This is a genomic window from Streptomyces sp. NPDC001927 (assembly GCF_053594455.1).
Map to the genome: position 1 here is coordinate 115139 of NZ_JBSFEN010000003.1, position 115343 is coordinate 230481.

A 115343-nucleotide genomic window follows, 5' to 3' on the forward strand; every position below is an offset into this window, starting at 1 on the left:
AGAGCGCGAGCGCGGCGACGGTGGCGACGGCCACCCTGGGGACGTATCTGACGAAGCGCGTCAGAGAGGGGCGCGTACCTGTGGACACGGATGTTCCTTTCACGGGGATGACACAGTGCGTGCCTCGCCCACCGCGTACGACGACGCGAGGCGGCGGGTGGGGCGAGTGGGGGCTTAAGGAAGGGCCCTGGGGAGGAGGGGCCCCTCGGCCGACGGTGCGGGACGGGCCGGCGGGACCGGACGGACCAGCCGCGTCGGACGGACCGAGCGGGACCCGCTGACCGGGCGTCAGCGGCCGCGTGGCGTCAGCGGACCGAGCCGATGCCGTCGGCGACCTTCTGGGGCACGCCCGGCGCGGGCTCCGGCTTCCGGCCCAGGATCGAGTCGAGGATCTCGCCGACCCGGATCGCGGTGTTGGAGAGCAGCGACGACGTGATGCCGTGCGTGTGCTCCGTGCCGCCCTGCAGGTAGATGCCGCAGCGCAGTTCGGGGTCGGTCGCGATGCGGTAGTCCCGCTCGACCCGGACCCGGCCCTGCTCGTCGCGGTGGCAGCGCCCGGCGACGTCGCCGAGGAGGCCGAGCGGCTCGGCCTGGCTGTAGCCGGTGGCGAGGACGACCACATCGGCGTCGAGGACGTTCTCCTCGCCGGTGACGAGGGAGGTGACGGTGGCGCGGACGGTGTCCCCGGCCTCCTCGACGCCCGTCAGGCGCGAGATGTTGAGGAAGCGGAGCCGCTCGTTGCCGAGCACCTTCTCCTGGTACGCCTGCCGGTACAGGTCGTCGATGAGATCGATGTCCACGACCGAGTAGTTGGTGTTCCCGTGATAGTCCATCAGCCGGCGCTTGATGTCGTCGGGAGCGGTGTAGTACTCGTCGACGGCGGCCGGGTCGAAGATACGGTTCGCGAAGCTGCTGTCGTCCGCCGGGCTGTAGCCGTAGCGGGAGAAGACCGCGCAGATCTCGGCCTGCGGGAAGCGGCGGTGCAGGTACGCCACGTTCTCTGCGGCGCTCTGGCCGGCGCCGACCACGATGAAGCGCTTGGGGTCGGTGCCCTCGATCCCGTCCACCTTGGCGAGCAGGTCGGAGTTGTGCCAGACGCGGTCGGTCCGCTCGACACCTTCCGGCATCAGAGGGCGAAGTCCCGTGCCGATGACGAGGTTTCGGGCCCGGTGGACCACGGTCTCGGTGCCGGAGCGGGCGGTGACGTCGAGGTACTCGACCACGCCGTCGCGCACCACGGGCTCGACCGAGACGACCTCGTGGCCGTAGGAGACCATGTCGTCGACCTTCGCCGCGGCCCACTCGAAGTAGTCGTGGAACTCCACGCGGAGCGGGAAGAGGTTCTTGTGGTTGACGAAGTCGATCAGCCGGCCCTTGCTCTGCAGATAGCGCAGGAAGGTGTACTCGCTCGACGGGTTACGGAGCGTCACCAGGTCCTTGAGGAAGGAGACTTGCATGGTGGCGTCGTCGATCAGCATGCCGCGGTGCCAGCCGAAGCTCGCCTGGCGCTCGAAGAAGTGAGCAGTGACCGCCTCCTGCCTCCCGACGCGAGCGTTGTGCTCGCTCAGCGCGATCGCCATGGCCACATTGGACGGCCCGAAGCCGATACCTATGAGGTCGTGGACCAGAGGGGTGTCGCCAGGAAGAACCTGTGACATGTCACTCCCATCGTGCGGGACAGCCGCCAGTGAGGCGTGGGTGAAAAGACGGTCGCCGACCTCGCCGTTGACCCCGGCCAGCCGAACTTAGGTAAAGCTAACCTGACCTGACTTGAACTGTCGACTGGGCAAATCGGACAAGCGAGAGATGACGGCGGCGAACGGGCGTGAAATGAGGGGCCGTTGCATCCTTAGGTAAGGCTTGCTTTACTTGGCGCGGTCATTCGCTCTTCTGAGGAGGAACCCCATGCGGGTCGTCATGTTCGGTTACCAGACCTGGGGGCACCGCACCCTGCAAGCTCTCCTGGACTCCGAGCACGACGTGGTCATGGTCGTGACGCACCCCAAGAGCGAGCACGCGTACGAGAAGATCTGGAGCGACTCGGTCGCCGACCTGGCCGAGGAGCACGGCGTTCCGGTCGTCATCCGCAACAGGCCCGACGACGAGGAGCTGTTCCAGCGGCTCAAGGACGCCGACCCGGACATCATCGTGGCCAACAACTGGCGGACCTGGATCCCGCCGCGGATCTACACGCTGCCCCGCCACGGCACGCTGAACATCCACGACTCCCTCCTGCCCAAGTACGCCGGCTTCTCCCCCATCATCTGGGCGATGATCAACGGCGAGTCGGAAGTCGGCGTCACGGCGCACATGATGGACGAGGTGCTCGACGCCGGCGACATCGTCGACCAGCGCGCGGTGCCGATCGGGCCCACGGACACCGCCACCGACCTGTTCCACAAGACGGTCGACCTCATCGCCCCCGTCACGGTCGGCGCCCTGGACCTGATCGCCTCCGGGCAGACCGAGTTCACCAAGCAGGACCGCTCGCAGGCCAGCTTCTTCCACAAGCGGTCCGAGGAGGACATCCGGATCAATTGGGACTGGCCCGCCGACGTCCTGGAGCGGCTCGTCCGCGCCCAGTCCGCGCCCTACCCGGCCGCGTTCGCCTTCCACAAGGGCAAGCGCCTCGAGGTCCTCTCGGCCGTGGTCTCCGAGGGCCGTTACGGCGGCACGCCCGGCCGGATCTTCTACCGCGAGGGCGAGGGCGTCGTGATCGTCGCCGGCGCCGACGCGCGTACCGGCCGCAACCACGGCCTCGCGATCACCCGCGTACGGACCGAGGACGGCCGGGAGCTGCCCGCGACGGAGTACTTCACCTCCATGGGCGGCTACCTCACCAGCCGCCCCTGACCACCCGAACTCCGGCGCCCCCAGACGGTCCTGGGGGCGCCGGCTCCATACGGAATGACTGGGTTGGGTTCACCCAACTCGTACGGGGAACAGGTAGAGATCCATGGAACACCGGGTGACCTCCGGCACCGCCCACGACGCGAACGGCACCAGGTTCGCGGTCGTCGGCATATCGAACGTCCCGACGGACTGGGCGCAGGTCTTCAGCTCGCTCGCGCACACCGATCTGACGATCGATCCCGCTCCGGGCGGCTTCACCGCCCTGTTGGCCGCGCCGTCCCCCACGGGAGACGCGCGGCCCGACGTCCTCGCGCAACTCCCCGCCCCCGCAGGGCCCATGGGGCCGCGGTCCCTGAGCACGACACCGCCCAGCGTGCTGAACCTGCACGCCTATCTGCTGTACGCGCTCGGCAAGGCCGCGCGCCGCAGGCTCACCGAGAAGCTGTCCGCGCACGGGCTCCGCCTGTGGCACCTGACCGTGATGGCGATGGTCGCCGATCTCGGGCCGCAGATGAAGACGGTCCTCGCGGCACGGCTCGACATGAACGCCAGCGACCTGGTGAAGATCGTCAACGATCTGGTGCGGACGGGGCATGTCGACTGCGACCGGGATCCGGCGGACCGGCGCCGTGTCGTCGTACGGCTGACCCCCGAGGGCAGGTCCTTCCTGGCGGCGCTCAACGCGGAGATCGCGTCGACCGACGACGACATCCTGGCGCCGCTGAACGCGGAGGAGCGCGAGCTGCTCGGCTCGCTGCTCCGCCGCGTCCACCGGCACCTCGAACCCGCTCCCGGCGAACCCGGCCTCGCCCTCGGCCCGTTACCCTCCGCCGACGCGCACCTCGCCGACCGGCCCTGACGGACCGGACCGCCCGGGTGACTGTCCGGGGCACCGTCCGAGGTCGCTCACTCCCAGTCGTCCCAGGGCGGCTCCTCCTCCGGGTCGAAGGGCGGCGGCTCCTCGTCGAACGCCACCCCCGGCGCCGAAGGCCGCGGCGCCGCGGCCTTCGGTACCGCAGGTGTCTCCGGAGCTGCCGCCGCCGCCCCGGAACCGCCGCTCTCCGCCAGGGTCTCCAGGACGCCCTCCGCGTACTTGGCGAGCTTGGCCTCGCCCACGCCTCCGACGGTGCCCAACTCCTGGACCGTCGTGGGGAACAGCGTCGCGATCTCCCGCAGCGTCGCGTCGTGGAAGACGACGTACGCCGGAACGCCCTGCTCGCGCGCGGTCGCGGCCCGCCAGGCGCGGAGCGCCTCGAAGACCGGCACGGCCTCCGCCGGCAGGTCGACCGGCACGCGGGCGCCCTTGCCGGAACGCGAACCGGACTCCTTCTTGCGGGAGCCCGCGGCGGGAGCCTTCTCCTTCCGCATCAGGACCTCGCGGCGGCCTCCGAGCACCTCGCCGCTCGCCTCGGTCAGCACGAGCGTGCCGTAGTCGCCCTCCACGGCGAGGAGCCCCTGCGCGAGGAGCTGGCGGACGACCCCGCGCCACTCTGCGGTCGACAGATCGGCGCCGATACCGAAGACCGAGAGGCCGTCGTGGTCGAACTGGATGACCTTGGCCGTCTTCTTGCCCTGCAGGATGTCGATGATCTGGCCGGCGCCGAACTTCTGGCGCCGCTCCTTCGCTAGCCGCCAGACCGTGGACAGCAGCTTCTGCGCCGGGACCGTGCCGTCCCAGGACTCGGCGGGCGTCAGGCAGGTGTCGCAGTTGCCGCACGGCTCGCCGCTCTGCCCGAAGTACGCGAGCAGCCGCACCCGGCGGCAGTCGACCGTCTCGCAGAGCGCGAGCATCGCGTCCAGGTGCGTGGCCAGCGACCGACGGTGGGTCTCGTCGCCCTCGGAGCCCTCGATGAGCTTGCGCTGCTGGACCACGTCCTGCAGTCCGTACGCCAGCCAGGCCGTGGCAGGCTCCCCGTCACGGCCGGCCCGGCCGGTCTCCTGGTAGTAGCCCTCGACCGACTTCGGCAGGTCGAGGTGGGCCACGAACCGCACGTCGGGCTTGTCGATGCCCATGCCGAAGGCGATCGTCGCGACGATCACGACCCCGTCCTCGCGCAGGAAGCGGGCCTGGTTCGCCGCGCGCGTCCGGGCGTCCATGCCGGCGTGGTACGGCAGGGCGTCGACGCCCTGCTCCACCAGGAAGGCGGCGGTCTTCTCCACGGAGGAGCGCGACAGGCAGTAGACGACGCCGGCGTCCCCGTCGTGCTCGGTGCGGATCAGTTCGAGGACCTGCTTGAGCGGGTTGTTCTTGGGGACGATGCGGTACTGGATGTTCGGCCGGTCGAAGCTCGCGACGAAGTGCCGGGCGTCCTGGAGGCCGAGCCGGGCCGCGATCTCGGCGTGCGTGGCCTCGGTGGCCGTCGCGGTCAGCGCGATCCTCGGCACCTTCGGCCAGCGCTCGTGCAGCATGGACAGCGCGAGGTAGTCGGGCCGGAAGTCGTGACCCCACTGGGCGACACAGTGCGCCTCGTCGATCGCGAAGAGCGACACCGTGCCCCGGTCGAGCAGCCGCTGCGTCCCCTCCGTACGCAGCCGCTCGGGCGCCAGGTAGAGCAGGTCGAGCTCGCCGGAGACGAAGGCCTGCTCGACCGTCTGCCGCTCGTACGGATCCTGGGTCGAGTTCAGGAATCCGGCCCGCACCCCGAGGGCGGTGAGCGCGTCCACCTGGTCCTGCATCAGCGCGATGAGCGGCGAGATCACGACGCCCGTGCCCTGTCTGACGAGCGCCGGGATCTGGTAGCAGAGCGACTTGCCGCCGCCGGTGGGCATCAGGACGAGGGCGTCGCCGCCCCCGACGACCTGCTCGACGATCTCCTGCTGAGCGCCGCGGAAGGAGCTGTAGCCGAAGACGCGGTGCAGCACCTCCGATGCCTCGGAGGGGGTCGCGGGGGAAGCTTCCGGAAGGACCATTCCAGAAGCCTAACGGCGTCCGCCGACACTCCCGTCCCGGTCCGGTGAACCTGTGGACAACCACCCCACGGGCTCACCTGTGGACAACGCTCAGCCCGCGGTCCTGGCCATCCACGCCTCGACCTCGTCCGCCGTGCGCGGCAGGCCCGCCGACAGGTTCTCGTGCCCGTCCGCCGTCACGACCAGGTCGTCCTCGATCCGGACGCCGATGCCGCGCCATTCCTCGGGGACGGTGAGGTCGTCCGGCTGGAAGTACAGGCCGGGCTCGACGGTGAGCACCATGCCGGGCTCCAGGACCCCGTCGACGTACTCCGTGTTCCGGGCCTGCGCGCAGTCGTGGACGTCCAGGCCGAGCATGTGGCCGGTCCCGGCCATCGTGAAGCGGCGCTGCAGACCCAGTGCGTACGCCCGCTCGGCGGGCCCCTCGATGAAGCCCCACTCGACGAGCCGGGCCGCGAGGTGCCGCTGGGACGCCTCGTGGAAGTCGCGGTACGCGGCGCCCGGCTTCACGGCGGCGAAGCCCGCCTCCTGGGCCTCGTACACGGCGTCGTAGACCTTGCGCTGCACCGGAGAGAAGGTGCCGCTGATCGGGAGCGTGCGGGTGACGTCGGCGGTGTAGAGGGTGCGGGTCTCCACGCCGGCGTCGAACAGGAGCAGCTCCCCCGGGCGCACCGGGCCGTCGTTGTCCGTCCAGTGCATGATCGTGGCGTGGTCGCCGGCGGCGCAGATCGAGCCGTAGCCGACGGAGTTGCCCTCCAGGCGGGCGCGGCGGAAGAAGGTGCCCTCGATCCAGCGCTCGGACGAGGCGACCGCGCGGGACAGCTCGCCGATGGCGTCGGTGAAGCCGCGCACGGTGGAGTCCACGGCCTTGCGCATCTCGGCCAGCTCCCACGCGTCCTTGACGAGCCGGAGGTCGCTCAGCGCCTCCTCCAGCTCCTCGTCGCGCTCCGCGTCGGTGGTGACGGCGGCCTCCAGGGCCGGGTCGATGCCGCGGACGATCCGGGTCGGGACGGTGGAGGCGGCGGCGAGGTCGCGGGCCGCCGTACGGACGTCACGGCAGGCCAGGCCGAGGACGCGCTCCGACTCGGCGAGGGACCGGCGCCGCCCCATCCACAGCTCGGCCGTGGGGCCCGTCCAGAACTCGTCGTTGTCCCGGCCGTCCCGGGGCAGCTGGTAGCAGTACGCGTCGTGGCCGCCGTCCGCGCGCGGTTCGAGCACGAGCGCGCCGTCCCGCGCCTGGTCGCCGGTCATGTGGACGTAGCCGGTGTACGGGCGGAAGGGGTAGGTGTCGTCGTTCGAGCGGACCTTGAGGTTGCCCGAGGGGACGACCAGGCGCTCGCCGGGGAAGCGCGCGGAGAGCGCGGCGCGGCGGCGGGCCGCGTACGGGGCCTGCTCGTCGAGCTCCAGGTCGTGCCGCTCGGTGTCCGCCCACCCCGTGCGCATGAGCGCCGACAGTTCGGCGGAGAGTTCCGTGTACAGACCGTTCTTCCGACCCTTGGCCACGTCGTGTCCCTTCGTCCGTCGCGTCCGGCATCGCGTCCGGGCGGTGCCGTCGCCGACGGACAGTAGCCCTCGAAACGGGCATCGGGTGCCCAGGAGTGCCACTGGCACTGATCGGCCACGGCGCGCGTCGATAATGCGAGACATGACGAACGCGAAACTCGGCGAGGCCCTCCTCCTGCTCGGCGTCGGCGAGCCCGCCGTGCGGGTCTATCTGGCGCTCCTGGACCAGGCCCCGGCTCCGCTGGACGCGATCGGGACGGAGACCGGTCTTGGCGGCGCGGAGCTCGTGGCGGCCTACGGCGAGCTGGCCGACGCCGGTCTGGCCAGCGCCGCCGACGAGGGCGCGGACGTGGTGGCTCCGGTGCCGCCTGCCGCCGGTCTGGAGATCCTGGCCCGGCACCGGGCGGCCGAGCTGGAGGAGTCGCGGCTCGCGGTGGGCGGCGCGTTCGAGTCGTTCCGGCGCCGACGGCTCGCGGCGTACGACGCCCCGCTCGTCGAGGTCGTCACGGGGGAGGCGATCGGTTCCCGGATGCGGCAGGCGTGGGCGAGCGCCCGCGAGCAGATCCGGCAGCTCGAGTCCCCTCCGTACTTCCCGAACCCGGGCGCGACGGACGACGCGCTGGCGACGCTGGCGCGCGGGGTGACCCAGCGCGTCATCTACTCCCGCGAGTCCCTGGAGTACCCGGGCCGTCTGGCGGAGGCCATCGAACCGGTCGTGGAGGCCGGCGAGCAGGCCCGGGTGCTGCCGTCCGTGCCGGTCAAGCTGGTGATCATCGACGAGGCGTACGCGATGGTGTCCCTGTCGATCCGGGAGGCCGATGTGCACAATTCGATGCTGGTGGTGCAGCCGTGCGGGCTGCTCTCGGCGCTGGTGGCCCTGTTCGAGCAGTCCTGGCAGAACGCGCTGCCGTTCCACGGCCGCACCACCCGCCCCGGCGGCCTGCCGCCCGCCGACCGGCGTCTGCTGTGGCTCCTCGCGGGCGGCGCGAGCGACGAGGTCGTCGCCCGCGAGCTGGGGATCAGCCGCCGCACACTGTTCCGGCGCCTGCAGATCCTGATGGCACGCCTGGGAGCGGCGAACCGCTTCCAGCTGGCGCTCCAGGCCCAGCGCGCGGGCTGGCTCTGACCGACGCGGGGCCGTCGAGGGTGTCGGGCGCTACGCGTTCATGAACGCGCCGACCGGCAGGGCCCGTCCGACGACGCGTACGTCGCCGATCCAGCCCCGGAAGAGCTGGTCGAGGCCGCCGCCGTACTCGTATCCGCCGAGCAGCCAGGAGAGCCCGAGCGTCGTCAGGCCGTTGACGGAGGTGGCCGGATTGCGGGCGACCGGGCAGCCGTCGACGTACAGGGTGGTGTGCCGGCCGTCGTTGACGACGGCGGCGTGCCACCAGGTGTCGAGCGGGAGTTCATGGCTCCAGCTGGTGACGATCCGGTCCTGGTTCAGGGGCGCCACGGCCCACTGGAGGGCGTGGCCGTCGGAGAGCGAGAGGGTGGCGACGGGCTCCTCCGGGTCGCCCTGCTTCCCGGCGGCGGCCAGGGTGCCCTGGCGGCTGACGATCGCGGACCAGGCGTTGCGGGAGCTCGCCCAGTCGGCGGGGAGCTTGAAGAACGCCTCGACGGTGAAGCCGGCCCGGAAGGTCGCGGTGTCCAGCGGCGCGCCCTTCACCGTACGCAGGAAGGCGCCGCGCAGCGGCGGGCGGCCGCCTTCGAAGTGGAGGCTGCCGTGTCCGGGCTGGTCGGGGTGGTGCTCGGCGGACCAGCGCAGCGCGTCGGCGGGGCTGCCGGGGACGGGCGTACGGATCAGGTCGTTGCCGTGTCCCGAGAGGTCGGGGACGCGCAGCGTCGCGTCGGCCGGGGAGCCGTCCTCGCGGCCGGTGTCGAAGCGCCAGTACGCGAGCGTGCCGGGGACCAGCATCCGGGCGGCGGGGCGGGGGCGGCGCGGGGCGACGGGGGCGAAGCCGGCGAACCGGCGCTCGAAGTCGATCGGGACGGAGAAGGAGTTGGCCGGGTCGGTGAGTTCGAGCTCGTGCCGCTCCAGGGAGTTGAGGCGGCCCTCCGCCTCCTTGACCAGCAGCCATGGGGAGAAGGTGGAGACGTCGACGGTGTTCCTGGCGAGGTCGAAGCGGTAGAGGCGGATCATCGCGCTGCCGCCGAAGTAGCGGTCCTGGTAGTTGGTGAGGTGCAGGTGGACGTCGTTGCCCGCGGCGTTCTTCCGGACCGTGCGCCCGGCCGGCCAGTAGTGGCCGTTCAGGGTGAGGAAGATCTGGTCGTTGTCCTCGATCAGCTCGTCCCACAGGTGCTGTCCGTGCCCGGAGAGCTCCGCCGTGCCGTCCCCTGCGTCGGCGTGCACGAGGTCGTGGGTGGTGAGGACGACGGGCGTGTCCGGGTGCTGGGCGATGACGCCGCGCGCCCAGGCGAGGCCGGCCGCCGAGGGCCGCCAGTCGAGGGCGAGGACCAGCCACTGGCGCCCCGCCGCGCGGAACAGGTGGAAGGTGTTGTAGCCGTCCGGGGAGGCACCGCCGAAGGTGCGCAGCGGGCGCAGGCGCTGGGGGCCGAAGGCGTCGAGGTAGGCGCTGCGGCCGCGCTGGTCGTCGGTGCGCGCGTCGATGTCGTGGTTCCCGGCGAGGACGCTGTACCCGGCGCCGCGCCGGTCCATGAGCCGGAACACCTCACTGAGCGGGGCGAATTCCTCGGGGCGGCCGTTCTCGGTGAGGTCGCCCAGGTGGGACAGGAAGACGATGTTCTCGTCGCGGGCGTGGTCGAGGAGATGGCGGAGGGCGGCCTCGACGGGCTCCTTGTGGATGCTCGCGCCGTCGAAGAGGTACTGGGTGTCGGGCATGACGGCGAGCGTGAAGCGCGGGCTCTCCGCGTCGGGCCCGGGGCGCCCGCGCGTTCCAGCAACGTTGTCGGCCGTGGACGCGGCGCTGCTCGTGCCGCCCGCGAGGCCCACGGTCGCGGAGGCCGCTGCGGCGACCCCGGCCGCCCGAAGAACCGCCCGGCGGCCCGTGCCTGTGGAACTGGACATGCGTGCTCCCCACCCTTGTTCGACGTGACGCCCGCACGCTAGGGGGCACCTCATGCGCCCCGGGCCCCACATCGGCGACGCCGGGAAGAAGAGTGCGTGAACGGGCCGCCGGTCCCATGGACGCGGCGGCCCTCACGGCATGTCCGTGTTCCTGCCGGTGGATCAGCGGTTCTCGGGCAGGTCCTGCTCGGCCGGGAGCGCCGCCGGCGCCTGCGCGTCGAACGTCGCGCGGGCCGAGGACTTCCCCGCCGGGGCGGGCTTCTTGCCGCAGAACGCTGCCTCGAGCACGCCGCCGAGCGCGGTGTTGGCCTCGCCCCGGTTGGACGTGTTCGCCATCGCGGCGAGGCTGCGGTGGCCGTCGCGGGTCGCGAAGGCGTACGTGTAGAAGCCCTGCACGGTCCCGGTGTGGCCGAACACCTGCGTCCCGCAGGACAGGTCGTAGCGGCGCAGGCCGAGGCCGTAGTGGCGGGTGTTGGTGGCGTCCGTCGGGGTGACCGTCGTCATCGCGTCGAGCGTGCGCGGCGACAGCAGCCAGCCTCGCATCAGCGCGGTGGTGAAGGTGTTCAGGTCCGCCGGAGTGGAGATGACCGCACCGGCCGACTGGGCCCAGGACACGGTCTGTTCGGTGGAGTCGACGAGCGCGCCGCCGGCCTCGTCGGGGTGCAGGTAGCCGCGCACCTGGAGCCCGGCGATCTTGGTGTCGGGGTGGACGTACGAGGTGTTCCGGAGCCCCAGCCGCTTGAAGATGCGGCGCTCGTACTCCTGGCCCACCGGCTTGCCGGTGAGCTTCTCGATGAGCATGCCGACGACGACGAAGTTGGCGTTCGAGTACTTGTACGCCACGCCGGGCTCCGTGGTGCGCGGCTCGCTCAGGGAGAGGTCGACCAGCTCCTGGTAGCTGAAGACCCGGTTCCGTACGGCCTCGAAGCCGGGGACGGTCTGGTTGAACATGGCGTTGGTGTAGTCGGCCAACCCGCTGCGGTGGGTGAGCAGGTGACGCACCGTGATCCGGTCGTCGGGCAGCAGCCCGGGCAGGTAGCGGTTGACCGGCTGGTCGAGCTCGACCTTGCCCTCGTCCACCAGCTGGAGCAGCACGACGCTGGAGAAGGTCTTGCTGACGCTGCCGATCCGGAAGCGCGCCTGGGTGTCCATGGCGGCGCCCGAGACCCGGTCGCGGACGCCGAGGGCGCGCGTCTTGGTGCCACCGGGGCCGGTGTAGCGGGCCATGGCGCCCGGAGCGCCCTGGTCCATGGCGGCCTTCAGCGCTCCGGCGACGCCCTCCATGTCGGGGAGTCGGCTGGGGGCGGGGCGCGAGCCGATCTCGACCGGGACGATCGGGTCGGTGACGGTGGGGGCGGCGGCGGGTGCGGCGACCGCGCTGGTGGCGGGCGCGACACCGGCGGCGAGTGCGGCGACCAGGGTGGCGCTGACCGCAAGGCGTCTTTTCGGCGACAGGTGCACGTGGATTCCCTCGGTTCGTTCGACGCGGCACCCGGACGGCGGTGTGCCGCGGGGTTCCGGCCGAACCGGGCGCGGTGCGCGCGGTCTCCGGAACCCATGGATCATGAGTGCCAACGCCCGTAAACGGTTCCTGACACGGGCCACGGGTTCCGGAGCACGCCCTTCCGTGCTATCTGGCCATAGGGGCTCAGGCGCGGCAGCGCAGCATCACCAGCGGCGGGCTCTTGTAGAGGTCGGCCCAGAACTCCTCGCCGTACGCGCGGACTCCGTCGTCGGACACCTGAAGCGGAACCCACTCCACCGCGCTGAACCCGGCCGCGCGCAGGCTCTCCTCGTAGACCTCGCGGCGCGGGCACGAGGCGACGATACTGATCGGCTCCGGGTCGAGGAGCGCCGTGACCCGCACGCGCGGGCCGGTCTCCGTCTCCTCGCCGGTCGGCTCGCAGCGGAAGCCGTACGCGTCCAGGGAGGCGCAGTCGAAGGCGTAGTCGGGCCGCTGGGCGAGCACGAAGAACTCGCCACCCGGGACCAGGCTCCGGTGGATGCTGCGGCACATCCGCTCCATCGCCGCGATGTCCTCGGCGTAGTTGAGACACTGCACGGCGAGGGCGATGTCGAAGCGCCGGTCGGGCGCCCGCAGTTCGCTCACGTCACCGACCTCGTAGCGCACGCCCAGCGGGTCGCGCCGCTCGATGTCCTGCGCGGCGGCGATCATCTCGGTGGAGATGTCGACGCCGAAGACGTCCGAGGCGCCGCGGCGCTTGAACTCCCTGCTGTAGAAGCCGGTGCCGCAGGCCAGGTCGAGCACCGACCGGCCGCTCACGTCGCCGACCAGTCCCAGGAAGCTCGGCACCTCCCCGTAGCGGATCAGCGGCAGCGACTTGAATCCCTCGAACGCCTCACCGATCTTGTCGTACTGATGCACGGTCATGTGCTCCCCCTCTTCTTCATCCCCGCTTCATCCGGCCGTTGGCGGCCGTGGCGACGAGTCTCCTCCGCGCTCGGGCGGCGGCCGTACTGGCGGAAGGCACGAAAAGCGGGCCGGGCGACCTGCCCATCGCCCAAGGCGACCGGGCGGGGCGCGGGGGGCTCCGATGAGTTCCGGAGCCGTGACCGGTCCACCCTTCGGCACTGCCGGCCACGGCTGCCGCCTGCGGCGCGCCGTCGTCGTGCGCGACCGACGGCCCGGTGCGAGGCTGGCGACAAAGCACCCCAGAAGGGAAATCTCATGATCACCACCGACCCGGTCCCCGGCACCCCCTGCTGGCTCGACCTCGGGGCACCCGACGTACCGGCCGCGGCGGCCTTCTACGGCACCGTGCTCGGCTGGGAGTACGAGGCCATGGAGGGCGGTGAGGGCGGCGAGGACATGGAAGGCGGGATGTTCCGCAAGGACGGCAAGATCGTCGCGGGGCTCGGCAAGCTCACCGAGGCGGGGGCGCGCTCGGCCTGGATGATCTACTACAGCGTCGAGGACGCGGACGCCACGACCCGGGCGGTCGAGCAGGCGGGCGGCACGGTCCGGGTCGCCCCGATGGACCTCGGGGAGTGGGGCCGGATGGCGCAGTACAGCGACCCGTTGGGCGGCCAGTTCGCCGTCTGGCAGCCCGGTTCGGACAGTGGCGTGGAGCTCGTGGACGCGCCCGGCTCGCTCTCCTGGACGGAGCTGTACACGAGCGACGCGGCGGCCGCGAAGCGGTTCTACGGCGATGTCCTCGGCTGGTGGTACAGCGACATGGAGCTGCCGGGCGGCGGCGGTACGTACTCCCTTGTCACCCCGGCCGGACTCTCGGAGGACCGGATGCAGGGCGGCATCATGGGCATGCGCGCGGAGGACCTGACGCTGACGAACGGCCGGCCGTACTGGCACCCGGTCTTCGACGTCGAGGACTGCGACGCGGCGGTCGCCCGGGTGACGGCGAACGGCGGCACTGTCCAGATGGGCCCGGACGACGCGGAGGGGGTCGGGCGGCTCGCGGTGTGCGTGGACCCGTCGAACGCGGACTTCGTGCTGCTGACTCCGGAAAAGCCCTGACCACGGGCGCTCCCTGTGATCAACTGATCGACGCGAAGGCGGCGACGCGACACCCACGACCCCAGAGGCCCGACGATCGATGGCGAACCAGCGTGTGTACCTCGTGACCGGCGGCGGAACGGGCATCGGGGCGGCGACGGCCCGGCTGCTGGGCGCGGCCGGTCACCACGTGGTGGTCTCGGGGCGCCGCCCCGAGCCCCTGCACCTCGTCGCGGAGGAGACCGGCGCGCTGGCCGTCCCGTCCGACATCGGCGACCCCGACGCGGTACGCGCGCTGGTCGACGCGGCGGTCGCCGCCCACGGCCGCCTCGACGGGGTGGTCCTCAACGCCGGGATCGGGCGGGGCGGGGGCGTCGGCGAGGTGAGCCTCGACGACTGGGACGCGGTGCTGCGGACGAACCTCACCGGCCCGTTTCACCTACTGCGCGCCGCGCTCCCGCATCTGCTGGAGGCGCGGGGCGCGGTGGTCGCCGTGGCCTCGGTCTCCGCCCTGCGCAACGGCGTCGGGAACGCGGCGTACGCGACGTCCAAGGCGGCGCTCCTCCAGCTCTGCCGCTCGCTGGCGGTCGACTACGGCAAGGCCGGCCTGCGCGCCAACACGGTGTGCCCGAGCTGGGTACGCACGGACATGGCGGACCGCCGCATGTCCCGCTTCGCGGACGAGGAGGGCCTCGACGACATCGACGCGGCCTACCGCGAGGTGACCCGCGTCCTCCCCACCGGCCGCCCGGGCGACCCCCGCGAGGTCGCGGAAGCCGTCGCGTGGCTCCTCTCCCCGGCCGCGTCCTTCGTCAACGGAGCGGTCCTCACGGTCGACGGCGGCGCCACAGCCCTCGACCCGGGCACCCTGGCCTTCGACTTCCACCTGACGCCTCGGACTCCGGACGCCTGAGGCGGCGGTTTCGTGCCCCCGTCCCGTGCTCGGGACGGGGGCACGTGCGCTCGGGCGTCAGTCGACGCGGCGGAGGGCGGCCGGGGTCAGGTCGGCGAGGGTGGGGTAGCCGTCCACGGCCATCAGGAGGTCGGCTTCCGCGAGGAGGGAGCGGAGGACGTGGGTCAGGCCGTCGACGCCGCCGAGGGCGAGGCCGTAGGCGTACGGGCGGCCCACAGCGACCGCGGTGGCGCCGAGGGCGAGGGCCTTGATGATGTCCGTACCGCTGCGAACGCCCGAGTCGAAGATCACCGGAAGGCCGTCGGCGGCCTCGACGACCTCGGGCAGGGCGTCGAGCGCGGCGAGGCCGCCGTTGGCCTGGCGGCCGCCGTGGTTGGAGCAGTAGACGCCGTCCACTCCCCCGTCCTTGGCGCGGCGTACGTCCTCGGGGTGGCAGAGGCCCTTCACGATCAGCGGGAGCGAGGTCAGGGAGCGCAGCCAGGGGAGGTCGTCCCAGGTCAGCGGGTTGCCGAAGACGCCCGCCCAGTGCAGCACCGCCCCGCCCGCGTTCTCCTCCGGCGGCTGGGCGAGCGCCGCGCGGAAGACCGGGTCGCTGGTGTAGTTCGCCAGGCAGTGGCCCCTCAGCTGGGGGAAGTTGCTCGTCGCCAGGTCCCTCGGGCGCCAACCGGTCACCCACGTGTCGAGCGTGACCACGATGCCCCGGAACCCGGCCTTCTCCGCGCGCTCCACCAGGCTCGCGGCCAGATCCCGGTCCGTGGGCGTGTAGAGCTGGAAGAACCCCGGAGTCGAGCCGAACTCGGCGGCGACCTCCTCCAGGGGGTCCACCGAGAGCGTCGAGGCGATCATCGGCACCCCGGTGGCGGCCGCGGCACGCGCGGCGGCGAGGTCGCCGTGCCCGTCCTGCGCGCACAGGCCCAGCACCCCGATCGGCGCCATCATCAGCGGTGAGGGCAGCGACAGGCCGAACATCGACACCGACATGTCCCGTTCCTTGGCGCCCACGAACATCCGGGGAATCACCCCGTGACGGGCGAAGGCGGCGACGTTCGCCCGCTGGGTGTGCTCGTCACCGGCCCCGCCCGCCACGTACGACCACACCGACGGGGACATCGCCGCGCGCGCCTTCTCCTCCCAGCCCTCGTACGACATCGGGAACCGCGGCAGGACCCCGCCAAGCCCATTGAAGTAGATCTCGTTCTGGTACTCGCCGAACGCGCCCACTGTGCTCCCCACTCCCTCGACAACGTGTGGGGGTGATTCAAGCCGTCAGGTCCGCCAGCAGTCCACGGACGCGCGCCTCGATCTCGTCCCGGATCGGCCGGACCGCCTCCACTCCCTGACCGGCCGGGTCGTCGAGGGTCCAGTCGAGGTACCGCTTGCCCGGGAAAACGGGACAGGCGTCCCCGCAGCCCATCGTGATCACGACGTCCGACGCCTGGACGGCTTCCACGGTGAGGACCTTCGGGGTCTGGGAGGCGAGGTCGATTCCGGCCTCGGCCATCGCCTCGACCACCGCCGGGTTCACGGCGTCGGCCGGCGCCGAGCCCGCCGATCGGACCTCGACCCGGCCTTCCCCGAGGTGCGTGAGGAAGGCGGCGGCCATCTGCGAACGGCCGGCGTTGTGGACACAGACGAACAGCACGGACGGGCGCGACGGGGACGGGGACGGGGACATGGAGAGACTCCCGGGAGTTCAGCGGGTGGCGGGGACGGCAGGAAGCGGGGCGGTCTCGCGCTCGCCGAAGACCAGGGCGACCAGGCCCAGGCCGACGGCGGCGCCTACGAGTTGCGCGATGACGAACGCGGGGACGGAGGCCGGGGCTATCCCGGCGAAGGAGTCGGTGAAGGCCCGGCCGATCGTCACCGCCGGGTTCGCGAACGACGTGGAGGAGGTGAACCAGTACGCCGCCCCGATGAAGCCCGCCACCGCGACCGGCGCGACGCTCTCCCGGCCTGTGCGGGGCAGGCCGAAGACCACCAGGAGCAGCCCTGCCGTCGCCACCACCTCGCCCAGCCAGAGGTGGGGCGAGGAACGGTCATGACCGGAAAAGGCCACCCACCGCCCGCCGAACATCGCGTTCGCCAGGACCGCTCCGGTGATCGCGCCCACGACCTGGGCGGACACGTACGCCCCCACCTCCCGCGCCGACGGACCGGCGCCCGTACGGCGACCGGCGGCCCACGCCGCGAGCGTGACCACCGGGTTGAAGTGGGCGCCCGAGACCGGCCCGAACAGGACGATCAACACCCCGAGCCCGAACACCGTGGCCAGGGAGTTGGCCAGCAGTTGGATGCCGACGTCGTCCGACAGCTCGACGGCCTGGATGCCGGAGCCGACCACGACCGCCACCAGCGCCGCCGTGCCGACGGCTTCGGCAGCCACCCGGCGGCCCAGCGGAACAAGGCTCTCCCTCACGCCGTCGCTCCGGCGGGCAGCGGGGCCTTCAGGACCGTCGCGAGCCGTTCAAGGGTCGCGGGCAGAACCCAGTAGTAGACCCAGGTCCCGCGCCGCTCGCAGTCGACCAGGCCGGCCTGGCGCAGCAGCTTGAGGTGGTGGGAGATCGTCGGCTGGGACAGCTCGAAGGCCGGTGTCAGCTCACAGACACACACCTCGCCCCCGTCCCGCGAGGCGATCATCGACAGCAGCCGCAGCCGGACCGGATCCCCCAGGGCCTTGAAGACCCTCGCGAGGTCCTGCGCCTCCGCCTCGTCCAGCGGCGCGGACGCCAGGCCCGCACAACAGGCATCACCGGAGTCCTGCCCGAGGACCACGAGCTCTTGTTTCGACATGCGTCTATGTTGACGTTCTTCGATCCAGAGCGCAAGCTTGCATCGAAGGACATCAATACAGCGGATCGATACAGCCCTACCTCGTAGCCGGGAGCCTTCACCATGAACCAGCAGTCCACCGAGCTGCGCGAGACCGTACGCCGCCGCTACGCCGCGGCCGCCCTCCACGTCATCGACGGCGGCACCGCCTGCTGCGGCCCCCAGGCCGTCGAGGTCGACGAGAACTTCGGCGGAGCCCTCTACGCCGACGACGAGCGCGGCGCACTGCCCGCCGACGCCGTCGCCGCCTCCCTCGGCTGCGGCAACCCCACGGCCGTCGCCGAGCTCAACGAGGGCGAGCGCGTCCTCGACCTCGGGTCGGGCGGCGGGATCGACGTCCTCCTCTCGGCCCGCCGGGTCGGCCCGACGGGCAGGGCGTACGGCCTGGACATGACCGACGAGATGCTCGCCCTTGCCCGCGCCAACGCGGCGAAGGCGGGCGCGACGAACGTGGAGTTCCTCAAGGGGACCATCGAGGCGATCCCGCTGCCCGCCGCCACGATCGACGTCGTCATCTCCAACTGCGTGATCAACCTGTCCACCGACAAGCAGGCCGTGTTCGCCGAGACGTTCCGCGTCCTCGCGCCGGGCGGTCGCCTCGGCGTCTCCGACGTCGTCGCCGACGACGCCCTCACCACCGAGCAGCGGGCCGAACGGGGCGACTACGTCGGCTGTATCGCGGGCGCGCTGACCTTCGCCGAGTACCGCGACGGCCTCGAAGCGGCCGGCTTCACCGACATCGACATCACCGCGACCCACGCGGTCGCCGACGGCATGCACGCGGCCGTTGTCCGGGCGGTCAAGCCCGGCGACCGACCCCAGGCGTGAGCGTCAGCGCGCGCCGAACACCTGGGTCCAGTAGGGGCCGCCCTGGTCGTGGATGCCGATCCCGATCTCCTTGAAGTCGCAGTTGAGGATGTTCGCCCGGTGGCCGGGGCTGTTCATCCAGGACTCCATGACCTGCTCCGGGCTGCTCTGCCCCATGGCGATGTTCTCGCCGTACGTCGACCAGGGGTACCCGGTGGCCGTGACGCGCTCGCCCGGACCCTTCCCGTCGGGGCTGGTGTGGTCGAAGTAGTCCCGCGCGGCCATGTCGTCGGAGTGGCCCTGCGCCGCCCTCGTCAGCTGCGAGTTCGCCGTCAGGGGGCTGCAACCGGCCTTCGCCCGCTCGGCGTTGACCAGACTGATCACCTGGTCGGCCGTGGAGTCCGAACCGGCGGGCGGAGTCGTCGCCGTGACCTTCGGCTTCGGCCTGGGCTTGGGCTTCGCCGCGGGCGACGAGGTCCGGGGGGCCGCCGTCTTCGACGGCGTGGCCTTCGCCGTGCTCGGACGGGCGGACGGAGTCGCCGTGGCACTGGCCGACGCCGATGCCGACGCGGAAGCGGAGGCCGAGGGGGTCTCCAGGAGCGTGGTCGAGTCCTGCCCGAGCCCCAGGTCCGGGCCCGGAGCGGCGGCCCGGTTCGCGTCCAGCGACTCCCCGTCCCCGTCGGGTCCGGCGTTCAGGTAGAAGGCCCCGCCGGTGACCGCCACGACCGCCATGCCCGCGGCGACGACGGCCCTGCGCCGGCCACGCCGCTGCTCCTGCTCCCTCCGCCGCCGCGAGGCTCGCGAGCTGCGGGGACCCGCAGGGCGTTCGGGTACGGGAGTGACCGTGCTCTGCGTCTCGTAAAGTGCCGTGGGTTCGTACGGCTCGTACGCCTCGTACGGCTCGTACGTGGGCATCGGCTCGACCGGCTGGTAGGTCGCGGTCTCCCCGTACTGCCCCGGTATCTCGTACGCCTCGTACGCCTGCGTCTCGTACGCCCCCTGCGTTTCGTACGCCTGCGTACCGTACGCCCCATATGTGTCGTACGACTCCGGAGTCCCGTACGGGTACCCCGTGCTCGCCGCCGCCGTCAGTCCGAAGCCCGCGCTCTCCCGGACCGAGGCGAGCAGCCACGCCGACGGCGGGACCAGGAGCAGGCCCGCCAGCAGCCCCTCGGCCGGGACGAGGTTGCTCCACAGGCCGGCGCAGTGCGCGCAGCCGCGCGCGTGGCGGGCTATGCGCTTGCGCCACAGGGCGGACGGGCGGCCGTCCCAGGTGCCGAGCTCGGAGCGGAGGGTGGGGCACGGCGGGTTCTCGGTCAGGGCCCGGACGACGACACGGGCGGTGTCGAGCTGGGCCTTCATCCGCTGCACCCGGACCGCGGTGTGCTCCGTGGACAGGCCGAGGGCCGCCGCCACCTCGTAGCGGGTCAGCTCCCCGGCGCACTCCAGCCACCAGAGCGAAAGGAGCGCGCTGTCGTCCGGCTCGAGCCAGCGCGTGGCCTCGGCGGTCTCGCGGCGCTGCCCGGACAGGTGGAGGCTGACCAGGGTCAGGTCCACGAAGTCCGCGCCGGGGTGCGCGACGTCACGGGCGTCGTCGAGGACGCCCATGTGCAGGCGGGACTGCTGCTTGTGCCAGTGGCCGCGGATCCCGTTCATGGTGATGGCCACGAGCCAGGACCGGAAGCTGTCCGGGGCGCGCAGGGTGCCGAGCCCGTCGAGCGCCCGCAGCATCGTCTCCTGCACCACGTCGTCGACATCGTGGTGGCCGTTCAGGGCCCGGCCCACGATGTTGTAGACGAGGGGCAGGTAGGCGGCGATGAGCTGGTCCTGTGCCCACAGGTCCCCGCTCTGCGCCGCCCTCACGAGCTCCGTGCCGTGCTGCGTGCCGTACTGCGTTCCCATGCCCTGGTTCACTCTGCCTGTCCCGCCTGTTGTCGATGCCGGCAGTTGGGAGACCCCCGGGTATCCCGCTGATAACAGAAATCGGCGAAAGTTTTGCGGCAGAGTAGTACACAGGAGCGAACACGAGCGGTCGCTGGTGCCTCCTGGCTGGTCAGAGGCCCGCCGGAATCCCGTCGGCAGCCCTCCTCACACGCGCAGCCACACCGCCGTGTCCTGGGGCAGCCGCCCCTCGGGATCGAGGGGTCCGCTGGCGAGCAGGAGCCGGTCGTACGGCGGCAGGGCGGCCGGCGTCGGGGCGAGGTTCGCCACACACACCAGGCCCTCCGGGCGGGCCAGCGCGAGCACGCCCTCCTCAGCAGGCAGCCAGGTCATCGGCCCGTCGCCGAAGCCCGGCTCCGTCCGGCGCAGCGCCAGGGCCGTCCGGTACAGCGCGAGCATCGACTCCGGGTCGGTGCGCTGGTGGTCCACCGCGTACCGCGCCCAGTCCCGGGGCTGGGGCAGCCACGGCTCGGACTCCGAGCCGAAGCCGTACCAGGGCGCTTCGGCGGCCCAGGGCAGCGGGACGCGGCAGCCGTCTCGGCCGGGGTCGACGCCCTCGGAGCGGGCGTGCATGGGGTCCTCGATGCGGTCGAGCGGGATCTCGGCCTCGGGGAGTCCGAGCTCCTCGCCCTGGTACACGTACACCGACCCGGGCAGGGCGAGGGTGAGCAGCGCGGCGGCCCGGGCCCGGCGGGTGCCGAGGCCGAGGTCGGTGGGGGTGCCGAAGGCCTTCGTCGCGAAGTCGAAGCCGGTGTCGGCGCGCCCGTAGCGGGTGACGGTCCGGGTGACGTCGTGGTTGCAGAGGACCCAGGTCGCGGGGGCTCCGACGGGCGCGTGTTCGGCGAGGGTGTCGTCGATGGTGCGGCGCAGCCGGTCCGCCTCCCAGGGGCAGGAGAGGAAGGAGAAGTTGAAGGCGGTGTGCAGCTCGTCGGGGCGGAGGTAGCGGGCGAACCGTTCGGAGTCCGGGAGCCAGACCTCGCCGACGAAGACGCCCTGGTAGGTGTCGGCGATCGCGCGCCAGGAGCGGTAGATGTCGTGGAGTTCGTCCTGGTCGATGTACGGGTGGGGGTCGACGCCCTCGACGAAGTCGGCGAGGGCGGGGTCCTTGGCGAGCAGCGCCGCGGAGTCGATGCGTACGCCGGCGACACCGCGCTCGAACCAGAAGCGCAGGACGTCCTCGTGCTCGCGGCGGACCTCCGGGTGGGCCCAGTTGAGGTCGGGCTGCTCGGGAGTGAAGAGATGGAGGTACCACTCGCCGTCCTCGACCCGGGTCCAGGTCGCGCCGGAGAACTGCGAGGGCCAGTCGTTGGGCGGGAGTTCGCCGTGCTCGCCGCGGCCGGGGCGGAAGTGGAACCGTTCGCGCTCGGGGCTGCCGGGTCCTGCGGCGAGGGCCGCGCGGAACCAGGCGTGCTGGTCGGAGACGTGGTTGGGGACGATGTCGACGATCACGCGGATCCCGAGCTCGCGGGCTTCGGCGATGAGTTTCTCGGCCTCGGCGAGCGTGCCGAAGGCGGGGTCGATGGTGCGGTAGTCGGCGACATCGTAGCCGCCGTCCACCAGCGGGGAGAGGTACCAGGGGGTGAACCAGACGGCGTCGACGCCCAGTTCGGCGAGGTAGGGCAGTCTCGCCCGGACGCCCGCGAGGTCCCCGGTGCCGTCGCCGTCTCCGTCGGCGAAGCTGCGTGGGTACACCTGGTAGATGACGGCGTCGCGCCACCAGTCGTCGGTGCGGTGCGAGTTCGGGGCTGCCACGTGACGGTCCTTTCGGGCAGGTCGGGGTTCTTCGCCGCCGGCCCGGTTGCGGCGGGGCGTGTCGGACGGGCCGGCGACGAAGGTCTGGGGGGTGCGGAGGCGGGGAGGGGCGGCGCTGTCAGCCCTTGAGTCCGCCCGCGGTGAGGCCGCTCATGATGTTGCGCTGGAAGACCAGGAAGATGAGCAGGGTCGGCACGGAGGCGATGGTGAGCGCGGCGATGAGCACGTTCACGGGTACGCCGTTGGCGAGCGAGTAGATGCCGACGTTGAGGGTCTGCGTCGCGGGGTCGGGGAGCGTGAGCATCGGCCAGAGGAAGTCCTTCCAGACCCCCACCACCGCGAAGATCGACACCACGCCCAGGATCGGCCGCGAGATGGGCAGCACGATCGACCACAGGATGCGCGTGGGCGAGGCGCCGTCGATGGAGGCCGCGTCGAGGAGTTCCCTCGGGATCGAGTCGAAGAACCGCTTGAGCAGGAAGATGTTGAAGGCGTTGGTCACGGACGGGAGCCAGATCGCCCAGGGCGTGTTCAGCAGGTTGCGCTCGATGACGGGCACGTCGAGGACCGTGAGGTACTGCGGTACGACGAGGACGGTCGCCGGGATCATCAGGGTCGCCAGCATCAGGCCGAGGATCGCCTTGCCGAGGACGGGCCGCAGTTTGGAGAGCGAGTAGGCGGCCGCCACGTCGAGGACGAGTTGGAAGGCGAGCGCGCCGAACGCGTAGTAGAGGGTGTTGAAGAGCAGGGTGGCGAGGTCCATGACCTCCCAGGCGCGGGTGTAGTTCGCCGGCTCGAAGGTGCCGGGCACCAGGGTCGGCGGTGTCTGGATCACCTCCTGGGCGTCCTTGAAGCCGCTCGTCACCAGCCAGTACAGGGGGCCGAGGAACGCCAGGGTGAAGCCGCCGACGACCACCGCGAAGACGGTCCAGTAGATGACCCTGCCGCGGGGGCGGGCGAGCTGCGCCGGCGAGATGAGTGTGCGTGTCGACATGGTGGTCTCCCCCGGTCCTACTCGTCCTCGGCGCGGCTGAGCTTCACGTACGCGGCCGAGAATCCGGCCAGGAGTACGAGGAGGAGCAGGCCGAGGGCCGCCGCGGCACCGTAGTTGTTGAAGTTGAAGGCGTATTGGTAGATGAGGTAGACGACGGTCGTGGTGGAGCCTTCGGGTCCCGCGCCGCCGGTCAGCAGGAAGGGTTCGACGAAGACCTGCATGGTCGCGATGATCTGCATGAGCAGCATCAGCGAGAGGATGAGCCGGGTCTGCGGGATGGTGACGTGCCAGATCTTGCGGAGGAGCCCGGCGCCGTCCAGTTCGGCCGCCTCGTACAGCTCGCCGGGGATGGACTGGAGCGCGGCGAGGTAGATGAGGGCCGCGCCGCCCATGTTCATCCAGGTCGAGGCGATGACGACGGAGAGCATCGAGAGGTCGGGGTCCTGGAGCCACTGCTGCTCGGGCAGGTGGAGGAACCGGAAGAGCTCGTTGAGCAGGCCGTAGCCGGGGTCGTACAGGTACTTGAAGAGGAGGACGGAGGCGACCGGCGGGAGCATCACGGGGAGGTAGACGAGCAGCCGGAGGTAGCCCTTTCCGTGGTGGAACTCGTTGATGACGATGGCCACGACGAACGGCACGGCGAAGCCGAAGACGAGCGCGAGCACGGTGAACAGGAGCGTGTTGCGCCAGGCCTGCCAGAAGGCCGGGTCGTTGAAGACGGTGACGAGGTTGTCGAATCCGACCCAGGTGGTCCGGCCGCCCTCGGTCTTCTGGAAGGCCAGGAAGAACTCCCTGACCATCGGGTACCAGGAGAAGACCGCGAAGCAGAGGACCGCGCCGATGAGGAACCCGTGGGCGGTGAGATTGCGCCGCAGGCTCTTCGCGAACCGCCCGCCGGGGGGCGCGTGGTCCGCCTCGTGCGGCGGTGAGGGGCGGGGGGAACCCGCCTTGCTCGGGGTCAGGCTGGGGGCCGACATCGTCGCTCGCTCCTTGATGCTGGTCTGCCGGTTCGGCCGGGTGTCGGGCTGAGTGAGGGGCCCGGGCGGGGCGGCAGGTCGGTCCGCCCCTGCCCGGGATCCGGTCATCCGGTGGCGAGGACCTGGTTGACCTGCGTCTCGGCGGTGGCGAGCAGCTTGTCGATGTCGGCGTCCTTGTTGGTGAGGAGGCCGGACATCACGTTGTCGAGGACCTTGTAGACCTCCTGGGCCTTCGGCGGCTCCGCCTTGCCCGCGACCGGGTTGTCCATGAAGGACTTGAAGTTGGCGACCGGCATGGTGGCGTGCTCCACGCGGGCGGTGTCGTCCTTGCCCTTGGAGTCGTTCAGCCAGAAGTTGGGCTGCGGGACGCCGACCGGCAGGCCGTCCTGCTTGGAACGCGCCCAGTCGAACTGGCCCTTGCCGACGGTGAGGTTCTTGAAGTTGAGCCAGGCGACGGCGGCCTTGATCTTGTCGGACGAGATGCCCTTCTTGACCATGTAGTTGTTGCCGCCGGCCAGGGTGGCCTTCTCGCCGGGGATCGGGCCCATGCCGAAGTTCTCGTACTTCGCGCCGAGTTGCTGGACCATGTACGCGATGTCGTCGGGCGCCGCGAGGAACATGCCGAGCTTGTCGGTCGCTATCTGCTTCTGCAGGTCGCCCCACTGGAGCAGCTGGGTCTTGCCCATGCTGTCGTCCTCCCAGCGCATGGCGTGGAGGTTCTTCGCGACCTGCTTGCCCAGCTCGTTGTTGAACGCGGCCTTCTTGCCGCTCGCGTCGACGACGTCGCCGCCCAGGCTGTACATCTGCGCGGTGAAGTGCCAGCCACCCGTGTTGCCCGCGCTGTACTCGCCGAAGCCCGCGATGCCGTTGCCGAGTCCGGCGATCTTCTTCGCGGCGGCGCGGACCTCCTCCCAGGTGCGCGGCGGGGCGTCGGCGTCGAGGCCGGCCTGCTGGAAGAGCTTGCGGTTGATGAGCAGGCCCATCGTGTAGTTGCTGGTGGGCAGGCCGTAGAGCTTGCCGTCCTGCTTGAGGGAGCCGAGGACGTTCGGGTCGATGTCCTTCAGGAGCGGGACGGTCTTGTCGTTGACGTACGCGGTGATGTCGGCGGCGCCGTCGTTGTCCAGGACCTGCTGCAGGTCGGTGAAGTACGTGTAGAAGACGTCCGGCTGGGACTTGGCCTTGAGCATCGCGGTGAAGCGGGGCGGTTCGAGGCACTGGCCGGCGGTGGAGCGGCCCTCGATCGTGACGTTGGGGTACGTCTTGTTGAAGGCGGCGACGTCCTCCTTCCACTGCTTGAGCTCGGCCGCCTTCGCCGTCGGGGGCATGCAGTCGATGGTGAGCGTCACCTTGGTCTTCGGGTCCAGCGGGGCGGCGGGGTCGGACGACCCGCCGCCCTCGGAACCACCGCCGCCGTTGTTGTCGCTGCTGCTCGTGCCGCAGGCGGCGAGCACGGTCAGCGTGAGCGCGGAGACGAGGGTGACCGCGCTGGCGCGGCGCGTACGGCGGAACCGGGCACTTCTCATGGGTGGTCCCCTTCGGGCATGAACGTGGAGGTCGCCCCACCGCCGGTGCGTTCTGTGGGGCGCGCCACACTCAACCACCCCCAACAAGCGAACGCAAGATATCGCGCCGATTTCGTAATTGCCTGACAGAAACGAGAAGAAGGCCGGTGCAAGCAGCCGCAAGCCGCCTGCACCGGCCTCACCGGGCCGGTCTCCCGCCCGGGGTGTCGCCGGACCCGCTAGGGGTTGACGTTGATCTTGAAGGTGGACGTGGTGTTACGGATGTCCACCGCGTTGCCGCTCAGCTCCAGGCCGTTGAAGGTCACCTCCCCCACGGCCGGCCCCTGACCGGACTCGGGCAGCTCGTTGGCCCAGAGGCCGAAGCCCGACTTCGCGTCGTACGCGTCGCCGCTCCTGCGCGCGCCCGTGATCGAGATGTCCGTGAACACGGTGTCCTTGATGGGGAACTGCGGCTGCCCGCCGACGTAGTTCGTCTGGAACATCACGCCGCTGTACGTCGGGTCGACGATGTCGACATGGTTGACCCTGATCCCCTGGAAGACCTTGGAGGCGGAGAACACCCAGATGCCCGGGAAGGTCTGCGCGCCCCAGAAGTGCCCGCCGGCCCGGACGATCGAGATGTTCTCGAAGGTCGTGGGATCGGTGCCGAAGCCGTTCATCGGGTAGCCGAAGTCCAGCGAGGAGATGGTGATGCCGGAGTAGACGAGGGTGTCGGCGATGTGGATGTTGCGGAAGGTGTTGTTGTAGCCGCCGTAGACGGCGACGCCCGCGGCCCGCCAGGTCAGCGTCGACGTCAGGTTCTCGTAGACGTTGTTCTTCATGTCCGCGCCGCCCGCGTCGATCGCGGAGAAGAGCGCGAAGCTGTCGTCACCGGTGGCCCGCGCGTCGTTGTTGCTCACGAGGTTGTCGGTGGAGCCGTTGGTCATGTTGATGCCGTCCGCGAACATGTTGCGGATCCGCGAATTCCGAATCGTGATCCGGTCCGTGTTCGCGCCCCAGTACAGGCACACCATGTGCTCGTTCCAGATGTCGTCGATCACGATGTCCGTCACGTTCGCGAAGTCGAAGACCTTGCCCGGGCCGTCGATCCGCGAGGTGTAGTTGCCCCAGTAGGCGAAGCCCTTGAAGAACGAGCCCTTCGCCGCCGCCTCGGCCCGGAAGCCGACGTCGGTGTTCTCCTGCGCGGCGGGCGCGTGGAACTTCGTGTACCAGGGGCCGGCGCCGACGACCTTCACGGGCTTGCCGTACACCTGGAACTTGCTCGACGTCTGGTAGTCGCCCGCCGGCAGGTAGACGCCCACGAGGGTGCCCGTGGTGTCCATCCGTACCCTGTCGAGCGCGTTCTGGACGTCCTGGTGGCCGAAGCCGGCCGGGACCGCGTACGTGGCCGGGTCGGGGTTGGCGACCGGCACGACCTGCTCCAGGTTGACGAAGTCGACCGCGTAGTACGGCTGGTTGTTCGCGGCGTCCTTCTGCAGCCGGATCCTGCTGCCCGCCCGCACGGTCTCGCCGAGCATGACGTTCGCCTCGTCGTAGATGTGCCGCGGGGCGCCCGAACCCGGGGAGTTGCCGGGCGCGGTCTCGGCGCCGTACAGCCAGGCGTACTTCGAGGTCACCGGGAGCGCCTTCTTGAACACCCCGTCGACATAGACGTTGATCGTGGAGTCGACGCCCCCGCCGCCCGGGGCGTCGGGCAGCGAGACCCGGGCGACCAGGGTGTTGGTGTCGGCGCGGGTGGTGAACTCGACGTACTCGCCCGTCGCGTCCAGGTTCACGGCCTTGCGGCCCGAGGCCTCGCCCGCGATGTCGCCGACGGTCCGGTTCGGGCCGACGACCTGCGCGCCTCCCCCGGCGGTGCCGTCCTCCGCCTCGTACATGTCGTACGGCATGTTGGCGCCGCGGCCGACGAAGAGCGGCTGGGTGGAGGTGTTGTTGGCACGCTTGACCGGCAGCTCGTTGGCGTCGTCGGCGAGGACGACCTTCACGGTGTACGAGCCGTTGGCCGCGGTCCAGGGGCCGAGGTTCACCTCGGTCGTGGCCCCGGCCGCGAGGGCCCCGCTGTGCGCCCCGGTCAGCGTCTTGACCGTGGCGCCCGTGGAGTCGAGCAGGGTGAGGGTGATGCCGTGGCTGCCCGGGGCGGTCGCCACGGTGCCCTGGTTCTTCACGGCCACCTTGAAGGTGACGGCCTGGCCGGCCGCGGGGCTGGACGGCGAGGTGGTCACGGAGCTCGCGATCAGGTCCGAGCTGGAGACCGGCCTGACCACCAGGGCAGTGGGGCTGGTGAAGGTGTTGTTGGACTCGTTCTGCTCGATGACCGCGCCCGCCTCGTCGGCGACCGCGCTCAGCTCGTAGGAACCGGCGTCCCGCGCCCCGAGGGAGGCGCTGACCGTGGTCTGGGCGCCGGCGGCCAGGGCTCCGACCTGGGCGGTGGCGACCTTGGTGCCGCCCAGGCGCAGCGCCACGGCGCTCGCGGGTGCGGCGGCCGGACCGCTGTTGCGGACGGTCGCGCTCACCGTGATCGGGTCCGACTCGACCGGTGAGGCGGGCGAGGCGGTCAGTGCTGTGACCTCCAGGTCCGGGTTGGGCGCCGGGACGCCGATGACCTGGAACTCGGCGAGCTGGCCGGCCGGGGCGCCGGAGTTGGCGGTGAACCTCAGCTGGACGTCGGCGACCCGGGCGGAGACCGGGATCGTGACCGTGTTGCCGCTCGACGGGTCGAAGGTGTAGCTCTTCGCCGCGACGAGGCCGGTGTGGCCGGAGGCGCTCTGCTCGCGGCCGAGGACCTCGATCGTCTGGCTCCGGGTGGCCCAGGCTCCGTCCGGGTTGAGCTTGAGGACGAGCCGTTCGACGTCGGCGTTGGAGCCCAGCTTCACGGTGAGGGTCTGCGGGTAGCTGCCGCCCGCGCCCTCCCAGTACGTCGTGAGGTTGTTGTCGTTGGCGTTGACGGCGGCGTACGTGTGCACGGTGGAGGAGGCCGCGATCTCCTTGCCGACCGCGAGGTTGGAGCCCGTGCCGCCGGTGCCGTCGCGGGTCACGGCGTTGCTGTTGGCCGACTGGTTGCCGGCCGCGTCCTTGGCGCGGACGTGGTAGGTGACGGTCGCGGAGGCCGACTGGGTGTCGGTGTACGTGGTGACGTTGCCGGCCACGCTGCCCCGGAGGGTGTTGTTGGCGTAGACGTCGTAGCCGGTGACGCCCACGTTGTCCGACGAGGCGTTCCAGGCCAGCCGGATCTGGCCGGCCGCGGGCTCGGTGAGCTGGAGGTTCGCGGGCGCGGTGGGTGCCTGGGTGTCCCCGGAATCGCCGGTGCGGGTCACGGTGTTGCTGTCGGCGGACTGGTTGCCCGCCGCGTCCTTGGCGCGGACGAGGTAGGTCACCGTCTGGTTCGCCGGCCGGGTGTCGGTGAACGTGGTGACTCCCCCGGCGACGCTGCTGAGCAGGGCGCCGTTGGCGTAGATGTCGTAGCCCGTCACGCCGACGTTGTCGGTCGCCGCGTTCCAGGTGAGCCGGATCTGGTCGGTGGCGGGCTGGGTGAGCGCGAGATTCGCGGGCGCGGACGGGGCCTGCGTGTCGCCGGTCTCCGGGCCGTAGACCTCCAGCTCGGAGAGCTGCCCGGCGGGCTGGATGCTGTTCGCGGTGATGAGGACGCGGACGTGGCGGGTGGTGGTGGCGTCGAAGGTGATCGTCGCGGTGTGTCCGCCGACGGCGTCGAAGGTGTACGCCTGCGATGCGGTCAGGTCGGTGAAGGCGGTGCCGTTGGTGCTGCCCTGGATCTTCAGGGTCTGGCTGCGCGACTCCCAGCCGGAGGGCAGTCGCAGGACGACCCGGTCGACGCGGACGGCGGAGCCGAGGTCGGCCTGGATCCACTGCGGGAGGGCGTTGTTGGCGCTCTCCCAGTAGGTGGCCCGGTTGCCGTCGTTGGCGTTGCCCGCCCCGTACACCTCGGTGTGGCTGCTCGCGGTCAGGGTGCGGCCCGCCGCGAGATTGACGGAGGAGCCGTCGGCGGCGTGCACCTCCAGCTCGGAGAGCTGGGCGGCCTGCCAGCCGGTGTTGGCGGTGATGGCGATCCGGACGAACCGCGTCTGGGTGGCGGGGAACGTGACCGTGACGGTGTTGGCCGTACCGGGGCTGAAGGTGTAGGTGGCGGAGTTCTTGAGGGTGGCGAAGCTGGTGCCGTCGGCGCTGCCCTGGACGGAGAGCGTCTGGTGACGGCTCTCCCAGCCGGCGGGCAGCTTCAGGACCACCTCGTCCACGCGGGTCGTGGTGCCGAGGTCGGCCTGGACCCACTGGGGCAGGCCGCTGCCGGCGCTCTGCCAGTACGAGCCCTGGTTGCCGTCGGTGATGTTGGCGGCGCCGTACTCGGCCAGGGCACTGCTGCCCGCCGCGGCGTCGCCGAGGGCGATGTTGGGGCCGCCCGCGGCCTGCGCGTTCCCGCTCATCAGCGGACCGCCCAGGGCCAGGAGGCTGGTCGCGACCACGGCGCTCAGGAACCGCGGTCTCCATGCGGAGATGCTCATCTGTCCTCTCAAGTCTCGTTCTCGGCCTCGCGCCCGACCGGCGACAAGGCACGGCTGAGTGGCGGCGGCCCCGCTGGAACGGGGCCGCCGCATGGCGTTTCTCAGGGGGTGCGGGTCAGTTCCGGTTGACGACGAACTGCGAGCCGGGCTCGATGAGGACGTCACCCTCGGCCGAGTTGGTGATCGTGACGCCGGTCAGCGTCGCGCTGCCGCGTGCGCCGCTCATGGCGAGGACGCCGGAGCCGTTGTTCGACTTGTCGATCCGGACGTTGGTGATCTTCACGTCCGGCATCTCGCCGCCACCGGTCTTGAACTGGATGCCGTCGTACGTCGAGTCGAGGATGTCGGTGTCCCGGATGGTGACGCCCGGGATGGGCTGGCCCTGCGCGAAGAGCGTGATCGCGCCGAACTCCTGGTCCTCGTTCCAGAACGCGCCGCCGGTGCGGTGCAGGGCGTTGTTGGCGATCAGCGTCTGCCCGGTGAAGGGCAGCGGGTCGTGGTCGGTCGCCAACATGATGCCCGGGTAGTTCATGGTGTCCGAGATGATGTTGTTCTCGATGGTGTTGCCGAAGCCGCCGTAGACGGCGATGCCGTTGGCCCGCCACGGCAGCTGGATGGTGTTGTTGCGGAAGTGGTTGTTGGATCCGATGTCCACCGAGGTGTCCTTGACGTACTTGCTGGCCCACACGGCCAGCGCGTCGTCGCCGGTGTTACGGAAGGACGAGTCGAAGACGGTGGAGTTGCGGGTGCCGTTGGCGAAGTTGATGCCGTCGGCGTAGGTGTTGCGGATCCGCATCCCGGTGAACTCCAGGCCGTCACCGGGGCCCCACAGCTCGGGGATGTTGGAGTAGTCGCGGCCGGCCCAGACGCCGACGTTGGCGTGCTCGATCCAGACATTGTTGATCTTGGTGTTCTTGCCGAAGCGCCCGTTGAGGCCGACTCCGCCCTCGGCGTTGCCGTCACCGCCGCGGATCTGGCCCGAACCGAAGATGGCGATGTCGGAGATCTGCGTGTTGTGGTCGATGTCGAAGCCGAAGTTGCCCTCGTGCGGGTGGTTGATGCCGCCGGCCTGGTGCGGCGGAGTGAGGGTGTAGAGCTGGGAGTGCCACATGCCCGCGCCGCGGATCGTGACGTCCCGGATGCCGACCTGGTTGAACTGGCCGCGGTTGAGCGGGTCGTCGGTCAGGATCTTCTGCTCTTGGCGCCACTGCCCGGCGGGGATCCACACGCAGGAGATCTGGCCGTTCTGGTCGGCGGTGACGGCGCGCTGGAGGGCGTCGGTGTCGTCGATGCCGTCGTTCGGGACCGCGCCGTACTCGGTGATGGAGGTGCAGTTGGCGGGCTTGGCGGCAGGCGGCGCCACCTGCTCCAGGTCGATCAGGTCGATGACGTAGAAGGCCGCCGAGTCGCCCGCGTCGCGCTGGAGCCGGAACTTGGTGCCCACCGGGTACGTCTGCGTGAGCAGCGCGTGGGACTCGTCGAAGAGCCGCCGGGCGTCACCGCCGGGCCGGTTGGTGAGGCCCTCGGGGTCGTCGGTGGTGCCGTAGAGCCAGCTGTGCTTCGACGACAGGGTCAGCTTGCGGACGAAGACACCGTCCGCGTAGAGGCTGATCGTCGCGTCGGCCCCGCCGCCCGCGGACGAGTCGGGGACGGAGTTGCGTACGACGATCGAGTTGGACGGGTTCGTCGAGGTGAACTCGACGTACTGGCCTTGGGAGTTGAGGCGCACCGACTGGCGGCCCGAGGACTCGGTGGCGAAGTTGGTGTGGCCGAAGGTCCGCTTCTGGTCGGCGGTGAGCAGGGTGCCCTCGTACCGGGCGTCCTCCGCCTCGTACTCGGTGTACGGCACGGCCGCGCCGCGTCCGACGACGAGGGAGCGGGTGAAGACGTTGTTGTTCTCGTCGGTCTCGGCGAGGACGCCGGTGGCGTCGGCGGTCGCGGTGAGGGTGGCGCCGCCGCTGGTGGCGGTCCAGGTGCCGGAGAGGGCGACGGTGGCGGTCTGGCCCGCGGCGATCGCGCCCGCGGTGCCGTTCAGGGTGGTGGTTCCGGCCGTCAGCCGGGTGACCGTGCCGGCCGGGGCGCCGGTGGTGCCGCGGTTGTCGACCGCGACGGTGAAGGTGACGGCGGAGCCGACCGCGGGGCTGGCCGGGTTGGTGGTGATCCCGGTGATCCGCAGGTCGGGGCCGGGGCTCTGGCCGACGACGAGCTTCGTCGCCGCGGTCCGGCTGTTGTTGGTGTTGTCCTGCTCGGCGACGGTGTCGGTCGGGTCGACCACGGCCGAGACGGTGTACGAGCCCATGGGCCGCTTCCCGACCGCGACCGGGACGGTCGCCGAGGCGCCGGCGGCGAGGGCCGGGACCGGGGCGGAACCGGCGACGGCGCCTTCCAGGCTGACCTGGACGGTGGTCGCGGCGGCGGCAGCGGTGCCCGCGTTGCGGACGGTGGCGTTGACGGTCACGGCGTCCGTCTCGGACGGGGAGGAGGGGGTCCACGTCAGATCGGTGACGGTGAGGTCGGGGTTGGGCGCGGCCGCGCCCACGACCTGGAACTCCGCGACCTGGCCGCCGGGGGCGCCGGTGTTGGAAAAGATCGTCAGGCGCAGGTCGGCGTACCGGCCGGTGACCGGGATCGTGACGGTGTTCTGGCCCGAGGGGCTGAAGGCGTAGTCGGCGCGTGCCTTGAGCGAGGTGAAGCCGGAGGCCGCCTGCTCGCGGCCGAGTACCTCGATCGACTGGGTCCTGGGACCCCACGCCGCGTCGGGGTTGAGCTTGACGACCACGCCCGTGACGTCGGCGTTCGCGCCGAGCTTCACGGTCAGGCTCGACGGGAAGCCCGCCGACTCCCAGTAGGTGGTGGCGCTGTCGTCGTTGGCGTTGGCGGCGACGTACGTCTGGGTGGTCGATGTCGCCTCGATCGGCTTGTTGCGCGCGAGGTTGGTCCCCGGCGGCGGGTCGACCGGGCCCCCTCCGGCGTCGCCGTAGACCTCCAGCTCGGAGAGCTGGGCGGCGTTCCAGCCGGAGTTCGCCGTCACCTGGATCCGCACGTACCGCGTGGTGACGGAGGTGAGGGCGAGGGTGACGGTGTTCGCCTGGGAGGGATCGAACGCGCGGGGCTGGGCCGCGGCGAGGGTGGTGAACGCGGAGCCGTCGGTGCTGCCGAGCACACCGAGGGTCTGCGAGCGGGCCTCCCACGTGGTCGGGAGCTTCAGGACGACGCTGTCGACGCGGGTACTGGCGCCGAGGTCGACCTGCACCCACTGGGGAAAGGACCCGGCCGGGCCCTCCCAGTAGGACTGCTGACCGCCGTCCGTGACGTTGCCGGCCGGATACGCGCCGTGGGCGCCGGCGGCCGTGGCGGGTCTGCCGAGCGCCAGGTTGGGCGCGGCGGTGGCTGCTGCGTGTGCGGTGACCGGCAGGAGTCCGACGGCCACCAACGCGGCTATCAGCATGCCGACCGTCAACCGCCAGCTCAGGGTTGTGCCTCTCATATGGGCCTCTCCACCGTGCTGGGCCCCGGCGCCGCCCCGAAACATGCTTCTCGCCAGGAACCGAGCGGAACTCTGACAATGAATGACGGCTACCTACAGACTTATTGAGCTCTTTCGTTAATCTTTTGCACCGTCGGCGTGTCAGGTTTCTATCAGGTCACCGCTTTGTCAACAGCCGTGACATGAAAAGGCTCCGGCGCCGGGGAGGCGGGATGCCTCCCCGGCGCCGGAGCCGGGGGAAGGGTGGGTGAGGAGTGGGGTCAGCCGAGCGGCGGCGGCGCCGTCGAGCCCCGTACGACGAGTTCGGGCTCGAAGAGCAGCTCACTGGGGTCGGTCTGCGTGCCCTGGATCTGGGCGCTGAGCAGTTCGACGGCCGCGCGCCCCATCGCCTCGATGGGCTGGCGGACGGTGGAGAGGGGCGGCTCCGTGCAGTTCATGAAGGCGGAGTCGTCGAACCCGACCACGGACACCTGGTCGGGAACGGAGAGCCCGCGCCTGCGCGCGGCCCTTATGGCGCCGAGGGCGAGCGGGTCGCTGGCGCAGACGATGCCGGTGACGCCCCGCTCCAGGAGGCGAGTGGCCGCCGCCTGGCCGCCTTCGAGGGAGAAGATCGAGCGGACGACATGCTCGTCGGGCAGCTTCGCGCCCGCCGCCTCGGCCACCGCGCGGGCCGCTTCGAGCTTGCGCCGCGAGGGGACGTGGTCGCTGGGGCCGAGGACGAGTCCGATGCGCTCGTGCCCGAGGGAGGCGAGATGGCGCCACGCCTGCTCCACGGCGACGGCGTCGTCGCAGGAGACGCAGGGGAAGTTGAGGCCCTCGATGGAGGCGTTGATGAGGACCACCGGAATGTTGCGCTCCGCCAGCTGGTGGTAGTGGTCGTGCGGCGCGTCCGCCTGCGCGAACAGTCCGCCGGCGAAGACCACGCCGGACACCTGCTGCTGGAGGAGGAGTTCGACGTAGTCGGCCTCGGAGACGCCGCCCTTGGTCTGCGTACAGAGCACGGGGGTCAGCCCCTGCTGCGCGAGCGCACCGCCGATCACCTCGGCGAACGCGGGGAAGATCGGGTTCTGCAACTCGGGCAGGACGAGCCCGACGAGCCGTGCGCGCTCGCCGCGCAACTGCGTGGGCCGCTCGTACCCGAGCACGTCGAGCGCCGTGAGGACGGACTGCCGCGTCGCCTCGGAGACACCGGGCTTGCCGTTGAGCACACGGCTGACCGTCGCCTCGCTGACTCCCACCTTCTTGGCCACTTGAGCAAGTCGTCGCGTCATGAACGCAAGCCTAGCGCAAGAACCGCAAGAATGTTGCGCGACCAGGTCGGCGGATCAGGCGCGACGGGCGTACGCGGACAGCCGCCGGTTCGTCGCGACGCGCGCCCGCCTTCGCGATACGGGCGCGGCAGGGACGCGATACGGGAGCCGATGGCCGCGCATTGCCTTGAACGCCCACCGATTGCAACGCACCATTGCGTTCACTCCACGCGTCATTGCACCAATTTACCGCAGCTCACCTGCAATTACCCCCTTCACCTGATTGACGACTCCATGAACGCAACGTAGCTTTCGACATACGTCAAACACGCTATGTCGCGAGATGAGGAACGGCCATGAGTGAAGCCCTCCACCACGTCACGGATCTGCCGGTCGAGCGCCCGACCGGCTGCCCCTTCGACCCGCCGGCCGAGCTGACGGAAGCGCATGGACACGGCCCCATCAGCCGGTACACCCACCCCGGCGGCAAACCCGGCTATCTGATCACCGGGTACGACCTGGTCCGGTCGGTCCTGGCCGACTCGCGGTTCAGCTCGCGCAAGGACCTCATGAACGTGGTCGACTTCCAGCTGCCTCCGGCGCCGCCCGGCGAGTTCCTCCTCATGGACGAACCGGACCACAGCCGCTACCGGAAGCCGCTGGTGGGCAAGTTCACCGCACGGCGGATGCGGCTCCTCACCGAGCGCGTCGAGCAGATCACCACCGCGTGTCTGGACGCCATGGAGAAGAACGGTCCCTCGGCGGACCTGGTGACCGCGTTCGCCAAGCCCATCCCCACGATCATCATCTGCGAGCTGCTCGGGGTGCCGTACGAGGACCGGGACTCGTTCCAGGAGCAGATCGACACCTTCATGAGCGGGGAGACCAGCGACGAGGACCTGATCGCGGCCTACACCGCGACGCAGGAGTACCTCGCGCAGCTGGTGGTGGCCAAGCGCGCCAACCCCACCGACGACGTGCTCAGCGAGCTCACCGACAGCGACCTCACCGACGAGGAGCTGAAGGGCATCAGCCTGATCCTCCTGGCGGCCGGCTTCGACACCACCGCCAACATGCTCTCCCTCGGCGCCTTCGCCCTGCTGCAGAACCCGGAGCAACTGGACGCGCTGCGCGCCGATCCCGAGCTCACCGACAAGGCCGTGGAGGAGCTGCTGCGGTATCTGAGCGTCGCCAAGACGTTCATGCGGACGACGCTCGAGGACGTCGAGGTCGGCGGCCAGACCATCGAGGCCGGCACGACGGTCTTCCTCTCGTACAACACCGCCAACCGCGACCCCGAGCGCTTCCCGGACCCCCACACGCTCGACATCCGCCGGGAGTCGGGCGGCCATCTGGCCTTCGGCCACGGCATCCACCTCTGCCTGGGGCAGCAGTTGGCCCGGGTCGAGATGCGGGTCGCGTTCTCCGCCCTCTTCAAGCGCTTCCCCACCCTCCGCCTCGCCGTCCCGGCCGAGGAGGTCGCCCTGCGCCCGGAGACCGCGGACATCTACGGCGTCAAGAGCCTCCCGGTCACCTGGGACGCCTGACCCACGAACCGGTGGTGGGTGAGACAGCGCGGCCCCCCTCACCCACCACCCCTCACCCCCGGGACCGCTCCTGAGGCATCGATACCCTGCGCGAAGGGCGGCGGCCGATCCCAAGAGGTTCGGCCTGCAGACCGAGGACGTCCTGACCAACGGCGCGCCCTGGGGCCTCGCCGCAGGGATCCACTTCCAGGTCAATCAACGGGCCGCCGGCAACGGCTCCTTGATGCGGGCGTCGACCTCCGCCGTCCACTTCGCGCCCGCCGGCCGGGACGCGACCATGGACGCGGCCCGCCGCACACCCCGATCGGGCGACCGAGTTCAACGGCGCCGTCTGGCCGTGCCTGGGCTCCGCCGTCTGGGCCCTCCGTACGACGACGGGCTTCGAGGACGCCCTGCGCGCGGCGGTCGACCTGGGCGGGGACACGGACACGGTCGCCGCCGTGACCGGAGGCCTCGCGGGCGCGCACTACGGCCTCGACGCGATCCCGGCCCGGTGGACCCGGCCGCTCCATGTCCCCCTCCCCGGGTTCGACGGACGGGTGCTGCACCTCGCGGATCTGGCAGGCCTGGCGCAGCGCCTCGAAGGCTGAGCCGGGTCTCCTTCGTCGCGCGTGTCACTCCGGATCGTTCCGGATGCCTTGTCCTCGGTGGCCCCCCTTACTTTGTCGACGGCGCCGGGCGGCCCCTCAGCCGGGCGGGAACTCCTCGACGACAGAGAGGCACTCCATGGCAAGAACCGGCTTATCCCGCCTGCTCTCCAGACTCGCCGTCATCACCGGCCTGTGGGCTCTGGTCATCGGCATGACCGCCTCGGCCGGCGTCGCCCGGCCCGTGCCGCCCGGGCCCGGTGACGACCATTACGGCGTCTCCCGGTACTTCCTCGGCCCGGAGGGGGTGGCCGAGGGGAAGGCCATTCCGACCGTCCCGTGTGATCCCGCCGGACCGTCGGCCACCGACGGCATCATGGCCGACCAGCTCAACCCGCAGCTCAACAACAAGATGGCCGGCTATCTCGACGCGTACAAGATGTCCTGCGCCCGGATGGTCACGCAGGCGGTGAAGGACCGCGGGCTCAACCCGAAGGCCGCGACGATCTCCATCGCCACGATCATCGTCGAAGCCAGCATGAACAACTACTCCGCGGCCGTCGACCACACCAGCCTCGGCCTGTTCCAGCAGCAGGACTGGTGGGGCACCCGCGAGCAGCGACTGGACCCGACGTACGCCACCAACGCCTTCCTCAACGCGATGGAGCAGCAGTTCCCGAACGGCTCGTGGAACGACAACGAGATCGGTTACGTCGCCTGGAACGTCCAGCGGCCCCGCGAGGACCTGCGCCACCTGTACGGGATCGAGGCCGGCGACGCGGCGCTCATCGCCAACGCGCTGTGGGCCGGCGCGAGCGGCGGGCCCAAGCACCCGTACGGCTCGGGCCGCGTGGTCTCCGGGCGGTCCGCGGACGGGCGCCTCGAAGCGTTCGCCGCCGGTGCCGACGGCGTGTACCACGCGTGGCAGACCGAGGTGAACGGCAACTGGTCGCCGTGGCGGTTCGAGGGCGGTCCGCGCAACGCGCAGCTGGCGGTGGCGGCCAACGCGGACGGCCGGCTCGAGCTGTTCGCCCTTTCGGACGCGACCTTCGACCACATGTGGCAGACCGGACCCAGCGCGGGCTGGTCGGGCTGGGCGAACTTCGGGACCGGCGGATATCGAGTGGCGGCGGGCACCAACGCCGATGGCCGCATCGAGGTGTTCGCCTCCAACGCCGACGGTGTGTTCCACCGCTGGCAGACCGCGCCCAGCGGCGGTTGGGCCCCCTGGGACGGAACCGGCGGTGGACCAGTCAACTCGCGCCTCGCCATGGAGACCGCGCCGGACGGCCGCCTTGAGGTGTTCGCGCTGTCGGACTCGACGTTCAAGCACCTGTACCAGACCGGCGTCAACGGCGGCTGGTCCGCCTGGGAGGACTTCGGCGACGGCGGAAAGGCGGTCGCCGTGAGCCACAACCAGGACGGCAGGCTCGAGGTGTTCGCGTCCAATGCCAGTGGCGTGTTCCACCGCTGGCAGACCAGCCCGACCTCGTGGTCGGCGTGGACGGGAACCGGCGGCGGAGGACCCGCCAACGCCGAGCTGGCCACGTCCCGGTCTGTGGACGGCCGCGTCGAGGTGTTCGCGATCAACGGCACCACCGCGAGCCACGCCTGGCAGACCGGCCCGAACGCGGCGTACGCGGAGTGGGAGACGTTCGGCGGAGGCGGCACGACGGTCGGCGCGAGCAACAACGCCGACGGCCGCATCGAGGTGTTCGGCACCAGCCACGCCGGCGTCTACCACCGCTGGCAGACCGGCTTCACCACCTGGTCCGAATGGCGCTGGCTCAACGACTCCGGGCCCGCGATGAACTAGATGAAGCAGATGGACCGGCTACAAGGCTGTCGCTCGGGCCCGTCCGCCACCTCCGGTGCGCGGGCGGGCCCGGGCACGTCCGTGGGGGCCGCCGATGATCTTACGTATTCCTGACGCAACCCGCCTGGAGCGCCCACACGGCCCGTCCTGCCCCTAGCGTGATCGTCATGCCGGTTCGGTCCCGACGAAACCGGAATGTCACGAGAAGGCGGAATCATGACGGTCGAGACGCTTCCCCGCTGCGCGTACCCCGAGTGCACGAACCACCCCGAGGCGCCGACGCCCGAGAACCCGGCGCCCCGCTACTGCGCCCACCCGGACCACAACGCGCTGGGAGCGTTCCGGTCCTTCCGCGCCAAGCGGCAGCAGCGCAAGGAGGAGAAGCGGCAGGCGGCCGAGGCCAAGAAGGCGGCCAAGGCGGCGGCCGGCGCCCAGCTCCCCGCCCAGATGTCCGGCGGTCGCGACGACCTCGTGGCGCTCATCAACCAGCTCGCCACGGACCTTCCGGGCTACATCGAGGAACTGGCCATCATCACCGACTCCGCCGCCGCCGAGGCGCGCATAGAGACCCTGACCGAGCGCACCGCGCTCGCGGAGGAGGCCGCGGAGATGGCCGTCGCCGAACTGGACGCGGCCACGCGGCGGTTCGAGGCGGAGACGGAGAAGATCCGCAAGGAGACGGCACAGCAGGTGGCCGATGTCGAGTTCGTCCGTGCCGAGTTGGAGCGCAACCGCGAGCGGGTCGCCCAGCTGGAGGAGCGTCTCGACAAGGTGCGCGACGAGGCGGACGCGGCCCGCCGTGAGCGCGGCGAGCTCGCGCTCCAGGCCGAGCAGCACCGGTGCAAGGTGTGACGACCGGCCGGGTGACAACCGGCGCGGCCCGTACCCGACGACGGCGTGCGCTGGTCGTCGGGTACGGGCCGGGCAAGGGCGAGAGCGTCGGCGTCAGGAGGCGAAGGACCTCTCCAGCCTCGGGATCAGGTCCCTCAGCGACTCCTCCCAACAACCGCCGTTGTGGCCGCCGTTGCACTGGGTGCCCCAGCCGGAGCCGTCGCCGTAGTTGACGTAGTAGTACGACATCCCCAGCGCGTCCATCGCGTTCTTGACGTGCTTCGCCGCTCCTTCGAGCCAGAACTCGATGTCGGCGGGCGAGCCGCCACCGTTGCCCACGTAGATCGAGACGCCGACTCCGGCGGCCTTGAGCCGGTCCATGTGCTGCGACGGGTCGACCTCGTTCCACCGCCAGTCGGCGTTGAACACCGGGTACGGCGAGCCGAACGCGGCGTCACTGTCCACGCCGGGCTTGTACGGGGAGTCCTTGGGGTCGCAGACTCCCGACGCCGAGCCGCAGATCGCGCCCTGCGCGTCGATGAGCGAGGCGACGACGGCGAGCCGCAGGTCCATGGACCTGACCGACATGTCGATGTCGCCGGACAGGGACGCGGTCTGGCTGAAGAGGTCGGGACGGGCCTGGGCGTAGCGGAAGGCCCCGAAGCCGCCCATGGAGACGCCGGCGACGGCCCGCGCCTTCTTGGTCGGGATGGTGCGCAGGTTCGCGTCGATGAACGGGATCACCTGCTTGAGGTGGAAGTTCTCCCAGTTCTGGGCCCCGGCCGCGGTCTTCTGGTTGAGCCAGTTCGCGTACCAGCCGCGGGCGCCGCCGTCCGGAATGACAGTGATCATGGAGTCCGACATGGAGAGCGCCGGGTAGTTCTGCCGGACGGGGTCGTCGGGCGAGCCGTGCAGGAAGTACATCACCGGGTAGCGCCGGCCCGGGTCGTCGTAGTAACCCTTCGGCAGAATGATCTTGATGTGCTGCTCGCCGGCGACCTCGGGCGTGGTCACCGTGAGGTAGAAGTCGGTGGAGCTGCCGTGCGCCGTGTCGATCTGGGTCAGGCCGAAGCCGTTGGCCATCGGCGGCGGTGCGGTGGAACCGTCGGCGGCCTGTACGGAACCCGCCGGCGCGACCATGGCCGCGGCGGCGAGCATCCACGCCGCCCCCAGTCGCCACCAGTTCGCTCGTCGTGTCACAGGATTTCCCCCTCGTGAGTGGTCGGGCATGGGGTGTGCTCAGTTCAGGACCTTGATCCGCAGCTCCGGTGAAGCCGCGATCTGCTCCTCGGTGAAGCGCTCGGTCACCCACTTCCCGGCCGAGAACAGCTTCGTCTGGTCGGCGTAGTGCGGTGAGTTCGGGTTGGCCGACTGGGAGTAGGCCATGACGGACAGGGCCTGCGGCGGGCCGTCGGCGGTGAACCTGACCTGCTGGACGAAGCTCGACCCGTGGACGATGTCGAACTTTCCGTCGACCTGACCAGGAGTGATCACGTTCAGCACGCCCAGCTGGCCGATCGCGCCGTGGATCGGGATCTGCTCGCCGCCACGGGTGACCTTCTGGACGTCCGACAGCGGGGCGTTCAGCGCGATCCCCGCCTTGCGCAGCGCGAGTACGGCCCGGGCGAGGGCGTCACGGACGGCCGAGCTCCCGGGATCCAGTGAATTCGGTGTGTGCACCGGGTCCTTGGGGTCGAAGGGCACCCGCCACGGCAGCTTCTCGATCCCCTGTCCCCCGAGCAAGTAGGACCAGTACGTGGCGAACAGCCAGGAGCCTCGGCTGTCCGACGTGTAGTCATGGCTCTTCCAGGCGGCCAGGATCGGACACGCCTCACTCACGTTGACCAGGTTGCCGTCCACCAGGACGAGCCCGAAGGGGACGCCCTGGCACATCGACACCGTGGCGTTGAGAGCCAGATCGGCCGCCCTGCTGTTGTCGGCGAACAGCAACTGCCCCATGGTCTCCGGGCTGAAGCCCTTCCCCGGCAGCCCGTCGGTGCCGTTGATCCGCCGCTGCGCGGTCAGGATGAGCTCCTGGGTGCGCAGCGAGCGGGGCGCCGCGCTGTCGCCCATCACCCTGGGGAAGGTCAGCGGCTGCTCGGGGTTGGCCAGCCAGGCGCTGTCGTTGGCGTTGCCCACGAAGTCGGTACGGATCAGGCGCGGCTGCTTCTTCGGGTCCAGGAGGCCCGGCGCGACCGCGTTCGGGTCGTCGGGCCAGTCGCAGGCGCCGCGCTTGCCGTCGAAGATGGAGATCGGCGGAACGGTCGGCAGGCGTAGCGTCTGGTGGAAGAGCAGCTTTCCGGTCTCGGTGAGACACGACTGGGCGTGTGCGTCGGTGATGTTCGGGGTGGCCTGGATGTCCGCGTACAGGGCGTTGCCCTTGCGGTCGGAGGCGACGGTGTTGAAGAACGGCACACCCTGTGTGCTCTCCAGCGTGTCGACGACCTCGTGGACGTCCTTCGCCTGGTCGAGGCGGAACCAGGTGTTGAGCGCGCGCAGGTTGTCCATGTTCACGTCGCGCACCGCGTGCGCGCTCACCACCCACGGCAGGGCGACGCCCTGTAGGGAGGTGGTGATGGGGCCGTAGCGGGTGGACCACAGGGTCCTGGTGACCTTGGAGAGGGTGCCGTCCGCGTTCTTGATGTCGACCGCGACCTGCTGCGAGGTCATCTGTTCCCAGGCGCCGTCGACCAGGTACTTGGTGGGGTTCAGCGGATCCACCTGGACGTCGAAGAGGCCGAACGGGGCGACGGTGGCGACGGTGTGGCTCCAGGCGACGTTGTCGTTGTAGCCGATGTTGATCGCAGGGAGGCCCAACAGGCTGGCGCCGGAGACATTGACCTTGCCCGGGATCGTCAACTGGCTCTGCCACATGCGGTTCTTGCCCTGCCACGGGAAGTGCGGGTTGGCGAGGAGCATGCTGGTGCCGCCGGACACGCCCTGCGATCCGACCGCCAACGCGTTGCTGCCCATGCCCTGTTCACGGCTCACGGCCATCGCGTCGCGGATCTTCGCGGCGGTCGTGGCGGGTGAGGGCGCCGGCGTCGCGGAGGCTGCCGCCACCGAGGCGCCCGGGGGCGCGGCGTTGACCAGTCCGTCCAGCAACGCGTCGGCGCTGCCCATGATGATCTCGGCATGGGCGTGCCGGTAGACGTCCAGCTCGGTGATGGGTCGCACCCAGGCAGCACCGCGGCAGGACGGGTCGGAGAGGTTGTCCACGCCGGTCTCCGCCAGGTACCGGTTGTAGCCCTGGACGTACCCGCGGATGCCCTCCTGGACCTCCGGCGCGGGGCCGTCGGGGGCGGGCTTGGCGAGCAGCCGCTCCACCACCCCGTTGTCCTTGATCCGCTGGAAGTACAGGTCGCTGTTGAGGTTGGTGGTGGTGTTCTGGTTCTGCCCGGGGCTCGCCCTGCCGTCGGGCCCCAGATGGCGGGACCTCTGGGCGTTGACCATCAGATAGGTGTCGGCCAGGGTGCAGATGTTGTCCTTGGCCGCCGCGTATCCGTACCCCGTGCCGAGACCCTCCCAGTCCGAGGCGACGATGTGCGGGATGCCGTACTCGGTGTAGCGGATCGTCGGCTTGTCCGGCGCCGGCTCGGCGACGGCCGACGTCGGCCTGTCCGGCACCGCGGCGGTCGACCCGGTGGCCGCCATCGTGCTCATCACCGCCACCGCGGCCAGGACCGCCATCGGCAGCCGCGCCCTGAATCTCCTCCGTGCCATCGAGCCGTCCTTCCCTGGGGTACGGGCCTTGGGGGTGTATAGGTCCGAACGCGGACACGCCAGGGATAGCCGACGCGCCTGCCGCCTGTCCCTCCGTAACCTTCCGGAGTCCCCCGGACCCGTGGCGTTGCTACGTTCCAGACGCCCGTTCGCACGGCCACTCTCCGCCGCGCCGGACACCTCGCCACCACTCCCGACCAGGAGGACACGTTGAGCGCGCAGCAGCCCACCCGCAGGAGCATCCTGAAGTCCGCCGGAGGCCTCTCGGCCGCCCTGGCCCTCGGCGCCGGAGGCGTCCTCGCCGGCGCGTCCCCCGCCGCCGCCGTCGGTGACGGCTTCGGCCTGCGCATCGTGGAGCGCGGCGAGGCCGACCCCCGCATGTGGTACTACCGCTTCCAGACGAACGCGATCGGCTGGAACCCGGCCGTCAACGTGCTCCTCCCGGACGACTACCACTGGAGCGGCGGCCGCAGGTACCCCGTGCTCTACCTCTTCCACGGGGGCGGCGACGGCCAGGACTTCATCACCTTCGACCGCGAGCGCATCCGCGACTGGACCGCGGGCAAGCCGCTCATCGTCGTGATGCCCGACGGCGGCCGCGCCGGCTGGTACTCCAACCCCGTGAGCTCCAACGTCGGCCCGCGGAACTGGGAGACGTTCCACATCGATCAGCTGATCCCGTGGATCGACGCGAACTTCCGGACCTTCGCGGAGTACGACGGCCGTGCCGTGTCCGGCTTCTCGATGGGTGGCTTCGGCGCGCTGAAGTACGCCGCCAAGTACTGGGGCCACTTCGCCTCGGTCAGCTCCCACTCCGGCCCGGCCAGCCTGCGTCGGGACAACGGCCTCGTGGTCCACTGGGCCAACGCCACGTCCGGCGCCCTGGACCTCGCCGGCGGTACGGTCTACGGCGCGCCGTTCTGGGACGAGGCCCGGGTGAACGCCGACAACCCGATGCAGCGGATCGAGAGCTACCGCAACAAGCGCGTCTTCCTGGTCGCCGGCACCAGCCCCGACCCGATCTCCTGGTTCGACACGGCCAACGAGACCCAAGTCCTGTGGGGACAGCGGGAGTTCCGTGCCGCCCTCGGCAACGCGGGCATCCACCACGAGTGGCACGAGCTGCCCGGCGGCCACTTCGTCCGCCACGACATGCTGGTGCGCGACATCGACGGCGTCATCGCCCGACTGCGCAAGGCGTGACCTCGTGTTCCGTGGACTCTCCCGACGCGCGCTGACCTGTGTCCTCGCGGCGACGGCCGCCCTGCTGCTGCCGACGACTCCGGCTCCCGCCGCGGCCGCCGCTCCGGCCCGCGCCGCCGTCGCCGGGGCGGCCTGTCCGACCTCCGGCACCGTGACCCAGCACTACCACGCCAACCACAACGGCGTGGACATCGCCAACTCCGTCGGCACGCCGATCTACGCGATCGGCGACGGTGAGGTGACCATCTCCGGGTACGAGTCCGGCTACGGCCAGTGGATCCGGGTCCAGCACCCCGACGGGCGGATCTCCGAGTACGGGCACATGTCCCGGCGGGACGTCTTCGAAGGCGACCGCGTCACGGCGGGTCAGCAGATCGCCCTGATGGGCTCCGAGGGGAACTCCACCGGCCCCCACCTGCATCTGCGGATCTGGGGCGACCCGGCCACCTCGTACCACCTCGACCCCGAGGTGTATCTCGCGGAGCGCGGTGTGGTGCTGCCCTGCACTCCGGGCACGGGTCCGCAGCCCAGGCCGCTGGTGTATCCGGCGGAGTCGGGCCGGGTCGTGTCGGCGCGCTCCGCCGATGGGCGCCTCGAAGTGTTCGCCGCCGGAGCCGACGGCATCCACCACGCCTGGCAGCAGCAGGTCAACGGCAACTGGTCGTCCTGGGAGGCCCTCGGCGGACCCGCCAACGCCCAACTCGCCATCGCCCCCAACGCCGACGGCCGCCTGGAGCTGCTCGCCCTCAACGGCAACACCTTCCAGCACCGCTGGCAGCTGAACCCGTCCGGCGGCTGGTCGAACTGGGAGACCTTCGGCATCGGCGGCCGGGACACCGCGGCCGGCGTCAACGCCGACGGCCGTATCGAGGTCTACGCGTCCGGCCCCGTAGGCCTCTTCCACCGGTACCAACTCGCCCCGAACGGCGGCTGGTCGGAGTGGGAACCCACCGGCGGCGGCCCCGCCGACAGCCGCGTGGAGATGGGGAAGGCGCCCGACGGCCGCCTGGAGGTCTTCGCCCTCAACGGCAACACCTTCGAGCACAAGTACCAGACCGCCCCCAACGGCGGCTGGTCCGCCTGGGGAACCTTCGGTGAGCAGGGCGGCCACGACCTGACCGTCGACCACAACGCGGACGGCCGCCTGGAGGTCTTCGCCTCAGGCCCGGCCGGGGTATTCCACAAGTACCAGACCAGCCCCACCAGTTGGTCCGGGTGGGAAGGAACCGGCGGCCCCGTCAACGCGCAGCTCACCAGCGAACGCACCCCCGACGGGCGCGTCGAGGTCTTCGCGATGAACGGCACCTCCGCCATGCACATCTGGCAGACCGGTCTCAACGCGCCCTACAGCCAGTGGGCCACGTTCGGCACCGGCGGTACGGAGGTCACCGCGGCCTCCAACGCCGACGGCCGTATCGAAGTCTTCGGCACCAACCCCGTCGGCACTTTCCACACCTGGCAGACCGGCTTCAGCAGCTGGGCCGACTGGGTCTGGGTCAACGACACCGCAGGACCCGCCCTCGACTGACCCACACCTCACACCACCGTCGACCGACCCGCCCCCTCACACCCCACTCACCTGGCCGGCCGTGCCCTGCGACACGGCCGGCCGCGCGGTACGTCCGGAGGACCCATGCTTCCGATCAGCAGACGGAGCCTGTTGCGCGGCGTGGCCGGAGCGGGCGCGCTCCCGTTCGTGGCCGCGAAATCGGCCGGTCCCGCCGCCGCGTCCTCCGCGGACGTCCCGCCCCCGCTCTGGGTGGGCGCGGGACCCTTCACGTACGTCTACGACCCGTCCACCCCCACCGGCCCGCGCTATCTCAACGATCACACCCTGGTGAAGGCCCAGGGCCGCTGGCACCTGTTCGGCATCGTCGGGGACAGCGCCCCGCGCGGCGAATCCCCGGACAGCGCCGAGGAGATCACCTTCGCGCACGCCTCCGCGCCGACCCCGGACGGACCGTGGACCACCCACCCCGACGCGCTCACCCTCGACCCGTCCTACTACGGCGAGGAACACCTGTGGGCCCCGCACGTCGTCGAGGCCGGCGGCCGGTACTGGATGTTCTACGCCGCGGGCGGCGCGACCGGAGCCGCGATCAACCTCGCCACCTCGACCGACCTGTTCACCTGGACCCGCGAGCCGTCGGGCCCGCTCTTCCGGGGGCTCGCGGCGCGCGACCCGATGGTGCTGCGGATCGGCGGCGAGTGGGTCATGTACTACACCGAACTGTCGGCCCCGGGCGGCCACCATGTCGTGGCGTACCGGCGCTCCGCCGACCTGGTGAGCTGGAGCGAGCCGGGCGTCGCGTTCACGGACGCGAGCACGGACGCGACCGTGTCGGTCACCGAGTCGCCGTGCGTCGTCGAACGGGACGGCTGGTACTACCTGTTCATCGGCCCGAGGGGCGGCTACGAAGGGACCGACGTCCTGGCTTCGCGAGACCCCTTCCACTTCGAACTCGCCGGGTACGCGGGCCATGTGGCCGGTCATGCCGTCGAGGTGGTCCGCGACGGGGACACCTGGCATGCCAGCGCCGCGGGCTGGTTCCGGCACGGGCTGTACGTGGCGCCCCTGCACTGGCGGGACGCGCCGCCGCCGTGGCAGAGCGCCGACAACCCGGTGGCCGGTCTCGACGCGCTCGGCCGGCTCACGGTGTTCGCGCTCGACGCCACCGACCGCTCGATGCTGCGGCGCGTCCAGACCGACCCGTCCACCGACAGCTGGTCGGAGTGGGAACCGTTCGGCGGGCCCGCCGGTGCGGTGCCCACCCTCGGCCGCACCACCGACGGCAGGCTGGAGGTGTTCTCGCTCGCCCCGGGCGGAGTGAATCTGCACCACCGGGTGCAGCGGCCGGACGGCGGCTGGCACGCCTGGGAGGAGTTCGGCGGCCCGGCCGGCGCCGCACCGGCCGTCGCCCGCGACGCCGACGGCCGGCTCGAGGTCTTCGCGCTGAGCCCCGGCGGCGGCTCCGTCGCACGGCGGCGGCAGCGGTCGGCGGGGGCACTGGCCTGGGACGGATGGGAGGTCGGCTTCGGCGGGGCGGCGGGCGCGCCCCCGGTCGTCGCGGCGAACGCCGACGGCAGGCTGGAGGTGTTCGTCCTCTCCCCCGGCGGCGCGGGCATCCGGCACCGTTGGCAGGAGACCCCGGGCGGCCCCTGGACCCCGGCATGGCACCCGTACGGCACCGCCGCGGGCGCCGCGCCGCGGGTCGGCAGGGACGGCAGCGGTCGGCTCACGGTCGCCGCGATCGGGCCGTCGGGCGTGGGCACCTTCGCCCGGCGGCAGGCCGTGGCGAGCGGCGGCTGGGCCGAGTGGCTGCCGCTGTTCGGCTGGAGCGCGGCCGCCCCGGCGTTCGCCGCCAACGCCGACGGCCGCCTCGAGGCGTTCTCGTTGTCGCCGGGCGGCGCCCGGCTCAGCCACCGCTGGCAGGTCGCCCCGGGCGGGGACTGGGCTCCCGGCGGGGAGTTCGGGGAGCCCGGCCTCCGGCTCGCGGCGACGCCGACCTCCGCGCTCGACTCGACCGGGCGGCAGCACGTCTTCGCCGTCACCGTTGCGGGCGGAGTACGGACCCGTGTCCAGGAGCGGCCGAGCGGCGGCTGGCGGCCCTGGGCGCCCTTCGGCGAGCGCACGGTCGCGCCCCTCGTGTCGGGCAGCCCCGCGCTCTGAGGAGCGTGCGGATCGCGCCAAGTGAACGGAGCGGGCGGGGTCGCGTTCGCGCGGCGCGGAAGGAGGCTCCCACAGGTCGACCGCTCGTGACGGCCGCCCGTCTCCCCACGCCTCGGCGGGAGTTCGCCCGCCGGGCCACCCCGATTCGCGCCGGCGGGCCGCCCGCCAGGGCAGATCGCGTTTCGGCGATGTGGCCGAAGTGCGCCGGTGAACTCCCCTGAGAGATGAGTATCGTTCCGCTCGTCCGACAAGCGACGCGGGGGAACGGGGGGAGCGGTGAGTGGCGTAGTCGTCCATCTGCCGCAGGGAAGCGGTGGCGCCGACGGCGCCGAACCGCGCGGTGCAGCGGTGACGTTACGGCTCGGGCCGGGCGAGGTCGCCCGCTTCGGGCGGGGCTCCCCGAGGGTCCCCGTCGAGCTGTGCCTCGCCGACCCGGCGATCTCCCGGCTGGCCGGTGAGATCCGCGTGACCGACGACCACTGGCAGCTGACGAACCACAGCACCACCCACAGCTATCTCGTGGAGAACCCTGAGGGGGCGGGCGAATACCTGCGGGTTCCGCCGCGCCGAGTCGGGGCGCCGATCCCCTTCGAGTTCGCCCGCGTGGTGCTGCCCACCCGCGGTGACGTCACGGTCTCCTTCCAGGTCTTCGCCCCCGACCACCTCTACCTCGACCCCGAGGCCATGGGGCTGCCCTGGGGGAACAGCACGGTCACCGCGTACTCCCTCGACGAGACCGCCACCTACTTCCTCGTCCTCGTCGCGCTCTGCGAACCGCGGCTTCGCGACCAGTCCCGGGTGGCGGTCCCCACGACCCCCCAGATCGTCGAGCGGCTCAAGGGGCACGCCACCTGCTCCACGCTGACCGCGCGGGCGGTCAGCTCGCACATCGACTACCTCGCCGAGGAGAAGCTGCGCATCGGCGGCCAGGACGCCCACGAACCCGGCAAGGGCGACCGCCGCAACGGCAAGCGGGAGGAGATCGTCGGGCTCGCGCTGCGCTTCGGGCTCGTACGGGAGGAGCACCTCGCGCTGCTGGCGCCCCTGACGGCGGCCGGCGGGCGGGAGCGGCAGGCCGCCCGATGACACGGCCGCACGGCCCGGGAGACACCACGGAGTGCGACCGCACGGACCAGCTCCCTCCGGGCTTCCAGGTGGGCGACTGGGTGGTGACCGAGCTCATCGGCGCCGGAGGCTGGTCCACGGTGTACGCGGCACGGCGGGCGGACGGGTCTTCCCGCGGCGCCAGCGAAGTCGCGGGCGGCTCTTCCGATGGTCCCGCCGAGGTCGCGGGCAGGTCTTCCGACCGCCCCGCCGACGTCGCGGGCAGGTCCTCCGACCGCCCCGCCGACGTCGCGCTCAAGATCATGCCGACCGCCGGGCTCGCGCCGCTGCAGACGCGCAGAATCGTGGAGTCCGCCCGCCGCGAGGTCGAGCTCGGGGGCAGGGCCGGGCATCCCCGGCTGATCGGGCTCCTGGAGTCGTTCACCCTGAGCGCCCCCGAGCACCCCTCCCTTGAGGGCGCGATCGTGCTGGTCATGGAGCGGGCCGCCGGCAGTCTGCGGGAGCTCCTGGACGCGGGGGTGCCCGAGGCCGAGCGCGGTCGGCTGATCGCGGGGATCTGCGAGGGGCTCGCCCATCTGCACCGCTCGGGCTGGGTCCACGCCGACCTCAAGCCGGAGAACGTCCTGCTCGCCGAGGACGGCTCCGTGAAGCTCTCGGACTTCGGCCTCGCCACCGAACTGACGGGCACCCACGGGTACGCGCCGCCCATGGGCACCCTGGACTACCTCCCGCCCGAGCGCTGGCGGGCGCCCCTCGGCGAACTCGGCGTACGGGTCAGGCCGACCGCCGACATCTGGGCCCTGGGCATCGTCATCCACGAGGTGTTCGCGTCGGGCGGCTCACCGTTCCCCGGCGCCACCCCCATGGCGCGGGGCGCGTCGGTCCAGGCGTACGGCCAGGGGCGCGCCCCGCTGCGCATGGACCACGAGATCCCGCCGTTCTGGCGCGCCCTGGCCGCCGACTGCCTCGCCCCGAACCACGAGGCCCGCGCCCCGCACACCGCGGAGAGCCTGCTGGCCCGGATCAGGGCGGAGCAGGGGCCGGCCGGGGCGCGGCCGGGCACGGGTTCGGCGCGGTTACGGCACCGGGCCCGCGCCGCCGTCCTCGCCACCGCGCTGTGCGGGATCGCCGGCGCGACCCTGGCTTCGGACGCGGTACGGGCGGGCTCCCCCGCCCCGGCGGGCCGCGCGGGCGCGACGGCCGGCACGGTACGGGTGTTCAACGCGGAGCGCGGCTGCCGGGAGCGGGCCGACCGGGACCGGCAGTGCAGCCTGGGCCTGGCGATCGACCCGGCTCGGCCGTACACCGCGGACAACGTCGTGGACACCCGGGTGTGGCACGGCGACGCCCTGGTCGCCGACTGCCGGTTCACCGGCGGCGAGCCCATCATCGACGAGGAGGACGTGCGGTCCACCGACTGGTACCGCGTCCGGCTCCCGTCCGGCTCCCTGCCCCCGGCGGCCTGGCTCCCGGCCGTGCGCACCAGGGACCGGCCGTCGCTGCCGGACTGCCCGCACCCCACGGCCGGACGCTGAGCGGTGACACGACCGTGGCGTGGCAGTGACGGCCCCGCCGCCACCTTGACGCAGCATGGAGTCGAGGAGGCCGACATGTCGATCTATTACCACAAGCAGATCACGATCATCCCGAAGCTGCTGCGCCTGAACATCGGCACGCACGGCTGGTCGCTGAGCTTCGGCCCGCGCCGGGCGCACGTCACCCGGCACAGCGGAGGCGGGCACAGCGCGTCCGTGCGGCTGCCGGGCGGCATCAGCTGGCGCCGGCGCTTCCGCCGCCGACGCTGAGGCGCGGGGCGGGCGGGTTGTCATGTGAACGCCCGTCGAACGGCAGGCCGTACGCCACCATTCGTACGAGGGAGAGCCCGGCGTCGCAATCGAGCCGTTGCGGGGGCGCACCGCATGGGCCGGCGGGCGGCGGGGCACCGATGATCACGTGCCCAACAGAGACGAGACACAGCGCTTCACCGCCCTGTCGGTACGACTGACCGGCTTCGACGAAGTGGCCCTGGAGGCAACGGAGTTGACCGAGACGTATCGGTCGGTGGCGGCGGAGCAGCTCGGCGCGGAACGGTACGAGCGCCTGCTGCGCGAGCTGCGGAACCCGGACGAGGCCCTGGACGGTGAGCTGCGCGAGGCGGCCCGGGCGGTGACGTACCTCTGGTACACGGGCAGGTGGCCGGGCACGCCACCGATCGTGGTGTCCCCGCGCGCCCAGGCCGAGGGCCTGGTGTGGAAGGCGGCCGGCCTCCACGCACCGGCCACCGAACCGGGCGGGTACAGGAGTTGGGCCGACGTGGGCGACGCCGTCGAGGGGAGCGTCCGGTGAGTTCGAGCCGGTACGACGTGATCGTCGTCGGCGCCGGGGTCGCGGGCTCACTCGTCGCGGATCGGCTCGGCAGGCACGGCCGCCGGGTCCTGGTACTGGAGGCGGGCACCTCGGGCGGCGCGCCCCCGGCCCGATCGCATCCGGCCGCCCCCTCACCTGAGGTGACGGACCTCGTAGGCACGGACGACGTACCCGGCTTCCGGGCATCCGGCCACCTGCTGCAGGACGGCCCACTCCCCTACGCGAGTGGTTACGTCCGCGCCAACGGCGGTACGGGCAACGTCTGGACGGGCCTCGCGCCCCGCATGCTCCCGGAGGACTTCGACACGGAGGCCTTCGGCTACGGGCGGCGGTGGCCGCTCTCGTACGAGGAGCTCGAACCCCACTACCGGTTGGCCGAGGAGGAGTTGGGCGTGGCCGCCGACGCCGACGAGCAGCGCGTACAGCTCGGCCTGCCGTTCCCCGACGACTACGTCTTCCCCATGCGCCCCTTGCCGGCCGCGCGTCTGGACCGCCTCCTGGCCGGGCGCCTCGACGGGCGGCGCGTCAAGGACCCGGTCGCACTGCGGGAGGTCGAGCTGCGGGTGGTCGGCACCCCGCACGCGCGCAACGGCGTCCCGGACCCCCGGTACGACGGCGGTCGCGGTTACGTGCCGCGCGGGCGGGACGGGCGGCCGGATCCGGGCAGCCGGTGCGTGGGCAACGCGAGCTGCATCCCGCACTGCCCCTCGTACGCGAAGTACACCCCGCTCAAGACCCAGGGCCGCTGGAGCCCGACCGTCACGCTCCGGGACCGGTCCGTGGTGAGCCGCGTCCTCGTGGACGGGCGGGGGCGGGCGACGGGGGTGGAGTACCGCGCGTACGACGGGGAGGTGTCCGTCGCGTACGCCGATGTCGTCGTGCTCGCCGCGCACGCCGTGGAGAACGCCCGGCTGCTGCTCCTCTCCGAACTGGCCGAAGGAAGCGGCCAGGTCGGCCGCAATCTGATGGACCATCCGGTCCTGCTGACCTGGGGCCTGCTGCCCGAGGACACCGGACCGTACCGGGGCCCGGGCTCGGTCTCGGGCTTCGAGGGCTTCCGCGCAGGCCCGGCGCGGCGGCTACGGGCGCCGTTCCGTGTGGAGTTCGGGACGTGGGGCTGGGTGTGGGCGAAGGGCCCGGTGGACACGGACGTCCACCACTTCCTCACCGAACAGGGCCTATTCGGAAGCGAGTTGAGGCGGGCGGTCGGTGACCGGCTCCGCCGCCAGTTCACGTTCCAGTTCGAGATGGAGCAGGCCGCCGATCCGGCGAACCGGGTCACTCTCCACCCCTACGAGCGCGATGCGTTGGGCCTGCCGCGTCCTCTCGTCACGTACGACCTCGACGACCATGTGAAGGAGGGCATGGCGGCGGCGCGGGCGGTCTCCGACCAGATCTTCGCGCTCCTCGGCGCCGAGGACCACACGGACTACGCGCCGGTGGAGGCCTGGCCAGGCCGTTTCGAGCACGGTGGCCGTACGTACGGCTACCGCGGGGCCGGTCATGCCGCCGGCACGCACATCATGGGCGACTCCCCCGCCACCTCGGTGGTGGACTCCTGGCAGCGCTGCTGGGAGCACCCGGGCCTGTACGCGGTCGGCTGCGGCAGCATGCCGTCGGTGGCCACCTCGAACCCGACGCTGACGATGGCGGCGCTTGCGTTGCGCAGCGCCGAGCGGATCGAGCGGGACCTGACGGCCCGCGATCGCCCGACATCCCTCTCACCGACCGAAGGAGTCCGACAGTGACGCCCCACCTCCCCCTGCCTCCCGTCCCGGCCCCCTTCCAACTCCCCTTTCACTACGGGGCGTTGCACCAGCTCGGCATCGACTGGCTGGTCGAACCGGAGCCGGTCCGCGAGCTGCTCGCCAAGCAGCACCCGGACCTGACCGCGGCGACGTTCGAGGACGGCCGGGCGCTGGTCTCACTCAACTACCAGCTGTACTTCGCGCAGTACGGGTTCGGCGGCGGGGTGACCCAGGAGATCGAGGTCAACGTCATCGCCTTCCCGACGGCCGAGGGCCACCGACTGCCGCGGCTGAGCTACGCCCAGTACGCGCAGGGCTGGGACCAGACCAAGCTGCTGGGCATCGCCCGCCTGCACGTCGTGTGCGACAACCCGTTCGCGATCCGCGCCGGTCGCGAGCTGTACGCCGAGCCCAAGCACCCGGGCTGGTTCGAGGTGAGCCTGCCGTCCCTCAACGGTCCGGCGGGCGACACGTGGACGGTGCGGTGCAACGCGGCCGCGATCGGTCCGGGCGACGCGCTGGAGAAGGGCCTGCGCCCGCTGCTCGACCTCACGGCCGACCTGGACGGCCTCGCCTCGGTCGCCGCCAACTCCGCCCCGGTCACCGGCTACGGCACGGACGCCGAAGGCCGCCTGCTCGCCGGCCCCATGAACCTCTCCCAGCCGTACCGCTGGTACGACCTGACGTCCCCGGAACACTCCACCCGCACGCACCTGACGCTCCACACCCCGGCCGCCACCCTGGGCGACGACCTCCACACCCTCCTCCCCACCACCACCCCGGCCACCGGCGCCTGGACGTACCAATCACCCCCGGTCGCCACCCACAACCGCCCGTACTACCTGCCGAAGGGACCCCGCTCGTAAGAGGGGACTGACGAGCCTGCGTCCCGTATATCGCGGGCATATCGAAAACCGCATACGCCGTCGCAACGGCCGTCCGCTGATCATGGGGGCATGAACCATGACGCCTCCCTGTCCGCACCACCCCGCCGCACGCTCAGGATCGTGATCGTCGGCCTGTTGGTCCTCGGCCTGGGGTGTGCCCTGTTCGTCATACGGGGGCCGCTCATGATGTCCGCTCCTCGATGCATGGCCGGGCGGTGGCACGGTTGCTACGACACGTTCAACGGTGTGGTGCTCATGACCTTGGTCGCGGTGCCGCTGTCCCTGCTGGTGGTGTGGGCGCTGGCGCGCCTTCGGCGGGCCGCCGGTGTCGACGGCACATCGGCGTGGCGCAGGTCGCTGGCCGAGGTGGGCATGGTGCACGGGACGGTGCCGTTCGTCTGGATGATCCTGATGCCGGGCGGCGGGGCCGGCGTCGTTCCCCAGCGGGTGAGCCTGGTGCCGCTGCGGGACCTGGTCACGATGGGGTCGCTCGGGATCATCGGCAACCTGCTGGTCTTCGCGGCGCTCGGGTTCTTCGCCCCGATGCGGTTCGCCGCGCCGGCTTCCGTACCGCGGATCCTGGCGCTCGGGGCGGGCTGCTCGGTCCTGGTCGAGACCGCACAGTACGTCCTGGACCTCGACCGGGTGTCCTCCGTGGACGACGTCCTGGTCAACGCCACCGGCGCCGTACTGGCCGGGCTCGCGTCGCGCCGCTGGTGGCGGACGCGGGCGGAGGAGCCGGTGGACCGGCCGCGCCGGCCGGTGCCCGCGGCGGCAGGCTGAGTGGCGTGCCCGGTGATGTGTCTAGGCTTCGGTCATGCGCGTACTGATCGTGGAGGACGAGCCCTACCTGGCCGAAGCCGTCCGTGACGGTCTGCGCCTGGAGGCGATCGCCGCCGACATCGCGGGCGACGGCGACACCGCCCTGGAGCTGCTGAGCGTCAACACCTACGACCTCGCGGTCCTCGACCGCGACATCCCCGGCCCGTCCGGGGACGAGGTCGCCCGGCGCATCGTCGCCTCCGGGAGCGGCATCCCGATCCTCATGCTCACCGCCGCCGACCGGATCGACGACAAGGCCTCCGGGTTCGAGCTCGGCGCCGACGACTACCTCACCAAGCCGTTCGACCTGCGGGAGCTGGTGCTGCGGCTGAGGGCGCTCGACCGGCGACGCGCGTACGCCCGGCCCCCGGTCCGCGAGATCGCGGGGCTGCGGGTCGACCCGTTCCGCCGGGAGGTCTACCGCGACGGGCGGTACGTCGCGCTCACCCGTAAACAGTTCGCCGTCCTCGAAGTCCTCGTCGCCGCCGAGGGCGGAGTCGTCAGCTCCGAGGAGCTCCTCGAACGGGCCTGGGACGAGAACGCCGACCCCCTCACCAACGCCGTGCGCATCACCGTCTCCGCACTGCGCAAGCGGCTCGGCGAGCCGTGGATCATCGCCACGGTGCCGGGGGTCGGCTACCGCATCGACGCCCGCCCCGGTCCCGGCCCGGGTCCCGATCCCCGTCCGGGCCGTACGCATGGCTAGGCGGCGCGGGCTCAGCGCCCGGTTGAAGCTCACCCTCAGCTACGCCGGCTTCCTCGCCGTCGCCGGCACCCTGCTCCTGGTCGTGGTGTGGGTGTTCATCCTGCGCTACGTCCCCGACAACCCGCAGGGCCTCCTCGGGAAGTCGCCCAACCGCTACCTCCTCGTGCGTACCTTCGCCCCCGCCGCGGCGCTCTCGATGCTCTTCCTGCTCGTGTTCGGCCTGGTCGGGGGGTGGTTCCTGGCCGGCCGGATGCTCGCGCCGCTGACCCGGATCACGGCCGCGGCACGGAGGGCGGGGGCGACCGGGTCGCTGTCCCATCGGATCCATCTGGAGGGCCGCCAGGACGAGTTCCGTGAACTCTCCGACGCCTTCGACTCGATGCTCGAACAGCTCGAGTCGCACGTCGCCGAGCAGCAGCGGTTCGCCGCGAACGCCTCCCACGAGCTGCGCACCCCGCTGGCGATCTCGCGGACCCTGCTCGACGTCGCCCGCAAGGACCCGACGCGGGACCGGGAGGAACTCCTCGCACGCCTCCAGGTCGTCAACACGCGGGCGATCGACCTGACCGAGGCCCTCCTGCTGCTGAGCCGCAGCGACCGGCGTACCTTCGCCCGTAAGAGCGTCGACCTCTCCCTCGTCGCGGAGGAAGCGGCCGAAACCCTGCTTCCTCTCGCCGAACAGCGCGGGATCACGCTCGACGTCACCGGCGGAGCGACCCTCACCAGCGGCTCCTCGGAGCTTCTGCTGCGGATGATGACGAACCTCGTCCAGAACGCCATCGTCCACAACGTCCTCGTCGGGGGGACCGTGACGGTTCACACCGAAGCGGAGGGGGACGCCTGCGTGCTGCGGGTCGAGAACACGGGCCACCCGATCGCCCCGGACCTCGTACCGACGCTCACCGAACCCTTCCAGCGCGGCACGGAACGCACACGCGACGCCGCCCGTACCGACGAGCACGTCGGCGCCGGGCTCGGCCTGGCCATCGTGCACAGCATCGTCCGCGCCCACAACGGCACCCTCGATCTCGCCCCGCGCCCCACCGGCGGCCTCGTCGTCACGGTCCGACTCCCCGGAATCCGACTCCTGGGCATGTGACCCACCCCACACCATCAGGATCGAACTTCCGTCGCTCCCCCGCGTCCTGTCCCCGACATCGACCCACCGTCATGCTCGGGAGCAGCAATGGAACGAACGATCACCGGACCCCTCACCGAAGGCACGCACACCCTTGATGTGGAGGGCCTCGCCCTGCGCTACCACGTGCACGGCACCGGACCGGTGTGCGTGGCGCACCCCGGTGGGCCCGGCATCGAGTGGGGGTACCTGCGGGCGCCCCAGCTGGAGACGCACCTGACCATGCTGTACCTGGAGCCGGTCGGCACGGGCGGCTCGGAGCGGCTCGGAGCGCACCCCCACGGGTACACCCGGGACCGCTACCGCCGTCATCTGGCCGCGCTCATCGACCATTTGCCCGTGGAGCGGGTGCACGTCCTGGGGCACTCGCACGGCGGCTTCGTCGCCCAGTACCACGCGCTGCACCACCCCGACCAGCTCGCCGGGGTCGTCCTGTACGAGAGCGCGCCCGTCACCGGACCCGAGCACGGCGAGGAACTCATGCGCCGGGTGGCGGAGTTCGCGGTCCGGCACGCGGAGCTTCCGGAACTGGAGGCCGTGATGGGGGCGTTCGGGACGTTCCCGTCGATCACGGACGACACCGCCATGATGGCGGCCGCCAAGGGAATCGTCCCGGCGTACGTCGCCGACTACTGGGCGGACACGCCGCGATGGGACGGCTTCCGGGACGCCTTGCGGGCGTCCTACATCTCGGGCCGGGACGAGCACGGCGCACCCGACCCCATCGACGACCGCGCGGCCCTGCACACCCTGAAGGTCCCCGCACTCGTCGTGGTCGGCCGCCACGACGTCGTGTGCGGGGTGCGGTGGGCCGAGGAACTCCACGAGATGATCCCCGACTCCCGGCTCCTGATCCTGGAGAACAGCGGCCACTTCGGCCATCTGGAGGAGCCCGAGCGCTTCGCCCAGGCGGTCGCCGGGTTCGTGGCCGACGGGAGCCGTGCGCTCACGGCGTGACGATCGCGAAGTCCGGGTCCGGATCGCTGAGGTGGCCGAGGAGTTCGGCCACCTTCGTCAGGTCGCCTTCGGCCGTCGCCCTGCCCTGCTCGACCAGGTCGGGCAGGGGGGTGACGCCCAGCAGGACCGCGCGCAGGGCCTCCTCGTCCAGCGTCAGCTGGACGTCCGGTTCGGGCGCGGCCGGGCCGGTGCCGGTGACGTGGGTGAGGACGCCGTTGCGCAGACGGAGGGTGACGGGGTCGCCGGCTGTGAGGTTCCAGCGGACGCAGATGTCCGCGTCCCAGCAGTTCGGGCCGTCGACCCGGATGGCGAGGGAGTCGAAGAGCTGGTCGAGGGTGAGCGCCCGCAGCACGTCGGGAGAGGCCACGACCGTCGGCGTACCGGCCGAGCCGTGCCGCAGCTCCATGGCTCCCGTGAGGTAGAAGTTGCGCCAGGTGCCGTTCTCGCTGCCGTACCCCAACTGCTCCAGGGCGTCGGACTGGAGTTCGCGGGCGGCGGCGTTGCCGGGGTCGGCGAACACGACGTGATTGACCACCTGGACCACCCAGCGGTAGTCGCCCCGCGCGTACGACTCACGGGCGCGGCGCAGCACCTCGTCGGCGCCGCCCATGAACTCCACGTACCGGGTGGCGCTCGCGACGGGCGGATGCTCCCAGAGGTGGGCCGGGTTGCCGTCGAACCAACCCATGTACCGCTGGTAGACGGCCTTGGTGTTGTGGCTGACCGAGCCGTAGTAGCCGTGGGTGTGCCACGCCCGCTCCAGGGCCGGCGGCATCCTCATCTCCTCGGCGATCTCCAACGGCGTGTACCCCTGGTTGAGCATGCGCAGGGTCTGGTCGTGCAGGTAGGCGTAGACGTCGCGCTGCTCGGAGAGGTATTCGACGACTCGTTCGCGCCCCCAGACCGGCCAGTGGTGCGAGGCGAACGCGACGTCGGTGTCGGCGCCGAAGAGGGCGACGGCCTCGGTCAGGTACCGCGCCCACTCGCGTGGATCGCGCACCTCCGCTCCGCGCAGGGTGAGCAGATTGTGCAGGTTGTGGGTGGCGTTCTCGGCCATGCAGAGCGCGGCGTGGTCGGGGAAGTGGATGTTCAGCTCGGCGGGGGCTTCCGTACCGGGTGTCAGCTGGAAGACCATCCGGATGCCGTCCACGGTCTCCGTCTGCCCGGTGCGGGTGATGTCCAGGGTCGGTGCGATCAGCCCGACCGAACCCGACGAGGTGGCCTGTCCGAGGCCCGCGCCGATCTGCCCACGCTCCCCCGTCGGCAGCACGGCACCGTACATGTAGGCCGCGCGCCGGGCCATCGCCGTACCCGCGTAGACGTTCTCGCTGACCGCGTGCTCCAGGAAGCCGATCGGGGCGATGACCGGGACGCCGGTCGACACCTCCTCGTCGGTCAGCACGCCCCGTACGCCGCCGAAGTGGTCGGCGTGGCTGTGGGTGTAGAGGACTCCGATCACCGGCCGGGCGCCCCGGTGGGCGCGGTAGAGCGCGAGGGCCGCGGCCGCGGTCTCCGCGGAGATGAGGGGGTCGATCACCAGGACGCCCCGCTCGCCCTCGACGACCGTCATGTTGGAGAGGTCGAACCCGCGGACCTGGTAGATGCCTTCGACGACTTCGAACAGGCCATGTTCGGCGGCGAGCCTGCTCTGCCGCCACAGGCTCGGGTTGGCCGTGTCGGGGCAGTCCTGCTGGAGGAAGTCGTACGCCTCCAGGTCCCAGACGGTACGCCCCTGGTCGTCGCGGACGAGCGTCTCCTCCGCCGTCCCCATGTAGCCGCGGCGCGCGTCGTCGAAGTCGCGCGTGTCGTCGAAGGGAGCCGCCGCAGAACCTCCTCGTTGCCCCGTACGATCCCCTGCTCGGCCGGCCTGGAGTCCTCGTTCCCGGTCATCGATCGGGCTCTCCCTCGCTCCTCGCGCACCTGCCGGGTGGTGGCCGACGCGTCACCCCACCCTCCGCCCGCGTTCGGGACGGGCACGATCCGGACTGCTCCATACGGATGAACGCTTCAGGCGTCGGTGTCAGTGTCAGTGTCAGTGGTGGCATCGGCGTCGGCGTCGGCGTCGGCGTCGGCGGGACGGTCGGTTCCCAGGTGGCGGTTGAGGGGCGGTTCCCGCGCGAGTACGGCGCCGATGGTGAACGCGAAGGTGAGCGCGGCGCACACCACGATCAGCCACGACAGCATCGTCAGGACCAGGCCCAGCGAGCCGTACTCGCTCAGGGCCCGGTTGAGCGCGTTGGGCATGTAGAGGCGGGCCGTGAGGCCGAGGACGGTCGTGGCCGTCGCGGCGAGAAGGGCGCCGGGCAGGAGTGGTAGCCAGCGGACGCGCTTGACCAGCAGGAGGTGCTGGGTCCACAGCCACACCCCGGTGCTGACGAGGAAGTACAGCGGGACGCCCAGCCAAGCGCCGGCCCCGAAGCCGCTGCGGATCGGCGCCTGGAGGAGCACCACGAGGACCAGGGCCAGCAGCCACACCGTCCACCGCCAGGCGGCGATCCGGGTCCCCGCCCTGGGCAGCCCCCAAGCCCGCTCGCACACCCGGGCCATGGCGCGGCTGAAGCTCGTGGCCGAGACGAGGGCCACGAGCGCGCCCACGGCCCCGCTGGTCTCCTTCAGCCCTTCGGTGCCGGAACCGTTCAGGACCTTCTGCAGTTCCTGGTCCGACACGCCGGTCAGGCCGAACATGGCGCGCAGGGAGTCGCGCATCTGGTCCCGTACGCCGTGCGGAGCGAAGGCCGCCAGGGCGAACAGCAGCGGCACCGCTGCCAAGAACGCCTGGGCCGCGAGCCGGGTTCCCGCGTCAAGCAGGTTCCCGCTCATCAGCCTGCTCGTCAGCTCGGTGAGAACGGGAAAGCGGCTCTCGGCACCCCTCCGGATGCTCCGCACCCGGCTCGCCCACCTCATCCGGCCTCCCGTACCCACCCCGCCCGTCCATTGGACGGGGCGGCACGGTCCCGGGCGAGCCCGCCGATCCGTACGGGGGAACGCCGGGGCGCGTCCAGGGGCGCGTCAGGGGGCGCGTCCGAGGGCGCGTCCCACCGACGTGCGCGGGACGCCACCTGGGTGAACCATGGAGGGAGGTCGTGCGTGCGGCAGCCGCCGACGGGGGCAGTCAGAGCATTTGTTTTCGGCTTCGTCTCCGAGAGGTGGCGAGCGTGGACGTCTTCGATGCCGTCGTCGTCGGATCGGGGTTCGGCGGGGCCGTGACCGCGTACCGCCTGGCCGAGGCCGACCTCCGCGTGTGCGTACTCGAACGGGGAAAGCCGTTCCCTCCCGGCTCCTTTCCGCGGAGCCCCCACGAAACGGCCAAGAACTTCTGGGATCCGGATTCCCGCCTGTTCGGGATGTACGACATGTGGAGCTTCTCGAAGATGGACGCGCTGGTGTCCAGCGGGCTCGGCGGTGGCTCCCTGATCTATGCGAACGTGCTGATCCGCAAGCCGGAGGACTGGTTCGTGCACGAGTCGTTCGACGGCGGCTACGAGAACTGGCCCGTCACCTATCGGGACCTCGAACCACATTACGAATCCGTCGAGACCATGCTGGGCGCCGAGCGGTACCCCTTCGATGTGGAGCCCTACGCGCACACGCCCAAGACCCATGCCATGCGGGACGCTGCCGAGAGCCTCGGTCTTCCGTGGGAACTTCCGCACCTGGCCGTCTCCTTCGGAGACCGTCCTGGTGCTCCCCTCCCGGGCGGTGAGGACAATCTGCACCACGCCCCGCGCTACGGGTGCAGGCTCGTCGGTGAATGCGACCTCGGCTGCAACTTCGGCAGCAAGAACAGTCTGGATTTCACCTACCTCAGCGCCGCGGACCGGCTCGGGGCGGAGATCCGCACCCTCTGCGAGGTCCGCTCGTTCGAACGGGTCGAGGAAGGGTTCCTGGTCTCCTACATCGACCACAACGCCGACGCAGATCCGTCGGCTCGTCCCGTGCGGCACACCATCAGGGCCAGGCACCTGATCCTCTCCGCCGGCACGCTCGGCACCACCTATCTGCTGCTGCGGAACCGCAGCGCCTTTCCCGCGCTCAGCCCCGCCCTTGGTACGCGTTTCTCCGGGAACGGGGACTTTCTCGGCCTTGTGTTCAAGGCACGGAAGGGAAATGAACCCCGCCTCCTGGAACCGAGTTTCGGCCCGGTCATCACGAGTGCCATCAAGGTGGACCGCGAAGGGAGCGGCGCGAGGGACCGGGGCTTCTACATCGAGGACGCCGGATACCCGGAGTTCCTCAACTGGCTCGTCGAGCACAACGTCCTCACCCTGTCCCACAGGGTCGGGAGGTTCCTGTTGCGGCGAGGGTGGTCCCAGCTGACCAGGACCGCCAGAAGCCGGGTGGGGCGACAGCTCAACGAGGCGATGGGCAAAGGGCTGTTCACCGCGACGTCCGTGCCGTTGCTCGGCATGGGCAGAGACGTCCCCAACGGCCGGATGTTCCTCCGGGACGGGCATCTGGACCTCGACTGGAAACTGGCCGCGTCCAATGAGTACTTCAACCAGATGAACGCGACCATGCAGGCCGTGTCCCACAGTCTCGGCGGACGCTACGCCGCGAATCCCCTGTGGTTGCTCAACCGCCTCATCACCGTGCATCCCGTGGGCGGCGCGCCGATGGGGCACAACGCGCGGGAAGGCGTGGTGGATTCCTTCGGGCGGGTGTACGGCTGCCCCGGCCTTTCGATCGCCGACGGCTCGGTGCTGCCCGGACCAGTGGGCCCGAATCCCTCGCTCACCATCGCGGCGCTGGCCGACCGGTCGGCCCTCCGTCTCGTCGAGGACCTCCAGCAGAACGGTACGGGACCCTCATGACGCGCAGATCACTCATCCTCGCCGGCGGTGGCCTGAAGGTCGCCTACCAGGCGGGCGTCCTCCAAGTCCTGCTCGACGAGGCCGAGTTGACCTTCGACCATACCGACGGCGCCAGCGGAGGCGTGTTCAACCTCGCGATGTACTGCCAGGGCATGTCCGGGCGCGAGATCGCGGACAACTGGCGCAAGCTCTCTCCGCTGAAAGGCGTCACGCCGAACTGGCGTGAGTTGCCGAAGGGACCGTACGCCCGCTCCCTTTTCACGCTGGACGGCTATCGGCGTCGCGTGTTTCCGGAGTGGGGGTTGGACTGGGCTCGCATCCGGGCCACCGATCGGGAAGCCACCTTCAATCTCTACAACTTCAGCGCCAACGAGCTCGAGGTGGTGACCGCCGACGGCATGGACGAAGAGCGGTTCTGCGCCGGGGTGGCACTGCCCATGTGGTTCCCTCCGGTCGTCATCGACGGGCAGACCTACATCGACCCGGTCTATCTGACCGATGGAAACGTCGAGGAGGCGATCCGGCGAGGCTGCGACGAGCTGTGGATCGTCTGGACGGTCAGCCGGAGGCACCGCTGGCGGGACGGCTTCATCGCCAACTACTTCCACATCATCGAGACGACCGCCAACGGTCAGCTCCAGCACTGGCTGCGCCGGGTCGAGGCCAGCAATGCGGCAATCCGCCGAGGGGAGGAAGGAGAGTTCGGCCGCCCGATCGAGGTCCGGCTCCTGGAGGGCGAGGTACCCCTCAACTACCTCATCAACTTCAGCAGGGACCGTTTCGCCCAGGCCGTCGAGCTCGGAGTCCAGCGTGCCCGCTCCTGGTGCACGGAGCAGGGGATCCCCTGGAAGCCCGGTGCCCCTCCGGGCCGCCCCGACGATCGGACCCGGCTGCGCTTCACCGAACGCATGGTGGGCCGTGTGGTCTTCGGGGAGGACGAGGGCACGCAAGGGCTCCCGCCCGAGGGGCGAGCGGCGGCCGACCTCGCCCTGCACGTGACCGTCGACATCCAAGGCGTGGACCGCTTCCTCGTCGACCCCGCGCACGAGGCCGCGCTGCGCGGCGAGGTCGTCTGCCAGGAGCTGGGCGGGCGCCTTCCGATCGACCGAGGAACCTTCCAGCTGTTCGTGGAGCACGACGACCCGCAGCATCTGCGGATGCTCTACCGCGTGTTCTTCGCCGACCGGGCCGGCCACCCGCTCACGCTCAGCGGGTACAAGGACGTCCGCGAGGACTCCCGTAGAGGGGTCTGGAAGGACACGTCCGTCCTCCACACGCGCGTGCTCCGCGGCCATGTCCACGCCGACGAGGAGTCCGAGGCCGAGACGGTGGCCTCGGGAACCATCCGCATCCGCCCCGCCGACTTCCTGAAGCAGCTCACCACCTTCCGGGTCGAAGCCCCGACGCTGCCCGGCAGGGTGACCACGCTCGGGCGATTCGGCCAGTTCTTCGCCGGCAGGCTCTGGGACGTCTACGCACAGAACGTCCTGCCCTGGTCCCCACTGTGACCGGGTCCGCCGTGACCGAGTCCGCCGTCACAGAGTCCGCCTGATCGAGTCCGCCGTGACCGAGGAGGAGCAGTCGTGGACTTCCATGAGCTGCGCAAGCACGCGGAGGCGCTCCGGTTCACCCCCCAGGAACCGGTGCGCTGGCTGGCGCCGAAGGAGCTGACCCGTACGGCGGTCAAAGTCGGCCTCGCCGCCATGTTCGCCGGCTACTCGGACAAGCGCGAGATCCAGGGCGCGCTCGAAGCAGGACTCCTGCACGCACCGCTCTCCCACCCCCGGGCCGAGGAGATCTGGATCGACTTCGTCGCGGACCTCGGCGACGGCTTCGAGGCGACGGCCTCGGTGGCGGCCGCCCTGGGGGCCGACTCGCTCCCCGTACCCGAGCACACCCGGCTCCCCCGTGGCTCGCTGCTCGTCCTCGGCGGGGACCAGGTGTACCCGGTGGCGTCGACGAGCGCGTACGAGGACCGGATGAAGGGCCCCTACCGCGCCGCGCTGCCGTGGGCCCCGGACGAGCCGCTCATGGTCGCGCTGCCGGGCAACCACGACTGGTACGACGGACTCACCGCGTTCCTGCGGGTGTTCGCCCAGGAGCGTCCCATCGGCGGCTGGGAGACCCGGCAGACCCGGAGCTACTTCGCCGTGCAGCTGCCCCAGCGCTGGTGGCTCGTCGGCCTCGACAGCCAACTCGGCTCGTACGTCGACGATCCGCAGCGGCGCTACTTCGAGACCCACCTGTCGCCACTGCTGGAGCCCGGGGACAGCGTGATCGTCTGCTCCGCCGCGCCCACCTGGGTGAAGAGCGTCGAGGAGCCCGACGCCTTCAACTCACTGCACTGGTTCGACCGCAACATCGTACGGAGCCGGTTCGACCGGGAGACCCGGACGCACGAGCCCACGGGGGCGTCGATCCGGCTGTGGCTGACCGGCGACAAGCACCACTACGCCCGCTACGCGGAACGGCTGCCCGACGACGCGCCCGGAGCCGGCGACAGGCCGGGAGCCGAGGGCGGCACTGGAGCCGACGGCGCCCTGCCGCCGGACCCGCGGCGCCGCCAGATGGTGACGTGCGGCCTCGGCGGCGCGTACCTGGCGGCCACGGAACGGCTCCCGAAGGAGCTGTCGCTGCCGTCGGCCGCCTCGCGCCTGCGGGAGAAGGACGACCCGCCCGTCTCGTTCACCCTCGCCCCGCACACGTACCCGGATCCGGAGGAGTCCCGCTCGCTCGCCCGCGCGATCGCCAAGCCCTGGTCGCGGCACTGGCTCCCGCTGCGCAACCCCGGGTTCGCGGTCCTGGCCGCGGTGGTCCAGATCGTGCTCGCCCTCGTCATGACGGGCGCCTTCGCGCTGGGCGAGGGCAGACACAATCCCGTCGACGCCCTGCGGGCCGCCGACGGCGAGGACCTGCTCGGCCTGCTCTGCACGAGCGCCGGCTTCTTCCTCCTGCCCTTCGTGATCGGCTGGTGGCGCGGGCTGCTGCGCGAACGGCGGCCCAGGGCACCGTCCGGCCCTGTCGTGGCCGTGCTGTTCCAGCTGGCGGTCACCGCCGCCGCGGTGGCCGCCACCGTCGCCATCGCGCGGGAGGTCCCGTCCTCCTGGAACGGGCTCCTGGTGCTCCTCATCCTGCTGGTCGTCGCCGCCGTGGCGGGCGCGTCCCTCGGGTCGGAGCTCTTCGCCCTGTGGGTGCGGTGGTCGCACGAGGGCGAGGCCGCCGAGTGGCAGATGTCCGGGCAGTCCATCGACGACCACAAGGGCTTCGTCCGGATGCACATCGCGCGGGACGGCACCCTCACCCTCTTCCCCCTTGCGCTCGACAGCACGTGCCGGGACTGGCGCCTGGAGGAGGACGCGGATCCCCGGGCGGCCGCGTGGACGCGGCCGGTGCCCGTGACACCGCCGACCGTCCGGCTCATCGAAGAGCCCGTCGTGATCGCGGGTCGGCCCGAGGTGGCCTCCTCCTGGCTGGCCTCCGCCCGGCAGCTCTCGGTCAAGTGGCTCAAAAGCCGTCGGTCGCCCGAATAAACCCCGTACGAATCAAGGTCACTTCATCGAGGTAATCCCCCCGGGATCAAGCGGTGACCAGGGCAATTCCGCGGCTACTGTTCACCGGGATCCGGACGGATTCCCGACGGTACGACCCGCTTTCCACCCCTCGACGTTCCCTCTCTCGCCGTGCGTAAGGAGTTCTCGTCCGATGACCGTTGAGACCGGCCCGGAAGCCGAGGCGGCACTGCCCCGGCAGTCCAGCCTGAGCACCGCGGCCGCCCGCAAGCTCGCCTCCACGACCAAGTCCGCCCCGCAGATGCGGGAGATCACCGATCGCTGGCTGCTGCGGATGCTCCCCTGGGTCGACACCAAGGGCGGCGCCTACCGGGTGAACCGGCGGCTCAGCTACACCGTCGGCGATGGGCGCATCGAGTTCGTCCAGGACGGCACGGACGTACGGGTGATCCCCCAGGAGCTCGGCGAACTGCCCCTGCTGCGCGGCTTCGAGGACGTGGAGGTGCTGACCGCGATCGCGGGCAGGTGCGTCCAGCGCGACTTCCGGGCCGGTGAGGTGCTCGTCGAGCGCGGTACGCCCGCCCGGCACATCCACCTGATCGCCCGCGGCCGGATCAACCAGACCTCCGTCGGCAAGTACGGCGACGAGGTCGGCGTCGCGGTGCTCGCCGACGGCGACCGGTTCGGCGAGCACGTCCTGCTGGACGGCGAGGGCAGCTGGCCCTACTCCGCCACCGCCGAGACCGCAGGCACCCTGCTCACCCTGTCCCGCGCCGACTTCGCCGCCGTGCTCTCCTCGGCCCCCCATCTCCAGGCCCATGTACGGCAGTTCAGCTCGCTGCCGGACCGACGCCAGAACCACCACGGCGAGGCCGAGATCGCGATGTCCGCGGGACACACCGGCGAAGTCGCACTGCCCGGTGCGTTCGTGGACTACGAGCTGAAGCCGCGGGAGTACGAACTCTCCCTCGCGCAGACCGTCCTGAAGGTCCACACGAGGGTCGCCGACCTCTACAACGGGCCGATGAACCAGACGGAGGAGCAGCTCAGGCTCACCGTCGAGGCGCTGCGGGAGCGCCAGGAGTACGAGCTCATCAACAACCGCGAGTTCGGTCTGCTGCACAACGCCGACTACAAGCAGCGGATCCAGCCCCACTCCGGCCCGCCCACCCCGGACGACCTCGACGAGCTGCTCTGCCGCCGCCGCGGCACCAAGCTCTTCCTCGCCCACCCGCGGACGATCGCCGCGATCGGGCGCGAGTGGAACGCCTCCGGGCTCTACCCGGAGACCGCCGAGCTCGAAGGGCGCCAGGTCCTCGCCTGGCGCGGGGTCCCGATCCTGCCCTGCGACAAGATCCCGATCAGCGCGGAGAACACCAGCTCGATCCTCGCCATGCGCCTCGGCGAGGACAACCAGGGCGTCATCGGGCTGCGCCAGACGGGCCTGCCGGAGGAGTACGAACCGGGCCTGTCGGTGCGCTTCATGGGCATCAGCGAGCAGGCGATCATGTCGTACCTCGTCACCGCCTACTACTCCGCCGCGATCCTCGTGCCCAACGCCCTCGGCGTGCTGGAGAACGTACAGATCGCGCGCTGGCGCCACTAGGGCCCTCTCGCCCGGACAGTCCGCGCCCGACAGCCGGTCACGTCAGTTCCCCACCCCATCAAGGAGTTACGGATGCCCGATCCCGGGCTTTCCCCTGCCCTGTCCTCGCTGGAACGGATCCTGCGCGGCCCCACCGGTCTGGGCACGTCGAGCCTCTATCCGATCCGGCGCGAGGAGCCCCCGGCGCCGCCGGCGCCCGAGGAGCCGGCGGACCAGGCAGGACCGGTCGAAGGGGCCGCCGCGGCGGAGGGCCGGCCGATCCCCGGCCTCTACCACCACCCGGTCGCCGAACCCGACCCGGTGCGCGTGGAGGAGGTCAGCCGCCGGATCAAGGACTGGGCGGTGGAGGAGGTCGAGCTGTTCCCGGAGGAGTGGGAGGGCCAGTTCGACGGCTTCTCCGTCGGGCGCTACATGGTCGCCTGCCATCCGGACGCTCCGACCGTCGACCACCTGCTGATCGCCACGCGGCTGATGGTCGCCGAGAACGCGGTCGACGACTGCTACTGCGAGGACCACGGAGGTTCGCCCATCGGCCTCGGGGGCCGCCTCCTCCTGGCGCACACCGCCCTCGACCCGCTCCACACGACGGCGGACTACCAGCCGCAGTGGGCCGAGTCGCTGCACGCGGACGCCCCGCGCCGCGCCTACCGCTCCGCCATGGAGTACTTCGTCCAGCAGTCCACCCCCTCCCAGGCCGACCGGTTCCGGCACGACATGGCCCGGCTGCATCTGGGGTACCTCGCCGAGGCCGCCTGGTCCGAGACGGACCACGTGCCTGAGGTGTGGGAGTACCTGGCGATGCGGCAGTTCAACAACTTCCGCCCCTGCCCCACGATCACCGACACCGTCGGCGGCTACGAGCTGCCGGCCGATCTGCACGCGCAGCCCGCCATGCAACGGGTCATCGCGCTCGCCGGCAACGCGACCACCATCGTCAACGACCTGTACTCCTACACCAAGGAGCTCAACAGCCCCGGCCGGCACCTCAATCTGCCCGTGGTGATCGCCGAGCGCGAGGAGTGCTCGGAGCGCAACGCGTATTTGAAGGCGGTCGAGGTCCACAACGACCTCATGCACGCTTTCGAGGACGCGGCCGCCGACCTGGCCGCCGCCTGTCCCATCCCGAACGTGGTGCGGTTTCTGCACGGCGTGGCCGCGTGGGTCGACGGCAACCACTACTGGCACCAGACCAACACCTACCGATACAGCCTGCCCGATTTCTGGTAAGAACGGATCGATACATGACCAACACCCAGCTCCCCTCTGTCGCCGGCGCCACCGCTTTCATCCCCTCCCCGGCGACGCCCTACCAGGGAGACATCGCCCGTTACTGGAACAACGAGGCCAGGCCCGTGAACCTGCGCCTCGGTGACGTGGACGGGCTCTATCACCACCACTACGGCATCGGCGACGTGGACCACGCCGCTCTCGGGGATGCCGAGGACAGCGCGTACGAGAAGAAGTTGATCGCCGAACTCCACCGTCTGGAGTCGGCCCAGACGGACGTTCTCCTGGACAACCTCGGCTCCATCGGGAGCGACGACACGCTCGTGGACGCGGGCTGCGGCCGGGGCGGTTCGATGGTCATGGCGCACCAGCGGTTCGGCTGCAAGGTGGAGGGCGTGACCCTCTCGGCCACGCAGGCCGATTTCGCGAACACGCGCGCCAGGGAACTCGGCATCGAGGACTCCGTCCACGCCCAGGTGTGCAACATGCTCGACACGCCGTTCGAGACGGGGCAGGCGGCGGCCTCGTGGAACAACGAGTCGAGCATGTACGTCGACCTGCACGACCTCTTCGCCGAGCACTCCCGCGTGCTTGAGGTCGGCGGTCGCTATGTGACCATCACCGGCTGCTGGAACCCGCGTTACGGCCAGCCCTCGAAGTGGGTGTCCCAGATCAACGCGCACTTCGAGTGCAACATCCACTCCCGCCGGGAGTACCTGCGCGCCATGGCCGACAACCGCCTCGTCCCGCAGGCGATCGTCGACCTGACGCCCGCGACCCTGCCCTACTGGGAGCTGCGGGCGACGTCGTCCCTGGTCACCGGGATCGAGGAGGCGTTCATCAACTCGTACAAGGACGGCTCGTTCCAGTACGTCCTGATCGCGGCGGACCGCGTCTGACCTGACGTGGGTGTGTGACCGAGAGCGGGCGTGGTGGTCTGTCGTCCACCGCGCCCGCTCTCCTACAGTGCGTGCTGCGCCGCCCTGCTTCTCGTCCGCCCCCGTGTCCGACCGCGCCGACGTACAGCCGTCGAACAGGAGCATCCCGTGGACATGACCACCCGCCCCGGCTCCGTCCCCGAACTGGACCCCGCATTCGTGCGGCGGTGGCAGGCCGACGGAGGGGAGCTCGTCGACCTGCTCGCCCAGGCACGCGAACGGCTCGGCGGCATCGCCGCGTTCCGGCTCGGTCCGCGGCCGACCGTCCTGGTGACCGACCCGGAGGCCGTGCAGCACGTCCTCGCACTCCGTCCCAACGTGTACGTGAAGCGCTCGCACCGTGCGCGGCTGCTGATCGGCGACGGCGTCCTGGCCGCGACGGGCGACGCGTGGCAGAGGCAACGGAAGGTGCTGCAGGCGCAGTTCACGGGCAGAGGCATGCGGCGCTACGAGCAGCGGATCGGCGAGGCCGCCCGGACCGCCGCGGCGCGCTGGGCCGCGTACGCCCGCACTGGGCAGGAGTTCGACGTCGGCGAGGAGATGCGCCGGTTCGCCCTGGACACCATCTGGCGCTCGATGACGGGGCATCCCCTCGACCCCCTGACGGAGCGTGAGCTCGACTCCGTGCCCGCCGTGGTGGCCGCGCTGCCGACCCTGCCCGCCGACGGGGACGCCGCCCGAGGGGCCGTCGCCGACGAGCTGGCGCGGATCGACGCCGTGGCGAGCAGGGCCATCGCCGCCGTCCGGGACGGAGACACGGCGCCGCCCGACGGCCCGGGCCTGCTGCACGTCCTGGTCGAGGCGGGCGAGACGCTCCCCTCGTACACCGACCGGCTGATCCGGGACGAACTGGTCACGCTCCTCGTCGCCGGCCACGAGACCACCGCCACCACGCTGACGTGGCTCCATCTCCTCCTGGACCGGAACCCACAGGCGCGGGAGCACGCGCTCGCCGCGGGAGCCGAGGGCTCTCCCGAACGGCGCCAGGCCGTCCAGGCGCTCGTCCACGAGACGCTGCGGCTCTACCCGCCGGCCTGGATGCTGCCGCGCAGCGCCGCGGAGGACGACGTCCTCGCCGGCCACGAGGTCGAGTCCGGAATCGACGTCCTGGTCTGCCCGTACCTCACGCACCGGGACCCCGGCCTCTGGGAGGACCCCGAGTCCTTCGACCCGGGGCGCTTCACGACCCCCGGACGCCGTCCCGGTCACCCAGGGAGCTACCTCCCGTTCGGGATCGGGCCCCGGGCGTGCCTCGGTCTGCAGTTCGCGCTGCGGGAGTCGACCGTGCTCCTCGAGCACCTCCTGCCCGTCCACGTACCGCGCTTCCGCTCGGCGCCGACCAAGGCCGCGTACGGCATCACGGTGCGGCCCGACGGCCCGGCCCTCGCGACGCTGGGGTAGGGCGTCGGCATATTGACTGCCCTTGACAGGGGGACCTACGCTCCGCTGCACCGCTGGGATCTTGCCGTCAACTCGACCGAGGAGATGCACAAGGATGAGTGCCCAGAGCGAGCGGAAGCTCGTCCGTCGCCGCCTCCTGACCGGCCTCGGCGCCACCGGCGTGGCCGCCGCCGCGACGCAACTCCCCGCGCCCCAGGCGGCCGCCGGCCCTCCGAGCCGCTCCGACCTCACGTACTACTGGGAGTCCCAGCAACGGTCCCTCGGCTACTCCCAAGGCGTGCGGGTGGACAACGTCGTCTGGCTGTCGGGCACGGCGGCGCTCGACAAGGACTTCAACCCCGTCGCCCCCGACGACCTGCCCGCCCAGATGAAGTTCGTCTACGAACGGATCCGGGAGAGCCTCGCCAAGTACGGCCTGAGCTTCCGCCACGTCGTGCGCGAGAACATGTACGTCACGGACATGTCGGCCCTGGTCGGCGCCCTGCCTTACCGGAAGAGCGTGTACGGCGACGGCCCCTTTCCCACTTCCACGACCCTTCAGGTCAATCAGCTGCTCGTGCCCGGGCTGATGATCGAGATCGAGGTGACGGCCTGCCGGGCCTGAGGGCCGAGGTCAGGGGAGGGCGGCTCCCGGGGACAGGTGGTAGCGGGCGGCGTCCGGCAGGGGACGGCGGTCCTCGGGGGCGAGCATGTCCCTGCGCTCGAACCAGGCCGTCAACTGGGTCCTGGCCCGGCCGTCGCGCTCCCTGAACCGGTCGTCGGGGCCACCGGCCGAAGCCTCCGCGGCCTCGGCGGGCGAGATCTCACGCAGGAGCACCCGGATCGGGCCCTCGTCGTCATCGGGCGCGGTCAGCGCCAGGACCGAGAAGGCGGTTCCCGGCGGGAACACCACCTCGGGCTCGTCGTCCGGGCCGCCGAAGACGGACGTCCGGCGGCCCGTGGTGGACCAGACGCCGAACTCGACGGAGCCCTCCAACTCGGCGTCGCACGCCGGGACCGCCGCGACCGGGGCGGGCTCGACGAGCAGGGAGCCCGGCAAGTACCGGTCCAGCGGCACGTCCTCGGCCGGGGCCGCGAGCATGACGGCCCCGTAATGACCGGGCAGCCGGCGCAGCCCCGACCCGAGGCAGCACAGCAGGTGCGCCGGCGGCCCGGGCTGCGCTGCCCGGGCGGCCGCGACCAGGCCTGCGCGGGGGACCGGGTCGGGGGCGTCGGCGTGGTAGAGCGCGACGGCGACCAGGTCGGGCTTGAGGTCGTCCTGCGGCGAGGACCGCAGGGACGGCAACCGCGAGGCCAGCCGCTCGGCCTTCCCGGCCAGGAGGTGGAACCGCTCGCCGAGCAACTCCCGCAGTGCGGCGCGGTCGCCGGGGGTGCTGCGGGTGGCTGGGCCGGCGGGGGTTGTGGGTGGGGCTGCAGGCTGGGCCACCGCAGGTGCTACGGGGGGCTGTTGAGCCGCCGGGGCGAACGGGGGGCCGGGAGGCGTGGCCCGGTCCGGCACCGTCGGGGCGGCCGCGACAGGGTCCGGCTCCGCCAGGGCCTGGGGTCCACCCCCGGAACCGTGCACAGCCGGCGGCACCGGGCTGCCGTCCGGCGTCCCGGAGCCAGCCGCGCGGGGCGCGGCAACCTCGGACTCGTCCGGTGCGGCCGGGGCGGGCGCGAGCCCGGCGTCGGCCTCGGGGGCGGGACCTCCCCCGGCCCCGTCCGGTACGGGCGAAAGTTCGGTCTCCGTCGGGTCGAGCCAGGTCAGGCCGTGGATGTCGGCAAAGGCGCGGGTGGTCTCCGTGTCGGTGCCCGGGCCGTCGGCCAGTAGGGCGTACGGGGCGGTGGCGCCCAGGTCCGGGAGGGTGGCCAGGACGGCGGGTAGGGCCTCCCAGACCTCCGGGTCGGCGCTGTGGAGCGTGTCGCCGACGACCAGCACAGGGCCGGCCGGGTCGGGGCGCAGCGTGCGGGGCCACGGGGCGGCCGGGGTTCCCTCCGGGCGCAGCCAGAGGCCGGCCGGTACGGCCTCCAGTTCCCAGCCCGCACACACGCCCCGGTGCACGGCCGGGGCCTTCGTGTCGAGCCCGGGCAGGCGCAGCCACGCCGAGGGGACGACGCGTCGGTGTTCGGGCGAGGCGGTGAGCTCGACCAGCAGGGGTTGCCAGGTGGGCGTACCCCGCGCGTCGAGGAACGTCGTCGCGTGGTCGTCGGCGGTGCGTACGGGCAGGCCGACGGCGACCCGTACGGTTCGGCCGAACCGGACGGCCAGCGCGACGGCCATGCCGGTGAGTTCGGCCGGGTCGGCCCAGGGAGCGGCCAGGAACAGGCCGTCCGGCTCCGGGGCGACCTCGGCCACGAGGTCCAGCAATTCGGCGGCGGGCAGCGACGGCTGCCGCGGTGTACCCACGCCGAGGAGCAGGTCGTCGGGCCCGACGCCGATGAGCGTCTCCACGTCCTCCGGAATCCGCCCCAGCCAGAACCCGCCCGGAACGGGCCGGCAGCGCGGACCGCCGCCGTCCGGCTCCGCGTACACGCCGCCACTGGACTCCGACACGATCGGGACGGGCGGCCCCGCGGGCGCCGGTGGCGGCTCCTCCTCCTGCGCCGACGCCGCGGGCGACCGCTCGGCCTGGTCCGGGTCGGCCTGGTCCTGGCCGGCCGACGCCAAGGGCGCCTCCTCGTCCGGCACCCGTGGTGGCCACGTCGGGTCCAACTCCCTTGCCGTACACCCAGGTTCACTCAGCCACCAGGTGCCCGGCGGGGTCACCCGGAGGGAGCCGTCCGGTTCGACCGTGACCATGGTGTCCGGGGCGATCACCGGGAAATCCGCCGACGTCGCCACCGCGTCCAGCGGGCGGGTGCCGTCCGGGGCCCCTGCGGCCAGGCCCGACGCGGCCAGCACCAGCCGGGCCGCGCCGCGGTCGGTGGCCAGGGCCACCAGGTCCGGGAGGGAGCGGCGCAAGACCGGCGCCGCGTCGGGAGCGGCAGCCAGGACCAGTACGGCGTCCGGCAGCGGTGCCAGGCCGCTCAGGGCTGCCGTCAGGGCGGGCACGGCCTCCTCGGGGGCGATGACCAGGTGCGGGCCGACGGGCCACACGCTCGATCCGGCCGGTGGGGGCGGCGTGCTCATCCAGGGATTCCGTTCTGCGGGTCGTGGCCGTCGGGGTCGAGCAGCGGTGTCTGGAGCTGCACCGTCCGGCGCCGGGTGATGTGCAGCGCGCGGCCCGCGGGCAGCACCTTCGGCTTGGTGTTGCCGAAGAGGTAGCCCTCGCTCGACGGACACGACAGCAGCACGGCGGGGGTGTTGACGTCCTGGAGCTTGCGCAGGAGCTGGTCGCCCAGGCCCCGGCCGGCCCCGTTCGCGGAGCGGGCGACGATGACGTGCAGGCCGATCTCGGCGCCCTGGGCGAGGTGGTCGAGGACGGCCGCGAACGGGTGCGCCGCCATCGAGCCGCCCACCAGGTCGTAGTCGTCCACGATCACGAACAGCTCGGGCCCGCTCCACCAGTCCCGCGCCCGCAGCCGATCGGGGGTGATGTCGGCGGACGGCACCCGGTTGGCGATGGCCTTCCCGGCGCCGGTGATCATCTGCCGCAGCGGGTCGGCGGAGACGGCGTACCCGAGCCGGTACTCCTCGGGCACCGTCTCGTACATCTCGCGCCGGAAGTCGACCAGCATGATGCGGCCCTCGTCGGGGGTGTACGCACGCATGATCTGGCCGGTGATGTGCTTGAGCAGGTTGGTCTTGCCGGACTCGCTGTCGCCGACGACGATCAGGTGCGGGTCCTGCGAGAAGTCGTGCCACAGCGGCTGGACCTCGTGCTCCTCCAGACCGAGCGGGATCCGCAACGAGCCGTGCGGCTCGGGCAGTTCGGCCGCGTCCAGTATCAGCGGCAGCATCCGGACCTCCGGCGCCCGCGGGCCCGTCCAGTGATCCGCGACGACGTCGACCAGGTCGGCGACGCCCTCACTCAGGTCGTGCACGGTGCCGATGCCGTCCGTGCGGGGCAGTGCGCACAGGAAGTGCATCTGGTCCTCGGTCATGCCGCGTCCGGGGATCTTGGGCACCTTGCCGGCCGCGCGCATGTTGATGACGGAGTCCACCGCGTCGCCGAGGCGCAGTTCGAACCGGGTCTGCAGCTGGTCGCGCAGGGCGCCGGTGATCTCGCCCCAGCGGGTGGTGCCGATGACCAGGTGGACACCGTAGTTGAGGCCCCGCTGGGAGATCAGAGTGAGGGCCGGGACCAAGTCCATGAACTCCTGGCGCAGGGTGTTCCAGCCGTCGACGACCAGGAACACGTCCCCGTGCGGGTCGTCGGGCAGCTCCCCCGCCGCCTTCTTGCGGCGGAAGGCGGCGACGGAGTCGATGCCGAGTTCCGCGAAGTACTTCTCGCGGCGGGTGATGACCGAGTTGACCTCGGCGATGGTGCGGGTGACCCGGTCGGGGTCGTGGCGGCCGGTGACCCCGCCGACGTGCGGCAGTCCGCGCAGGCCCGAGAGGGTGCCACCGCCGAAGTCCAGGCAGTAGAACTGCACTTCGGCCGGGGTGTGGGTGAGCGCGAGGCCCGTCATGAGGGTGCGGATGAGGGTGGACTTGCCGGACTGCGGGGCGCCGGCGACGCCGACGTGCCCGTCGGCGCCGCCGAGGTCGGCCACGAGCAGGTCCCGCACCTGCTGGAAGGGGCGGTCGATCACGCCCACCGGAACCTTGAGGCCACCGCGCGCCTCGCCCTCCACGGTGAAGCCGTACGTGGGGTCGGGCCCGATCGGGGGCAGCAGTTCGTCCAGTGTCGGCGGGACGTCGAGCGGCGGCAGCCACACCTGGTAGGCGGGGGGACCCGCGTCCAGGAGACGTTCGGCGGCGATGTCGAGGAGGGACCTGGTCTCCTCGACCTCCGGCTCCTGTTCCTGCTCCTCCTCCGGTACGGCGGGCAGGGTACGGGGGGCCACGTAGTCGGTGCCGAAGGCCACGACCTGGCCCTCGATGACGGCGCGCCGGGCGGACGGGCGCAGCTTCTGCTTGTACGCGCCCGACACGTAGGCGGCCTTGAAGCGGGTGAGGGTGGAAATGTCGCTGCGCAGGTAGCCGTTGCCGGGCTGGGACGGCAGCTGGTAGGCGTCGGGCACGCCGAGCACACCGCGGGACTCCATGGCGGAGAAGGTGCGCAGACCGATCCGGTAGGAGAGGTGGGACTCCAGCTGGTGGACCCGGCCCTCGTCCAAGCGCTGGGAGGCGAGCAGCAGATGGACGCCCAGGGACCGGCCGAGGCGGCCGATCATGACGAAGAGGTCCATGAAGTCCCGGTGCGCGGAGAGCAGTTCGGAGAACTCGTCGACCACGACGAACAGGGTGGGCAGCGGATCGAGCGGGGTGCCCGACGCGCGGGCGGTCTCGTACTCCAGGAGCGAGGAGTAGTTGCCCGCGGCGCGCAAGAGTTCCTGACGGCGGATCATCTCGCCGTGGAGGGCGTCGCGCATCCGGTCCACCAGGTCCGCCTCGTCGGCGAGGTTGGTGATGACGGCGGAGGTGTGGGGCAGCCGGTCGAGCCCGAGGAAGGTCGCGCCGCCCTTGAAGTCGACCAGGACGAAGTTGAGGATCTCCGAGGAGTGGGTGAGGGCCAGGGCGAGGACCAGCGTGCGCAGCAGCTCGGACTTGCCGGAGCCGGTGGCGCCGATGAGCATGCCGTGCGGGCCCATGCCTCCTTGCGCGGACTCCTTGATGTCGAGGTCGATGGGGCTGCCGTCTGGGCCGAGTCCGAGCGGGACCCGCAGCTTGTTGGACTGGTTGCGCTGCGCCCACTGCTGCTTGACGTCGAAGCGGTACAGGTCGTGGATGCCGAGCAGGGCGGTCAGGTCGAAGTCGGTGGCCAGCGGCTCGCCCGCGTCGACGCTGTCGCCGAGCCGGTAGGGAGCCATCAGCGCGGCGAGGCGGGTGGCTGCGGCCAGGGACAGCCCGTCGGGGTGGCCGAGCGGGGTGATCTCGTCCTTGCGGTTGCGGTCGGCGCCGACCATCTCCAGGGCGCTGTCGGAGCCGTCCCGGCCGCCGGTGACGCGCAGCCGGAGGGTGAGCCTGCTGTGTTTCCACTCCAGGGACGAGCCGATGTCGATCACGGTGGCATTGCGGTAGCCGCCGAGGGCGGCCCGGTGGGGCGCGCCGAACGTCGCTCCGTCGAGCACGACGACCGTGTACGGCTCGTCACGGCTCGGGGTGACATCGGGCTCGTACGGCGGCCTGGCCCCGAACTCGTCGCCGAGCAGCTGCTCCAGTTCACCGATGGTGGCCGCCACGAGCCGGAGCGGACCGGCGCCGTCGGTCTCGCTCGGGTGCAGGGCGTGCGGCAGCCACTTGGTCCACTCCCAGTGGGCGCGCCGGTCGGGCGCCGCGACCACGGCGATGCGCAGCTCGTCGGGCGCGTGGAAGGTGGCGAGCTGCGCGAGGACGGCCCGTACCAGCGCGCGCGGCTGCTCCTCCAGGGGCACGGCCGACGGGGCGGGGGCCGCGGGGGCGGGGGTGGGGGTGGAAGCGGGGGCGGTCTCGGCCGGGGACTCGGAGGAATCCGGAGAGTTCGGAGACGCGGAGGACTCCGGGGTCTCCGGGGACTCTGCGGAATCCGGCGACTCGGCCCGGATCAGGACGTGCGCGAAACCGCGCAGGTGGATGGCGACGGGCTGGCCGGCGACCGAGGCGTACGCGTGGATGAAGCGCCGGAGCGCGTGGGCACTGAGCGGTTCGAGGTCCTCGACCGGTTTGGTGGCGAGCGGCGCCAGGCGTACGGCGAGGCGCTGGGCCCCGAGGGCGATCCGTACGTCGCTGAAGTCGGGGTGGGACGAACGCCGCTCCCACAGCCGGGAGGTCCGTACCAGCGAAGCCAGCTCGCCCGGGTCCGGGTTGCGCCAGGCCAGGGCCTCCTGCTGGCGCCGGATCTCCTTGCGGACCTGGCGCCGCATCTGGGTGAGGTAGCGCAGGTAGTCGCGCCGTTCGCCGGTGAGCTCCTCCTTGCGGTCGGCGTTGCCGCGGATGATCTGGACGACGATCATGCCGATGGCGGACACGGCCATGGTGCCCATGGCGATGTACGTCATGAGGCCGCCGTTGGGCCGCAGGAAGATGAACACCATGGACAGCGAGGACAGCGCCATCGGGACCATCGTGATGATGTTCCCGATGCCGTTCTGCTTCTCGGGCAGTACGGGCGGCTCCTGAAGCTGGATCTCGCCGTCCGGCATCTCGGGCCCCGGCCGCCGTGGCGGGCGGTTGACTAGCACCACGCTCAACGAAAAAGCTCCTCACGCCTCGCCGGCCGACCGGGATTCGGCGGTCCTCGCCCAGACGGGAACGGCCGCGCGAGGCGGGGTGGTTCAACCGGCGGCTCGCGAGGGGTGGTGAACCTTCGGGGTCCCGGCACACGTTGCGTACGCCGTCGGAGCGGAAGCGGGCGAACGGTGAAAGAGTGTGCATCCATGCGTGCGTCTACGGGCGGTCGCCGGGCCATCGCGCGGGGCGGTGCGCGGGACGCCACGCGAAGCGGCGCCGCGGCACGGACCGCGGCGGTGGGAGCCGAGGAACCTGTGGGAGAACGGTGCGGACGGACGATCGGACGCAGGGGCACGACGACGAGCGGGACAGCAGTGACGCGACGCAGGGCGACGACCCGCAGGCGGACGACGTCCGCGCCCTGCTGTGCTCCTGGTCGGAACACACCGTCCCCGCCGCCGACGATCCGGCCTCCGGCACCGCCCTTGACGTGCCGCCGGCCGACGCGGCCGAGGTGACGGACGCGGTGCTCGGCCTCCTGGGACGGCCCGCAGGGCCCCCGCCGCCGGCCGGGCCCGACGCGCCCGGTGGCCGGTCCGCCGCGCTCTTCGACGAGCTGTGCCGGATCGCCCGGGCGCTCGTGGTGGACGAGCATCCCTCGGCGGCCGGCTGGACCGAGGACGAGCGGGTGGGCGTGGCCCACTGGACCGCCATCCTCATCGCGCGCGACGGCGAGGAGGGCGTCCAGGCCCTGCTGCGCGAGCTGCGACGGCGCGACCCTCGGGGCCACTGAACCCGCCGCCCTGATCCGCCCGTTCAACTGGCCGCTGAGGGCGCTTCGGCCTCGGCTGGACGGCGGGAAGGACACGCGGGCAGTGAGCGGTAGCGCGGTGGCGGGGCTGTGCCGACTGAGATTCCATGGGCCGCACAAGGTGGTCGAGCTCTCCGTACCGGCCGACGTGCCCCTGGCGGACCTGTTGCCGACGATCATCGGCTATGCCGGGGACGACCTCGACGAGGAGGCCGCCGAGGCGGGCGGCTGGGTGCTCCAGCGGCTCGGTGAGGAACCCCTGGACGACGAACGCTCCGCAGAGGCCCTGGGCCTGCGGGACGGCGAGCAGGTGTACCTGCGGCTGCGCCGGGAGTCGCTGCCGCCGGTCCACTTCGACGACGTCATCGACGGTGTCGCGGCCGGTCTGGAGGCGCGCGACGACTCCTGGCGTCCCGCGCTGACGCACCATCTGACGCTCGGTGTAGCGCTGTTCGCGCTGGCGGGCGGTCTCGTGCTGCTCGTCCTCTCCCGTGACCTCGGCCAACTGCGCGCGGTCACCGCGGCCGTGACCGGAGGGCTGTTGCTGCTGGGCGCGGCGAGTGCCGCCCGGGCGGTGGGCGATGCCGGGGCCGGTACGGCGCTCGGCGCGGCGGCGGTCCCCTACCTGGCCCTGGCCGGTGCGCTGTTGCCGGCGGGCAGCGGTGACCTGACCGCCGCGCGGCTGCTCGCGGGCAGCTCCGCGGCGGCCGGCGGGGCGGTGCTCGCGCTGGCCGCCGTGGCCTGCTCCGCGCCGCTGTTCCTCGGGCTGCTCGTCACGGCGTTGGCCGGGACGATCACCGGGGCCATCACCCTGGCGGGGCTCGCCGCCGTGGAGACGGCCGCGCTGCTCGCCGTCCTGGTGGTGGCGTTCGCGGCCTTCCTGCCCGGGCTCGCCTTCCGGATGTCGGGGCTCAAGCTGCCGGCGCTGCCGCGCAGCGCCGACGAACTCCAGGAGGAGATCGAGCCGTACCCGGCGCAGGACGTCCTGGACCGCAGTGCCGTCGCCGACGGCTATCTGACCTCCTTCCACGTGGTGACCGCCGTGCTCCTCGCGGGCTGCCTCACCCCGATCGCCCTGGGGTCCGGCTGGCCGTCGGTCGCGCTGGCGGCCGCGCTGTCCCTGCTGCTCGTCCTGCACGCGCGCGAGGTGGGCTCGCTGTGGCAGCGGCTGGCCCTGGTCCTGGCCGGCGTGTACGGACTGGCCCTGCTCACCGTACGGTGGGCGATCGCGCTCGACTCCACCGGCCGGCTTGGTCTGATGGCCGGTCTGACGAGCGTGGCCTCGGTCCTGGCCATCGTCTCGTGGACCGTGCCGGGGCGGCGGATGCTGCCGTACTGGGGCCGGGCCGCCGACCTGCTGCACAGCGCGCTGGCGATGAGCCTGCTGCCGCTCGCGCTGACCGAGGCCGGAGTCTTCGCCTGGGTCCGCGGGCTCACCGGCTGACCCGCAGCCAGGCCACTGGCGCACCGCCCCGAACCGCCGGCGGCTGCGCCCCCTGACAGAACCGTTCCTGCGGAGGAGTTCACATGCAGTCCAGGCGCGACCAGGTGCAGGCCCACCTGTTCGTGATGAGCAGGCTCGGGGCCGGCATGCTGCGGGGCGAACCCGACGCGCTGGACCTCCCGACCCGGCGCACCACCCGCGGGGTGCGCATGGGGCTGTTCATCGCCCTTCTGATCGCGCTGGTCGTGGGCCTGTACGGGGCCATCAAGCCGGGCGGCGCGGCCGGCTGGGCCAAGCCGGGCACCCTGGTCGTGGTGAAGGAGACGGGCGCCCGCTATCTGTTCATCGGCGGGCAGTTGCGGCCCGTGCTCAACCAGGCCAGTGCCCGGCTGGTGGCCGGGGAGAAGATGACCGTCTCCCAGGTCAGCCTCAACTCGCTGCGGGCGGTCCCGCGCGGCGGACCGGTCGGCATCGTCGGCGCGCCGGACGGGCTGCCGGCGAAGTCCCAGTTGGTGGGCGGCGCCTGGCTGGTCTGCGGGCTGGTCGGCCGTACGTCGTCCGGGGAGGCCACACCGGTGCTTTCGGTGGCCGTCGGGGTCGAGGGGCCCGGACAGGCCCTGGCGCCGGAGCAGGGGCTGCTGGTGGCGACCGCCGACGGCGCCCGGCACGTGCTGTGGCAGGGCAAGCGGCTACGGCTGAACACGCGCGACGGTGCCGGCACGGCGCTCGGCTACGGTACGGCCACGCCCTTCCCGGTCGCGCCGTCCTGGCTCAATTCCCTCCCGTCCGGCCCCGATCTGTCGCCGCCCGACGTCCCGGGGCGGGGCTCGGCCGGCCCCGCGCTGGCCGGGCGCCAGACCCGGGTCGGGCAGCTGTTCACCGGCCCGGGCGGGGAACCGTACGTCCTGACCCGGCAGGGCCTCGCGCCGCTCGGCGAGACCCTGTTCGAGCTGCTGCGGGGAGACCCGAGGACCCAGCGGGACGCGTACGCGGGGGCGCCGGCTCTCGCCGTACCGGTGGGCGCGGCCGATCTCGCCGCGCACCCGGCGCCCGCCGGGACCCTGACGGGGGCCGGGCTGCCCGCGACGCCGCCGAAGCTGGTGGCCGCCGGGGCGGGGCAGGGCGTGTGCACCTCGGTACAGCCCTCGGCGGAGGGGCCGCGCACCCTGGTGACCGTGGTCGACGCGGCGGAGGTGGCCGGTGCACCGCCCGCCGCCCAGCCCGGGGTGGTGACCGGGTGCGGCACGGCCGACCGGGTCTCCGTACAGCCGGGCGGCGGGGCCCTGGTCCGGGCGCTGTCCGGGGCGGGGGCGGCCGGGACGACGTACCTGGTGGCGGAGAACGGCGTGAAGTACCCGCTGCCGTCCGAGGAGGCCATGAGGACCCTCGGCTACGCCGGCAGTGCCCCCGTGGGCCTGCCCTCGACCCTGCTGACCCTGCTCCCGACCGGCCCGAGCCTGGACCCGGCCGCGCTGGCCTCGGCGAGCCTGGTGGAACCGCACGCGGACGCCGCGGGCGCGCCATGTCCCGGTGTCCCGCGGCGGTGAACCCCTGGCCGGGGCAGGGCCGTTCACCCTGCCGGGAATCCCACGCACATACCGTCCGACCAAGGAGACCAGGTGCCCGAGAACCTCGATGCCAACCTCAAGGTGTCGTCAGCGGTCCTCACGCAGACCCTCGACCGCCTCGAGTGGCACGTCCAGACGATGGAGCGGTCCTACACGCAGTCCGAGGAGATCGCCACCGACGTGTCGCGGACGATGGTGTCCACGGCCGGCCAGAAGTTCGTCGCGAAGATCGAGAACTGGCAGCGTGGCTACCGCTCGGTGATGGCCGAGTACAAGGACCTCGTCGACGCCGTCCACTACACCAGCAAGGTCATGACCGACACCGCCGGCGAGGCGGACTCCAACATGGACCTCTGGTCCAGCGACGTCTACGACATCCTCGGCAAGTGAGTCCGGCCGGCTCCCCGTCACACCTTCGCACTTCGACCACCCCTCCCCCTCTGCACAAGGAGTCGCCATGAGCGAAATGGACATGAACATCCAGCACGCTCCGCTCAGCGAGGCCAACGAGCGCATGCGGCAGGCCGCCGCGTCCATGCACAACGCCCTCACCGACATGGTCAATCAACTCGACGCCGTCAAGAGCGAGTTCACCGGTGAGGCGGCCAAGGAGTTCGAGGAGTTCAAGCGGGCCGTCAGCATCCTGGACGAGCAGCTGTCCACGCAGTTCACCCAGGGCGCCGACCTCCTGGAGAACGCCCACAGCATCATCAGGAACGGCGACCGCAAGAGCGCCTACCTGTTCCAGCGCTGACCCGCCGCGACGGCAGGCACACGCGCACCCGGACCCGGCCCAGGGCAGTCACCCACGGGCCGGGTCCTCGCATGCCCGGGGGTGAACCGCCGGGTGCGGGGCCTCCGTTCTTCCTGCCGAACACCACACAGCGACAGCTCGACACGAAATGACGGCAGGAGAGGTCCGATGGCGACCACGCCCCCCAAGGACGACCCGAACGACCCGGACAAGGACGACGGGGACGACAAGGATTCGTTCAAGATCACCGAAGCGATCCTGCTGGACTTCGCCAACAAGTTCGAGAGCCTGCTCAAGGACATCGGCGAGAACCCCTCCCTCCAGAGCCTGACCCAATGGGCCAACGGGAACCTCATCGGTGACGACGGCAAACTCCTGCCGGGCAACACGGGCGAATTGGCGAGCGCCAATGAGGTGCAGACGGCATTCCAGGCCCTGTGCAAGCAGGTGACCACCGGCCTCAGCACCTTCCGCGGCGTCGCCGACAGCGGCTTCCTCACGCTGAAGACCATCAAGGCCATCCTCGACAACGCCTCGGACGACGCCATCAGCGTCACCGAGATGTGGGAGATCCTCAACTCGATCCAGACGGGTGCCAAGACGCAGACCATGGACGCGCCCCCGGCACCGAAGAAGTAGCCGACCAACCCTCGCCCTGCCGACAGGAGTTCCGCGCGATCATGCCGGTCAACAAGAAGTGGGAAGAAGCCCTCAAGATCTTCATGGGTACGACCGGCAATCTGGGGGACCGCGACGCGGTGGCCGGTGCGGGATCGGCCAGATGGGTCGTCGACAAGAGCTTGCGCGTCGTCCAGAACGCGGCCGCGAACCAGGACTGGAGCAAGACCTTCGACTTCCACTGGAGCGGGTACGCGACGCTCACCGACGGCTCGGGGGCGAACGTCGCTCCGCCCGTCTTCTACGTGGTGGGTTTCAACCTCGACTGGAAGAACGTCTTCGACAACACGACGTCCAAGTGGAACCTCTGGTTCAGCGACCCCGACAAGACCCTCACGCCCCTGGTGGCCTCGCCGTACAAGAACGACGTCGTCAACGCCACGACGTTCGATCACGCCGCGACGCAGGTCAAGGGGATCGTCGAGTGGTTCGACCACTGGGTGCCGACCATCAAGGGCTGGGCGGACTCGATCGACTCCGACGCGTCCGACTGGAAGGGCAGCGCGGCCGGCTCGTTCCGGAAGTTCCTCAACGTGATCAACGTCGAGATGAGCAAGGTCAAGCTCGACCTCACGGCGCCGTACGACTACATCACGATGCTGACCGCGACCAAGGACCAGCTCTCGAAGTCCACCCTGGGCATGTACAACGGGTTCCACGCCTGGAAGCAGACACCCAACTCCAACGCGGTCAATCTGATGCGCGAGGTGTTCAACCAGGTCATGACGGGTGCGCAGATCCAGGTCACCTGGCAGCCGTACGCGCTCGGTGACACCTACGGCTACGAGCCGGTCTTTCAGAAGATCGTCGACGGGGGCGGCTCCGACGTCACCAACGCGGTCTGGATCGACGGCGTCGAGGGCGAGGCCAAGAAGCGCTGGCTCGCGAACCTGACCCCGCTGGACACGACCGCGAGCGAGCACGTGGGCGCGCTCGACGCCGCGTACCTCAAGCTCGCGGGCGCGCTGAAGGAGGGCGTCTACCAGCCCAACATCACGATGCCGGGCGGCAGTACGGGGCCGGGCGGACCCCCCAACGGCCCCACCAACAACCCGCTCAACGACCTCTTGAACAAGCTGAACCCGGGCGGCAAGGGCGGTCCGGGCGGCGGCCCGAAGGACATACCCAAGCCGGGTGGCGGCGGCGGCATCCCGGGCGGCAAGCCGCCGGGCGGCACTCCCGGCAACCTTCCGGGCAAGAACGGGCCGGGCGGCACCCCCGGGAACATGCCCGGCAAGAACGGGCCGGGCGGCATCCCCGGCAACAAGCCGCCGGGCGGCATCCCCGGCAGCCCTGGTACGTCGCCCGGGCCGGGCGCCGGCGGCAACGTGCCGCTGCTCGACAAGAACGGCAAGCCGGTCCTCGGCCCGGACGGCAAGCCGGTGATGGTGCCGCCCGGTTCCCGGATCGGCAAGGACGGCAAGGTCTACGACTCGAAGGGCAACCCGGTCCTGGGCCCGAACGGCAAGCCCGTCATCGCGCCGCCCGGCGGGAAGGTGGGCACTCTGCCCACCAACAACGGCCAGCCCGGCAACGGGCAGCCGCAGCCGGGGACGATCCCGGGCACCAACCCGTACGACCAGATCAGGCTCCCTGAGGGAGCGAAGATCCTGGAGAACGGCACGCTGGTCGACGCCAAGGGCAAGCCGCTGCTCGACGCCAACGGCAACCCCTACGCGCTGCCGAAGGGGACCACCATCAAGGACGGCATCCTCGTCGATGCGAACGGCAAGCCCCTCAGCCGTACGAACCAGCTGCTGACGAACGCCGAGCACGCGATCGGCTCACGTCCACCGCGGCCCCACACCCAGAGCGGCGGCCTGCCGTTCCCCGAGCACAAGGGCGGTGGCGGGCTCGGTGGCGGCCTCGGCGACGGCCCGAAGCTGAAGGGCAACCCGGGGACCGTCGGCGCGATGACCGGGATCAGCGAACGGGCGGCGCAGAACCTCGGGTCCCTGGCGAGCAACCCGGCCGCGGCGGCGGCCAACGCCACCGGTCAGCAGCAGCGGACGGGACTGGCGGGCCAGCAGCAGACGCAGCCCCCGATGATGCCGCCGATGAGCCCCGGCGCGGGTGCCGGCGCGGGCGCGCCCAACCAGGGCAAGGACCGGCAGCGCACCACCTGGCTGACCGAGGACGAGGAGGTCTGGGGCACGGACACCGGCTCGGTCAGCGGAGTCATCGGCCGCTGACCCCTCCTCCACTCCACCGTACGTACCTACTCCACCGTACGTACCCATCCGAAAGGCTGACCCGTGAGTATCGACTTCGAGGGCAGGATCAAGGACGCCATGTCCGCGCTGTACGAGCAGCGCGACAGGATGCTCGCGGTCAAGCGCGACCTGGACGCGGCGACCGCCTCCGTCACGTCCAAGGACCGCATGGTGTCGGTCACCGTCGGCCCGCAGGGCCAGGTGGTGTCGATGACCTTCCACACCAAGGCCTACCAGACGATGGCACCGGCCGAGCTGTCCGCCGTCCTGCTGACCGTGCTCAATGACGCGCGGGCCCACATGGGCACGCAGGTCATCGAGCAGATCAAGGGCTTCGACAGCTTCGGTGACCACCTGCGCGTGGTCACCGGCATGACCGGCATGCCCGATTCCCTGGAAGAACTCATGAAGCCGCTGCGCGCGATGGGTTCGTCCTTCGGCCTGGAGGAGGCGCAGGAGGAGGCGAAGGCGGCCAAGCAGGACGAGTTCGTCGCCGCCGAGGCCGAGGCCGCCCGCGAGAAGGCCGAACGCGCGGGCAGGCAGGACGAGTTCGCCGCCGATTCGGAGAGCCGTATCCCCACCGGGAAGCAGGAGGAGTTCAGTGGCTGACGAACTCCGGGTCCTGAGCGACCTCAAGAACAAGTTCGCCTCGTACGACGAGTACGAGCGCTGCCTGGCGGACCTCAACAAGTCGATCGTGGAGATCAACCGGATCAACAAGGAGTCGGCCGGCCAGGACACCATCGGCAAGACGTACCACGAGCAGGTGGACAAGCCGACCGAGAACCTCACCGAGACCATCGCGTACATCCGCAAGCGGCTGGGCGCGGTCGTGACGGCGGGCAACGACACGGTGGAGACGATGAAGAACGCCGACGACGAGGCCGGGCAGACCGTGGACGGCCAATGAGCCTGGACGCTCTCTGAGCCGTGGACGCTCTCTGGGCCGTGGACGGCTTCTGAACCGTGGCGGCGGCTGTCCCCGTTCCTCCGGGCACAGCCGTCCGCCCGACCGGAGGACCCGCACACCATGGCCATCAATCCGCCGAAGGAAATAGCCGACTTCCTCGGATTCGTGAGCGGCATGGAGTGGCCCCAGGCCGACGAGGACCTGATGCGGCGGGTGTCGGAGTACTACGCGTCGATCGCGAAGGACCTGGGGACCCTCTCCGGCTACGTCGTGGAGCTCATCCCGATCGTCAAGGGCGACTTCGACGGTGACGCGGCGGACGCGTTCCTGGTGGCGATGAAGGACCTGACGGGCCAGACCGCGGGCGAGAACCAGCTGACGCAGACGGCCGAACTGGCCCAGCAGCTCTCCGAGGTGGCCCTGAAGGTCGCCAACCAGGTCGAGTACACGAAGATCATGGCGATCCTGCAGCTGGTGGAGCTGCTGGCCCAGATCATGTTCGCCACGATCTTCTCCCCCTTCACCTTCGGTGCGGTGTGGGGGCCGGTCTCGGTGATGTTCACGATGACCCAGGAGGGGCTGAAGAACCTCTTCCTGTGGCTGCTCTCCACGATCATCAGCCAGACCTTCATCGGCATCACCGGCGGTATCTTCCGCGACGCGATCATCCAGCTCTACCAGCTCAGCAAGGGCCACACCAAGGGCTGGAACATGGAGTCGATGATCGACTCCATCAAGCAGGGCGCCCTGACCGGTCTGGTCGGCGGCCCGCTGGAGGTCATCTTCCACTACGGCGGCAAGCTGCTCGGCCGGCTCCTCGGCGGCAGCGACCCGGGGTCGATCCTCAGCCGCCGGGTGGACGACGCGCTGAAGAACAGGGCCGACGACAAGATCGGCGACAGGCTCGACACGACCGTCAAGAACACCACCAAGGACATCCCGGACGCCGGACCCGCCCCCGTCGGGCCGAAGCCGACCGAGAAGCCGGACCTGCCGCCGAACACACCGCGCAACGAGGTCCCGGACGGCACGCCGCCGCCCCCATCTCCGACCCGTACGAGCACCGATGTGGACGTGGACCCCAAGGCCGGGCCGGCGCCGGTCCGTACGGAGACGCCGGGCGACGCCGTCACGACGCCCGCGCCGGCGCCCGCGGCCACCAAGCCGGACGTCCCCGGTACGGCTCCCGGCACGGCGGGCCGCGCGGACGCGCCTGGTACGGCGGGCTCGGCGGGCCGGCCGGACGCACCTGGGGCGGTCAAGACGGATGCGGCCCCCGCACCCGCCGCTACCGCCCCCGCCGCCACCAAGACGGCCGGCGCCGGTGCGGCCGACGCTCCCGCCGGGCAGTCGGCAGGAGCGGGCGCGAAGAGCTCCGGGGGCTCCGGCTCCGCCGGGCGCGCGCTCGATGCCGACGTACCGCAGGGGCTTGACTCCCTGCTGGCCACCAAGAAGGCGCGGCAGGAGTTCTCCGACGACATCGGCGAGCTGCTCGGCGGCGTCAGCCGCCAGCTGGAGACCGGGTTCGTGCGCTTCGGCGAGGGCACCATCGCGGACTCGTTCGCGAACAAGATGGGCGACGTGTTCGCCAAGCACCTCGCGGCCGAGGGCGCCGACGCGGCCCTTAAGGCGGAGATCAAGGCGGCGGGCCGGGACTTCGGCGAGATGCTGACCCGCAAGTGGGTCCGACTCGGCGCCGACCACAGCGACCTCTCCGAGTCCCTGACCAAGGCCCTCGGGGACCTGGCGCAGGTCCAGCCGCTCCGGAACCTCGCGGACGCGATGCCGAACCTCTTCAACCGCTCCGAGCACAACGGCTTCTTCCAGCGGGTCCTGTTCCAGGAGAACCCGCTGCAGGGCAACCCCCTGTACCAGCTGGGCGGCGCCCTCGCCGAGACCCTGAACGAAGGCACCCACGAGATGCTCAGCGAGGGCTTCTACAACGTGGTCTTCGGCGACGGCACGTTCCAGGTCAGCGGTGGTCCGTTCGCCGCGGGCGTGGTCATGAGCCTGCTCGGCAGCGGTCTGAACCGGATGTTCGAGCCGGTCGCGATCAAGTACCAGAACTGGGTCCTGAGCCACCAGCACGCCGACAACCCCCACGACAGCAAGTACTTCGGCCTGTTCCACCCGATCAACATCGCCTCGTTCGTCTCGAACATGACCGGTAACCCCGCGCCCTGGCCGGTCCCGCGCCCCACCTCTGCCCAAGTGGATCCCAGCGTCGCCGCCGAGATGAAGGCGATGATCAAGTGGGTCTTCTCCAACCCCTTCACCGGCAATTCGTTCTTCGCCGGCACGCCCGACACCACCAGCACGGACATCCCGACCGCCGGAAACCTGGACGACGTCCTGAATGTCCCCACGCAGAGCGACGGCGGCACCACGTTCGACCTGCCGACCATCACCCCCGACCGGCCCTTCGGCGAGGAGTTCGCCGACGAACCGCTGTTCGGGAACGGGCCCGTCCCCGACGCCCCCACCGCTACGGCGACCGAGAGCGGCGCCGCCGCAACCGACACCGACGCTCCCGACCGGCCGGCGTTCCGGCCCACCGAGAGCGGCAGCAATGCTTTCACCACCGACGAGTTGGGGCTTGGGCCGTGGCCCGGGGGCGAGAGCGCGACCGAGCCGGGCACGCCCGTGCTGCGTCCCGGTGCCGAGCGCACGTTCGAGGTCGTCACACCGACGGTCACCCCCACCCCACTCACCGCCACCGTCGTCGAATCGCCGTCCCCGGACTCCGGCCCCCGCGCCACGGTGACCGACACGAGCACCGGCCCGAACACTCACACCGACACCCTCGACGAAGGCCGCGACACCACCCGCACGACCGACGACAGCGGCGCGCCTGTCACCCGTAACGACACACCCCTGGACAACAGCACCTCCCCCACCGCCGAGCGACCGGACGGTCCCCCGCCGGGGGACGGCGACGACACACCCCCGCCGCCGGGACCGGACACGCCCACCCGCGTCATCGACGCAGGGATCGCCGTCGGCGAGCTGACCCCCGCCCAGATCGCGGCGCTGCAAGCGCTTCCGCCCCGGCCCGGCGTGTTCGTCGTCGGCATGCACACCGGCCCGCACGGTGCTCCCGACGCCGCCACCACCCTCAGGGCCCTGGTGAAGGCCCACGACGACGGCCGCCTCGACGGCGTCACGCAGATCCGGTTCACGGCCTGCGACCTGGCCGGACCCGTCAGCGAGGCCACGGTCAAGTCGGTCATGAGCGGCCTGTGGAAGCACCGCGCCATTGGCAAGCCCACGCACAGCCCCGACCCCCTCAAGGCCCTCGCCGCCAACGCGCCCGTCTGGTACGTCCCCACCACCAGCACCGGCACGAAGGCCGGCGCCGGGGAACTCATCACGGCCCGGCACCTCGGCATCACCCCGGACGGCAAGCCCGCCGTCCTCACCGAGGACGCCGCCTGGCACGAGTACGCCGACGACGGCGACGCCGAGCACACGGCCGTCCACGAGGCCACGTTCACCGACGAACTCCCGGACCGCTTCGTCCCCCTGAGCCTCGTCACCCCGGCGACCGAGAGCCCGTACCCGGGCTCGATCAGGTTCGGCACGGACCCGGACGGAGGTGGCATCCGTAAGGACGCCGACTTCAGCTGGGACGACGTCAGCGACGGAGCGAACTCCGACGCCGGCGAGTCCGACGGCCCGGCCCCGGCCGTACGCCGGGACGAGACGTTCGACTGGGACGCGCTGAGCGACACCTCCGAGCCGGCGCCGACGAGCCGTACGGAGGCAGCCGCCGTACCCGTCGACGAGAACGCGATCAACCCGCCGCCCGTCTGGCGCGAGGACGACGGACCGCTGTACCGCGTGGACGAACGGCTGCCCGGGCAGATCTTCACCGAGGGGTTCGTGCCGCGCGACGCCACGTCCCTCGACCTGTTCGACTTCGTGGCCTTCGGCGCCGACGGCAACGCCTCGTACGGATTCGTCAGCACGACCCAGTCCCGTGACTGGGCGGTGGACTGGCGCTCCAGCGGACACGTCTACGAGATCGACGCCCCCCACGGCATCGACGTCGCCGAGACGCTGGCCCGGTACAACACGCCCTACGAGTTCGGCGAGCAGGAGGAGATAGCCTTCCCCGGCGGTGTGGCCCCCGAGTACATCAAGGGCGCCTGGCCGGTGGTGTCCGCGGAGCAGCCGGGCGATCCCAACTCCCTCGGCCCGTGGGTCCCCAACCCCGACTACGTGGTCAGTCGCGACCCCGGTGGCACCACCACCCGGCCGGACACGCCGCTCGGCACGATCCCGGCCGGCATCACTGTGGGCAGCCTGAACGACGCCCAGACCAAGGCCCTCCAGGCCCTCCCGCCCCGACCCGGCGTCTTCGTCGTCGGCATGCACACCGGCCCCGACGGCACCCCCGACCCCGTCATCACCCTCAAGGCCCTCACCGACGCCCACGACGCCGGCCGCCTCGACGGCATCACCCACATCCAGTTCACCGCCTGCGACCTGGCCTCGCCCGTCAACGAGGCCACGGTCAGGACGGTCATGAGCGGCCTGTGGACACACCGCGCCACCGGCCAACCCGCGGGCACCCCCGACCCCCTCAAAGCCCTCGCCGCCAACGCACCTGTCTGGTACGTCCCCACCACCAGCACCACCACCGGCACCGACACCACCCCCGGCCACCTCCTCACCGCCCACCACATCGGCATCACCCCCGACGGCAGGCCCACAGTCGTCACCGACGGAGCCGCCTGGCACGAATACAGCGACACCGGCGACACCAACCACACCCCGGTGCACACCGACACCCGCCTCGACGACCTCCCCGACGACGTCCTGACTCCCGTCACCGAACCGGGCACCCCCCACCCCAACGCCGTCAAGTTCGGCACCGATCCCACCGAAGCCGTCCCGCTGTCCCAGGTGCTGGCCAAGGAGTCCTGGGCGATGCTGCTGGACAGCCCGGACGAGGGGATGATCAGCCTGCTCGGGGACGTACTGGACGGGCAGAACGGCACCTGGCGGACGTTGGACACCGACGCGTACTTGGAACTGCGGGCCCGGATCACGGGGAACGAGACCGGCGAGCAGCTCGACGACTCGGTGCGGGAAGGGATCGGCGAGGCCCTCGCCTTCTGCAACGAGTCCATCCGCCCGGGCGACAGCGACACCAGGCGGCTCAACACCATCGCCGAGGCCGTCCAGTTGCTGCACACGGTCGAATCCCTCGACCCCTCGGTCACCGCCGACGTACGGTTCGTGGCCCAGCGGCTGCTGCTGGACCACGGCTATCTGCCGGTCCTGCTCCCGGCCGAGAACCTCAACACGGCCTTCTGGCAGGACTTCCAGGACCGCGCGGCCGAACTGGCCCTGGGCATGGCGGCGTTCGTCCGCGAGACCGCCTGGCGGCCGCAAGGGACGGACACGTCGGGCGGGCCCCTGTCGCGGGCGCTGCCCAAGGAATCCTGGTTGCAACTCCTCGACGGTGGCGACGAACACCTGACCCCGCTGCTCGGTGAGGTGCTGAACGCAGAGCACACCCCGGACGGCGACGACTGGCGGACGCTGGACACCGACGCGTACCTGAGGCTGCGGGCCCGGATCGACGGGACCGAGCCGGCGCCGGACGCCGTGGACGGCGTACGGTCGCGGCTCGACACGATCTTCCGGGACTATCACCAGTCCGTGGGAGAGGCTTCGGGAGAGCTGGAGCGGCTGGGGGCCGTCGCCAAGGCGGTCAAGGACCTGCAGAAGGTGCAGGGGCTGACGCCGTCGTCGGAGAGCCGGTACACGGCCGACGTCCGGTTCGTGGCCCAGCGCCTGCTGCTCGACCAGGGCCACCTCCCGTCGAAGCTGCCGAACGGCGCCTTCGGCAGGACCTTCTGGCAGCGGCGAAGCGACGACCGGATCGCGGAGGAACTGGCCCTGGGGATGGTGCCGTTCATTCGTCGCGTCTCCCAGCCGTCCTCGTCCCCCGAGCCGTCCGGGGTGTCCGCCGGCCCCGCCACGACGAGTTCCGACGGACCCGGAACCGGCACCCCGGTCACTCCGTCCGTGCCCGCTCCGTCCGTGCCCGCTCCGGACACCGGCGCCGTACAAGCCGTGCAGGAGGCGGAGCCGGAGACGCAGGGACCCGACGACTGGCGGGCGGAACTGGACGGTCTCGGTACCCGGACGCAGACGCCGACCACGGCCTACCTGGTGCTGCCGAACGCGGCGCACCACACGGCGGGCCGCTCCGACGCGTTCCTGCGGACCGGCGACAAGCCGTGGGCCACGCTGACGACGGAGCGTCCGCAGCACGGACAGACCCTGCTGGAGGTGACCGTCGATGCGGGCCGCGCCGTCGACACGGGTGACGGCCGGCTGCTGGTCGGCAAGGACGATCTGGTCGGCGCGACCATCTCGGGTGTCTTCACCGAGGGCGACGGGCTGCAACTCTGGCAGGCGCAGACCGAGGCCGACCTGCTGGGCCGGCCGCTGACGCTGCTGACACGGCTCGAGCAGATGCTGGCCGCCAATCCGGGCAGGCGCGCGGACGGCCCGGTGGGCCGACTCGCCCTGCGGATGACCTACGCGGAGGCCTCCCGCCAGGTCGAGCGCCCGCTGGGTGAGCACATCGCCGGGAACGAGAACGTGAGGGAACAGATCCAGCGGCTGGTCAGGGCGATCTGGGACCGGGCCGACGAAGCTCGGCGGCTCACGCTGGGCACCCTCGCGAACTCCGGGAGCGGCTCCGTCGGCGTGCGCCTCGCCGATCTGGAACAGGTCGTCGCCGAGGGGAACCTCCGCGAGCTGATGCACATGCTCGGCAGTGCCGTGCACGGCACTGCCCTCAAGGGCTTGCTCAACTTCAACAAGAGCAAGCCGCCCGTCCTCCAGGATGAGTGGGATCGGCAGGGGCCGCCCGACCCCGCCCGGCGACGCGACGAGATCCAGAAGCTGCTCGACGCGATGCCCGAGGGGCCCGGGCCCGACCGTGAGGCCCTGGAGGCCGAGCAGAACGAGGTGATGCGGACCGATCTCCGCGGGGACGACGTCGTCCCGCCGCTGAGCCCCCGCGAGCGCCGTCATTCACTGGACGGCGACCGGCTGACCTGGATCCCCGGTGAGAACCACCGCTCGATCAAGATGGTCAGCTGGGGCCAGGCTCTGGCGCAGGAGAGCGGCGGCCTCATGAGCGCCGGTACGTCCAACACGACGTACTTCGTGCTGGAAGCCGTCCATCAGCTGAGCCTGCGGTGGGGCGTGGAGGTCGACTACCGGCTCGTCCGCCTTGCCCTGCTCGCCGACATGCTCCCGGTCCACCACCACTCGTTCCACGAGATCATGCGAGCGGCCGCGGAGTTCGGGCGCAACGTCCTGGGCAACGATTCGCTGGAGTACCACGACAACTGGTCCAAGTTCCGCTCACTGCCACCCCTGACCGAGAGCGAACTCCGCTCGGTCATGCCCGGGGGAAGGTTCCCCGACGAGGTCGCCCTGGGGATGGAGGCCCGGGAGACGATGCCGGACTCCGTCCCGCTGCTGAGCCCCGACCAGCACCCGAGGAACACCGGCCGCCGGCTCTCCGGCGTACTGCCGCAGCCGTCCTGGCCGATGCTCCTCGAGCACGTCACCACCCCGGGGGACCGGATGGTCCCGCTGCTCGGCGAGATCCTCGACCGGCAGCCGAGCGCCACCCGGGACTGGCGCCGGCTGCACGCCGACTCCTACCGGGAGCTGCGCCGCCGGATCGAGGGCGGCCCGCAGCCGCAGGAGCCCACGGGTCCCGAGCCCTGGACCGGCGACCCCGTTCCGGAGCCGGATCCGGTGCGGACGGAACTCGACTCCATCTTCGACCGTTACTACGACACCATCGCGGTGTCCGCAACGGACCGTGAGCGCCTCGTGGCCGTCGCCGATGTCGTCCAGCGGCTCCAGAGCATCGACGGACCGCAGCCGTGGTCGACCGACCCCTCGCTCACGCCCGAGCGGCGGGCCGAGCTGCTCAACAAACCGCAGCCGTGGTCGTCCGACACCTCGCTCACGGCCGGTGCCGGCGTCCTGGTCCAGCGCTTCCTCCTTGACCAGGGCTACGCCCCGGCCCTGCTGCCGGCCGACGCCCACACCGCGGACTTCTGGCAGCGGCCCACGGACCAGATCGCGGCCGATCTGGTCACGGCCATGGAGGCGTTCGCCGAACGCAGGCCCGTACGCGACATCCCGGCGGGCATCGCCGTCGGCAGCCTGAGCCCCGCACAGACCAGGGCGCTGTCCGAACTGCCGCCCCGACCCGGCGTCTTCGTCGTCGGCATGCACACGGGCCCGGATGGTGCCCCCGACCCCGCCCTCACCCTCAAGGCCCTCACCGACGCCCACGACGCCGGCCGCCTCGACGGCATCACCCACATCCAGTTCACCGCCTGCGACCTGGCCTCGCCCATCAACGAGGCCACGGTCAAGACCGTCATGAGCGGCCTATGGACACACCGCGCCACCGACCAACCCACCAACACCCCCGACCCCCTCAAGGCCCTCGCCGCCAACGCCCCCGTCTGGTACGTCCCCACCACCGGCACCACCCCCGGCCACCTCCTCACCGCCCACCACATCGGCATCACCCCCGACGGCAGACCCACAGTCGTCACCGACGGAGCCGCCTGGCACGAATACAGCGACACCGGCGACACCAACCACACCCCGGTGCACACCGACACCCGCCCCGACAACCTCCCCGACGGCACCCTGACTCCCGCCACCGAACCGGGCACCCCCCACCCGGGAGCCGTCAAGTTCGGCGACGACGACGGCGAGGCCCCCGGGAACGGCGAGGACGGAACCGGCGCGCTCCAGGACGCCGCGGACGCCGACTCCCTCTCCGTCTCCGTGTCGTTGGACGGCGAGCCGTTCAAGACCCATGAGCTGACCCTGTCGTTCGCGAAGGGCGCCAAGACCGTCGATCCGAACGACGGGCCGCGCATCCACGGCTTCGCCAGGGACCTGGTCCCCGAACTCGCCCGTCGCCTGCGCCAGGAGGAGGACAAGCTGCTGATCACCGTGCACGCCGGCGGCAACAGCTGGTTCTCGGCGGACCGCACCGGTACCGAGCGGGCCGCCTCGATCGTCGAGGCGCTCAGGAACAGCATCAGGTCGGCGGCGGACGCGGCGAACGTCCCGAAGGCCGCCGAGAAGGTCGACTTCGCCGTCGTACCGCGCGGCCGGTCGATCGACGAGGCCGAGGCGACGCGCGGTGAGGCCGGGTCCAAGGCCACGCTGCGGCGCCGGAGCACCATCTCCACCCAGTTGCGGATCCCGCAGATGCGCGACGAGTACGAGCCGTTCGTCAGCGACGCGCTGAGGGTGCACGCGCAGTTCCCGGACAGCGACGTCCACCTCTCGGACCTGGCGATGGCGATCGGCCACGCCCAGGGCAACGAGACCCTGCTCGAAGAGACCGCCGACCCCCACCACCCGACCACGGCGGCGGTCAAGAAGGGCCAGGAAGCGCTGCCCCGCTTCCAGCGGCCCGTACGCAGCAGCGCCCTGCTCAACCTGGCGGAGCTCAGGTCGTTCCGGCAACAGGCGGACAACCGGGGCGCCGAGCACAGCGCGCTGCCGCTGCGCGAGCTGATCGGGCAGGAGGCGAAGTGGCGGCCCGCGACGGAGCACCGGTCCGGCGCCCTGCACAACGTGATCTTCGAGGTGCTCCCGCTGAGCGCCCGTGACGCCCGCAGGTTCCTCGGCGAGGACCGGGTGGTCTTCGCGCCCGACGCCCGGTTCGAGGTCGTCTCGCTGGAGCGCGTGGAGTCCGGCCGGACCAAGGTCACCCTGCGCGAGGTGAACGTAAGGGCCCTCGCCGGTTCCAGCCAGGGCCCGTCCCTGCCTCCGCGGGGCGACACCCCGGCCATCGGCCTCCCCGGCGTCGGCTACCCGGGCCCGAACCGTCCGCTGGACTCGACGCTGGTGTACGACGCCGCCCAGAAGAGGTACGTCTTCCGGGGGCCGCAGTACATCCACCGCGGCGAGGTCGAGGTGGAGATGGTCGACGGGAAGCCGTTCGTACGGTTCTACACGGCGGTGACCAACGAGACGGAGCTGACCGTCGACCCGCACACCCCCGGGCGGGCCGTCTCCACGGCGTACAAGGACATCCAGCAGGATCCCTCCACCGGAAAGATCGTCCTGAGCACCGGCGGGGAGAACGATTCCGTCATCTGGACCGGTGTCGGCACACCGGGACGGGCGATCGCCTGGGCGATGAAGTACGGGGCGGAGAACCCGGCCGCCAACAAGCCGCTGATCCGGTCCTATCTCGTCCCGATGGACGTCTACCACCGGATCACCACGACCGCCGTCCCGGAGATGGACGTCAACGCGCCCGGTGACGCCTTCCGCGGCTACGCGTCCCACGACGGCGTACCCGGAACGGACATCGCCCGGGACAAGGGCGCGTACGCCCAGAAGTACGGCGCGCAGGAAACGGGGTCGACCCCGACGCCGATCGAGGGCGGCCCGACGCCGCAGTCCGGCCGTACCATCAACACCGACCAGCCCGGCGACCGCAACCAGTTCGGCATCCGCGGCGAGCACCTCGCCCTGCTGCGCGCGAGCATCCTGCCGGAATCGCTCATCACCTACTACCAGCACCCGGACGGCACGAGCCAGGACGCCCCGGACGCCCAGTACTCCAAGCACGGCCGCGTCATGCACGTGAACGAGCTGCGCCGCCGGCTCGACATCCCGGACGTCGAGAGCCGCCAGTTGCTCCCCCAGTACAACCCGTGGCTGGACGGCGCCAAGCACCGCAACAATCCCGACCAGCTCAAGAGGATCTCCACCGAGCTGCGCCAGCACTACGTGACCTGGCAGCACTTCCAGCAGGAGCCCTCCGAACGCATGCCGCACCCCCTCCTCGAGGAGACGGTGGGCAAGTTCGACAAGCGCCTCGACCAGCTGAAGACCTTCCTGCGGGAGCACGCCGAACAGTTCGCGAACGACGACACGCTCCCCGCCGACCTGCGGATCCTCGACCACGACATCGAGAGTCCGGAGCACGACAAGGAGTCCGTGGACCGCTTCATGACGGAGACGGTCCTGTCGTGGGCGTCACACGCGGAGATCGCCCATCTGTTGTCCCGGCAGGCCGACGAGGTGCTCGCCGACCGGAACCTGACGGACACTCCGGTCCTGCACGACTTCCACGACATGCGTCAGCAGCACGCCGACAACGTCAAGCTCCAGATCCGGGCGGGCGAGAAGATCACCGAGCTGTGGCGCAACGGCGCGCCGCCGTACCGGATGATCGACCGCCTGATGCGGGACTACCCGGAACTGTCGATCCTGTACAGCCAGATCTGTGCGACCACTGAGCGGTACAGCTTCTTCGAGCACGCCCAGATGGTGGTGGGCCAGTACCTCAAGCTCGCCTCCGTCGACGGCGCCGACAGCGACCGCGTGGTCCCGGTCGACGCGATCGTCAAGGCGATCCTCTTCCACGACATCGAGAAGCTGAACTCGAAGCTGATGTACGGAAAGGACAAGGCGAAGCACGACGCCGAGCCCGAACACCGCGGCGCCGTCGAGCTGATGAAGCGGTACCGCTATCTGTGGGGCGACTCGGACGAGGCCAGGCGGGGGTTCGAGGCAGCGGTCCTGATGGTCGACTCCGACCCCTTCGGCTTCTACTACCGCACCATGCACAGCGGTAACGAGGAGGCCAACCGGGACGCCACGTTCCTGTGGCTCGCGAAGGCCGCGCTGAAGCTGACCGGCAAGCCGGCGTTCGTCCACGACGGCACCCGGCGCGGGGTCGTCGAGCTGACGGACGCCGACACCGACGTGATCACCAAGTTCTTCCACGAGTTCCACCAGTACTACCTGGCCGACTATTCCTCGTACACGAACTACACCCAGTTCGTCCGCCACCGCGACCTGCCCTGGACCCCGTACGGGGACATCCCCGAGGGTGTCGGGGAGCTGGCGCGGAAGAACGAGCTGCCGGTTCCGGACAATGTCGACGGCGTGTCGATCGTCTCCGAGGGCTCCGAGGGCTCCAAGGGGTCGAAGGAATCGGAGGAGTCGAAGGAATCCGAGGACTCCCGCGCGACCAGCGCCGGAGGGCGCCGGCCGGGGGACGAGGCGCTCGACGCCAGGTCGACCCGGGGCAAGGCGACGTTCAACAAGAGCTTCCTGCCTCCCGGCGACCAGCAGGGCCCCGCCGAGAGCCCGTACCCCCTCGGCCCTGGACCGAAGCTGGCCGAGACCCAGTCGGGTGACCTCGAACGCCCGCTGCGGTTCGCGTTCAAGAACCACTACGAGCAGATGTACCGCCAGCTGGCGGAGATGTTCGCCTCGCCCGAGGTCATCCGGGAGAAGTTCAGGAGCATCGGCGAGGACGAACTGAAGTCCATGGTCCGCGCCCTCGATCCCACCGTGGTCACGGGCGGCAAGAAGAAGCGGGACCAGCTCGACGTCGACGACATCCTCGGCGACATGTGGCTCCTGGACGAGGTCGCGACGAACGACCGGACCCCCGGCGCGGGGTCGAGTCCGGATCTCGGCCTCGGCTTCGGCCTCGGCTTCGGCCTCGGGGAGGACGGCTACTTCCCGGTGCACACGACCTCCGGGTCCACCTCCGGGTCGGATGCCGGGTCCCAGAGCGGCGACGCGCTGACGGGCATGTCCGGAAGCCGCCCGTTCGGGACCGACGAGGCCGGCGCGACCACGACGGCGGACGGATCGCCGGCCACCCAGGACCTGCGGGCCGACCAGGCCGACCAGGCCGATCAGGCCGACCAGGCCGGCCGGATCGACGAGATCGTCGAGGCGATCACCCGGTCCCGGCAGGAGAACGACACCCACCACCTCATCGATCCGGGCACCGATCCCGCCGAGGCGGACAAGCTCCGGGACACCATCGGCCGGTTCCCGCGCGACGACCGGTTCTTCACCCTGGCCAGTCATGTCGTCGGCACCGACGGCGCGCCCACCTGGCGGGGTCGGCGGGTCTCCTCCGCCGAGCTCGCCGCCGTCCTGTCCCGCCTCGCCGGGAGTGGCGTCTGGGACACCGCCAAGCCGCTGCAGTTCGCCGCCTGCGACCTCGGCCGCGGGCTCGACCGGTCGTACGCCGCGAACACCCTGCGGGAGCTGCGCGCGCTGCTCCCCGAGCTGCCGCTGACCGCCTTCGCGCCGCAGTCCACGCTGTGGTTCGTCCCCCAGGTCACCGGTCCGTTCACCACCGATCCCACCGGCCCCGGGCACACCGTCGCCGCGCACAAGGTCGGCTGGGACTCCATGGGCAGGCCCAGGCTCGAACCGGACCACTGGGTCCGGCTGGCTCTCCCCGTCGGGGAGGTGGCCGAGGTCGAGGCCGTGGTCCTCGACGCCCACATGCCGCCGGACGGCACCCTGCCGGTCGACGCCGTACCGGTCACCGTCCCGGCCCCGAGCGGTTACGTCACCTCCGGGCCCACGAGCATCGACCCCCTTCCGGACGCCGTGCCGTTCGGCGGGAACGACAACGGCGAGGGCTCCTCCTCGCAGCCGACGCCGGTCGCGGCTCCCGCGGCCACTCCCCCGCCGGTCATCGTCGTCACCCCACCCGCCACCGACCCCACACCCCAGGTCCCCTGGCACGTCGCGGACGGGGCGCTCGGCGACGGGTACGTGACGTCCGTGCACCCCTGGGCCGACGCCGACAGGAAGACGTGGCTGGCCTCGGCCGAGCGGTCACTGGGCGAGCGGGGCGGCCTGGACGCCAAGACCGTCACGAAGATCATGAACCGGCTGAGCCCCATGGTCGCCGGCGACGACCCGAAAGCCTGGCAGCGGTTCCTGGAGAACGGCCTGGTCTTCCGGGCCAACGGCAAGCGGGTGACCCTCACCGCCTGGCCGGAGAACCTGAGCCACCACGGAGCGCAGCCGAAGGAGGAGTTGGCGGGCTTCGCCTCGCGCAACCAGCCCGTGAGCAACCGTACGGTGACCTCGGGCGGCAACGTTTCGGTCGCCGTGACCGGGGACTACGCCGTGAAGCTGCTGAACGCCGGCGCCCTGACCGGCGTGACCCCGTCCGTCAAGGTGACGGCGGGCACCACGACCGGCACGTCCCGTACGGCCACAGTGGACACCCAGGGGGCCGGCCGGACCGTGATCAAGGAGATGGTCGAGTTCAACGGCGACGTGGACGTCACCGTACGCGTCGAGGGCAAGGCCCCCGTCGTCCTGCGCGCTCCCGACCGGCTGCGCATGGCCTTCCCGGAGGCTTCCGTACCGCTGACCGGGACGGCCTGGACCGGTCCCAGGACCGTGGTGAACCCGAACGGCCTGAAGGCGGTGCTCTCCACGGTCAACGCGGTCGCGTCGAAGCAGCTCGTGACCGATCTCGCCGACCACCTGGCGGCGGCGAAGGTGGCGCCGAACGTGGCCGCGAAGTTCCTCAACGAGGTCACCGAGGACCTCCTCAACGAGAAGACGCTCAAGGACAGCAACCAGTGGTGGAGCAGCGGCAGTTGGACGTCCAAGGTGTTCACCGCGGACGGCCGTCCCGGCAGCCGCTCGCTGGCCGGCCACTTCCAGGTCGGCGCCCGGCTCACCAGCCTCGAACGCAAGGGTGACACCGGCGGCAAGCTGCGGGTGCGCGAGGACTTCGCGGACTCCTTCGGTGTGAAGGCGAGCGGCAAGCACAGCGGCAAGGCGGGGGTGACCGTGAGCACCTCGGGCGTGGTCTCGCTCAGCCCGCACCTGGTCGTGCCGAGCGTGGACTTCGCGGTGAACACCGCCCGCGCCCACAACCTGGACGCCGGCGGCTCGGACAAGAGCAAGCAGAAGCTCAAGTTCGCGAGCGAGAAGCAGGCCGACTACCGGGCGGAGGCGGACTTCCGGGTGGAGTTCACCTCCCTGTCGAAGAACTCGATCCCGCCCTTCGAGTCCCGCCTTGTCCTGGCCGTGGGGGTTCCGACCTCGCAGGCGTCCCGGTTCGAGGAGCTCATGCTGGGGCCCGCACCCTCGGATCCGACGGCCGCGCCCGTCCAGGCACCTCTCCCGCCCCCGCAGCCTGCCCCCGGCCCTGCCCCTGTCCCGACTCCGGTGTCGCGCTTCCGGGCCGCGACGCAGGCCATCCGCGGACTGCTGCGCATCGCCCGCCAGGAGCCGGCCGCCAACTTCGACGTCGGCGTACGGCGCCCCTTCCCCAGCGGGGGCATGCCCAGCGCCGAGGGGCTGCTCAGGATCGCGAGACGGCAGCCGATCGAGATCGCCGTCCCGCGGGGCGGGGTACCCCACACGGATGCCTGGAACCGGCTGCGGGCCCACCCCAACGTGACTCTGGTCGACGACCGCGACTCGTACTCCTTCCAGGGCCCACAGCCGTCCCCGGACGACGCTCCCCGGCCGTTCTTCCGCTACTTCGCGGACGACCAGGGCACCATCACCGCGGCCCAGCGGCTCGGCGCCACGGACTTCACGAGGCTGTTCGGCCCCCTGCCCAAGGCCCACGAGGGCGGTTTCGCCGAGCTCACCGCGTTCCTCGGCGCGCACCCCGAGATCTCGCTGGTGGTCGTACCGGACCCGCAGTTCGCCCTCGACCACCCGGAGGCGGCGCCGGATCTGCAGGACCTGACCGGCCATCCGCAGGTCTCCCCGCAGGCCGTGCCCGGCCGGCACCGTACGGTGGTGGTCACCGACATCACCGCCGACGGCACGATCGAGGTGCCCGGCACCTGGCGCCACGCGGTGGAGCAGGCGACCCTGAACCTCGCCGCCGCCACCGCCCAGACGCCCCCGGCGCAGTTCGCCCGTTCGCACGAGCCGCCGCGGATGCAGGAGCGCGGCGTGGCGGAGCTGGAGGACTTCGCCACCCGGTACGGCCCGGTCGAGTTGCAGATCAGCCCGGAGTACGCGCAGGCGCGGGAGCTCGCGGACTCGTTCCGGGACGACGGCCGGGTCCGTCTGCTGGACGTGACGGGGACGCGGGAGACCTCGTCCCAGCCGCAGAGTTCGACCGCGGCCCGACCGGAGCCGCCGACGACGTACCTCATGGTGGTCGACGGCAACGGCGCCCTCCTGGGCCCCTTCCCGCCGCGTGAGTTCGCCGTCGACCCGCGTGAACCGCTGTCCCTTGCCTCGCGCAAGGGCCTCGGCCCCGGCGTGGTCGGGGAGCTGCCCGGGGCGGAGAAGGTGCTGCCCGCGGCGCGCGACTGGCTGGACGCGCACCTGACTGCGGCCGGCCTGAAGAAGCAGCTCGGCGAGGAGGAGTACGGCCAGTTCCAGCGGGACCTCGCGGCCGCCTTCGGCACTCCGGGGATGCGGGCCCGCTTCTCCAAGCTGATGGGTTCGGGGGTGCCGGTCACCCTCAAGGCGGGCAGCCACGAGATCCGGCTGCACCTGCGCACCGAGCTCAAGGAACTGCGGGAGACGTCCGAAGAGAGCGACGTCACGCTGGGCCGCTCGGCTCAGCGCAGCACCAATTACGGAGTCGGCCAGAGCGACCAGGTCTCGTTCTCGGTCTCCGGGGGCGCCACCCTGCGGATCGGCACGGGCGGCGGGGTCCGCGTCGAGGTGCCCGGGGTCAAGGTGACGGGCGGGGCCTCGCTCTCCAACGTCAAGGAGTCCGTGAGCTCCACGGTCAAGTCGTCCCACGGCGAGGAGTCCACCGGTACGCACACCGCGTTCACGTACGCCGCCGTCCACCAGCTGACCGCCACCGTCCACGACGGCAGCGGGACCCTCGTGTCCGGGACGTCCCTGGAGTTCGGCGGGGACGACACCTCGGCCGTGGTGCGCGTGAGCAACGAGCACCTGGCGACCTCGCCGCACGATCCGGCGCGGTTGGTGACCGTGGGCACCACGACGGTCTTCGGGGGCCCGGACGAGCCGGGCTGGGTCGGCGGCGGCCCGGGCCAGACCGCGCAGTCCGTCCTGCCGTCCTCGGGACTCGGCGGTCTGCACGCAGAATTCCTGGGCACCAAGGAACTCGCGGCGGCCGCGGCCGCGTTCGTGGCCGAGCGCGGCGGAGGCACCCCGCCGACCGACCTCGACACGACGTTCGGCGAGCGCTCGGGCGACACGGTCGGCGCGCTGCGCCGTGGCCTGACCCCGGAGCTGGAGGAGGTCTTCGCCCCCACCTTCCTGCGGTCCGAGTTCGAACAGCTCACCGGACCGGAGGGCGCGGTGTTCCCGCTCCCTCCGAACCCGTCCGGCCACCCGCAGGCCCTCGTGGTCAAGCTGAAGCTGGCGGGTCCAGCGCACGAGACGACGGGTACGGAGACGAGCCTGTCGCACAGCACGGAGACCGGCACCAAGTCGAGCGTGGCGGACACCTCTTCGCGCAACATCGGCGGCACGTTCAGCGCGGGTGTCACCGCCAACTTCAACGGCGACACCCCTGGTGGTGGGTCCTTCGCCGCGAGCGGCTCGGTGGAGGGCACCCGGACCTTTACGGACGTGGCCACCCGGGTCTCGAACAGCACCGTGTCGTCCACGCTGACGTACCAGGGCGCGAGCCACCGCTTCCGCGCCGACGCCCACTACGAGATCACCCATCACACGTGGGTGCCCGCCGGGAAGTTCAAGGCGGTCTCCGACACGGCGACCCTGTACGCGAAGGTGACCGGCGGCGTGGAACTGGCCGTGCCGGACCAGCAGGCGCGTGACCTGGGACTCCCGCTGCCCGCGGAAGCGGGCCCGAACCCGGTCGCGGGCCCTCACCCGGAGCGGTCGTACGTCAACGCCCATCTGGCGAACGCCGTCTCCCACGTGGAGAAGCTGGACGCGGACCAGATGTTGCCCACGATCAAGAAGACGCTGCACGAGTTGAAGGTGATTCCGGACGCCCTGCGCGACACCCCGACGGAGCTGAACCGGGCCTTGGCCGCGGTGTTCTCCAAGGAGTCGCTGCGGGCCAACTTCGCAGGGCTCAGCACGACGTCGGTACGCCAGCTGCTCAAGCTCCAGCTGCCGGGGGGTGGTACGCGCCTGATCGGCATCCGGGCCACCGCCGACGTGGGCGAGGCCACGTACGAGCGCCCTCGGGGCGACGTCATCATGGCCGTGGGTGATTCGGCCACCGCCTCGCTCGGTTCCGCCTCGGGCATCTCCGACAAGATCGGCGGGCAGGCCAGTGTGGCGTTCAAGGGGAGCGCGGGCGCGAGCGGGCCGCGCGGTGGCGTGAAGGTCGGCGGCGGCGCGGAGTCCACCTCGGGGCGGACCGCGACCGAGACGACGAACGTGAAGGACCAGCACGGTCTGGAAGTCACCGGGCAGGCGCAGGAGTTCTCGCACCCGGTGCGGTACAGCGTGGAGGTCTTCGACGCGGGCGAGCCGCACCAGCTGGTACGGCTCGCGGGCACGGCGCTCACCGCCCCGGCGCAGCTCATCGACTGGGCGACGGACGGCCGGGCCGGCCGGTGGTTCACGGAGCAGTGGGGTACCCAGTGGGACGCGCTGGTCCCCTCGGGCCACAAGCCGAAGCGGACACTCGACGTGCCGGGCGGCCAGGTCCACCTGCTGGTCCCGGACCACCTGACCCAGGAGGGCCCGGGCGCACACACCCCGCCGGTGCCCGTGTCCGGCCATGTCCGCCCGCAGGGCCCGACGCCGGTCCCGGAGCCGGTCCAGAAGCTGACGACGGCCCTGGCGCCGACCGTGCAGGCGCTGTCGATGCCGGGCTTGGACCGGGTGCTGCCCTGGCTGTCGGCGGCGGCGTCGCTCCCGCACCGGGTGGCGGCGGACGACACGACGCCGCCGAGGCGGCGGGACCTCGCACCGACGACCCTGGCGGGCCTCCGGACGGACGTCCTGACGACCGAGCGGAACCTGCGCGCCAACATCGGCGCGCTGCTGGGCGACGGCTACCCGGTCCCGGTGGCCGACGGCAAGAAGGTCACCGTACGCCTGGTGGTGCACCGCACCCGGCACCTGACGTCGGCGGAGTTCGACACGGGGGTCGAGACCGGCGTGGTGGAACGGGAGAAGGAGAAGGAACGGGAGAAGGGCTCGGGCGCCTGGTCGGGCTCGGTCACCCCGGACGCCGGCAGCGGCCCGGCGAACACGAGCGCGCCGATCTCGTTCGGCGGCGAGTGGGGCGGCAACGGCAGCACCTCACAGGGCGAGACGATCGACGAGCGCGAGAAGAAGAAGGGCGTCCAGCACTACTACGAGGCCGACGTGACCTGGGTCCTCACAGGAACCGACGGCACGACGGCCGAGGTCAAGGCGGACGGCGGCCTGATCGGCCTGATCCACGAGTCGTTCGTGGACAAACTGACGGAGTCCCACGCGGGCTTGTTCGGCGCGAAGCCGGTGCCGGTGGCGCCGGCAGGTCCGGTGGCGCCGGTGGACGCGGGGGCGCCGGGGGCCGGGACCGGGGCGGCTCCGGGGGCCCCGGGGGCGGCGACCTCGGCGGATGCGGCGGATGCGGCTTCGACGGCTTCGGCGGATACCGCGACCTCGGCGGATACGACGGATCCGGTGGCCCCAGGGGCGACGGGGACCGGGGCAGCTCCGCGGACGACGGGGGCCCCAACGGCGCCGGAGGCGCCACAGGCCCCGGCGACTCCCGTGGCCCCGGACACCCAGACGCCCCCGTCGGATCCAGCGGCTGCGGCGACCTCCGGGACGACCGGGAACCCGTCGGCTCCAGCGACTCCCTGGGCCCCGGCGACTCCCGTGGCCTCGGCTACCCCGACGACCCCGGTGGCTCCGGCGACCTCGGGGACGGCGGGGAACCCGTCCGCTCCGGAGGCGCCACGGGTCCCGGCGACACCAACACCCCAGGACACCCCGACTCCCCCGTCAGATACAGAGGCTCCGGCGACTTCGGAGAAGGCCGGGAACCCGTCGGCTCCGGAGGCCCCGGATGCTGCGGCGACCTCGGCGGGTACGACGGCTCCGGTGGCCCCGCGGACGACGGAGGCTCCGGAGGCGCCACAGGTCCCGGCGAAACCGACGCCCCAGGACGCCTCGACGCCCCCATCGGATACGGCGGCTTCGGCGACCTCGGCGGATACTGTGACTCCGGTGGCCCCGGCGGCTCCAGTGACCCCGGTGGCGATGGGGCCTGGGACGGCTCCCGAGGCGCCCGTGGTCCCGGCGACTCCGACGACCCTGGACACCCCGACGCCCTCGGCGGATACAAATGCTCCGGTGGCCGCGGGGAACCCGGAGGCCCAGGCGCCTCTGGAGACCTCAGCAACTCCGGACACCTCGGAGGATCCCGCGGATCCCGCGGATCCGGTGGCCCCGGCGGCTCGGACGACCCCAGCGGCCCCGGACGCTCCGATGACCCCGGTGACGACCGGGAACCCGGAGGCTCCGGAGGTCCCCGCGACTCACGTGGCCCCGACGACCCCAGCGACTCCGCTGACTCCGGACGCTCCCTCGACCCTGACGGATACGACGACTCCGGTGGCCCCTATGGCCCCGGCGGCTGTGGCCAACCCGCTAACGCCGACAGCACCGGTAGCCCCGACGGCCCCGGAGTTGCCGCTAACCCCCGAGACCCCTACGACTCCAACGACCTCGGCAGCCCAGCCGACCACGGACGCTCCGTCGTCCCCGACGACCCCCGTGGCTCCTGTCACCCCGGTGGCTCCGGTGGCACCGCAGCCGCCAGTGAACCCGGAGGCCCCGACGGGTACGGAAGCCCCCGCGACCCTGACAGCAACGGCGAACCCGCTGGCTTCGGCACCACCAACTGCCCCGACAACCCTGGAGGCTCCGGCAGGACCCGAAACCCCGACTACCACGGGCCCCCTGACAACCCAGGTGGCCCCAACACCCCCGGGGGCGCCAGTGGTCCCGGATTCCCCGACGGATACGGGAGCCCCGGCGACCCCGGCGGCTGCGCCGCACCCGCTGACTCCGGCAGCACCCGTTGCTCCGGGGGCCCCGACGGCTCCGGCGGTGGCGAACGTCGTCCCGGCCGCGTCGAGTTTGGGCTCCAACGCTGTAGTGGACCCGGTCCCGGTGGCCGTCGTCGCGGCGGACGTACACCCCGCCCCCGCCGTCCCGACGGATCCGGCCCCGGTGAGTCCGCCCTCGCAGGGCGGGGACCCCGCGAGCCCGGTCCCGGCGCCCACCACCGTCGTCACGCCGACTGCGGACGGCACCGCCACAGACGCGGCCGCCACGGCCGACGACGCCCACGGCCCCGGCCCGACGATCGTCGTCACGCCGCAGAACACCGCCCCCGAGGGTCCGGTGGAACCGGGCATGGAGAACGTACCGACCGTCTCGGTGACCTCACCGCCGGAGCCGCCAGCGGGCGAGGCCGCGCCGCCCGGCATGCCCTACGACATGAGTCGGTACGAGCGGGGCGGTACCAACCCGCCCCGGTTCCGGGCATCGACGGTGCGCATCGAGCCGTCCGCGGACGTGGACCCGTACGAGCTCGTGCTGAACGGCGGGCTGCCCAAGGACGCCGCGTCCTTCCCGGTCTACCGGCCCGTCCGGCCCGTGCACACCGTGGACCGGCCCACCCTCACCGTGTCGGGCGACAACGGCTTCGCCCTGCCCCAGCACGAGGGACGGTCCCGGGAGTTCTACGCCTCCCCGCAGGTCATCCAGGAGGCACAGGCCGGCCTGGCCGCGGCCGGCGGTACGTTCCGGCTGACGGTGGATGACACGTCGTACGTCCGCTACGGCGGACCCGACGCCGAGCACACCCTCCACCAGGTCACCGTCGAAGGCAGCGGCTCCGGTGCCACTGGACCCGTCGTCCTGGTCGGCAGCCCCCAGGGCCCCCACCTCGCACTCCGCAACGACTCCCTCGCCCACCAGCGCGAGGCGGACATGCGCGAGGCGGTGGAGACCAACCTCCGGCACTACGGAGACCAACTACTCTCACTAGCCCAACAGTTGCACCAACTCGAACCGGACTCCGGCCGCACAGAACTGGCCCGGGCCCTGGCCGATCTCCACCAGGCGCGCACGGGGCTCGCCGCCCCGGACATCGATCCGGCTGAGCGGGCCCGGCTCGAACGGGCCGAGGCGGCCGCCCTCGCCGCCGCGGTCCACGCGCTGGCCGCCGACGCCGGGGACGCGTACGGCACCTCGGACGAGGACTGGTACCTCCACCTCGCCCCGGGCGCTGCCCTCACCCTGCCCACCGTCGACTGGTCCCTCTGAACCGCGCCCGGCGGTCCGTACGTTCTCCCGGGAGCGTACGGCCGCCGGGCCGTCCGCCGCCGCTCACCAAGGACAGGACCTCGCCATGACCGACCCCACCACCCCGGAGTTCCGGCTCGCCGCCGTCTTCGACCACGTGGATCCGGACACCGGGCCCGGCTTCGCCGTCGACCACCCGGCGGTCGAGGACCCGGAGCTTCTGGGCCTCTTGGTCGAGCGCCTGAACGCGGGCACGCCCGTACTGGTGACTCCGGTGCTGATGGACGACGTACTGAACCCCGAGCGCCGTGCGGAGGTGCCGATGAACTTCCGCACGGACGGCACCTGGGTGTGGACGGACACGGTCACGTACTACCTGGAGCAGTACGCACTCGCCCCGGAGCCGGGCCTCCTCGCGCACCTGAGCTCCCCGGACTACGCGATCCCGGGCCCACTGGACCAGGAGGCCGTCGAGCGGGCCGTCGCCTTCGTGCTCACCCCGGCGCCGGAGGGCGAGACGGTTCACGTGCTGAGCTGACCGGCCCCGCTGAACCGCGAACCGGTGCCGGTCCGTTCGAACCGGTTGCGGGAGTACCGCGCAGACCGAGGGGAATCACGGTGGACAACAACGAACAGCGGCACGGGACCGCCGGCGGAGCGCCGGCGGCCATCGCCCTGCCTGCGGTCGCCTGGCAGGCGACCGGTGAGGAGCCGACGGCGGTCGCCTCCGGCCCGGCGAGCCCACCCCTGCCCCTGCCCGCGCTCGCCCCGGAATCCTCGGCTCCCGAAGCAGCGCAACCCGAGCCCGAGCCCGCGACCGCTCCGGTCGCCGGGGCCGTAGCGGAGCTCCCCGGAGCCACCCCGTCCGCGCAGCCGGACCAAGCGGCCGAGCCCGCGGCAGCGTCCCCGGAGGCGGCACAGGAAACGGCCCCCGAATCCGCCCAGGACCCAGCCGCCCACGCCCTGCCCGAAGCAGCCGCCCCCGCCGCGCCATCCACCCCCCGCCCGACGCGGCGGATCTCCAAGCCGATGATCGCCGCGGCGGCCACCTCGGGCGTCGTGCTCATGGGCCTGCCCCTGCTGCTCTCCCAGCTCGGCGGCGACCCCGCCCCCGGCCGCGTCCCGCCCCGCCCCACGGGCTTCAACCAGCCCGACGGCGCCCCCGACGCCTTCGTACCGGGGGCCGACGCGCCGGACAAGGGGTCGCTGCCCGGTGTCGCCGCCGTCCCGGGCGCGGCCGTCGCTCCGACCAAGGGCACCTCGAACTCGAACACCCCCGTGACCAACACCGGCACCGGCACCGGCAAGGGCGCCGGCCCCAGCGGCAGCCCGGCGGCCGGACCGCGTAACGGCCCCACCACCGGGCAGGGGTCCAGCCCCGCCGGCTCCCCCACCACCGCGCCCGGCGCGAACAAGCAGCTGCCGGCCTCCGACCCGCGTACGACGGCCCCGTCGGCCCCGCCCAAGAAGGAGTACGCCGCCGTGGCAGGCCCGGGGTGCACCGGCGCGGGCACCGGCTTCAGCCGCCGCGGTTGGTACACGGACGGCAAGGAGGGCTGGAGGCAGTTCGGTACCGGCGGCTACGGCAGCAGCGGCTGCAACGGCGACTTCTTCGCCATGCCGATGTCCGGCCACAACGGCTCGGACGCGAAGAACTCCATGCTGTGGACCTTCCGCACCGGCGCCGTCACCACCGGCACCTGCCAGGTCGCCGTGCACATCCCGAACAACAGCGACATCAAGGCCGTCGGCGGGAAGCCGTCGTACTACACCGTGCACGCCGGTGACTCGGGCAGCAGCCCCTTCCTCGGCTCGTTCACCGTCAACCAGCCCTCCCAGCTGGGCCGCTGGGTCGGCGCGGGCAGCTTCCGGATCACCGGCGGCCAGCTGGCCGTGAAGCTGCACGACCGGGGCCAGGACTGGTCGGGTTCGACCAAGACGTACGCACATCACGGGGGCGACGCCGTGCGCGTCCAGTGCACGTCCTCCTGAACCGCCCCGAACCCAACCACCACCACCGGCCCACGACGAAGGGAACCACCAGCCATGTCGCGCCATGTGCTGACCGTGTGCGCACAAGACGCGCAGAGCGGCGGGCCGAACGGCCCGTTCCGCACCATCGGAGCGGCGCTGGAGGCGGCGCGCAGCGGGGCGGTGATCTCGGTACGGGCGGGCCGGTACGAGGAGAACCTCGTGATCACCAAGATGGTGACGATCACCGCCGAGGACCCGCAGGGCACCGTACGGGTCGTCCCCCGCAAGGGCACGGTGGTCCAGGTGGTGGCCGAGGCGGTGCAGCTGACCGGGCTCGTCCTGCAGGGCCAGGACGAGGAACTGCCCGCGGTGGACGTGCCGCGCGGTCAGGCGGCGCTCCAGGACTGCGAGGTGGTGGGCAACGCCTGGACGGCCGTGCTCACTCGGCAGCAGGGCTCGCTGGCGATGCGCGGCTGCCGGGTGACCAACCCCGGCGGCGCGGGCATCGTGGAGACCTCCACCGGCACCAGCGTGATCGAGGACTCCGTCGTGGAACACCTGGGCACCTCGGCGGTGGTCATCGGTGAGCGAGCCAATCCGACGTTCCGCAACTGCGTCCTGCGCGACGCCCGCGGCAACGGCGTGGTCGCCAACGGCGAGGGCCGCGGGGTGATCGAGGACTGCGAGATCTCCGCCACCGACAAGCCCGCCATCGCCCTGGAGCAGAACTGCGCCACCCGGGTGGTGCGGACGTCCGTACGGGACTGTCTGCTGGGCGTGTACATCAGCTCGGCGGACCGGGTGGTCCTTGAGGAGTGCTCGGTGACCGGCACCAAGGTGCACGGCATCGCGCTCGCCGAGGGCACCGATCCGGTGCTGCGGCGGTGCCGGACCTCCCGTACCAAGGGCAACGGCATCCATGTCACCGGCCGGTCCCGTGGCACGTTCGAGGAGTGCGAGGTCAGCGCGGTCGAGGGCAACGGCATCTGGGTGGAGGAGAGTTCGGGTCCTTCGTTCAGCAGGTGCTCGGTCCGCGACGCCAAGGAGGCGGGGGTCCAGCTGACCGGGGACAGCGCGCCGGACTTCGACCGCCTTGAGGTCAGGGACTGCACCGGGACGGGGGTGCGCGTCGCCGAGGGCGCGAACCCGATGCTGCGGCGCGTGACGGTGTCCGACGTCCGCGGGTTCGGTGTGGAGGTGACCCGCGACGGGCGGGGCCGGCTGGAGGGTTCGGAGATCTACGGCACCGGCCAGGCCGGCGTCCGAATCGCCGACGGCGGCAACGCGTACGTCGGCAACACGGCGGTACGGGACACGGGCGCGGCCGCGATCGCGATCGGCGACGGCGGTGTGGCCACGCTGCGGGACTGCGACGTGGCCGAGTCGCCGCAGGAGGGGGTGCTGGTCGAGGCGGGTGGTGAGCTGACCGCCACCCGTACCCGGGCCCGGTCCTGCCGGCGGCACGGCTTCCAGATCGCGGCGGGCGGCCGGGCGACCCTGACCCGGTGCGAGGCGGTCGACAACACGGCCGACGGCATCCGGATCGACTCCACCGAGGCGGTACGGGTGCACGACTGCGCGGTCTCGGGCAACCGGGGTTCAGGGCTTCGGCAGTCGAAGCCCTCGACGCGCCTTGCGGTCGAGAACCTCACCAGCATGGAGAACGGATATCCGGACGCGCACGGCGAGGTCGGCGCCGGGGCCGCCGGCGGCGGCTCCCGCCCGGGCGACCGGTCCGCCACGCACGGCCCGGAGGGCGGCGAGGGGGCCGAAGGAGGCCTCGCCGACGCGGAGTCGGAGGCGGGGACGGGGTCGGTCGGGTCTACGGAGCCGGGGGCCCGCCCGGGTCCGTCCCAGCCGAAGGGCCCGTTGGAGGCCCTGCAGGCACTCGTCGGTCTCGACGGGGTGAAGGAGCAGGTCAACACCCTGGTCAATCTCAACAAGCTGGCGCGGCGACGCGAATTGGCCGGGATGCCGGCCCTGCCGATGAGCCGCCATCTGATCTTCGCGGGGCCGCCAGGCACCGGTAAGACGACGGTGGCCCGGCTCTACGGCTCGATCCTCGCCGAGTTGGACGTCCTGCCGTCGGGTCACCTGGTGGAGGTGGCGCGCGCCGACCTCGTGGCGTCGATCATCGGCGGTACGGCCATCAAGACCACCGAGGTGTTCCAACGGGCTCTGGGCGGCGTGCTGTTCATCGACGAGGCGTACACGCTCTCCCAGGGCAGCGGTGGCACAGGACCGGACTTCGGCCGGGAGGCCATCGACACGCTGGTCAAGCTGATGGAGGACCACCGCGACGAGGTGGTCGTCATCGTCGCCGGCTATTCGGAGCAGATGCAGGGGTTCCTGGACTCCAACCCCGGTCTCGCGTCCCGCTTCAGCCGGACGGTGGAGTTCGAGAACTACTCGGACGACGAGCTGACGACGATCGTGGCGATGTCCGCGGCCTCGCACGGCTACCAGCTCGCCGACGGCACCCATGAGGCGCTGACGCTGCACTTCGAGACCGTGCAGAAGGGCGCCGACTTCGGCAACGGACGGGCCGCGCGCAAGGTGTTCGAGGAGATGGTCGACCGGCAGGCGTCCCGCCTCGCCGCCCTCCCGGAGATCGGCAACGCGGACCTGGCCCTGCTGACGCCCGAGGACGTCGGGCCGACGGCCGCCGCGGCGGCAGCCGCTGCGGCCTCCGGGGCCGGCAATCCGGCCGAGCGGAAGACCGAACTGCTCGACGAGCTGCGCGGGATGATCGGCCTGCCCGCCGCCAAGGAGCAGGTCGAGGACCTGGTCAACCTGATCAAGCAGGTCAACCGGCGCAAGGAGGCCGGTCTTCCCACCGCCACCATCAGCCACCACCTGGTGTTCTCGGGCCCGCCCGGTACGGGCAAGACGACGGTGGCCCGGCTCTACGGGCAACTCCTCGCGGAGCTGGGCGTTCTGCCGGGCGGTCAGCTGATCGAGACCGCTCGCGCCGATCTGGTGGGCCGATTCGTCGGCCACACCGCCCAGTTGACGAAGGAGGCGTTCGACAAGGCGCGCGGCGGCGTGCTGTTCATCGACGAGGCCTACACCCTGACGCCGCGCGGCGGCACGGGCAACGACTTCGGCCAGGAGGCCGTCGACACCCTGATGAAGCTGATGGAGGACCACCGCGACGAGGTGGTGGTGATCGTCGCGGGGTACGCCGACGAGATGCGGGGCTTCCTGGACTCCAACCCCGGTCTGGCGTCCCGGTTCTCGCGGTCGGTGTCGTTCGAGCACTACACGGACGACGAGCTGGTGCGGATCGTGGAGGTACTGGCGGACAAGGCCGGGTACGTGTGCCCGCCCGAGACCCTGGCGGCGCTCGGGGAGATGTTCGGCGCGGTACCGCGCGACCGGACCTTCGGCAACGGCCGCTTCGCCCGGCAGACGCTGGAGTCGATGATCACCCGGCAGGCCGGGCGGCTCAGCAAGCTGGACATCGACGACCTGGCCGAGCTCAGCCTGCTGCTGCCGCAGGACATCCCGTGGGACCGGGTGCCGGAGAGCGCCGTATGACCCCGGGCGGGCGGGGCGCCGCCGCCGTGACGGCGGCCCTGGTGTGCGGGGTCCTGGTCGCGGCCCCGGCGGCGACGGCTTCCGCGGTGCCCGCCGCCCCGGGGCCCGTCACGACGCCGTCGGCGGGGTCGGGGTCCGGATCGGGGGCCGGATCGGGATCAGGGCCTGGCGCGGGCTCGGAGCCGACCTCGTTGCCCGGGCTCTCGCAGCGGCTGGTCGGCGGCGACGCGTGCCTCAAGGCGTCGAACCGTACCGTCACCCGGATGCCGTGGCCGCAGGCACACCTGCGCCCGGACACCGTCTGGCCGTTGACCGAGGGCGCCGGGGTGACGGTCGCGGTGGTCGGCTCCGGCGTGGACGACGCCTCCGGGCTGCTGGCCGGCCGGCTCAGCCGGACGGCCCGCCTGTTCGACGGCGGCCCGGCGGCCGACTGCGCGGGCCACGGCACCTTCGCGGCGGGCCTGATCGCCGCGGCCCGCACGCCCGGTACGGGGTTCGCGGGGATCGCCCCGCGCGCCCGGATCCTGGACGTGCCCGTCACCGACCGGCGCGGCAACACCACCCCTGATCTGCTGGGCGCGGGCATCCGGTTGGCCGCCGACCGCGGTGCGCGCGTCATCGCCGTGGTGGCCGTGGCCGGTTCGGACAGCCGGTCCCTCTCGGGCGCCGTACGGTACGCCGTGGCCAAGGGCGCGGTCGTGATCGCCCCGGTCTCCGCCGACGCGGACACCAGGGGCCCTGCGTACCCGGCGGCCCATCCGCAGGTGCTTTCGGTCGCGGCGACGACCCCGGGCGGGGTTCCGGCCCGGCTGACACAGGCGGGCCGGGTGGACCTGA

At 71.5% G+C, this 115343-nt stretch carries 69 protein-coding genes and 1 pseudogene (2 of these 70 running past the window's edge); 45 read left to right on the forward strand and 25 right to left on the reverse strand.

What is annotated here, in order from left to right; translation table 11 throughout:
• On the reverse strand, positions 1-88 hold the 5' portion of the coding sequence (locus ACWCO8_RS08115; protein WP_451031523.1) for an iron-siderophore ABC transporter substrate-binding protein. It extends 959 nt beyond the left edge of the window; only the first 88 of its 1047 coding nucleotides appear in the window; the start codon lies at positions 86-88; its stop codon lies beyond the left edge, outside the window.
• A 217-nt stretch (positions 89-305) separates the two neighbouring features.
• On the reverse strand, positions 306-1658 hold the full coding sequence (locus tag ACWCO8_RS08120; protein WP_451031524.1) for a lysine N(6)-hydroxylase/L-ornithine N(5)-oxygenase family protein: 1353 nt from the start codon (positions 1656-1658) through the stop codon (positions 306-308).
• Positions 1659-1905: 247 nt separating this feature from the next.
• On the opposite strand from ACWCO8_RS08120, the gene ACWCO8_RS08125 reads away from it, so the two are divergent.
• Together ACWCO8_RS08125 and ACWCO8_RS08130 are read left to right on the forward strand one after the other, a co-directional pair.
• Positions 1906-2853 (forward strand): methionyl-tRNA formyltransferase, encoded by a 948-nt coding sequence (locus ACWCO8_RS08125; protein WP_362008419.1) that lies wholly within the window; start codon positions 1906-1908, stop codon positions 2851-2853.
• A 103-nt stretch (positions 2854-2956) separates the two neighbouring features.
• Positions 2957-3712, forward strand: coding sequence for a MarR family winged helix-turn-helix transcriptional regulator (locus tag ACWCO8_RS08130; protein ID WP_362008422.1), 756 nt, complete (start codon positions 2957-2959; stop codon positions 3710-3712).
• A 47-nt stretch (positions 3713-3759) separates the two neighbouring features.
• Here ACWCO8_RS08130 and recQ read toward each other — a convergent pair whose 3' ends face one another.
• Both recQ and ACWCO8_RS08140 read right to left on the reverse strand, forming a co-directional pair.
• Complete coding sequence (gene recQ / locus ACWCO8_RS08135) at positions 3760-5763, reverse strand: DNA helicase RecQ (RefSeq protein WP_451031525.1); 2004 nt, start codon at positions 5761-5763, stop codon at positions 3760-3762.
• A gap of 90 nt (positions 5764-5853) precedes the next feature.
• A complete protein-coding gene (locus tag ACWCO8_RS08140; RefSeq protein ID WP_451031526.1) occupies positions 5854-7266 on the reverse strand; it encodes an aminopeptidase P family protein in 1413 nt (470 codons plus the stop codon).
• 142 nt (positions 7267-7408) lie between these two features.
• Here ACWCO8_RS08140 and ACWCO8_RS08145 point away from each other — a divergent pair, with 142 nt between their 5' ends.
• Positions 7409-8392 (forward strand): LuxR family transcriptional regulator, encoded by a 984-nt coding sequence (locus tag ACWCO8_RS08145; RefSeq protein ID WP_451031527.1) that lies wholly within the window; start codon positions 7409-7411, stop codon positions 8390-8392.
• A gap of 30 nt (positions 8393-8422) precedes the next feature.
• On the opposite strand, the gene ACWCO8_RS08150 is transcribed toward ACWCO8_RS08145, so the two are convergent.
• From ACWCO8_RS08150 to ACWCO8_RS08160, 3 genes are all read right to left on the reverse strand, one after another.
• Positions 8423-10291 carry a LamG-like jellyroll fold domain-containing protein gene (locus tag ACWCO8_RS08150; RefSeq protein WP_451031528.1) on the reverse strand — a complete coding sequence of 623 codons (1869 nt, stop codon included), beginning with the start codon at positions 10289-10291 and terminating at the stop codon, positions 8423-8425.
• 162 nt (positions 10292-10453) lie between these two features.
• Positions 10454-11752, reverse strand: coding sequence for a serine hydrolase domain-containing protein (locus ACWCO8_RS08155; protein ID WP_451031529.1), 1299 nt, complete (start codon positions 11750-11752; stop codon positions 10454-10456).
• Between the two features lie 187 nt (positions 11753-11939).
• Entirely contained in the window at positions 11940-12683 is a 744-nt protein-coding gene (locus ACWCO8_RS08160) for a class I SAM-dependent methyltransferase (protein ID WP_451031530.1), read from the reverse strand.
• A 297-nt stretch (positions 12684-12980) separates the two neighbouring features.
• On the opposite strand from ACWCO8_RS08160, the gene ACWCO8_RS08165 reads away from it, so the two are divergent.
• Together ACWCO8_RS08165 and ACWCO8_RS08170 are read left to right on the forward strand one after the other, a co-directional pair.
• A complete protein-coding gene (locus tag ACWCO8_RS08165; protein ID WP_362008441.1) occupies positions 12981-13787 on the forward strand; it encodes a VOC family protein in 807 nt (268 codons plus the stop codon).
• A 79-nt stretch (positions 13788-13866) separates the two neighbouring features.
• The gene (locus ACWCO8_RS08170; RefSeq protein ID WP_451031531.1) at positions 13867-14679 is read left to right on the forward strand and encodes an SDR family NAD(P)-dependent oxidoreductase; all 813 of its coding nucleotides are present in this window, start codon (positions 13867-13869) and stop codon (positions 14677-14679) included.
• A gap of 57 nt (positions 14680-14736) precedes the next feature.
• Here ACWCO8_RS08170 and ACWCO8_RS08175 read toward each other — a convergent pair whose 3' ends face one another.
• The 4 genes from ACWCO8_RS08175 to ACWCO8_RS08190 are packed head-to-tail and all read right to left on the reverse strand — an operon-like array spanning position 14737 to position 17469.
• On the reverse strand, positions 14737-15912 hold the full coding sequence (locus ACWCO8_RS08175) for an alpha-hydroxy-acid oxidizing protein (RefSeq protein ID WP_451031532.1): 1176 nt from the start codon (positions 15910-15912) through the stop codon (positions 14737-14739).
• Between the two features lie 25 nt (positions 15913-15937).
• A complete protein-coding gene (locus tag ACWCO8_RS08180) occupies positions 15938-16354 on the reverse strand; it encodes an arsenate reductase ArsC (RefSeq protein ID WP_451031533.1) in 417 nt (138 codons plus the stop codon).
• A gap of 18 nt (positions 16355-16372) precedes the next feature.
• Complete coding sequence (locus tag ACWCO8_RS08185) at positions 16373-17095, reverse strand: MIP/aquaporin family protein (protein ID WP_451031534.1); 723 nt, start codon at positions 17093-17095, stop codon at positions 16373-16375.
• Entirely contained in the window at positions 17092-17469 is a 378-nt protein-coding gene (locus tag ACWCO8_RS08190; protein WP_451031535.1) for an ArsR/SmtB family transcription factor, read from the reverse strand. The genes ACWCO8_RS08185 and ACWCO8_RS08190 overlap by 4 nt, the downstream gene beginning before the upstream one ends.
• Positions 17470-17571: 102 nt before the next feature.
• Here ACWCO8_RS08190 and arsM point away from each other — a divergent pair, with 102 nt between their 5' ends.
• Positions 17572-18336, forward strand: a complete 765-nt coding sequence (gene arsM, locus ACWCO8_RS08195; protein ID WP_451031536.1) for an arsenite methyltransferase — start codon at positions 17572-17574, stop codon at positions 18334-18336.
• A gap of 3 nt (positions 18337-18339) precedes the next feature.
• Here arsM and ACWCO8_RS08200 read toward each other — a convergent pair whose 3' ends face one another.
• The 8 genes from ACWCO8_RS08200 to ACWCO8_RS08235 all read right to left on the reverse strand — a co-directional run bounded on the left by ACWCO8_RS08200 (position 18340) and on the right by ACWCO8_RS08235 (position 34774).
• Positions 18340-20217, reverse strand: coding sequence for a sigma-70 family RNA polymerase sigma factor (locus ACWCO8_RS08200; RefSeq protein WP_451031537.1), 1878 nt, complete (start codon positions 20215-20217; stop codon positions 18340-18342).
• Between the two features lie 186 nt (positions 20218-20403).
• The gene (locus tag ACWCO8_RS08205) at positions 20404-22008 is read right to left on the reverse strand and encodes a glycoside hydrolase family 13 protein (RefSeq protein WP_451031538.1); all 1605 of its coding nucleotides are present in this window, start codon (positions 22006-22008) and stop codon (positions 20404-20406) included.
• A gap of 118 nt (positions 22009-22126) precedes the next feature.
• On the reverse strand, positions 22127-23002 hold the full coding sequence (locus tag ACWCO8_RS08210) for a carbohydrate ABC transporter permease (protein WP_362008461.1): 876 nt from the start codon (positions 23000-23002) through the stop codon (positions 22127-22129).
• Positions 23003-23019: 17 nt separating this feature from the next.
• Positions 23020-23979: a carbohydrate ABC transporter permease gene (locus tag ACWCO8_RS08215; RefSeq protein WP_451031539.1), complete on the reverse strand. Its 960-nt coding sequence runs from the start codon at positions 23977-23979 to the stop codon at positions 23020-23022.
• Between the two features lie 104 nt (positions 23980-24083).
• Positions 24084-25502, reverse strand: a complete 1419-nt coding sequence (locus tag ACWCO8_RS08220; RefSeq protein WP_451031540.1) for an ABC transporter substrate-binding protein — start codon at positions 25500-25502, stop codon at positions 24084-24086.
• Between the two features lie 218 nt (positions 25503-25720).
• Positions 25721-30016 carry a discoidin domain-containing protein gene (locus ACWCO8_RS08225; protein ID WP_451031541.1) on the reverse strand — a complete coding sequence of 1432 codons (4296 nt, stop codon included), beginning with the start codon at positions 30014-30016 and terminating at the stop codon, positions 25721-25723.
• A 115-nt stretch (positions 30017-30131) separates the two neighbouring features.
• Entirely contained in the window at positions 30132-33503 is a 3372-nt protein-coding gene (locus ACWCO8_RS08230) for a CARDB domain-containing protein (protein WP_451031542.1), read from the reverse strand.
• Positions 33504-33763: 260 nt separating this feature from the next.
• On the reverse strand, positions 33764-34774 hold the full coding sequence (locus ACWCO8_RS08235; RefSeq protein ID WP_362008474.1) for a LacI family DNA-binding transcriptional regulator: 1011 nt from the start codon (positions 34772-34774) through the stop codon (positions 33764-33766).
• 335 nt (positions 34775-35109) lie between these two features.
• Between ACWCO8_RS08235 and ACWCO8_RS08240 the strand changes: the two genes are divergently transcribed.
• The 4 genes and pseudogenes from ACWCO8_RS08240 to ACWCO8_RS08255 all read left to right on the forward strand — a co-directional run bounded on the left by ACWCO8_RS08240 (position 35110) and on the right by ACWCO8_RS08255 (position 39555).
• Entirely contained in the window at positions 35110-36300 is a 1191-nt protein-coding gene (locus ACWCO8_RS08240; protein WP_451031543.1) for a cytochrome P450, read from the forward strand.
• A 91-nt stretch (positions 36301-36391) separates the two neighbouring features.
• A pseudogene (locus ACWCO8_RS08245) lies at positions 36392-36890 on the forward strand (ADP-ribosylglycohydrolase family protein); the annotation flags it as partial.
• A gap of 136 nt (positions 36891-37026) precedes the next feature.
• Complete coding sequence (locus ACWCO8_RS08250) at positions 37027-38703, forward strand: peptidase M23 (protein ID WP_451031544.1); 1677 nt, start codon at positions 37027-37029, stop codon at positions 38701-38703.
• Between the two features lie 216 nt (positions 38704-38919).
• Positions 38920-39555, forward strand: a complete 636-nt coding sequence (locus ACWCO8_RS08255; RefSeq protein WP_451031545.1) for a hypothetical protein — start codon at positions 38920-38922, stop codon at positions 39553-39555.
• Between the two features lie 93 nt (positions 39556-39648).
• On the opposite strand, the gene ACWCO8_RS08260 is transcribed toward ACWCO8_RS08255, so the two are convergent.
• Both ACWCO8_RS08260 and ACWCO8_RS08265 read right to left on the reverse strand, forming a co-directional pair.
• The gene (locus ACWCO8_RS08260) at positions 39649-40692 is read right to left on the reverse strand and encodes an alpha/beta hydrolase (RefSeq protein WP_451031911.1); all 1044 of its coding nucleotides are present in this window, start codon (positions 40690-40692) and stop codon (positions 39649-39651) included.
• An 81-nt stretch (positions 40693-40773) separates the two neighbouring features.
• Complete coding sequence (locus ACWCO8_RS08265; protein WP_451031546.1) at positions 40774-43257, reverse strand: penicillin acylase family protein; 2484 nt, start codon at positions 43255-43257, stop codon at positions 40774-40776.
• Between the two features lie 210 nt (positions 43258-43467).
• On the opposite strand from ACWCO8_RS08265, the gene ACWCO8_RS08270 reads away from it, so the two are divergent.
• The 13 genes from ACWCO8_RS08270 (at position 43468) to ACWCO8_RS08330 (ending at position 57820) form a co-directional block, all read left to right on the forward strand.
• The gene (locus ACWCO8_RS08270; protein ID WP_451031547.1) at positions 43468-44460 is read left to right on the forward strand and encodes an alpha/beta hydrolase; all 993 of its coding nucleotides are present in this window, start codon (positions 43468-43470) and stop codon (positions 44458-44460) included.
• A gap of 4 nt (positions 44461-44464) precedes the next feature.
• On the forward strand, positions 44465-45988 hold the full coding sequence (locus ACWCO8_RS08275) for a peptidoglycan DD-metalloendopeptidase family protein (protein ID WP_451031548.1): 1524 nt from the start codon (positions 44465-44467) through the stop codon (positions 45986-45988).
• 105 nt (positions 45989-46093) lie between these two features.
• Positions 46094-48130 carry a family 43 glycosylhydrolase gene (locus ACWCO8_RS08280; protein WP_451031549.1) on the forward strand — a complete coding sequence of 679 codons (2037 nt, stop codon included), beginning with the start codon at positions 46094-46096 and terminating at the stop codon, positions 48128-48130.
• 276 nt (positions 48131-48406) lie between these two features.
• Positions 48407-49216 (forward strand): serine/threonine protein kinase, encoded by an 810-nt coding sequence (locus tag ACWCO8_RS08285; protein ID WP_451031550.1) that lies wholly within the window; start codon positions 48407-48409, stop codon positions 49214-49216.
• Positions 49213-50730, forward strand: coding sequence for a serine/threonine-protein kinase (locus ACWCO8_RS08290; RefSeq protein WP_451031551.1), 1518 nt, complete (start codon positions 49213-49215; stop codon positions 50728-50730). Before ACWCO8_RS08285 ends, ACWCO8_RS08290 begins: the two co-directional genes overlap by 4 nt.
• Before the next feature lie 75 nt (positions 50731-50805).
• Positions 50806-51000 carry a DUF4236 domain-containing protein gene (locus tag ACWCO8_RS08295; protein WP_362008498.1) on the forward strand — a complete coding sequence of 65 codons (195 nt, stop codon included), beginning with the start codon at positions 50806-50808 and terminating at the stop codon, positions 50998-51000.
• Positions 51001-51148: 148 nt separating this feature from the next.
• On the forward strand, positions 51149-51541 hold the full coding sequence (locus tag ACWCO8_RS08300; RefSeq protein WP_451031552.1) for a hypothetical protein: 393 nt from the start codon (positions 51149-51151) through the stop codon (positions 51539-51541).
• Positions 51538-53310: a GMC family oxidoreductase gene (locus tag ACWCO8_RS08305; protein ID WP_451031553.1), complete on the forward strand. Its 1773-nt coding sequence runs from the start codon at positions 51538-51540 to the stop codon at positions 53308-53310. The genes ACWCO8_RS08300 and ACWCO8_RS08305 overlap by 4 nt, the downstream gene beginning before the upstream one ends.
• The gene (locus ACWCO8_RS08310) at positions 53307-54176 is read left to right on the forward strand and encodes a hypothetical protein (protein ID WP_451031554.1); all 870 of its coding nucleotides are present in this window, start codon (positions 53307-53309) and stop codon (positions 54174-54176) included. Before ACWCO8_RS08305 ends, ACWCO8_RS08310 begins: the two co-directional genes overlap by 4 nt.
• A gap of 90 nt (positions 54177-54266) precedes the next feature.
• Complete coding sequence (locus ACWCO8_RS08315; RefSeq protein ID WP_451031555.1) at positions 54267-54980, forward strand: VanZ family protein; 714 nt, start codon at positions 54267-54269, stop codon at positions 54978-54980.
• 34 nt (positions 54981-55014) lie between these two features.
• Complete coding sequence (locus tag ACWCO8_RS08320) at positions 55015-55725, forward strand: response regulator transcription factor (protein WP_451031556.1); 711 nt, start codon at positions 55015-55017, stop codon at positions 55723-55725.
• A complete protein-coding gene (locus ACWCO8_RS08325; RefSeq protein WP_451031557.1) occupies positions 55718-56824 on the forward strand; it encodes a sensor histidine kinase in 1107 nt (368 codons plus the stop codon). The genes ACWCO8_RS08320 and ACWCO8_RS08325 overlap by 8 nt, the downstream gene beginning before the upstream one ends.
• Before the next feature lie 87 nt (positions 56825-56911).
• Entirely contained in the window at positions 56912-57820 is a 909-nt protein-coding gene (locus ACWCO8_RS08330; RefSeq protein WP_451031558.1) for an alpha/beta fold hydrolase, read from the forward strand.
• Here ACWCO8_RS08330 and ACWCO8_RS08335 read toward each other — a convergent pair.
• Positions 57810-59591, reverse strand: coding sequence for an alkyl/aryl-sulfatase (locus ACWCO8_RS08335; RefSeq protein ID WP_451031559.1), 1782 nt, complete (start codon positions 59589-59591; stop codon positions 57810-57812). The two genes, ACWCO8_RS08330 and ACWCO8_RS08335, sit on opposite strands and share 11 nt — an antisense overlap.
• Positions 59592-59827: 236 nt before the next feature.
• Positions 59828-60640 carry a YhjD/YihY/BrkB family envelope integrity protein gene (locus tag ACWCO8_RS08340; RefSeq protein ID WP_451031560.1) on the reverse strand — a complete coding sequence of 271 codons (813 nt, stop codon included), beginning with the start codon at positions 60638-60640 and terminating at the stop codon, positions 59828-59830.
• A gap of 263 nt (positions 60641-60903) precedes the next feature.
• On the opposite strand from ACWCO8_RS08340, the gene ACWCO8_RS08345 reads away from it, so the two are divergent.
• The 8 genes from ACWCO8_RS08345 to ACWCO8_RS08380 all read left to right on the forward strand — a co-directional run bounded on the left by ACWCO8_RS08345 (position 60904) and on the right by ACWCO8_RS08380 (position 71916).
• Positions 60904-62631, forward strand: a complete 1728-nt coding sequence (locus ACWCO8_RS08345; RefSeq protein WP_451031561.1) for a GMC oxidoreductase — start codon at positions 60904-60906, stop codon at positions 62629-62631.
• Positions 62628-64139 carry a patatin-like phospholipase family protein gene (locus ACWCO8_RS08350; RefSeq protein ID WP_451031562.1) on the forward strand — a complete coding sequence of 504 codons (1512 nt, stop codon included), beginning with the start codon at positions 62628-62630 and terminating at the stop codon, positions 64137-64139. Before ACWCO8_RS08345 ends, ACWCO8_RS08350 begins: the two co-directional genes overlap by 4 nt.
• Positions 64140-64214: 75 nt before the next feature.
• Positions 64215-66161 carry a hypothetical protein gene (locus ACWCO8_RS08355; RefSeq protein ID WP_451031563.1) on the forward strand — a complete coding sequence of 649 codons (1947 nt, stop codon included), beginning with the start codon at positions 64215-64217 and terminating at the stop codon, positions 66159-66161.
• Positions 66162-66333: 172 nt separating this feature from the next.
• Positions 66334-67746, forward strand: a complete 1413-nt coding sequence (locus ACWCO8_RS08360; RefSeq protein ID WP_451031564.1) for a family 2B encapsulin nanocompartment shell protein — start codon at positions 66334-66336, stop codon at positions 67744-67746.
• 57 nt (positions 67747-67803) lie between these two features.
• Positions 67804-68973 (forward strand): family 2 encapsulin nanocompartment cargo protein terpene cyclase, encoded by a 1170-nt coding sequence (locus tag ACWCO8_RS08365; RefSeq protein WP_451031912.1) that lies wholly within the window; start codon positions 67804-67806, stop codon positions 68971-68973.
• Between the two features lie 14 nt (positions 68974-68987).
• Entirely contained in the window at positions 68988-69872 is an 885-nt protein-coding gene (locus tag ACWCO8_RS08370) for a geranyl diphosphate 2-C-methyltransferase (protein ID WP_451031565.1), read from the forward strand.
• Between the two features lie 153 nt (positions 69873-70025).
• Positions 70026-71312 carry a cytochrome P450 gene (locus ACWCO8_RS08375; RefSeq protein ID WP_451031913.1) on the forward strand — a complete coding sequence of 429 codons (1287 nt, stop codon included), beginning with the start codon at positions 70026-70028 and terminating at the stop codon, positions 71310-71312.
• A gap of 94 nt (positions 71313-71406) precedes the next feature.
• Positions 71407-71916, forward strand: a complete 510-nt coding sequence (locus ACWCO8_RS08380; protein WP_451031566.1) for a RidA family protein — start codon at positions 71407-71409, stop codon at positions 71914-71916.
• Between the two features lie 9 nt (positions 71917-71925).
• Here ACWCO8_RS08380 and ACWCO8_RS08385 read toward each other — a convergent pair whose 3' ends face one another.
• Both ACWCO8_RS08385 and eccCa read right to left on the reverse strand, forming a co-directional pair.
• Positions 71926-74421: a hypothetical protein gene (locus ACWCO8_RS08385; protein ID WP_451031567.1), complete on the reverse strand. Its 2496-nt coding sequence runs from the start codon at positions 74419-74421 to the stop codon at positions 71926-71928.
• Positions 74418-78518 carry a type VII secretion protein EccCa gene (gene eccCa / locus ACWCO8_RS08390; protein WP_451031914.1) on the reverse strand — a complete coding sequence of 1367 codons (4101 nt, stop codon included), beginning with the start codon at positions 78516-78518 and terminating at the stop codon, positions 74418-74420. Before eccCa ends, ACWCO8_RS08385 begins: the two co-directional genes overlap by 4 nt.
• A 353-nt stretch (positions 78519-78871) precedes the next feature.
• Between eccCa and ACWCO8_RS08395 the strand changes: the two genes are divergently transcribed.
• The 14 genes from ACWCO8_RS08395 to ACWCO8_RS08460 form a co-directional block, all read left to right on the forward strand.
• Entirely contained in the window at positions 78872-79339 is a 468-nt protein-coding gene (locus ACWCO8_RS08395) for a hypothetical protein (RefSeq protein ID WP_451031568.1), read from the forward strand.
• An 82-nt stretch (positions 79340-79421) separates the two neighbouring features.
• Positions 79422-80801 carry a type VII secretion integral membrane protein EccD gene (eccD, locus tag ACWCO8_RS08400; protein ID WP_451031569.1) on the forward strand — a complete coding sequence of 460 codons (1380 nt, stop codon included), beginning with the start codon at positions 79422-79424 and terminating at the stop codon, positions 80799-80801.
• A gap of 83 nt (positions 80802-80884) precedes the next feature.
• Complete coding sequence (gene eccB / locus ACWCO8_RS08405) at positions 80885-82348, forward strand: type VII secretion protein EccB (protein ID WP_451031570.1); 1464 nt, start codon at positions 80885-80887, stop codon at positions 82346-82348.
• A gap of 72 nt (positions 82349-82420) precedes the next feature.
• Entirely contained in the window at positions 82421-82759 is a 339-nt protein-coding gene (locus ACWCO8_RS08410; protein ID WP_451031571.1) for a hypothetical protein, read from the forward strand.
• 67 nt (positions 82760-82826) lie between these two features.
• Positions 82827-83123, forward strand: a complete 297-nt coding sequence (locus tag ACWCO8_RS08415) for a WXG100 family type VII secretion target (RefSeq protein ID WP_451031572.1) — start codon at positions 82827-82829, stop codon at positions 83121-83123.
• A gap of 168 nt (positions 83124-83291) precedes the next feature.
• Positions 83292-83762, forward strand: coding sequence for a hypothetical protein (locus ACWCO8_RS08420; RefSeq protein ID WP_451031573.1), 471 nt, complete (start codon positions 83292-83294; stop codon positions 83760-83762).
• Positions 83763-83803: 41 nt separating this feature from the next.
• A complete protein-coding gene (locus tag ACWCO8_RS08425) occupies positions 83804-85993 on the forward strand; it encodes a hypothetical protein (protein ID WP_451031574.1) in 2190 nt (729 codons plus the stop codon).
• Between the two features lie 63 nt (positions 85994-86056).
• Entirely contained in the window at positions 86057-86623 is a 567-nt protein-coding gene (locus ACWCO8_RS08430; protein ID WP_451031575.1) for a YbaB/EbfC family nucleoid-associated protein, read from the forward strand.
• Positions 86616-86924 carry a hypothetical protein gene (locus tag ACWCO8_RS08435; RefSeq protein ID WP_451031576.1) on the forward strand — a complete coding sequence of 103 codons (309 nt, stop codon included), beginning with the start codon at positions 86616-86618 and terminating at the stop codon, positions 86922-86924. The genes ACWCO8_RS08430 and ACWCO8_RS08435 overlap by 8 nt, the downstream gene beginning before the upstream one ends.
• Positions 86925-87044: 120 nt before the next feature.
• Positions 87045-109013 (forward strand): scabin-related ADP-ribosyltransferase, encoded by a 21969-nt coding sequence (locus ACWCO8_RS08440; protein WP_451031577.1) that lies wholly within the window; start codon positions 87045-87047, stop codon positions 109011-109013.
• 85 nt (positions 109014-109098) lie between these two features.
• On the forward strand, positions 109099-109530 hold the full coding sequence (locus ACWCO8_RS08445) for a hypothetical protein (RefSeq protein ID WP_451031578.1): 432 nt from the start codon (positions 109099-109101) through the stop codon (positions 109528-109530).
• An 80-nt stretch (positions 109531-109610) separates the two neighbouring features.
• Positions 109611-110984, forward strand: coding sequence for a hypothetical protein (locus tag ACWCO8_RS08450; protein WP_451031579.1), 1374 nt, complete (start codon positions 109611-109613; stop codon positions 110982-110984).
• 54 nt (positions 110985-111038) lie between these two features.
• Positions 111039-114506, forward strand: a complete 3468-nt coding sequence (locus ACWCO8_RS08455; protein WP_451031580.1) for a right-handed parallel beta-helix repeat-containing protein — start codon at positions 111039-111041, stop codon at positions 114504-114506.
• On the forward strand, positions 114503-115343 hold the 5' portion of the coding sequence (locus ACWCO8_RS08460) for a S8 family serine peptidase (protein WP_451031581.1). Its footprint extends 473 nt past the window's final position; the window shows 841 of its 1314 coding nt (coding positions 1-841); it begins with the start codon at positions 114503-114505; the stop codon falls past the right edge of the window. Before ACWCO8_RS08455 ends, ACWCO8_RS08460 begins: the two co-directional genes overlap by 4 nt.

Bases quoted from the DNA above. Each gene is read 5' to 3' on its own strand.
- ACWCO8_RS08340 (WP_451031560.1), bottom strand. From the start codon at position 60,640: ATGAGCGGGAACCTGCTTGACGCGGGAACCCGGCTCGCGGCCCAGGCG.
- ACWCO8_RS08265 (WP_451031546.1), bottom strand. From the start codon at position 43,257: ATGGCACGGAGGAGATTCAGGGCGCGGCTGCCGATGGCGGTCCTGGCC.
- ACWCO8_RS08255 (WP_451031545.1), top strand. From the start codon at position 38,920: ATGACGGTCGAGACGCTTCCCCGCTGCGCGTACCCCGAGTGCACGAAC.
- ACWCO8_RS08145 (WP_451031527.1), top strand. From the start codon at position 7,409: ATGACGAACGCGAAACTCGGCGAGGCCCTCCTCCTGCTCGGCGTCGGC.
- ACWCO8_RS08330 (WP_451031558.1), top strand. From the start codon at position 56,912: ATGGAACGAACGATCACCGGACCCCTCACCGAAGGCACGCACACCCTT.
- ACWCO8_RS08230 (WP_451031542.1), bottom strand. From the start codon at position 33,503: ATGAGAGGCACAACCCTGAGCTGGCGGTTGACGGTCGGCATGCTGATA.
- ACWCO8_RS08165 (WP_362008441.1), top strand. From the start codon at position 12,981: ATGATCACCACCGACCCGGTCCCCGGCACCCCCTGCTGGCTCGACCTC.
- recQ (WP_451031525.1), bottom strand. From the start codon at position 5,763: ATGGTCCTTCCGGAAGCTTCCCCCGCGACCCCCTCCGAGGCATCGGAG.
- ACWCO8_RS08150 (WP_451031528.1), bottom strand. From the start codon at position 10,291: ATGTCCAGTTCCACAGGCACGGGCCGCCGGGCGGTTCTTCGGGCGGCC.
- ACWCO8_RS08220 (WP_451031540.1), bottom strand. From the start codon at position 25,502: ATGAGAAGTGCCCGGTTCCGCCGTACGCGCCGCGCCAGCGCGGTCACC.
- ACWCO8_RS08225 (WP_451031541.1), bottom strand. From the start codon at position 30,016: ATGAGCATCTCCGCATGGAGACCGCGGTTCCTGAGCGCCGTGGTCGCG.
- ACWCO8_RS08320 (WP_451031556.1), top strand. From the start codon at position 55,015: ATGCGCGTACTGATCGTGGAGGACGAGCCCTACCTGGCCGAAGCCGTC.
- ACWCO8_RS08190 (WP_451031535.1), bottom strand. From the start codon at position 17,469: ATGTCGAAACAAGAGCTCGTGGTCCTCGGGCAGGACTCCGGTGATGCC.
- ACWCO8_RS08425 (WP_451031574.1), top strand. From the start codon at position 83,804: ATGCCGGTCAACAAGAAGTGGGAAGAAGCCCTCAAGATCTTCATGGGT.
- ACWCO8_RS08455 (WP_451031580.1), top strand. From the start codon at position 111,039: ATGTCGCGCCATGTGCTGACCGTGTGCGCACAAGACGCGCAGAGCGGC.
- ACWCO8_RS08420 (WP_451031573.1), top strand. From the start codon at position 83,292: ATGGCGACCACGCCCCCCAAGGACGACCCGAACGACCCGGACAAGGAC.
- ACWCO8_RS08160 (WP_451031530.1), bottom strand. From the start codon at position 12,683: ATGACCGTGCATCAGTACGACAAGATCGGTGAGGCGTTCGAGGGATTC.
- ACWCO8_RS08325 (WP_451031557.1), top strand. From the start codon at position 55,718: ATGGCTAGGCGGCGCGGGCTCAGCGCCCGGTTGAAGCTCACCCTCAGC.
- ACWCO8_RS08120 (WP_451031524.1), bottom strand. From the start codon at position 1,658: ATGTCACAGGTTCTTCCTGGCGACACCCCTCTGGTCCACGACCTCATA.
- ACWCO8_RS08125 (WP_362008419.1), top strand. From the start codon at position 1,906: ATGCGGGTCGTCATGTTCGGTTACCAGACCTGGGGGCACCGCACCCTG.
- eccB (WP_451031570.1), top strand. From the start codon at position 80,885: ATGCAGTCCAGGCGCGACCAGGTGCAGGCCCACCTGTTCGTGATGAGC.
- ACWCO8_RS08240 (WP_451031543.1), top strand. From the start codon at position 35,110: ATGAGTGAAGCCCTCCACCACGTCACGGATCTGCCGGTCGAGCGCCCG.
- ACWCO8_RS08260 (WP_451031911.1), bottom strand. From the start codon at position 40,692: ATGCTCGCCGCCGCGGCCATGGTCGCGCCGGCGGGTTCCGTACAGGCC.
- ACWCO8_RS08200 (WP_451031537.1), bottom strand. From the start codon at position 20,217: ATGGGAACGCAGTACGGCACGCAGCACGGCACGGAGCTCGTGAGGGCG.
- ACWCO8_RS08445 (WP_451031578.1), top strand. From the start codon at position 109,099: ATGACCGACCCCACCACCCCGGAGTTCCGGCTCGCCGCCGTCTTCGAC.
- ACWCO8_RS08280 (WP_451031549.1), top strand. From the start codon at position 46,094: ATGCTTCCGATCAGCAGACGGAGCCTGTTGCGCGGCGTGGCCGGAGCG.
- ACWCO8_RS08440 (WP_451031577.1), top strand. From the start codon at position 87,045: ATGGCCATCAATCCGCCGAAGGAAATAGCCGACTTCCTCGGATTCGTG.
- ACWCO8_RS08335 (WP_451031559.1), bottom strand. From the start codon at position 59,591: ATGGGGACGGCGGAGGAGACGCTCGTCCGCGACGACCAGGGGCGTACC.
- ACWCO8_RS08415 (WP_451031572.1), top strand. From the start codon at position 82,827: ATGAGCGAAATGGACATGAACATCCAGCACGCTCCGCTCAGCGAGGCC.
- ACWCO8_RS08375 (WP_451031913.1), top strand. From the start codon at position 70,026: ATGACCACCCGCCCCGGCTCCGTCCCCGAACTGGACCCCGCATTCGTG.
- ACWCO8_RS08290 (WP_451031551.1), top strand. From the start codon at position 49,213: ATGACACGGCCGCACGGCCCGGGAGACACCACGGAGTGCGACCGCACG.
- ACWCO8_RS08170 (WP_451031531.1), top strand. From the start codon at position 13,867: ATGGCGAACCAGCGTGTGTACCTCGTGACCGGCGGCGGAACGGGCATC.
- eccCa (WP_451031914.1), bottom strand. From the start codon at position 78,518: ATGCCGGACGGCGAGATCCAGCTTCAGGAGCCGCCCGTACTGCCCGAG.
- ACWCO8_RS08380 (WP_451031566.1), top strand. From the start codon at position 71,407: ATGAGTGCCCAGAGCGAGCGGAAGCTCGTCCGTCGCCGCCTCCTGACC.
- ACWCO8_RS08215 (WP_451031539.1), bottom strand. From the start codon at position 23,979: ATGTCGGCCCCCAGCCTGACCCCGAGCAAGGCGGGTTCCCCCCGCCCC.
- ACWCO8_RS08360 (WP_451031564.1), top strand. From the start codon at position 66,334: ATGACCGTTGAGACCGGCCCGGAAGCCGAGGCGGCACTGCCCCGGCAG.
- ACWCO8_RS08130 (WP_362008422.1), top strand. From the start codon at position 2,957: ATGGAACACCGGGTGACCTCCGGCACCGCCCACGACGCGAACGGCACC.
- ACWCO8_RS08295 (WP_362008498.1), top strand. From the start codon at position 50,806: ATGTCGATCTATTACCACAAGCAGATCACGATCATCCCGAAGCTGCTG.
- ACWCO8_RS08180 (WP_451031533.1), bottom strand. From the start codon at position 16,354: ATGTCCCCGTCCCCGTCCCCGTCGCGCCCGTCCGTGCTGTTCGTCTGT.
- ACWCO8_RS08385 (WP_451031567.1), bottom strand. From the start codon at position 74,421: ATGAGCACGCCGCCCCCACCGGCCGGATCGAGCGTGTGGCCCGTCGGC.
- ACWCO8_RS08235 (WP_362008474.1), bottom strand. From the start codon at position 34,774: ATGACGCGACGACTTGCTCAAGTGGCCAAGAAGGTGGGAGTCAGCGAG.
- ACWCO8_RS08370 (WP_451031565.1), top strand. From the start codon at position 68,988: ATGACCAACACCCAGCTCCCCTCTGTCGCCGGCGCCACCGCTTTCATC.
- arsM (WP_451031536.1), top strand. From the start codon at position 17,572: ATGAACCAGCAGTCCACCGAGCTGCGCGAGACCGTACGCCGCCGCTAC.
- ACWCO8_RS08210 (WP_362008461.1), bottom strand. From the start codon at position 23,002: ATGTCGACACGCACACTCATCTCGCCGGCGCAGCTCGCCCGCCCCCGC.
- ACWCO8_RS08250 (WP_451031544.1), top strand. From the start codon at position 37,027: ATGGCAAGAACCGGCTTATCCCGCCTGCTCTCCAGACTCGCCGTCATC.
- ACWCO8_RS08315 (WP_451031555.1), top strand. From the start codon at position 54,267: ATGAACCATGACGCCTCCCTGTCCGCACCACCCCGCCGCACGCTCAGG.
- ACWCO8_RS08350 (WP_451031562.1), top strand. From the start codon at position 62,628: ATGACGCGCAGATCACTCATCCTCGCCGGCGGTGGCCTGAAGGTCGCC.